The sequence below is a fragment of the Streptomyces sp. NPDC048277 genome (assembly GCF_040652235.1).
Taxonomy (GTDB): Bacteria; Actinomycetota; Actinomycetes; order Streptomycetales; family Streptomycetaceae; genus Streptomyces.
The window spans coordinates 472,171-584,432 of record NZ_JBEZLQ010000001.1 but is presented as its reverse complement, the minus strand read 5'-3'; the positions used below and the strand labels follow the sequence as shown (position 1 = coordinate 584,432).

Sequence of the window (112,262 nt, the reverse complement as noted above, 5' to 3'; positions counted from 1 at the left end):
CGGCCGTCCTGGACGACCTCCTCCTGGTCGCCGACGACGCCGTTCTGGTCCAGGAGGCATCGATCATCGCCGGTATGCGACTGCTCCTCGACCACGCGGGCCTCGTCGTCGAACCGTCGGCCGCGCTCGGCATCGCGGCGATCCTGGAAGACCGCGACCGTTTCGCCGGCCGCCACGTAGTCACCATCGTGTGCGGCAGCAACGTCGACATGGACGCTTATCGCCGCTGGGTCGGTGCAGCTCCATAGCGGGAGCCGACACCAGCAGTACCTCTCGGGCAGCAAAAAACTCGGGCGGGTACTGCGGTCTGGGCGGCACCGGAGGCAGGGGCGAAATAGCCGCCAGTACGATCCCCGGTACTCGACGGCGAGGGCGAGCCGTGGTGCGGCGATGCGTTCGTTGTTACGGCTCGACTCCCCCGTGCAGTCCCCACTCGTCGAGGTCGGAGTAGATGAGCGCCGTCCGGCCGCGGGGGAAGGACAGGCACTCGGCCTCCCCGGAGTAGACCGCCACCAATGAGTCGCTTCCCCGCCACCAGGTGTCCGCCAGCCCTCTCACCTCACGCACCGGCTCATAGGTGTCCAGAGCGATACGGTCGACGTCGTCCCCGGTGACCCTGGTGATCTGTCTGGCCCACGCGGATGCGTGGCGGGCCAGTGCGAGTGACTCGACCCATCCCTCGACGGTCGCGTGCAGGGGTGTCCACCGCTCGGCATGGATGCCGAACTCACCGCCCGGCCCGATCATGAACGAGTAGGGGACGGCGGTCCGTTGGAGACCTGCTTCGAACCACCATCCTCCAACCGGCGACCCTTCGGGCGAGTCGGGATCGAAGTACCTGGGGCCTCCGTCGTACTCCGGAGCGAGTGGCAGGCACAGTCCGCCCCAGCGCTCTTGAAAGGCCGCCATCCGGTCGATCACCGCTGACGGAACCTCTCGGCCGAGCCACCACTGTCTGTGCTCCGCAACCGGTCGGACGTCGCCCTTGACGCCGTGCGAACTGACGAAGGACCGGGCTCTTCGGGTCAGCCCGGCGGGCACGTCGTTGATCAGGTGAGGACTCACCAGGGGGACGCTACTGGCAGGGCGACACCGCTGCCGACTGTGCTACGTGGAAGCGGGACCGGATGAGATGGGCCGCCGGTGCCGTTCTCCCGCTAGCCCTCGGTGAAGTAGGCGTACGGGGCCACCGAGACTGTTTCCGAGACCGCGCGTTCGTCGTCCTCGGCGGCTTCAGGGTCGAGGTCACCTGCCCACAGTGAGTGCATGGACCACACGGAGAAACCGGCGTGGAAGTCGTGGCCGATGTCCGAGGGTGTGCTCGTGTACCCCAGGGCGTGGAGATCCGCGACAACATCGTCCAGGAAGCGATGGGTCAATTGAACGCCGTCGAAGTGCACTTCGGTATCGGCGCCTTCACCGCTGTAGCGGATCTCCACGAGTTCGACCGTCTCGTCCGCCGCGTAGGTGATCACCAGCATGGGTGAGGTGGTGTAGACGGCCCGCCGGCCGCCGGGACCGTGATGCGGCGGGCCGATGCGCTCTTCGACCTGCGAGCGTCGATCGCCGATCTTGGCGAGGTCGGTGCCGAGTCCCGGGGTGATCTCCATGGCGGTCATCCTGTCAGGGAGGGCCGGCCGCCGGTGATCCGTTGGTCGGGGCAGGTGGATCAGCCCATCGGCTGCCTGCCCTCACCGCTCTCCCGAAGGTTCGGCTCGTTGGGCTCGCCAGAGGGAACGCAGTGTGGCGACCGCTCGCTGCGATGCCTCGTGGGGGTCGGGACGCGGTGCGTGGGTCCTTGGGCCGGCCAGGTCCCGACCGCCGAGTGACCGGGCGGGGACGGCGGTCCAGTCGGCTCGGTCCACCACCGCGACGTGTCCGCTCGCGTGCGCCGCTTCGTCCTGCCAGTCGTCCGGTGGTGCCATGAGGACACGCAGGGAGCGTTCGTCGAGCCACTCCAGCCCGAGAACCTGACGGCCGAAGTCGTTCTCGATGGGAGAGGCGACCACACCCGTTTTCATGTGCAGAAGCAGTAGCTCTCCCTCGAAGAAGTAGCCGCCGTCGTACTTGCCGGTACCTATCGCGAGCAGCGGACGCCGAGGATGGAAGGCCAACGCGTGGACGGGGAAGCGTGAGCGGATGAACGCGCGGTGGGCGGTGGTGGCACATCTTTCACTGCACCCGCTCGGAACTTCGAGCCTTCGGCTTCTCTCCCTCCGGCGAGACCGTCGCCGTCGCGACGAGCAGTGACGTATCTCTGTGGACCCGCCGCCCTGAGCAGAGCAACGGCAGCAGCGCCGCTCAGCACTGACCAACCTTCGACGTTCCTGCGGTCCCTCGGGCGAGTGCACCATTTAAAGGGGTTCCGTGACTGCGGGCTGGACCTAGGCTGAATCGGCTACCTGGGTACCGATCCTCTGGAGAGTGAGACTGCGCCTATGGGCATATCCCTGCGCGAGATCGAGGACAGCGACCTGCCGATCTTCTGGCAGCAGCTGACCGATTCCGAGTTGCAGCAGATGGCTGCTGTGACCAGGAAGTACCACTACGACCGTGGCCACTTCGACCAGCACTGGACAAAGGTGCGCTCGGACCCGTCCGTGATCGTGCGGACCGTTCTCGCCGACGGCGCTGTAGCAGGGCACGCCGCTGTCTTCGGCCCGCCGACTGAGCGTGAGGTGACGTACGTCATCGGGCGGGCGTACTGGGGTCGAGGCATCGCCACCGCGGCCCTTGCCGAACTGATCGGGCTGGAGCCCGCCCGGCCGCTGCACGCCGACGCCGCCGCCGACAATGCCGGTTCCATCCGCGTGCTGGAGAAGTGCGGCTTCATCGTCACGGGGAAGAGCCGGTGCTTCGCCCGGGCTCGTGACGAGGAGATCGACCTGGTGCACCTGATACTGAGTTGAGCACGCCGCCGTCGTCGCCCGAACCGCTCAAACGGCCGGACTCCGTGAACGCCCGGTAGTCGTTGCGGCTGCCGGGCATCGGCGGGCCGAAGGTGAAGTCGGTGGAGTCCGCCCCGGTTCGCCCGCGCGCGATCACCGGCGCCCGCCTCGTCGCAGCGGTCCGCGCGGGCGCAGGGTTCGAGAGTGGTGTCCTGGTCGAACGCAAGGTGGCGGCAGGACGCGATGCCCGGACTGGGTGGTCGCCGTCGGTAGCCCGCGCGGGTGGCCGCGACGGCGCCGGCACACACCCTGGTCGATGTGCTCGCTTGGCCGGTCGTGTCGCCGTGACGGGGTCAAGAACGGTTGGTCACCGGGAGCGGTAGGCGCGCCTGGAGCGGCGGCTCATCTCGGTGTTCTGGAACGCCACGCATTCCCAACGTCCGTCGTGGCGGCGCAGCGTGAAGGTCTGGAACTTGTCCACAGCGACCCGGCTGCCCTTGCCGATGCCACCGACCGTGGTCACCACGGCCGTGGACTCGTCCGGCATGCGCACATCGATCGGCTTGACCGTCATGCGCGTGCCCTTCTGCCACCGGGTGAACACCTCGTGGTGGGTCTGCGCGATGGCGGCGCGCCCGAACATGGCGTCTCCCATGAAGATCACGTATGAGGCGTCCTCGGCGAACTGTGCGGCATAGCGGGTCGCGTCACCCGCGTCCCAGGCCTGCCGGACACGGTCAAGGAACTCCTCGACCGTGTCGTCGTTCCTGACGGTCATCATCGTCTCCCCTGCTCGGGTGCCCTGCGGGCACGCCAACCGTTTCCACTGAAATTATTTCAACCGGAATGATATTGCAAGACGCATCCCGATACCGGGTCGGACAATCAGGTCGGCCGGAGGGGCCGATCACCACACCCGAGCGGGCCGCGCCCCCGACTCTGCAGCGACGTTGGCATGGACGATTCCGAGCAGCCGACGCAGTTCTGCCTTGTCCTCCGCGGCCAGACCTGCGGTCAGCCGCCGCTCCGAGGCGCCCGCGAGCCCGATCAGCTTCTCCAGCTCCGCCCGGCCCTCTTCCCGCAGACGCACCAGCTTCACCCGGGCGTCGGTCGGCGACTCGCGCCGCTCCACCAGACCCCTCTCGATGAGCAGCGACAGCAGCCCGACCAAGCGGCTGGCCGGGATTCCGAGTGCGGAGGCAAGCTGCTGCTGCGCATGTTCCTCGCCGTCACGCAACCCGCGCAGCACGGCGAAATGCCGCGGATGCAGGTCCTCCTCGGCCAGCGCCGACTCGAACGCGAGAGCCGCCGCGTTGCCCACCGAAGCGATCACGAAGCCAAGCGGCTCGTCCGCCCCGGCTTCCCACGTAGCAGGTCCCTTCCTCATCCGAGCAACGTAACAGCAGCTGACCGTTTCGACGGGAGCGGGCCGAGCGGAGGAGCCGTACTACACACCTCGATGCGTTCTACACACCCCGATGCGCTGATGCGCTGATGCGCTGATGCACGGAGTCCGCGGCAGCCGCAGGCCGAGCTACCTCTGTGAGCCGGCGTTTCTTTCACTCGGCGGGAGACCGGGGACGGCGGAGCCGGGGGCGAAGCCTGCGAAGGCCAGACCGATGACGAATCCCGCCGCCTCCTCCAACTGACGGGCACGGCTCAACGGGCCCAGAGTCGCCGGGACTCCACCGACGTCACGAATCAGCTCGCCGACGACCTTCAGCGCCGTCGCGTCGTCGCCGCACATCGCCACCGTCACAGGAAGCCGGCCGTCACCGCGCGTGCTGCTGGTCCACTGTTCCGCGGGAAAGAGATGGAACGCCTTCACGACCCGGGCGCCCGGAGCGAGACCGGCGATCCGCCCCGCCATCGACTCGCCGTGTCCGGTGAGCAGAGTGCCGACGCCATGGGTGACGGCGTTCGTGGGATCGATCAACGGCATCCCCTGCAGCACGCCGTCGGACGCGCCCGCTGATCCCAGCATGTCCTCGACACCGTCCCAGGGGACGGCGAGGAGCACCGCGTCGCGCCCGGCGGCTGCCGCACGGGGCGTGGCGGTGACCACTCCGTGGCCCAGTCGTCCGGCGAGCTTCTCCGCCCTGGCCTGCGACCGTCCGCCGACCGCCACCTCATGTCCAGCACGTGCCCAACCCTCTCCCAGGGCCGCGGCCAGTCTCCCCGTTCCCAGGATCCCGATGCGCATCGTCTCTTCCTCTCCAACGGCGGCCGGTCGGGTGGATACGGTAAGGAAGGCGTTGCGCACCGATCGGTGTGAGACCGACACACCATGATGGGGCGGGAGATGACTGACGACGACGCCCACCGCCACGAGTTGGTCGCCGACTGCCGTTTGCGCGCGGCCACCGATCTCTTCACCCACACCTGGGACCCCGTTGTGCTCGCGGCACTGCGCACGGGACCGCGCCGGCGCCGTGAGCTGCGCGCCGCGATCGGTGGCATCAGCGACAAGGTTCTGACCGACTCCCTGCACCGTCTGCTCGCGACGGGACTGATCGAGCGCCACGCACACGCCGAGGCGCCACCGCGCGTCGACTACGCCCTGACGGGCCTGGGAAAGAGCCTGGTCGAGGGGCCGATGGCGGCGCTCGGACGCTGGGCGGTCGAGTACGGTGACGAACTCCTCGAAGCCCAGGAGAGCGGTACCGCGAGCGGGACCTGCGCCTCCGGCCCCTCGACAGCAGAGGGGACAGCAGAGGGGACCCGGACTCCGCTGCCCGACTGGTGCCCCCAGGAACGCCCCTAACCCGGTCTCACAGGGCCCCGGTCAGGCCTGCCACCCCTCCGATGAGCGCGCTGAGCAACATCACCACGCCCAGAGCGGCCAACAGCATCAGCAAACGGCGCGATGCGCCGCGCCCGCCACGGATCACCAGTACGCCCAGAAGCAGCACCATCAGCCCCAGCAGGGAGACGGCCAGCCAGCCGCACGTCGGGGCGAGGCCGGTCTCCTCGTACGCGCCGGAAGCCGTCTGCCGGACGGTCACCGTGCTTCCGACCGAGAGGTGGGCGTCGATGAAGGCGTCAGGGTTCACCACAGCCCCGTCGGAGGAGCGGAAGACGCCGCCGCAGTGCGGATACCGGTGGCCTCCGACGCGCTCCGACACGCACGTCTCGATCCGGAGCCGGCCCGTGGTGCCGGCAAACCCCGCGGCGTAGGCGAAGTGTTGTCCCGCGAAGACGGTGAGCGCGGCGCCTGCGACGACGAGGAACACGGCCGTGCCAACGAGGCGTGCTGACCGGGCTCTTGGACCAGCCGCGTCCCTGCGGCTCATACGATTCCCCCAACACGTCCGCCCGACCGGGACGGTAGCTTGCGGCCCGGCATGACGTCGCTTCTTTCCGCGGCCCAGCTGACCGTGCGCCGGGCGCTTGCCGAGCACTTCGGGCCTCATCGCCCTGGAACGCGGTCGCTTCCCTGAAATCCCCCCGGGGTCGGATTCGCCCTCCGGCTGGGCGTCATGTATCCGTGCTGTCCATCTCGTAGATCCGCTCCTGAAGCCGTTCACCGGCCCAGTCCAGTCCGACGCCCAGGTCGAACCAGTGCCGGTCCTTGCGGACTTCGGGCGACGAGAGGTTCACCGCCGCCCAGGAGAACACCCCCAGGAGGATGGAACGCCCGTGCTGCGTCGTGTTCACGGACAACGCAAACCGCGCGGCGAGTGCCGCGCGGGTGACCAACATGACCTGTTCGTCCTCGGAATGCCGACGCGCGCCCGTGAGAAACCGGGGCGTTTCAAGGATCTTGACCCACTCGACCACCGCGTCCGCCACCTGGGCGCGCAAGGACTCCTCGATGCCCTGCCGCACGGCGGTCGCGGGGTCATCGCCGAGCCAGCCGAGCCAGTGATCGGGATCGGTGAGCTTGCCGAAGTCGTCCTGCGGCACCCCGTGACGGGGATTCTCCTGGTACTCACCTGTCAGTTTCCCGCTGCTGTCCACCAACCACGCGCCGCGGATCGCCTCGGGAGGTACGTAGCCGTTCGGGTCGTCGATGTACGTCGGGTCGATCTCGGCGACGCTGCCACCGGGATTCTCGGCGGCCTCGGCCAGTAGCGCCGGCTCGTTCGGTATGTCCTTGCGCCGGCCTCGCGAGCCAAAAAGCCCCACGGTTCCCACCCCCGCCGTTGCCCGTCCAGTTGACCGCGATTGTGCCGCACCGGCTTCAGGAGACGCGGGTGTCGTAGGTCTCGCGGTTGGCGAACACGTCGTCCATGTGTGTCTCGGCCCAGGTCTTGAGGCCTCGCATCATCTGGTGCAAGGAGAGACCGAGTTCGGTCAGCTCGTAGGAGACCGTGACGGGCACCGTCGGCACCACGGTGCGGGTGACGAGACCGTCACGTTCCAGCGAGCGCAGCGTCTGGGTGAGCATCTTCTGGCTGACGCCGGCCAGCAGACGGAACAGCTCCGAGTAGCGCAGCGACCGGGGCCCGCCGGCGCAGTCGGCGCCGAACCGGTGCGAGCCGTCGCTGCCCAGCGCGGCCAGGATCAGCGTGACCCATTTGTCGGAGATCCGGTCGAGCAGCCTGTGGCTGGGACACGCCGCCAGGAAAGCGTCGTACTCCGCCTTGGCCTCCGCCCTCTTCTCAGCCGGCGTCATCGGTGCCATCGACCGCTCCTTCAACCTTGAGTGGGTGCGTTACGCACTCCCAAGTGCCTACTTCCCACTGGAGAGTTACCTCCCCATAGTGATGCAGGGAGCCGTCAGGCACCACCACCCGGCTCAACACGAAAGACAGAGGTACGAGGATGCTCTCAGCTTCGCTTCCCGGCGGCACCTGGACCCTGGGGGACCTGACCGTCACCCGGTTCGGCTACGGCGCCATGCAGCTCGCCGGCACCGGGGTCATGGGGCCGCCCGCCGACCGCGACGGCGCGCTCGCCGTCCTCCGCGAGGTCGTCGAGCGCGGGATCACCCACATCGACACCAGCGGCGCCTACGGACCGCACATCACCAACCGGCTGATCCGTGAAGCGCTGCAGCCGTACCCCGAATCGCTGCACATCGTCACCAAGGTCGGCGCGACCCGTGACCAGAACGGCGGCTGGCCCCCGGCCCGGGAGCCGGAGGCCCTGCGCCGCTCCGTCCACGAGAACCTCCAGACCCTCGGCCTCGATGCGCTCGACCTGGTGAACCTGCGGCTCGGCGACGCCCAGGGCCCCCAACCCGGTTCGCTCGCCGAGCCGTTCGAGACGCTCGTCGAACTCCAGCGGCAGGGCCTGATCCGCCACCTCGGCGTGAGCAACGCGACGGCCGAACAGGTCACCGAGGCACGGGCCATCGCGCCGATCGTGTGCGTGCAGAACATGTACAACCTCGCGTACCGCCAGGACGACGGGCTGATCGACGCTCTCGCCGCCGACGGCATCGCCTACGTGCCCTTCTTCCCGCTCGGCGGCTTCAGCCCACTGCAGTCCTCGGCGCTGTCGGCCACCGCCGCCCGGCTGGACGCGACACCGATGTCCGTCGCGCTGGCCTGGCTGCTGCAGCGGTCGCCGAACATCCTGCTCATTCCTGGCACCTCGTCGGCGGAGCACCTGCGGGAGAACGTCGCCGGCGCGGGGCTCCCGCTCTCCGGCGACGATCTCGCCGAGCTGGACAAGATCGGCCGGTAGCCGCGTCGGTCGCATCCCAGCCGTCACATCCCGCGGCGCTGCTCCTGGACGGCGTTCATGAGGTCCGCCATGGCGGTCTGGGCCTCGTCGTCACGCCGGTCGTCGATCGCCGCGAGCGCGGCGGCCGCGGCCTCACGGATCTGATGGGGAAGACCGTCGGCGGCGGTGAGGCGGTAGGCGGCCTTACGACGGGCCACGCGCTCGGCGGCGTCCACCGCGTCGGGGCCGGACAGGGGGAAGACCGCGGCCCTGTACGCCGATATCCCGAGCATCATCATGTCCGCGACTCCGTCGGCGTATCCGAGCGCGGCGGCCTTGCCCTGGCCCTCCCGAATGGTCGCGACCATGTGGCGGCGGGACAGGAGCGTGCCCAGTACTCCGCCGCCCGCCAGGGAAAGAGCGCAGGTCACGGCGAGGAACGGCCCGTCCCACACATAGCCGGTGATTCCTCCGAGGATGGCGAGCGCAACGGTCCACGCGGCCGCTGTCCGGGCGCTTATCTGCTCGGGTGTGGTGTCCATGACGGAAGTGTCCCAGCCGGTACGGACGGCACCGGCGCGGGGTGGACCGGCGGGGTCGGAGCTCGGACGCCGAGCACGGCGACCCGCACGCCGACCTTGCCGCCCGGGCCGGACCGGGGGCGAGCCCGACTTCCGTGGGCTCGCCCCCGGCCGGGGACCACCGTCGGCTCCGTCGCCACGTCCCGAACTCCCCCGGGGCCGGCGGAGCCGCCGCCGGCCGGCCGGTCGCCATCCGTCCGCTGCCGGTCGGCGTCCGTCCGCTGCGGGTCCGCCGCTCGGTCTCCGCCGGTCCGCCACTCCGTCTCCGCCGGTCGGCGGTCCGCCGCCCTGCGGTCAGCCCTCCGCGTGGTCAGGCCTCCGTGCGGTCAGCCCTCCGTGCGGGTGGGCAGTCGCCAGCCGGGGCGCGGGAAGTGGCAGGTGTACCCGTCCGGGTAGCGCTGCAGGTAGTCCTGGTGCTCGGGCTCGGCCTCCCAGAAGGGGCCGACCGGCTCCACCTCGGTGACGACCTTGCCCGGCCAGAGCCCGGAGGCGTCCACGTCCGCGATCGTGTCCTCGGCGATCCGCTTCTGCTCGTCGTCGACGTAGTAGATCGCCGAGCGGTAGCTGAGGCCGATGTCGTTGCCCTGGCGGTTCCTGGTGCTCGGGTCGTGGATCTGGAAGAAGAACTCCAGGATCGCGCGGTAGTCGGTCTTCTCAGGGTCGAAGAGGATCTCGATGGCCTCCGCGTGCGTGCCGTGGTTACGGTACGTCGCGTTCGGCACATCACCGCCGGTGTATCCGACCCGGGTCGCCGTCACGCCCGGAAGGCGGCGGATCAGCTCCTCCATCCCCCAGAAGCATCCGCCCGCCAGCACGGCCCTCTGCATCTGCGCAGCCATTACGACCCCTCCAATATCTGTCAGCTCGGTCGCTCGGGCTGCCCGGCTCGAACACCGCCTGCACCCCATGCCCACTCCCCTCAACGCGCGAGGGTTCCGGGCGATTCCATGCCCGCCCGACTGCTGCGCGAGGACCGGAGGGCCGACGTGCGGGCCGGACATGCCAGGCGCGTCCACCCCATCCAGCCATGGCACCGCCCTCTCCCCGAGACCCGCCGTAGTCGCGGTCGCGGACCTCGGGGAGGAACATCGGAGGCACGGAGGCAAGGTGGTGGCTATGGGGACGCCGTCGATGCATTTCAGCGAGAGTCCCGAGGATCCGTTCGCCCTGGGGCACGGCGCCTCGGCCGTGCTCGACGAGCAGGGCACCGTGGTCGGCTGGAGCGCACGTGCGCAGGAGCTGCTCGGTTATCCGGCCAAGGAAGTGATCGGGCGGGCGTGGCAGGACCTGCTGGTCGACGCCCGTGACCTGTCGGTCGCGCGGTCCGTCGTCGTGGACGCCGTGAAGGCGGGGGGATGGTTCGGTGTCCTGCCCGTCCGGCAGCGCGACGGACAGCGTCTGGAGATGGGGTTCCGGGCCCGCGCGGTCACTCGGGAGGGCGGCGGTCAGGAGTGGGTCCTGGTGGGTGCCCCGGCCGCGGAGGTCATCGCCTGGCAGCGGGACCGTGCGCTGCTGGACGGCCTGTACCACCGGTCCCCGATCGGCCTGGTCGTCCACGGTCCGGACCGGAGGGTGATCCGGATCAACCGTGCGGTCGCCAAGGCGAGCGGCGTCCCGGCCGACGCGCCCGTGGGCCGTAGCCCCCGCGAGTTCATGGTCGACGAGGACGCCGGTCCGGCAGAGGAACGGGTACGGCACGTCCTGGAGACCGGCGAGCCGTTGATCTTCACGGAGCAGTCCGCCCGGACCCGCCACGATCCGGGCCAGGAACGGATCGTGTCCGTCTCGGCGTTCCGGATGGAGGATCCCGCGGGCCGGATTCTGGGCGTGGCCGAGACGATCCAGGACGTGACCGACCGCCACCGGGCACGGCGCAGGCTCGCCCTGCTGAACGAGGCGAGCGCCCGGATCGGCACCTCGCTGGACGTGACGCAGACCGCCCGGGAACTGGCCCAGGTGGCCGTCGACGGCCTGGCCGACTACTGCTCGGTGGACCTGCTCAAGCCCGTGCTGCTCGGTGACGAGCCGACGTCCACCACGGCGGGTCCGCTGATCCGGGCCGCCTTCTCACCACCGGACCAGCGCGTCCCGTTCCGGGACGGTGATGTGGTCCCGCTGCTTCCGGAGTCCGCGCAGGCACGGTGCCTGGCCGAGCGCCGTCCGATTCTCGACGGGCTGCTGTCCCTGCGCCCCGAGTGGTACGCCATGGACCGGCGGCGGATCGAGATCGCCCTGGGGCTCGGCGTCCACTCGCTGATCGCGGTGCCCCTGGTCGCGCGCGGCCTGGTGCTGGGTGTGGTGAGCCTGTGGCGCTCGCGCAATTCGGAGCACTTCGAGGACGACGACGCCGCGGTGGCCCAGGAGTTCTCCTCGCGGGCGGCCGTCTGCATCGACAACGCGCGCCGCTTCACCCAGCAGCAGAGCGCCGCTCTGACGCTGCAGCGCAGTCTGCTGCCGAGCGTGGCGTCCGACCAGCCCGCCGTGGAGGTGGCCTGCCGGTACCTCCCGGCCAGCGGTGAACCGGGCATCGGCGGTGACTGGTTCGACGTGATCCCGTTGTCGGGGGCCCGGGTCGCCCTCGTCGTCGGGGACGTGGTCGGGCACGGGATCCACGCCGCGGCCTCGATGGGCCGGCTGCGTGCCGCCGCGCGCACCCTGGCCAGTCTCGACCTGGAACCGGACGAGGTGGTGGCGCGGCTGGACGATCTGGTCAGTCTGCTGGCCACCGAGCTGGAGGCGAACGGCGCCGACAACGGCACGGCCATCGAACAGGAGCTCGGGGCCACCTGTCTCTACGCGGTCTACGATCCGGTCTCCCGGCACTGCTCGCTGGCACGCGCCGGCCACCCGGCGCCGCTGGTGTCCACCCCGGACGGCGAGGTGACCGTGCTCGACCTGCCCGCGGGTCCACCGCTCGGCCTGGGCGGACTGCCCTTCGAGACCTACGATCTGGACCTCCCCGAGGGCAGTCTGCTCACGCTCTACACCGACGGCCTCCTGGAAGCCCGCAGCAGCGACATCGACGCCGCGCTGGAGAGCCTGCGCACCTGTCTCGCCCACTCCTCGGACCCCCTGGAGCTCACCTGCCACACCGTGGTCGAGGCGCTGCTGCCCAAGGACCACCTGCCCACCGACGACGTCGCGCTGCTCATCGCCCGTACCCGGGTGCTGCAGCCACGGAACGTCGCCTCGTGGCAGCTGCCCCCGGAAGCGACCGCCGCCGCCCGGGCCAGGGAGCTGGCCACGGCGAAACTGACCGAATGGGGGCTGTCCGAACTGACCTTCACCACCGAACTGGTCGCCAGCGAACTCGTCACCAACGCCTACCGGTACGCGTCCGGCCCCGTCACCCTGCGCCTCATCCGCACACACAGCCTGATCTGCGAGGTGTCCGACGCCAGCCACACCTCCCCCCACCTCCGCCGGGCCCTGAGCACGGACGAGGGCGGACGCGGGCTCTTCCTGGTCGCGCAGCTCACCGAGCGGTGGGGCACTCGCTACAGCCACGACGGCAAGACCGTCTGGACGGAGCAGCCGCTGCCGCCGCCCTGACCCGTGCCCTCCGCGGCCGCGGGAAATTCGGTTGCCTCCGGCCCGGCCGGAGCGGCTCAATGCCGTGTATGGCCGACATCCATGGCGCTTACGACGAACTGTTCACCGCCGTGCCCACCGCACTGGCCGGTCTGCTCGACGAGGGGGACACGGGAGGTGCCGTCGCCGTCTTCGTGGACGGGGAGGCCGTGGTGGACGTGTGGGGCGGGTTCGCCGATCCCGGACGGACGGTTCCGTGGCAGCGGGACACGATCGTCAACGTGTTCTCCGTGACCAAGACCATGACCGCGCTGTGCGCACTCGTCCTGATGGACCGGGGTGAGCTGGATCCGGACGCCCAGGTCGCCCGGTACTGGCCCGAGTTCGCCGCCGCCGGCAAGGAGAAGGTGCTCGTACGGCATCTGCTGTCGCACACCGCCGGGCTGCCCGACTGGGAGGGGCCGGTCGAGGAGGTGTACGACTGGACGACCGCCACGGCCCGGCTCGCCGGCCAGGCTCCGCAGTGGGAGCCGGGGACCGCCGCCGGCTACCACTCGCTCACCCAGGGGTTCCTCGTGGGCGAGGTGGTGCGGCGGATCACCGGGCGGAGCGTGGGCGAGTTCTTCGCCGCGGAGGTGGCCGGGCCGCTCGGCGCGGACTTCCACATCGGGCTGGGCGCCGAGCACGACCGGCGGGTGGCGCGCACCGTGCCGCCGCCCGGCAAGGACGAGGACTACGCGGCCGGCGCGCCGGGGCGCGACGCGATCCCCACCAGCGCCACCGCCCTCCGCGTCCGGGACGGCAACAGCCTCGCCTGGCGCCGTGCGCAGATCCCCGCGGCGAGCGGCTTCGGCAACGCCCGCTCGGTCGCCCTCGTGCAGTCGCTGCTCGCCTGCGGCGGAACCGTCGGCGGGGTGCGGGTCCTGTCGCCCGCGGGGTGCGAGCGGGCGCGGGAGGTGCAGTTCGAGGGCGAGGACCGCATCCTGGGCATGCCCGCCCGGTACGGCCTGGGCTACGGCCTCTTCGGCAACGCCCTCGGCTGGGGCGGCTGGGGCGGCGCGCTCGTCTGGATCGACCCCGAGGAGCGGACGGCGATCGCGTACGTGACGAACCAGATGCGCGAACCCGCCGCCGACAACCGGGGCATCGAGCTGATCATGGCCGCGCAGGACGGGCTCAAGGGGGTACGCGGCGGCTGAACGGCACCCGAAGCGGCTTCGGCGCTCAGCGCGGCTTCGCCTCCAGGTGGTACGTCGTGTCGACCCAGAAGTCGCTCATCGCCTGCGCCTTGATCTCCAGGACGTACTGACCCGGTGTCAGCGGTGCGATGCCGCCCCAGATCCCCCAGGCGAAGCGACGGGTCAGGCCGGTGCGGAACGGGCCCGTGAACTCCTGCAGCCGCAACTCGACACCGTTGAGGAACGCCGTGGCCTGCTTGACGCCCAGTGCCTTGGGGACCTTCGAGTGCTTCCTGGTGTGCTGCATGTTGAGCACCGGGAAGAACAGCGGGCGGTCCGAGGGCACGGCACAGGTGCGGACCACCCGGCCACCGTACGTACCGGCGAGGAACCAGAGGTCGTCCGGCTGTTTCCAGTCCGCGTGCTCGCCGGTCGTGTCCCGTACGGGGCAGACCGCGTCCGGGGCGGACAGCGCCCACTTCCACCACCGGCCCGCGAGCGCCCCGCCCCGCTCGTCGCTCAGCCGCCACGTGCCGCTGTGCACCGACTCCGTACTCCCCACGACACCCTCCCCTGCGCGCCCCCGGAACCGGGGCCCGTCTCGAACAGAAGGTCATTATCCGGGGTCCGGCCCGGGGCTAGGCTCGCCGCATGGACGTCCAAGTGGAGATCGCCGGGGACGTGGGTCCCGAACTCGTCGACGCCTTCGGGCGGCTGCTGCCGCAGCTGTCGTCGACGGCCGCGCCGCTCGACCACGCGGCGGTGGAGCGGATGGTCGGCTGCGAGGCGAACACGGTGCTCGTCGCCCGGGTGGCGGGCACGATCGTCGGCACGCTCACCCTCGTGCTGCTGCCCCTGCCGGCCGGGGTGCGCGGCCGGATCGAGGACGTGGTCGTGGACCGGGACGCGCGGGGCAGGGGGATCGCGGGCCGGCTCGTCCAGGAGGCGCTGCGGATCGCCGCGGAGGCCGGTGCCCGCACCGTCGACCTCACCTCACGCCCGGACCGTGAGGCGGCGAACCGGCTCTACGAGCGCATCGGTTTCCAGGCACGGCGGTCGAGGGTGTACCGGTTCCCGGTCGAGCGCCCCTGACCGGTCCGGGCGTGCAGATGGGCAGATGAACAGATGAACAGGGGGAGGAACGGCATGAGCGGTGGGGTCTTTCTCATCGGCGGGGGCTGGGCGGCGCCCGAGGTCTACGGGCCGCTGCTGCGGGCCGCGGACGGCGGTCGTATCGGGTGTGTGCTGGTCGACGAGGGGGACGGGGAGGAGCAGTTCGCGCGGTTCGCGGGGGCGTTGCGAGCCGCCGGGGAGTGCGTGCCGGTGCCCTTGCCGGTACCGCTCGGCGGGCGGTTCGAGCCGGGCCCGCTGAAGGACGGCCTGGACGGGGTGCTGGTGTGCGGCGGGCTCACCCCCGCGTACCAGGCGGCGTTCGCGGACTGTCTGGAGCTGCTGCCCGGCCTGCTCGCCGAGCGCGGCATCCCCTACGCCGGGTTCTCCGCGGGCGCCGTCCTCGCCGCCCGGCGGGCCGTGGTCGGGGGCTGGCTGGTGGACGGCGTCGCGGTCTGCCCGCCGGACACGGCCGAGGACCTCGAGGAGGTCGAGGTACGGCCGGGTCTCGGGCTCGTGCCGTTCGCGGTGGACGTACACGCGGCGCAGTGGGGCACGCTGGGCCGGCTGGTCGCGGCCGTGGCGCGCGGGTCCGTGCCGTACGGCGTCGCGATCGACGAGGACACCGTGCTGGAGGCGGCGGGCGGGGAGGGCCGGGTCGGCGGGCGCGGGCGCGTGCATGTCGTACGGCCGTCGGGGGACGGAGCGGGTGCGGTCGTACGGTCCTACGCGACCGGTGAGGCCGTGCCGCTGGGTCAGCCGCCGCTGCCGTAGGGCCGGGTGAGGATCTCCAGGCGGTGGCCGTCGGGGTCGTCGAAGTAGGCGCCGCGGCCGCCGTCGTTGGTGTTGATCTCGCCGGGACGGCTGTGGGACGGGTCGGCCCAGTAGGAGAGGCCGGCCCGCCGGACGCGGGTGAAGATCTCGTCGAAGTCGTCCTCGGAGACCAGGAAGGCGTAGTGCTGCGACGGGATGTCCCCGGGGGTGTCCATGTAGTCGAGGGTGACGCCGTTCGGTAGCGCGACCGGGGCGAACGGCCCGTAGTCCGGGCTGACTTGGAGACCGAGGATGTCGGCGAGGAACCTTGCCGAGGCGTGCTTGTCGTGTGCGGCGACGATGGTGTGGTTCAGGTTCACGGTCATCGTGGGACCTCCTCCTGTCCAACGTACTCCCGACGCCGGTTAAGGTAAGCCTTACCTTAGTCATCGATCGGGAGAGTCAGTCGTGCGTGCGTCGAGGTCGAGGGCCTTCATGGCCATGTCCGCCGTGTCCGTGATGGGCGCTGTACTGGCCGGTTGCGGGTCCTCCGCCACCGGCGACGACGACGGTGCCGGGCACACCGACGGCACCGTCAACCAGGTCGCCGGCGCCTCCGCGGGCCCCTCCGCCGCGCCGAGCACGCTCGCCGACGGCATGGGCTCCGACAACCACACCGACGGCCTCTTCCCGCGCACGGTCACCCACTTCGAGGGCACGACCACCATCGAGGCCGAGCCGAAGCGGATCGCCGTGCTCAGCACCGGGCAGCTCGACGACCTGCTCACCCTCGGCATCGTCCCCACCGCCTCCACCCGCGCCGAGAACGCCGGACTGGTCCCCGGCTACCTCGCCGACGCCTTCCCGCAGGACAAGAAGAAGCTCGCCGCGATGACCGACGCGGGCACCCGCACCGCGCCCAACCTGGAGTCCCTGGCCGCCGCCGAGCCCGACCTGATCCTGGTCAACGACTCGCTCGGCGACCTCTACCCGCAGCTGTCGAAGATCGCGCCCACCGTGGTCACCGCCGGCCAGGGCATCAACTGGAAGCGCGACCTGCTGCTGGTCGGGGACGCCGTCGGCAAGGGCCAGGAGGCACGGGACCTGCTCGACGACATCGCCGGCAACGCGAAGAAGAGCGGATCGGCCCTCGACGGCTCGGCCACCGTGTCCATGGTCCGCTTCACCCCCGACCGCACCCGGATGTTCGGCGTGTCCTCCTTCACCGGCTCGATAGCCGTCGACATGGGCCTCTCCCGCCCCGAGTCCCAGCGGTTCAACGCCATCTCGCAGGACATCAGCACCGAGAAGGTCGATGTCGCCGACGCCGACTGGATCTTCTACTCGGTGCAGGGCGACGCGGCACGGACGGACGCGGGGACCACGCTCGCCGGGCCGCTGTGGAAGTCGATGAAGGCGGTGCGGGCCGGGCACGCCGTCCAGGTCGACGACGACCCCTGGTACCTCAACGCCGGTCCCACGGCCGCGCGTCTCGTCGTACGACAGCTCGCCGAGCACCTCCGGTAAGTGCGCCGCGTCATCGTCTGGCCGGCGGCCGCCCTCGCGGTGGCGGTCGTCGCCCTGCTCAGCCTCGCCGTCGGCACCCGTGCGGTGCCGCCCGCGACCGTGTTCGACGCCCTGCTGCACGGCGGTTCCACGCCCGACGCCCTGGTCGTACGGTCGCTCCGCCTGCCCCGCACCGAGATCGGCCTCACCGCGGGCGCCGCGCTCGGCCTCGCGGGCGCCACGCTCCAGGCGGTCACCCGCAACCCGCTCGCCGACCCGGGGATCCTCGGGCTCAGCCAGGGCGCGGCGGCGGGGGTGGTCCTGGCCGTCGTCCTCGGCGGCTCCGCCTACGGTTTCGGGGCGTACGTCTGGTACGCCTTCACCGGCGCCGTGCTCGCCGCATGCCTGGTCTACGGCATCGCGGCCCGCGGGAGGGGCGGGGCGTCCCCGGTGAAACTGGCGCTGGCCGGTACGGCCCTGTCCGCGATGACCGCGGGGGCGACGACGGTCGTCCTCACCTCCAGCTCGGCCACCCTCGACCAGTTCCGGTTCTGGCAGGTGGGGGCGCTCAGCGGGCGGGACGCGGAGACGGTCGTACGGATGCTGCCGTTCCTGGCGGTGGGCGCCGTGCTGGTCCTGTCCTGTGCGCGGGGGCTGGACGCGCTGGCCCTGGGGGACGAGACGGCTCGCGCGCTCGGCCATCGGGTCCATGCCGTACGAGGGTGTGCGGCGCTCGGCGCGACCCTGCTGACCGCGTCCGCGGTGGCGGCGGCCGGCCCGATCGCGTTCGTGGGGTTGGTGGTGCCGCACCTGGCACGGCGGTCGGTCAGGGGCGGGGGGTACGGGCGGGTGCTGCCGCTGTCGGCGCTGCTGGGAGCGGGACTGCTGCTCGCGGCGGACGTACTGGGACGGGTGGTGCGGGCTCCTGCGGAGGTACCGGCGGGGGTGATGACGGCGCTGGTGGGGGTGCCGGTGCTGGTGGGGTTGGTACGGAGAAAAGGAGCCGTGACGTGAGGCGTACGCGGGGTGGGGAGCGCCCCGTAAGGGGCGCGGGGCCGTATTCGATATGCGGCTACCGCCGCGTGGGCGCGCTCAGCCCCCACCGGCCGGCAGGGACGTTCGTCCTCCGGCCCCACCCCCGTTTCTCGTTCCTCCTCCACCGGCGCTCCGCCCTCGTCGCCCTCGCCCTCCTCGCCCTCCTCGCCACCGCCATGCTCGCCTCCGCCTGCCTCGGGCAGAGCTACATCTCCCCCGTCGGCGTCTGGCGCACCCTCCGCGGCGACCCCACCCCCTACGGCCTGGTCGTCAACACGCTGCGCGTCCCCCGGATCGTCCTCGGCGCCCTCGTCGGCACGGCTCTCGGCGTCGGCGGAGCCCTCGTGCAGACCGTCACCCGGAATCCGCTCGCCAGCCCCGATGTCATCGGGGTGGGGCACGGCGCCGCCGCCGCGACCGTGCTCGCGCTGGCCACGGGGGCCGTCGCGGCGCCCGGGGCGATGCCTGCCGTGACCGTCGCCGGCGGACTCGCGGCCGCCGCCCTCGTCTACGCCCTCGCCTGGCGACACGGCATGCAGCCCGCCCGCTTCGTGCTCACCGGCGTCGGAATCGGCGTCGCGCTGTCCGCGGTCGTCCAGCTGTATCTCACCGACAGTGAGCTGGACGCGGCCGAGCAGGTCAAGCTGTGGTTGACCGGGAGTCTGAACGGGCGGGGCTGGGAGCAGGCCGGGCCGCTCGCCGTCGTCCTCGTCCTCACCCTGCCGGGGCTGGTGTGGGCGGGCCGGGCGGCCCGGCCGCTCGGGCTCGACCCCGACACCGCGGCCGGCCTGGGTGTGAACGTCGGCCGCACCCGCCTCGGCCTCACCGTCCTCGGTGTCGTGCTCGCCGCCACCGCCACCGGCGCCGCCGGGCCCATCGGGTTCGTCGCGCTGACCGCGCCGCAGCTGGCCCGGCGGCTCACCCGCACCCCTCAACTGCCGCTGGTCTGCTCGGCGTTGACGGGCGCGCTCGTGCTGGTGGCCGCCGACCTGGTGGCCCGCACCCTGGTGCCTCCGCTGGAGATCCCGGTGGGTGCGCTGACCTCCCTGGTCGGCGGCCCCTATCTGCTCCGGCTGCTCGGCAGACGGGACAGACCGAACTGACTCAGATCGTCGAGGTGTCGATGACGAACCGGTAGCGGACGTCGCTGTTCACGACCCGGTCGTACGCCTCGTTGATCCGGTCGGCGTCGATGAGTTCGATCTCGGCGCCCAGGTTGTGCTCGGCGCAGAAGTCGAGCATCTCCTGGGTCTCCGGGATGCCGCCGATGCCGGAGCTGCTGAGGCTGCGGCGGTTGCCGAAGACGGAGGAGAGCAGGATGTGGACCGGCTCCTCGGGGATGCCGACGTTCACCATCGCGCCGTCGGTCCGCAGCAGCGACAGGTACGCGTCGAAGTCGAGCGGCGCCGACACCGTGTTGAGGATGATGTCGAACGTGCCCTTGAGGTCCTCGAAGGTCTTCGGGTCGCCGGTCGCGTAGTAGTGCGTGGCGCCCAGCTTCAGCCCGTCGTCCTTCTTGCGGAGGGACTGGGACAGCACGGTGACCTCGGCGCCGAGCGCCGCCGCGATCTTCACGCCCATGTGGCCCAGGCCGCCGAGCCCGACCACGGCCACCTTCTTGCCGGGGCCGGCGTTCCAGTGCTTCAGCGGGGAGTACGTGGTGATGCCGGCGCACAGAAGCGGGGCGGCCACGTCGAGGGAGAGGCCGTCCGGGATGCGGACGACGTAGTTCTCGTCGACGACGATCTTGTGCGCGTAGCCGCCGTAGGTCGGCTGCCCGTCCTTGCCGACGGCGTTGTACGTCCAGGTCGGGCCGCCGCCGGTGCAGTACTGCTGCAGACCGGCCTTGCAGTTGTCGCACTCGCGGCAGGAGTCGACCATGCAGCCGACGCCCACCCGGTCCCCCACCGCGTACTTGGTGACACCCGGGCCGACCTCGGAGACGACGCCCGCGATCTCGTGACCGGGCACCATCGGGAAGATCGCCGTACCCCAGCCCTCGCGGGCCTGGTGGATGTCGGAGTGGCAGATACCGGCAAACTGGATGTCGATGAGGACGTCGAACTCGCCGACCGCGCGCCGCTCGATCGTGGTCCGCTCCAGCGGGGCCTTCGCGGCGGGCGCGGCGTAAGCAGCAACAGTGGTCATGAGGGGGGTTCTCCTAGGGGTGTCTTCGTGCCCGGTCACGGTCGTCTTCTTCCTCCCCGGGCACGCCTCCAGCGTCCTCCACGCTACGTCCGCCACCCAGCCCCCGCCTCTGCGTACGTCCGCTGTGCCTACCACTGACGGGGTCAGGTTCCTGTGCGTACGACCATGAATACTGGATGTATGGAAGACCAGCCCCTGCCCTCCTCCGAACCGGCGTCCCTGGACCGGCGTGCCGAGCTCAGCGAGTTCCTGCGCACCCGCCGGGCCCGGCTGCTCCCCTCCGACGTGGGGCTGCCCGACTTCGGGCGGCACCGCAGGGTGCCGGGGCTCAGGCGCGAGGAGCTGGCGCAGCTGGCCGGGGTGTCGGTGGCGTACTACACGCGCCTGGAGCAGGGCAACGGGCGGAACGTGTCGGCGGAGGTGCTGGACTCGATCGCCCGGGCGCTCCGGCTCACCGACGCCGAGCACGCGCACCTCATCCACCTCGCCAAGGGCAAGCAGCACAAGAAGAAGGCGTCGGCGCGGCCGCAGCAGGTGCGGCCCTCGCTGGCGCAGCTCCTGGACACGCTGGAGAGCGTGCCGGCGTACATCGTCGGGCGCCGCTCGGAGATCCTGGCGTGGAACAGGATGGCGGCGGCCGTCTTCGGCGACTGGGCGGAGCTGCCGGTCACGGAGCGCAACTGGGCGCGGCTGACGTTCCTGCGCCCCGACTACCGCGAGCTGTTCGTGGAGTGGGAGCAGAAGGCGATCGACATCGTGTGCCAGCTGCGGATGGACGCGGGCTGCTATCCCGACGATCCCCGGCTGTCCGCGCTGGTCGGCGAGCTCTCCGTGAAGAGCGAGGAGTTCCGGCGGCTGTGGGCGACGCACGACGTCAAGGAGAAGGCCCACGGGGTGAAGCGGATGCAGCACCCGCTGGTGGGCGAGCTGACGCTGAGCTACGAGTCGTTCCGGCTGCCGGACGACGCGGACCAGGCCCTGGTCACGTACCACGCGGAGCCGGGCTCGGCGTCGGCGGAGGCGTTGCGCCTGCTGGCCAGCTGGGGCACGGACGCGACCCGGGTCGCCCCCACGCGCTGAACCGGCCGGGCATGGGGAACGGCCCGCCGGAAGCCGCGCTTCCGACGGGCCGCTCGCTGTGGGTCCACTCAGCGGCTACGACTCAGCCATGTCTCACTTGGCGTAGTACGCGTTGTAGATCGAGACCGTCGACTTGTTGCCCTTCTTGTCGGCGATCTTGGCGTGGAACGAGATGGCCTTGCCCTTGGCCGGGTTCTTGACGGTGATCTTGCCGTGGCTGACCGTCAGCTTCTTCCAGGTCTGGCCGTAGTCGTACGACACGTAGACCGAGAGGGACTTCAGGTTGCTGCCGGCGGCGGCACCCTCGACGGTGACCGGGAAGGTGACCGTCTTGCCCGCCTCGACGCGGCTGTCCAGGCCGGTGGTGGCGCCGAAGTGGACGGTGGAGGCGGGGAGCTTGGCCGGGAGGCCGTTGGCCGACTTCTTCGAGTGGAAGGTCCAGCTCGCGTCGATCCGGGTGGAGGCGGCGGCGACCTTGACCGAGCGGATGACCGAGGTGGTCAGCTTGTACTCGGCGTCGGCGGACGGCACGTTGAACACGCCCTCGCCGAACAGCGGGTCCTTGTTGGAGCCCACCTTGGTGCCGTTGCGGTACAGGGTGGTGTTCACCGACAGGAAGTCGGAGGACCCGGCGTGCTTGGCGCTGTCGGAGAACAGCGGGATCAGGCCGTAGATCTGGTTGCCGTCGCGGAACAGACCGTACTCGCTGGTCAGATGCGGGCCGAAGACCGCCGTGTTGAAGGTGTTCTTGTAGGTCAGGCCCGCCTTGTAGGTCTTCGGGTCGCCCAGCGTGTAGAAGGCGTCGGCGATCGGCAGCCCCTGGGCGTCGTGGCCCGAGTACTGAATCGCGTCGAAGGCCCAACTGGCGTGGTCGACGGTGGAGACGTGGAAGGTGCGGGTGCCGGGCAGCTTCTGCTCCACGGCGTCGCCCATGGCCATGTCGTCGCCCACGATGCCCCAGGGGCTGACCGCGCCGGTCTTGCCCGGCGCGGAGGCCCCGACGGTGTTCTTCACCGTGGCGAGCTCACCGGCCTTGAAGTGCCGGACCTTGTCGCCCTGGAGCTTCTTGACCTGGGCGCTGGTGGCGACGTCGTACTCCTCGTTGCCGCCCTTGGTGAACTGGCCGCTCCAGGTCTGGGTCAGACCGTCCGTGACCTCGCCGCCCAGCGGCGCGATACGGATCTTGGCGAAGCTGTCGAAGCCGATCCCGATCCCGATGCCCGCCGTGTCGTACATGTAGTCGACCATCGCGAAGTGCGGGGTGGCCTGGGCGTCCGGCACGGTGATGTCGGCCGCCTTGGTGGTGCGGGCGTCGACGGTGATCGTGAGGTCCTTGGTGACGCTCAGCTTCGGCTGGACGAGCCAGTCGACACCGTCGTCGAAGTTGGTGAAGTCCTTCGCGATCATGGCGTCGAGCAGGTACGTGCCCTTCGGCACCCGGATGGTGGTGGTCCCGGAGTCGGAGGTCGGGACGAAGATGTCGCGTCCGTTGCCGAGGCCCGAGTAGCCCATCAGGTCGGTGCTGTAGACACCGGTCGGGTTGCCGTCGCGCCCGATGTGCTTGACGGTCACGCTGTACGACTGCACCTCACGCTGGACCCCGGCCGCCGTGCGGACGCTCTGGCCGCCGCCGGTCGCCGTGACGTACGCCGAGTAGGCGCCGTCGAGGGTGCCGCCCAGCTTGGTGTCGACGGTGAGGTCGACGGAGGCCTTGCCGCCCGCCGGGACGGTCACCGTGGTCGCGCCCAGCTTGAAGAAGCCGGCCGGGGCCGCCGCGCCCTTGGGGTCGGTGGCGGACGACTTCAGCGTGAGCGTCACATCGGACGTGCCGAGGTTGCGGTAGGTGAGCTGCTTGGTGACCGGGGTGTCGTCGGTGTGCGGCCACTGCTGCACCCCGAAGTTCACCGACACCGGGTCGGCGATCACGGTCTGCTTGATGGCCTTGTCGACCGCGATCCGGCCCGCGCCCTGCTGGAACGCCGAGTAGTTGCCGCCCTTGGCGGAGCCGGTCAGGGCACCCTTCAGCTCCTCGTAACCCCAGTCGGGGTGCTCCTGCTTGAGGATCGCGGCGGCGCCCGCGACATGCGGGGTCGCCATCGAGGTACCGGAGATGGTCAGGTAGCCGGGCGGGTTCTCGCCGACCTCCTGGTCGATGACACTGCCCTTGGCGGCGGCCGCGGTGATGTCGACGCCGGGCGCGGTGACGTCCGGCTTGATGGAGCCGTCGGCGGCGGGACCGGTGGAGGAGAAGTCGGCCAGCTTGTCGTTGCCGTCGACGGCGCCGACGGTGAGCGCGGCCTCCGCGCTGCCCGGCGAACCGATCGACTCGGGGCCCTCGTTGCCCGCGGCGATCGCGAACAGGATGCCCTTGTCGTGGGAGAGCTTGTTGACCTCGGCCTCGAGCGGGTCGATCTCCGGGGAGTCGTACCCGCCGAGGCTGAGGTTGACGACGGAGGCGCCCTCGGCGGCCGCCCACTCCATGCCGGCGAGGATCCCGGAGTCGTCACCGGAGCCGGTGTCGTCCAGGACCTTGCCGTTGAGGATCTTCGCGCCGGGCGCGACACCGGTGTACTTGCCGTGGGACTTGGCGCCGGTGCCGGCCGCGATGGACGCGACGTGCGTGCCGTGGCCGAAGTGGTCCATGGCGTCGGCGGCGGAGGTGAAGTTCTTGGAGGCGATCACCTGGTCCTTGAGGTCCGGGTGGGTGGTGTCCACACCGGTGTCCAGGACGGCGATCTTCACGCCCTTGCCGTTGTAGCCGGCCGCCCACGCCTTGGGGGCGCCGATCTGCGGCACGGACTTGTCGAGGCTGGCCTTGCGGACGCCGTCGAGCCAGACGTGCGCGATGCCGGCGGCGGCCTTGTCGCCGTCGGTGACCGCGTCCCACAGCTCCGGGGCGTCCTTGGCCGGGGTCTGCACGGCGTCGGCGTTCAGCGTCTTGAGGCTGTGGCGCAGGGTGCCCGCGTCGCGGACCTCGGCCCTGGTCGCGGTGGCGGCACCGCTGTAGCCGACGATGACCTTCAGGCCGTTGCGCTGCGCCTTGCGGGTCGCGGCCGTGTTCAACTCGGTGACGTCGAACAGCCGTTGGTCCAGCTTCCCGGAGGCCACCAGCTGCACGGCGTCGCCGGGGACGACGAGGGTGTGCCCGTCGACCTTGCTGATCCGGACGGGTATGTGCTCGCGCCCCTTGGCCCGCTCCAGGCCGACGACGCGGCCCTTGGCGTCGAGGGCGACCCGGTCACCGGTGATCAGGGTGACATGGTGCTTGGCGGTGATCGAGGCGCGGGCCGCCGCCGCGGCCGAGACGGTGCCTGCCTCCGGCTTCGCCGACGCGGGGCTGGTCATACCCGCGGCGAGGGCGACGGCCGCTGCCGTGGCCACCGTGGCCGCGGCAGCTCTCTTCACTTGTCTGCGCAAGACTCCCCCTGGAGACGGTGAGCCGGGCGAATCCCCGTTCACCCGGCCGGGGGAAGTCCCGTACGCACATACGTCAACCCCCCGGAATACGGAGTATGCCGGGGGGTGATCAGCGGGCTCAAGAGATGAGAGACCGGTAAGAGAAGTGCAGGAGAAATGTTACGCGCCGGGGCAGACACCGTTACACAACCGCGCGGTCGCGCGAGGTGGTTCGGTGTTATGCGTCATGCGCCCGCGTTCTCCTTGACGGTGATCTTGCCCTTGCGGATGGTCGCGAGGCGCGGGGCCTTCTTCGCGATCGCGGAGTCGTGGGTGACCATGATGAAGGTCAGCCCGTGCTCCTTCCACATGCGCTCCAGTACCTCCATGATCTCGTCCCGCATGCCCTCGTCGAGGTTGCCGGTGGGCTCGTCGGCGAGCAGCACCTTGGGCTGCTTGACCAGGGCCCGGGCGATGGCGACGCGCTGCTGCTGGCCGCCGGACATCTCGCCGGGCAGGTGGCCGAGGCGCTCGCCGAGACCGACCGACGTCAGCGCCTCGGCGGCGCGTTCACGGCGTTCCTTCGTCTTGACGCCGAGGGGGACGAGGGCGGTCTCGACGTTCTCCTGGGCGGTGAGCGTCGGGATCAGGTTGAAGGACTGGAAGACGAAGCCGATGCTCTCGCTGCGGACCGTGGTGAGCTTCCCCTCGGAGAGCTTGGCCAGGTCGGTCCCGTCGAGGACGACTTCGCCGGAGGACGGGCGGTCCAGTCCTCCCAGCATCTGCAGGAGGGTGGACTTGCCGCCGCCGGTGGGGCCCTGGATGACCAGACGGTCGCCGTCGGCGATGGTGAGATCGATGCCGTCGAGGGCGCGGATCGTGTCCTTGCCCCGGGTGTAGACCTTGGTGACGTTTCTGAGTTCGTACATGGTGGCTCCTGGAGGGTTATGGGGTGGTGCGGTGCGTTGTCGGCCGCCGGCCGGTGGGGGGCTGGTCGCGCAGTTCCCCGCGCCCCCAGGGGGTTGCCCTCACCGGCGCGGCAGAACGAACCGCTACTCGCTACTCCACTCGCCGCAACGCATCCGCCGGCCGCAGTCGCGACGCGCGCCAGCCGCCGAACGCGCCCGCGATCAGGCCGCCGGCCACCGCCAGGCCCACGGCGAGGACGATCGTCGTCACGCTGACCGGGGCGGTCAGGGCGACCTCCAGGGTCTTCGCGGTCTGCCGGCCGGGGCCGAAGCCACCGCCGCCGCCACCGCCGAAGCCGCCACCGCCGCCGGGACCACCCGTGTTGCCGCCGCCGCTGCTGCTGCTGCCCAGGGACGCCTGGAGGGTGGGGCTGATCTCGGTGACGACGTACGCGCCCGCCAGACCGAGCGCGATACCGAGCGCGCCGCCGACCAGGCCGTTGACCATGGCCTCGCCGATGACCTGCCGGGTGACCCGGCCGGACTTCCAGCCCAGCGCCTTCAGCGTGCCGAACTCGCGGACGCGGCGGGAGACCGCCGAGGAGGTGAGCAGACCGGCGACCAGGAACGCGGCCACGAGCACCGCGATGGACAGCCACTTGCCGACGTTGGTGGCGAGGGAGGACGCCGTGGAGAGGGAGCCGGAGACGGTCTTGGCGAGGTCGGCGGAGGTCGTGACCGTCGTACCCGAGACGTTCTTCTGGATCGTGCTCTTGACGGAGTCGATCTGCTTCGAGTCGGTGGCCTTGACGTAGATCGTGGTGACCTTGTTCTTCTCGCTGGCCAGCGTCTGCGCCTGCTTCAGCGGGATGTACAGATTGGCCGCCGAGTCACCGGAGTTGGCGGTGGCGATGCCGATCACCGTGAACTTGACGCTCTTGATGGTGACCGTGGAGCCGACCTTGTACTTCTTCGTCTTGGCGTAGGCCGAGTCGGCGACGACGACCTTGGCGTCGGTCTCGCTCGTCCTGAAGGTACGGCCGCTGGTGATCTTCGAGGAGGTCAGCGGGCCGAGGTCGGCGTTGCTGACGTCGGTGCCGAATACCGTGTACGAGTTGACGTCGAAGTTGGCGCCACCGCCCTGGACCTGGCCCTGCGGCTGGCCGGTTCCGCCGCCGTTGCCGCTCCGGCCGCCCTCGGCGTTGCCGCCGGAGTTCTGGTTCTGCTGGAACTGACCCCGGGTGAACTGGCCGCTGATCTTCACGACGTTGAGGCTCAGACCGCCGATCGCGGTCGAGACGCCCTTCTGGTCGGAGACCTTGGTGACGGTCGAGGAGGCGAGGGTGGTGAAACCCTGCACCATGACGCGGTCGCTGCTCTGCGTCTTCGACGAGCCGTTGTTCTGCGCGTCGAAGTTGAAGCGCGGCCGCTGGGCGTTGCTCGTGGTCGCCGACGCGGCCTTGGTGACCGTCATGTCCGTACCCAGGCCGTACAGCGACTGGAGGACCTTGTCCTGTGCCTTCCCCATGCCGGAGGACACGGAGTTGACCACGATGACCAGCGCGATGCCCAGCGCGAGGCCGGAGGCGACGACGAGTGCCGCCTTTCTGCGGCGGCGCAGTTCGCGCCTCAGGTAGGTGAAGAACATGACCGCAAGGTAGGGACGCACCGTGATGGCTCGATAAGGCCTAAATAAGAGATGCATGAGAAGGCTGTGGCGGACCCCAGAAATGCCGGTGCCGCCCCTGGGGGCGGCACCGTCGAGCTGTGGAGTGGCTGTGCGTCAGACGGCCGAACCGGCCTTCCAGGCGGTCCAGTTCATGTTCCAGCCGTTGAGGCCGTTGTCGGGGGACACGGTCTTGTCGCCGGTGTTGGAGACGACCACGACGTCACCGACGATCGAGTGCGTGTACATCCAGTAGGCGGGCGTGGTGGTGTCGTTGGCGCCCTTGGTGTCGGACAGGCCCACGCAGCCGTGGCTGGTGTTCACGGAGCCGAAGACGGACTTGGCGCCCCAGTAGTTGCCGTGCAGGAAGGTGCCGGAGTTGGTGAGGCGGATGGCGTGCGGCACGTCCTTGATGTCGTACTCGGCCTTGCCGTCGTTGTCGGTGAAGCCGACGGTCGTGCCGTTCATGCGCGTCTGCTTGTACTTCTCGGACATCACCATGATGCCTTCGTACGTCGTGTGCTCCGGCGAACCGGCCGAGATCGGTATGGTCTTGATGGTCTTGCCGTCCTCGGTGACCTTCATCTCCTTGGTCTTGGCGTCGACGTAGGAGATCTGGTTGCGCCCGATGTGGAAGGTGACCGTCTTCTGCTGGACGCCGTAGACCCCGGAGGCGCCCTCGACACCGTCGAGCGCGAGCTTCAGCGTGACGGTGGAGTTCTCCTTCCAGTAGGTCTCGGGACGGCAGTCCATGCGCTGGGTGGAGAACCAGTGGCAGACGACCTCCTGGCCGCTGCTGGTGGTGACCGTGACGCCCTTCTGGACGGCGGCCTTGTTGGTGATCTGCTTGTCGAAGTTGATCGACACGGGCATGCCGACGCCGACGGTCGAGCCGTCCTCGGGGGTGAAGGTGCCTATGAAGCTGTTGGCCGGGGAGACCGTGGTGAAGGTGGCGTTCTCGTGCGCGGCCAGGCCGGCGGAGTCCTTGGCCTCGGCGGCGACCTTGTAGGTGGTGGACCGCTCCAGCTGGGCGTTGGGCTTCCAGCTCGTCTTGTCGGCGGACAGGGTGCCGGCGACCGCGGTACCCGCCGCGGTGGTCATGGTCACGCCGGTGAGGGTGCCCTTGCTGACGGTGACGGCGGCCGAGTTGTTGATCGACGCGCCGTCGGAGCCGTCCTTGGGCGTGATGGTGATGTCGGCCTGGGACGACTTCTTGGCCGCGGCGGCGTCCGCCTGGGACTGCGAGCTGTCACCGCTGCCGGAGGACGACTTGTCGTCGCCGCCGGAACACGCCGTGAGCACCAGTACACCGCCGAGCAGTGCGGACGCGGCCATCAGGCCCTTGCGCCGCTTACTGTCCGTCATCACACGTTTCTCCATCGCTGCCGAGTCCGCGAACACACCGAGAGTCCCCGTCAAGAACCTTCAACGCTACGGCCGCTTCGTCCCGTTCCACATTCCCCGTAGGTGTGGGGCACACCACGTCCGCCGGGGCGGCTGGTGCGGGAGGGGTCGGTCCGTGCGCCCCCTGAGACGACGAAACCCCGGACGGCGGTTGCCGTCCGGGGTCACAGGTTCCCCGGGAAGCTCAGCCGATGCCGCCCTCTTCGTCGTCGTCCTCGCCATCATCCTCGTCGAGATCCCAGTCCGGCGAATCCGGATCGTAGGAGATCCGCTCGCTGGACCAGGAGGCCTGCTGGAGTTCGATCCCGGGCACCTCACTGACCAGGTCGAACGGGTCGACGAGATAGGCGAGGGCCTCGGCGGTGTCTTCCGTCACAGCCGCCTCGGCGTGCGCCCGCTCCTCGCCGGGCAGCTCGGGGTCGTCGGCGATCCGGCGCAGCGCGGCCTTGGTGACCGCGTCGCCGTCCTCGATTTCGACGACCAGCTCCACCCGAAGCCGTACAAAACGTGATGTCTCTGGAGTGCTCATGCCCGGAGCGTACGGCCGAAACCTCCCGTAACTTTCCCGTGACCCGCGATTTTCACTAACATCGGCCCACACGGCCAATTCGCCAGCGTCACAAGGGGGATCGATATTCCGTGTCATCCGCTCGCCGCCCGTTGCTGACCGCCACCGCCGCAGGCACGCTCCTGTGCGCACTGTGGTTCGTTCCGTCCGCCCACGCGTCACAGGACGCCACGGCGAGAACCGGCACGTCGGAGAGTACGGCGACACGGGTCACCCAGCAGGCCAGGGCACTGTCCGAGGCCACGTCCGAGGCGACCGGGGACGCCACCAGGCTCGCCGACACCGGCAGCCCGGACACCACGCCGTACGTCGTCGGCGGCACCCTCTTCCTCGCCGTCGGCGCGGGCTTCGTGGTCTATTCGGTACGCCGCGAACGCCTTGAGTTCTAAACGACTTGACCATTCTTTGACCGGGGACTCACAGTCCTCTCATGAAGAGATCACAGGGCGCGCGCACGGTCGCCCTCGCGGCAGGCGGCGCGCTGTCCCTCGCCCTCATGACGGGCTGCTCCGGCGGGACTTCGAAGGACACGGCCTCCTCGCCCCCGGTGCGGGCGCTGAGCACCGCGGAGTTGAGGACGCGGATCCTCGCGCAGGGCGAGGTGGACGGCTACAAGGTCAACGCGATCGGTACGGCCGCGCCGACCCGGAGCAAGATCAGGTCCAGTGACGAGAAGTGCCGTCCGCTGGCCTACGTCCTCACCGGTCTCGCACCGGCCGACGCGGCGACGGAGATCGGCCGCACGGTCACGGAGGACAAGAAGGACCCGACCGACGGCGCGACCTCCCTCGACGACCTGGCCGACGGCAAGTTCGAGAGCGCGCTCAAGGAGTCGATGGACCTGGACGTCACGTCCCTGGACCTGTCCTCGTACGACGGCGAGGGTGCGGAACGGGCGCTGAAGGCCGTCTCGACGGCGATCAGGTCCTGCACGACCGGTTTCACGGGCGGCGCGTCCGGCGACCAGCAGAAGGTCACGAAGGTGACGGCGGTGAAGCCGTCGGTCACGGGCGACGAGTCGGTCGCCTTCACGGCGATCACGGACATGGACGGCGACAAGGCCCCGCTGCACGCGGAGGTGGTCCGGCACGGCAACACGGTCGCGACGTACTTCACGATGAACATCGGGGCGATGATGGCGGGGAAGACGTACACGGTGCCGGTGCCGGTGATCAAGGCCCAGTCGGCGAAGCTGGGCTGAGCGCCCCGTCAGGGGCGCGGGGAACTGCGCGACCAGCCCCCGCACACCCGCACCCGACGAACTACCGCAACGGCCCGGTCACCGTCTCCACCGCAGCGACGAGGCCCCCGCCCCTCACAAACTCCTCCGCCGCAGCAAGGTCCGGCGCCAGGTACCGGTCCGGCCCAGCCCCCCGCACCCCCGCGGAGCGCGCCGCCTCGATCACGGCCCGGGACGCCGGCGCCGGCGTCAGCCCCTCCCTCAGCTCGATCGCCCGCGTGGCCGCGTACAGCTCGACGGCGATGATCCGCGCCAGATTGCCCACGGCCGTCCGCAACTTGCGCGCGGCCGACCATCCCATGGACACGTGGTCCTCCTGCATCGCCGAGGAGGGAATCGAGTCGGCCGACGCCGGAACGGCAAGCCGCTTCAGCTCGCTCACCAGCGCCGCCTGCGTGTACTGGGCGATCATCAGCCCGGAGTCGACGCCCGCGTCGTCCGCGAGGAACGGCGGCAGCCCGTGGCTGCGGTTCTTGTCCAGCAGCCGGTCGGTCCGCCGCTCGGCGATGGACCCGAGGTCGGCGGCGGCGATGGCGAGGAAGTCGAGGACATAGGCGACCGGCGCCCCGTGGAAGTTGCCGTTGGACTCGACCCGACCGTCGGGCAGGACAACGGGGTTGTCGACCGCGGAGGCCAGCTCCCGCTCGGCGACCAGGCGGGCGTGCGCGAGGGTGTCCCGGCCCGCCCCGGCGACCTGCGGAGCACACCGCACGGAGTACGCGTCCTGGACGCGCGGCGCGTCGTCCTGGTGGTGCCCGGTGAGCTGGGACCCCTTGAGCACGGCGAGCATGTTGGCGGCGCTGTCGCCCTGCCCGGGGTGCGGCCGGATCGCGTGCAGCTCGGGCGCGAGCACCTTGTCGGTGCCGAGCAGCCCTTCGAGGCTCAACGCGGCGGTGACGTCGGCGGACTTGTAGAGCATGTCGAGGTCGGCGAGGGCCATGACCAGCATGCCGAGCATGCCGTCGGTGCCGTTGAGGAGCGCGAGCCCCTCCTTCTCGCGCAGTTCGACGGGCGCGATCCCGTGCTCGGCGAGCAGCTCACCGGCGGGCCGGACGCTGCCGTCGGGGCCCTCCGCCTCTCCTTCGCCCATCAGGGTGAGGGCGCAGTGGGAGAGCGGGGCCAGGTCGCCGGAGCAGCCGAGGGAGCCGTACTCGTGCACGACCGGGGTGATGCCGGCGTTCAGCACGTCGGCCATGGTCCGGGCGACCTCGGGACGCACACCGGTGTGTCCGGAGCAGACGGTCTTCAGCCGCAGGAACATCAGGGCCCGTACGACCTCGCGCTCGACCCGCGGTCCCATGCCGGCCGCGTGGGAGCGGACGATGTTGCGCTGCAGCTGGGCCCGCAGCTCCTGGCTGATGTGCCGGGTCGCCAGGGCGCCGAAGCCGGTGCTGACGCCGTAGACCGGGTCCGGCTTGGCCGCGAGCGCGTCCACGATCTCCCGGGCCGCCGCGAGCGCCGCGACCGCCTCCGCCGACAGCTCGATCCGGGCGCCGCCGCGCGCCACGGCGAGAACGTCGGACGCGGTGACACCGGACGTCCCCACCACCACAGTGTGCATATCCATATTCAGGAGCGTACGCATTGAATGCGGGTGCTGTCACTAGCGGGGCACGGGGTTGACCCTTACTTGTACGTCACAGTCCGCGGCGTCCGCGGAAGCTGCGCCGTTCGGCCCGTTCCGGCGGGGGCGCGTCGGCCAGCCGTACGACGGGATCGTCCGGGCCCTCACGCCCGGCCACCACCGGCCGGGCCGAGCGAAGCGCCTTGGCCCGGTACTGGGCCGCGTCGGCGAGCCGGAACAGCCGGCGGGCCGAGCGCACCGGCCCGATCGGGTCCGCGGTCGAGGCGACCCCGCAGGCGACCCCCTCCCCGAGCTCCAACTCCCCGGCCCGGCGGCAGAGTTCGTCGGCCGCCTTGACCACGTCGTCGGCGGGCGGGCCGACCGCCAGCAGACAGAACTCGTCCCCGCCGAGCCGCGCGGCGAGGGCCCCCGGGAGCATCGCCCCGCACAGGGAGAGCACCGAGCCGAAGCGTTCGAGGAGACGGTCGCCGACGGCGTGTCCCCGGGTGTCGTTCACCTTCTTCAGCCCGTTGAGGTCGCAGACGACGAGACTGACCACCGCCCGCTCCGTGCGGTGCCGGTCGATCGCCTCGTCCAGACGCGCGTCGACGGCGCGGCGGTTGGCGAGCCCGGTCAGCGCGTCGGTGTACGCGAGCCGGCGGGCCTCCTCCAGACGCTCGGTCTGTGCGAGCCCGGCGGCGACGACGGAGGCCAGGACGGTCGCGAAGTCGGCGTCGGCGCGGCCGAAGACGGGGGCGCGGCCGGCGCGGGCCACGTACAACTCGCCCCAGGCCCTGCCGTGCAGCACGATCGGGGCGACCACGCAGCAGCCGCGGCCCCTGCGGCGCAGGGCGGCGACGCGCTGATGGGAGTAACCGGGGCGGCCGGCGGCGGGACCCTCGGCCGTCTCGACCCAGGCGTTGGGGCCGCCGCCGCCCGCCCACCTCTCGTGCAGGAACTCGGTGATCTCCGGGAACTGGTGCACCGGGTAGGCCTCGGCGTCCGGGAACTCCTCCTCGTCCGGGGCGCGCTCCCCGACGTTCACGAGGACCCGCAGCCGGCCGAGCTCGCGCTCCCACACGGAGAGCGCGGCGAAGCTGCCGTCCAGCGCGCGGCAGGCGCCGGCCGCGGCGGCGTGCCAGCACTCACGTGGGGTGTGGGCCGCCGCCATCCCCTGCGCCAGCGCCACGACGGCGGCGAGCCGCTTGTCCTCACCCATTACTCCAGGTTAGGGATGATTTGTTGCATTCGGGACATTGGTGCGGCGAACAGGTGCTGCGGCAGCGAGTCGACCGCGGGCCCGGTGGGGGCTGATCGCGCCCTCGCGGCGGAGCCGCTAATCGATACAGCCCCGCGCCCCTGAAGGGGCGCTTCACTCCCCCGGCCACTCCGGCTTCCGTTTCTCGTTGAACGCTGCCACTCCTTCCGTCCGGTCCCCCGAGAACGCCACCGTTCGCCATGCCGCGTCCTCGATCTCCAGGCCCGCCCGGAGGTCCAGGCCGTGCCCCAGCCGGAGGGCCCGCTTCGCCGCGCGCAGTCCCACCGGCGAGTTCGCCGCCATCCGGGCCGCCAGCGCCAGCGCCGCCTCGCGGTCCTGGCCCGTCGCCACCAGCTCGTCGACCAGGCCCAGCTCGTGCGCCTCCGCCGCCTCCACCCGCCGCGCCGAGAAGATCAGCTCGGCCGCCCGGGCCGCCCCGACCCGGCGGGGCAGCAGCTGGGTACCCCCGCCGCCCGGGATCACGCCCACCGACACCTCCGGCAGCCCCACCACCGCCGTGCCGTCGGCCACGATCACATCGCAGGACAGCGCCAGTTCGAAGCCCCCGCCGAGCGCGTAGCCGTGCACCGCGGCGATGGTCGGCATCGGCAGCTCCAGTACGCCGGTGTACGCCCCGCGGGACAGCGGCCGAGCCCGGTGCAGCTCCGCGTCGGTCAGCGAGTTGCGCTCCTTCAGGTCGGCGCCGACACAGAACGCCCGCTCGTGCGACGAGGTCAGCACCACCACCCGCGCGTCCCGGTCGGCGTCCAGCGCGGCACACGCGGCCACGATCGAGCGCGCCATGTCCGCCGACACCGCGTTCATGGCCTTGGGCCGGTCCAGTACGAGCTCCACGACGTGACCGTGCCGCCGTACCAGCACGAACTCCCCGTACCGCTCCTCGCTCATGACACCCTCCGCTCGACTCGCCCAAGAGTTAACGCCTGTTAACCGCACGATCATCGCAGCCGGACAGGCCGGGGAAAAGGGCGGCGGCCGAGCCCGGACACCCCCGTTCGGGTGACATCCCGGGAGACTCCCGGCGCACACCCCACGGGAGCGCATAACGTGCGCTCGCCACGGCGCATCGGGGGCGCGCAGCGGGAGGGAGCGTCATGACAGGAACGCCGTCAGCAGAAACGTCGTCAGCGGGGACGACATCGGCAGGAAAGCCGTCGGCCGGTCGCCGGGGACGGCACCGCAAGCCCCGGCCCCGCAAGGTGCTGTTCGCCGCCGGAGGGCTCGCGCTGGCCGCCGGCGTGCTGAGCCTCGTACGGATGGTCCCGGAGGGCGGTGTCGGCGCGCCCGGCACGGCAGAGGCCGAGCCCCGGCTGGACCCGACCGCCGACGCGACGCCGGACCGGTCCGCGAACACGGCCGCCACCGTCGGCACGGTCCTCAGGGCGACCCCCTCCGCGGCCGTCATGGGCGGCGCGAGCCCGACACCGACGGCCACGGCAGCCGCCGCGGCTCCCGCGTCGCCGTCGGCCTCACCCACCGCGCTGCCCAGCAGGGCCACGGTCCCGACGACCATCCCGACAGGCCCGGCACGGCCGACGAGCACTCCGACGACTCCGGCCACCAGCACCCCGGCGACCACTCCCGCCCCCGCCCCGACCACCGGCACACCTCAGCCCGGCGACGGCGTCTGCCTGCCGATCGTCGGACTCTGCGTCGACCCACGGCTGCAGACCGACTAGGGCCTGTCGTTTGGATCAGGTCGGCTGACAGATACTGCGGATTTCAGCCGACCCGAGCGGGGTGTGGTGCGTGCAGCTGCAAGGCGGAGGAGGCGTAGACATAAGCCGCTGCCGCGGCGGGCGACGCGGTGGGGGCACCTCCCGGCCGAAGGCTGGGGGACGTCGGCGAGTGACGACAACGCCGCTGGGGGTACCCCCTCTGGGGGAGTGCGTGCCACACCCCGCGACGCCGACATGATCCAAACGACCGGCCCCAGGACTCCCCGCGAGCCGGGGTTCCGGGCGACGCGGGCTCAGGGGGCCGACGGACCGTCCCGGCGGGTCAGGAGCCACGGCTCCACCACGCCCAGGCCCCGGACCGGGCGCTGCCACATCGGCTGGAGGGCGAAGCGGTACGTCGGGGGCTCCTCGCCCTCCTTCTCGGCGGTCGCCGCCTCCTCCGCGGCGGCCGCCTCCGAGGCCGGGGCCTCGCCCACCCGGATCAGTTCCTCCGCGAACGCGCTGTCGACGAGCACGGCGTCGCGGGGGGCTATGGAGGTCAGGCGGGAGGCGAGGTTCACAGTCGTACCGAAGACATCGCCCATTCGGGTGGTCACGGTCCCGAAGGCCATGCCCACGCGCAGCTCCGGCATCGTCTCGTCGTGCGCCATGGTCTCCACGAGGCGCAGCGCGATGTCGGCGGCGACACCGGCGTCGTCGGCGGCGTACAGGACCTCGTCACCGAGGGTCTTGACGAGCCGCCCGCCGCGGGCCGCCACCAGGTCGGCGGCGGTGGTCTCGAAGGCCTCGACCAGCTCGCCGAGCTCCTCCTCCTCCATCCGGCGGGTCAGCCGGGTGAACCCGACGAGGTCGGCGAAGCCGACGGCGAGGCGCCGGTCGACCATCTCCGCGTCGTCGGCGGCCTGCACGACCCGGCCGGCGGAGGCGGCGAGCTGGCGGCGCCAGACGTAGACGAGGAACTCCTCCAGCTCGGGCAGCAGCAGCTCGACGATCGGATACGTGACCTCGGTACGCGTCATGCCCGGCTCGGGGGGCTCGGTCAGCCCCTCCAGGAAGGAATCGATCTGCCACTCGGCCAGACGGGCGGTGGTCTGCCCGGTCGACCGCGCCACCTGCACCGCCATGGCCTCGCTGAGCAGCCCCGCCTCGACGAGACCGGCGAGCCGGCGCAGGGCCAGCACGTCGGCCTCGGTGAGCGCCTTGGCCTGCCCGATGTCGGCGAAGCCCATCGCCCGCCAGAACCTCGACGCCAGCTCCATCGAGACGCCGGCGCTGCGGGCCGCCTGGAACGGGGTGTAGCGGCGCTCGGCCCCGATGATCAGGGCTTCGAGGCGCAGCGCGAGGGGGTCCTCGCCGGAGTCGGCGGCGTCCGCGCCCTCGCCGGAGCCCGTGTCGTCGACGGTCACGCCTGCTGCCCTTCCGATCTGCCGCGGTCGCATACCGACCGGCCTCAACTCTACGGCAGCTGTGCGGTAGCTCACTTCGTGAGGTAAGCCGACATCAGGGGTTGCGGTGGGCGTTCACCGAGGGAGGGGTGGGTTGCCCTGGCTCCCGGCCGCGGGCCGGTGGGGGCTGGTCGCGCCCACGCGGCGGAGCCGCAAATCGACAGGGCCCCGCGCCCCTTACGGGGCGCTCCCCAGCCCTCACACCCCCCGCAGATGCACGATGTCCCCCGCTCCCACCGGCTCCTGCACCCCGTGCTCCGTGGCCAGCACGAGCCTGCCGTCGCCGTCGATCGCCACCGCCTCGCCCACCAGTGCCCGGTCCCCCGGCAGCTCGGCCCGCACCGTGCGGCCCAGCGTCGCGCACCCCGCCGCGTAGGTCTCCTGGAGGCCGCTCGTCACCGGATCGCCGCCCGCCGCGCGCCAGCGCCCGTACCAGTCCTCCAGTGACCGCAGCACCGCCCGCAGCAGCGGGTCCCGGTCCGTGTTCACCGCCCCCGCCAGCGCCAGCGAACCCGCCTGCGGCACCGGCAGTTCCGCGGCCCGGAGGCTGACATTGATGCCGACGCCGACCACCACCGCGTCCTCGCCGGCCCGCTCCGCCAGGATGCCCCCGGCCTTGCGCTCCTCCTCACCGACGGTGACGAGGAGGTCGTTGGGCCACTTGAGTGCCGTATCGATGCCCGCCACCCGCGCCAGGCCCGTCGCCATCGCCACCCCGGTCAGCAGCGGCAGCCACCCCCAGCGGGCCACCGGCACCTCGGCCGGCTTCAGCAGCACCGAGAAGAACAGGCCCGAGCGCGCCGGTGCCGTCCACTGCCGGTCCAGGCGGCCCCGCCCGGACGTCTGCTCCTCGGCGACCAGCACCAGCCCCTCCGCGGCCTTCCCCGCCGCCGTCCGCGCCACGAGCTCGCTGTTCGTGGAGCCGATGCTCTGGACGACCTCCACGTCGGTCCACAGCCCGCCCTCCCGCACCACGGCCCTGCGCAGTGCCGTGGCGCTGAGCGGTGGACGGTCCAGGTCGGACCAACGACTGTTGTTCGCGTCTGCTGCATCTTGCGGCGTCATGCAAGCCACCCTAGGTGTGGTGTACGCCGCACCGCCGTTTGGTAGGCACCCCACTACTCTACGAATGAGTAACCGTCCCCCCTTTTGAGCAGGCAGGGAGCCGCATCCCGATGTCCGAGCCGGAAGAGATCGACATTCACACGACCGCGGGGAAGCTCGCGGATCTCCAGCGCCGTGTCCATGAGGCGACACACGCCGGTTCGGAGCGCGCGGTCGAAAAGCAGCACTCCAAGGGCAAACTGACGGCCCGTGAGCGGATCGAGCTGCTCCTCGACGAGGGCTCCTTCGTGGAGCTGGACGAGTTCGCCCAGCACCGTTCGACCAACTTCGGCCTGGAGAAGAACCGCCCCTACGGCGACGGCGTCGTCACCGGCTACGGCACCGTCGACGGCCGGCCGGTCGCCGTGTTCTCCCAGGACTTCACCGTCTTCGGCGGGGCGCTGGGCGAGGTCTACGGCCAGAAGATCGTCAAGGTGATGGACTTCGCCCTGAAGACCGGCTGCCCGGTCATCGGCATCAACGACTCCGGCGGCGCCCGCATCCAGGAAGGCGTGGCCTCGCTGGGCGCGTACGGTGAGATCTTCCGCCGCAACACCCACGCGTCCGGGGTGATCCCGCAGATCAGCCTGGTCGTCGGTCCGTGCGCGGGCGGTGCGGTCTACTCCCCGGCCATCACCGACTTCACGGTCATGGTCGACCGGACGTCCCACATGTTCATCACCGGCCCGGACGTCATCAAGACGGTCACCGGCGAGGACGTCGGCTTCGAGGAGCTCGGCGGCGCCCGCACCCACAACGCGGTCTCCGGCGTCGCCCACCACATGGCCGGCGACGAGAAGGACGCGATCGAGTACATCAAGCAGCTGCTGTCCTACCTGCCCTCCAACAACCTCTCCGAGCCCCCGGTCTTCCCCGAGGAGGCCGACCTCGCCCTCACCGGCGAGGACCTGGAGCTGGACACCCTGGTCCCGGACAGCGCCAACCAGCCCTACGACATCCACACGGTCATCGAACACGTCCTGGACGACGCCGAGTTCTTCGAGACGCAGTCCCTGTTCGCCCCGAACATCGTCACCGGCTTCGGCCGCGTCGAGGGCCGCCCGGTCGGCATCGTCGCCAACCAGCCGATGCAGTTCGCCGGCTGCCTGGACATCAAGGCGTCCGAGAAGGCGGCCCGCTTCGTCCGCACCTGCGACGCCTTCAACGTCCCCGTGATCACCTTCGTCGACGTCCCCGGCTTCCTGCCCGGCGTCGGCCAGGAACACGACGGCATCATCCGCCGCGGCGCCAAACTCATCTACGCCTACGCCGAGGCCACCGTCCCCCTGATCACCGTCATCACCCGCAAGGCCTTCGGCGGCGCCTACGACGTCATGGGCTCCAAGCACCTGGGCGCCGACCTCAACCTCGCCTGGCCCACCGCCCAGATCGCCGTCATGGGCGCCCAGGGCGCCGTCAACATCCTGCACCGCCGCACCCTCGCCGACGCCGAAGCAGGCGGCGAGGACGTCGAGGCCGTCCGCGCCCGCCTGATCCGGGAGTACGAGGACACCCTCCTCAACCCCTACACGGCGGCCGAACGCGGCTACGTCGACGCCGTGATCATGCCCTCCGACACCCGCCGCCACGTCGTCAAGGGCCTGCGCCAGCTCCGCACCAAACGCGAGTCCCTGCCCCCCAAGAAGCACGGCAACATCCCCCTCTGAGGAGCGCCACGGTGACGATCAAAGTCGTACGGGGCAACCCCACCCCGGAGGAGCTGGCCGCCGCACTCGCGGTGGTAAGAGCACGGGCAGCCGCCATGGCGGCCACCCCGTCCGACACCCCCACACCAAAGGACGCCTGGTCCGACCCGTCCCGCATCGCCCAACGCCGGGTCCCCCAGCCGAGCCAGAACGCATGGACCCGCACCTACTGGCCCAGCTAGCGGCCACCCCCCAGGGGCGCGGGGAACCGCGCACAGAAGTAAAACCCCGGGCTCCGATTTGAGTACCCCTACTCAGGCGCCGCCCCCGGCCAAGCCACACGCTGGTGACATGCTGTGGTCGGACCCTGATGACGAGCCGCCGAAGGAACTGCAGGACATGCAGAACACCCTCCGGCGGCTCGGCATCTTCCTGGCCCTGGTCATGCTGCTGCTGATGATCGTGCTGGGTGTCCGGTGAACCGCAGCCACTACGCTGGCGCCATGCGCAGACTCGTCCTCGCCTCCCAGTCCCCCGCCCGGCTGAACCTCCTGCGCCAGGCAGGCCTCGCCCCCGAGGTGATCGTCAGCGGCGTCGACGAGGACGCCGTCACCGCCCCCACACCGGCCGATCTGGCCCTCGCCCTCGCCGAGGCCAAGGCCTCCGTCGTCGCCGCCCGCCCGGACGTACGGGGCGCGATCGTGATCGGCTGCGACTCGGTGCTGGACCTCGACGGCCAGGCCCTCGGCAAGCCCGCGGACGCGGAGGAGGCGACCGCCCGCTGGAAGTCGATGCGCGGCCGGGCCGGCACCCTGCAGACCGGGCACTGTGTCTGGGACACGGCGACCAACCGGCACGCCTCGGCGACCGCTTCCACCGTCGTACGGTTCGGCGAGCCCACCGACGAGGAGATCGCCGCGTACGTCGCCTCGGGCGAACCCCTCTACGTCGCGGGGGCGTTCACCCTGGACGGCCGGAGCGCGCCGTTCATCGACGGCATCGACGGCGACCACGGCAACGTGATCGGCATCAGCCTGCCCCTGGTCCGCCGGCTGCTCGCGGAGCTCGGCATCGGCATCACGGAGTTGTGGGCGCCGGCGGAGTGACCGGCCCGGCGGGCGGCGTGTCCTTCGCCATCGGTTCCGGTTCCGGGCGGTCCTCCGAGCCGGAGCCGGAGCCGTCCTCCGGGCCGGAACCGTCCTCGCCCCCGCCCCCGTCGGCGTCCGCCCCGGCGCCGACCGCGTCCCCACGGTCGTACGTCATCAGCAGCAGTACGACGAGCGCGAGGACGACCATCATGTACAGGAAGGCCTTCCAGCCGACCAGGCCCCATGCCACGGCGCCCAGCAGGGCGTGGACGACCGCGATGCTGATCAGCAGGATCCGGCCGAGGCCGGCGGGCGCGCGGTTGCGTATGGCGACCAGCAGGGCCACCAGGGCGCACAGCGCGAAGTAGAGGCCGAAGACCACGCCGCCGGCCTTCGCGGACATCGACATCTTGTCCGGGTCGAGGCCGGCCATCGACATGTTCTGCCGGTCGACGACCACTCCCGTGAACCAGTTGAGCGCCGCGATGCCGAGCGCCTCGGCGAGGAGTACGACCGCCACGACCCACGCCACCGGTCTACGCACCACCGGTCCCCACCCACTTTCGACGCGGCCCGACGACCGCTGTTACTTGAAGTTCGTTCAAGACATCGCGAACGCTACTAACGGGTAAACCAGGGGACAAGGGGCAGGGCGGCAGCAAAGATTCGTTGGGCCATTCGTAGGGACTCAACAAAGAAACGTTGTGGGGCGCGGCACGCTCTCACAGAGACCTTGAGCACATCACAGGGCTAGGGTTTTCCGAAGGAGTCCTGCGTACCGCGGTGCGACAAGGGCTTTCGCGGGTAGGGCGAGCCTCGCATCACGCTCCGTGTGGGCAAGCTCACCATTGGGGACGGGTCGAAGTGCCGTGTCGGCCTTCCCTAAACTCGGCTTGTTTCAAGGAGGGAGCCTCAATCGTGCGCAAGGTGCTCATCGCCAACCGTGGCGAAATCGCTGTCCGCGTGGCCCGGGCCTGCCGGGACGCCGGGATCGGGAGCGTGGCCGTCTACGCGGACCCGGACCGGGATGCTCTGCATGTCCGCGCCGCGGATGAGGCGTTCGCTTTGGGCGGTGACACCCCGGCCACCAGCTACCTGGACTTCGAGAAGGTCCTGAACGCGGCGCGCGAGTCGGGGGCGGACGCCGTCCACCCGGGCTACGGCTTCCTCTCGGAGAACGCGGAGTTCGCGCAGGCGGTCCTGGACGCGGGCCTGATCTGGATCGGCCCGCCCCCGCAGGCGATCCGCGACCTGGGCGACAAGGTCGCCGCCCGCCACATCGCCCAGCGCGCCGGCGCCCCGCTCGTCGCGGGCACCCCCGACCCGGTCTCCGGCGCGGACGAGGTCGTCGCGTTCGCCACCGAGCACGGCCTGCCGATCGCGATCAAGGCGGCGTTCGGCGGCGGCGGCCGCGGCCTGAAGGTCGCCCGCACCCTCGAAGAAGTCCCCGAGCTGTACGAGTCGGCGGTGCGTGAGGCGGTGGCGGCGTTCGGGCGCGGGGAGTGCTTCGTGGAGCGCTACCTGGACCGCCCCCGGCACGTGGAGACCCAGTGCCTGGCCGACCGGCACGGCAACGTCGTCGTCGTCTCCACCCGGGACTGCTCGCTGCAGCGCCGCCACCAGAAGCTCGTCGAGGAGGCCCCCGCACCCTTCCTGACGGACGGGCAGGTCGCGGAGCTGTACCGGGCCTCGAAGGCGATCCTGAGCGAGGCCGGGTATGTCGGCGCGGGCACGTGTGAGTTCCTGGTCGGCCAGGACGGCACGATCTCCTTCCTGGAGGTCAACACCCGCCTCCAGGTCGAGCACCCGGTGACCGAGGAGGTCGCCGGAATCGACCTGGTCCGCGAGATGTTCCGCATCGCCGACGGCGAAGAACTCGGCTACGGCGACCCGGAACTGCGCGGGCATTCGTTCGAGTTCCGGATCAACGGTGAGGACCCGGGCCGTAACTTCCTGCCCGCCCCCGGCACCGTCACCCGCTTCGACGCTCCCGCCGGCCCCGGCGTCCGCCTGGACGCGGGCGTCGAAGCCGGCAGCGTCATCGGCCCGGCCTGGGACTCCCTGCTGGCCAAGCTGATCGTCACCGGCCGCACCCGCGCAGAAGCCCTCCAGCGCGCCGCCCGCGCACTGGACGAATTCACCGTCGAGGGCATGGCCACCGCGATCCCCTTCCACCGGGCCGTCGTCCGCGACCCCGCCTTCGCCCCCGAACTCACCGGATCCGCCGACCCCTTCACGGTCCACACCCGCTGGATCGAGACCGAGTTCGTCAACGAGATCAAGCCCTTCGCCGCCCCGGCCGACGCCGAGACCGACGAGGACAACGGCCGCGAGACCGTCGTCGTCGAGGTCGGCGGCAAGCGCCTGGAGGTCTCCCTCCCGGCCTCCCTGGGCATGACCCTGGCCCGCACCGGCCTGGCCGCCGGCGCCAAGCCCAAGCGCCGCGCCGCCAAGAAGTCCGGCCCGGTCGCCTCCGGCGACAGCCTCGCCTCGCCCATGCAGGGCACGATCGTCAAGGTCGCCGTCGAGGAGGGCCAGGAGGTCAAGGAAGGCGACCTGATCGTCGTACTCGAAGCCATGAAGATGGAACAGCCCCTCAACGCGCACAAGACCGGCACCATCAAGGGCCTGTCCGCCGAGGTCGGCGCGTCACTCACCTCCGGCGCCGTGATCTGCGAGATCAAGGACTGACCACACCCCGGACCGCACCGCCCGGCGAACGTCACCCGACCGTTCGCCGGGCACCCGACCCCCTGGAACGTCTGGAACGGCCCATACGCGCCGACGCCCGCCGCAACCACGACCGGCTGCTGGCCGAGGCCCGCACCGTCTTCGCCGAACACGGCACCGACGCCTCACTGGAAGACGTGGCGCGTCGGGCGGGTGTGGGCATCGGCACCCTCTACCGCCACTTCCCGAACCGGCACGCCCTGATGAGCGCGGTCTTCGAGGACGCGGTGAACGAACTCCTGGACCGGGCGCAGGAGTTGCTCAACACTCCCGAGCCCTGCGCGGCCCTGCTGACCTGGCTCCGCGAGGTGGTCACCCACGCGGCCGAGTACCGGGGCCTGTCGAGGGCCCTGATGTCGGTATCGTCCGCCGACCCGGCGTCGGCTCTGGCCCGCTGCGGCACCCCCATGAGAGAGGCGGGCACCGCACTGCTGACCCGCGCTCAGGAGACGGGGGCGGTACGAGAAGACGTACAGATCGGCGATCTGCTTCAACTCACACATGCCATCGCCCTGGCAAGTGAGGAGTCACCCGGAGACCCGGATCTGGCAGACAGACTGCTGGAACTGACGTTGCGCGGACTTACCTAGCGGACTCGCCTGACTGGCGGACTCACCTGAGGGGCGCGGCCCCTCACCGCCGCCGGAGATCGGCGACGCGCCCCCGCTCGGCCCCCGTCGGCGGCTCTCCCAGCACCGACGACGCCGACCGCAGCCCGTTCCCCGGCACCTGGCCCCTCCGGGGCCCCGGCAGGGACACGTCCCGACGCTGTTGATGCTGCTGCTGACGCGTCGGGACCTGATCACCCCCCGGGCTTCCCGACGCCCCGGCCACGGCGATCTGCACCCCCTGATCGGCGAGGGCCTGGAGTTCCGTGGCCGCACGGTCGTCATGGGCCGGCGGCTCGTCCGTGACCAGCCGGGTGATGAGATCCGTCGGCACGGTCTGGAACATCGTGTCGGTACCGAGCTTGGTGTGGTCGGCGAGGACCACGACCTCCGACGCGGCCTGCACCAGCGCCCGGTCGACGGAGGCCGACAGCATGTTGGACGTGGACAGCCCCCGCTCGGCGGTCAGGCCACTGCCCGACAGGAAGGCCTTCGACACGCGCAGCCCCTGCAGGGACTGCTCCGCGCCGGAGCCCACGAGGGCGTAGTTGGACCCGCGGAGCGTCCCGCCGGTCATCACGACCTCGACCCGGTTGGCATGGGCCAAGGCCTGCGCCACCAGCAGCGAGTTGGTGACGACGGTGAGTCCGGGCACCCGCGCCAGGCGGCGCGCGAGCTCCTGTGTGGTGGTACCCGCCCCGACCACGATGGCCTCGCCCTCTTCGACGAGACCCGCGGCGAGATCGGCGATGGCCGTCTTCTCGGCGGTCGCGAGATGAGACTTCTGCGGAAAGCCGGACTCCCGCGTAAACCCGCCCGGCAGTACCGCACCGCCGTGCCGGCGGTCGAGGAGTCCTTCTGCCTCCAGTGCGCGCACGTCCCGCCGTACGGTCACTTCTGAGGTCTGGACGACGCGGGCGAGCTCACGGAGCGACACGGCCCCGTTCGCTCGCACCATTTCGAGGATCAATTGGCGACGTTCTGCAGCGAACACGAAACTGACAGTAACCCCAACGACCGTCTGCTTTCAGCAGTTTGCGCCGAATAGCAGAAGTTGTTCGCACAGCAGGGTCGGAAGTGGTATAGGACTTAACCTGGCCGCCCATGCCGTACGCATGCTCGACAACTCCCCGTGACCAGCGGGGAGTCGGTTCCGGCCGTCAGAGCTCGCTGCCGGCCTTCCGGGTGTGCAGCTGCCGCGCGACCTCCGCGATCGACCCCGAAAGGGACGGGTACACGGTGAACGCGTTCGCGATCTGTTCGACCGTCAGATTGTTGTCGACGGCGATCGAGATCGGATGGATGAGCTCCGAGGCCCGCGGCGAGACCACCACGCCACCCACCACGATGCCCGTGCCCGGTCGGCAGAACAGCTTGACGAAACCGTCCCGGATGCCCTGCATCTTGGCGCGCGGGTTGCGCAGCAGCGGCAGCTTCACGACCCGGGCGTCGATCTTCCCGGCATCCACGTCCGCCTGCGAGTAGCCGACGGTCGCGATCTCGGGGTCGGTGAAGACGTTCGACGAGACCGTCTTCAGGTTCAGCGGGGCCACGGCGTCACCCAGGAAGTGGTACATGGCGATACGCCCCTGCATGGCGGCCACCGACGCGAGGGCGAACACACCGGTCACGTCCCCGGCGGCGTACACACCCGGCGCGGTCGTCCGGGACACCTTGTCGGTCCAGATGTGCCCGGAGTCGCGCAGCTTGACGCCGGCCTCCTCCAGCCCCAGCCCCGCGCTGTTCGGAATGGCACCGACGGCCATCAGACAGTGCGTACCGCTGATCACCCGGCCGTCCGCGAGCGTGACCTCGACCCGGTCCCCCACCCGCTTGGCGGCGGCCGCCCGCGACCGGGCCATGACGTTCATGCCGCGACGCCGGAAGACGTCCTCCAGGACGGCGGCGGCGTCCGGGTCCTCACCCGGCAGCACGCGGTCCCGCGACGACACCAGCGTGACCTTGGACCCCAGAGCCTGGTACGCGCCCGCGAACTCGGCACCGGTCACACCCGACCCGACCACGATCAGCTCTTCGGGCAGCTCGGTCAGGTCGTAGACCTGGGTCCAGTTCAGGATGCGCTCGCCGTCGGGCAGCGCGTCCGGGACCTCCCGCGGGTGCCCGCCGGTGGCGATCAGCACCGCGTCGGCGACGAGGGTCTCCTCGCTCCCGTCCGCGGCGGTCACGACGACCTTGCGCGACCCGTCCAGGGCCTGCATGCCCTCCAGCCGCCCGCGCCCCCGCATGACCCGCGCACCCGCGCGCGTCACAGACGCGGTGATGTCATGCGACTGCGCCAGCGCCAGCCGCTTCACCCGCCGGTTGACCTTCCCCAGATCGACCCCCACCACCCGGGCCGCCTGCTCCAGCGGCGGGGTGTCGTCGGCGACGATGATCCCCAGTTCCTCGTACGACGAGTCGAAGGTCGTCATGACCTCGGCCGTAGCGATAAGGGTCTTCGACGGCACGCAGTCGGTCAGTACCGACGCTCCGCCCAGACCGTCGCAGTCGACGACGGTCACCTCCGCGCCGAGCTGCGCGCCCACCAGCGCCGCTTCATAGCCGCCGGGTCCGCCACCGATGATCACGATCCGAGTCACGTACTCCATTGTCCCGCACGCCTCAAGGTGCTGGTGCCCGGGGCCGCCGCCCGGCGCATGCCGGGGCGGGAGTGGCGCATGGGACGGCTGCCGTACCCTCTCTCCATGTCGTCGCTCTACGCCGCGTACGCCGGCAATCTCGACGCGCGGCTGATGTCCCGCCGCGCCCCGCACTCGCCCCTGCGTGCCACCGGGTGGCTGAACGGATGGCGGCTCACCTTCGGCGGTGAGCAGATGGGCTGGGAGGGCGCGCTGGCGACGATCGTCGAGGACCCCCTCGCCCAGGTCTTCGTCGGCCTCTACGACATCGCCCCGATGGACGAGGATTCCATGGACCGCTGGGAGGGCGTCGGCATGGGCATCTACCGCCGGGCCCGCGTGCGCGTGCACACCCTGGAGGGCGAGGAGACGGCCTGGCTCTACGTCCTCGACAGCTACGAGGGCGGCCTCCCCTCGGCCCGCTACCTGGGCGAGATCGCCGACGCGGCGGAATCGGCGGGAGCGCCACACGATTACGTGATGGAGCTGCGCAAGCGGCCCTGCTGAGACACCGCGTCCCTACACTGGTGGGACCGACGCACCAACGGGAGAGCGCATGGCCCCCACCACGTACGACGTCTACTACACCGTGCAGGCGGCAGCGGCCCGTGACCGGCTGGACGATCGTCAGCGCAGCGCGTTCGACAAGGGCATCGCGCTGCTGGCCCGCGACCCCTTCCTCTCCGTCTCGCGGCCCATAAGCTCCACGGGAGACGACCGGACGATCCGCCTCACGCAGAACGTCCTGGTGGAGTACACCGTCAGCCGAGGCCGGCTCCTGATCTTCATCGTCGAGGTCTTCAACGACAAGGACGTCCTCATCACCGACGAGTGACCGGACGGGTGACCACCCTCGCCCGCCCCCTCGTTGGAAACGACAAGACAACGATCGCAATCCCGTGAGCTCCGTCATCTACGCGCGTAGGCCTGGACCGGCTACTCTCATCGGCGTGAACGCATCTCTTCTTCCGGACGACATCCAGGGCGACCCCCACGCCGCCGCCGACGCGGCAGCCACGCGCCTGCGCGAGCTCACGGGCGCCGAGACCCACGACGTCGCCCTCGTGATGGGCTCCGGCTGGGCTCCGGCCGTCGACGCCCTGGGCGCTCCCGACGCCGAGTTCGAGGTCACAGAGCTGCCCGGCTTCCCGCCTCCCGCAGTCGAGGGCCACGGCGGCAAGATCCGCTCGTACACCATCGGTGACAAGCGCGCACTGGTCTTCCTGGGCCGCACGCACTACTACGAGGGCCGAGGCGTCGCCTCCGTCGCGCACGGCGTCCGCACCGCCGTGGCCGCCGGCTGCAAGACGATCATCCTCACCAACGGCTGCGGCGGCCTGCGCGAGGGCATGCGCCCCGGCCAGCCGGTCCTCATCAGCGACCACATCAACCTCACGGCGACGTCCCCCATCGTCGGCGCGAACTTCGTGGACCTCACGGACCTCTACTCCCCTCGCCTCCGCGCCCTGTGCAAGGAGGTCGACCCCTCCCTCGAAGAGGGCGTCTACGCCCAGTTCCCCGGCCCGCACTACGAGACCCCGGCCGAGATCCGCATGGCCCGCGTGATCGGCGCGGACCTGGTGGGCATGTCGACGGTCCTGGAAGCGATCGCTGCGCGCGAGGCGGGCGCCGAGGTCCTGGGCATCTCCCTCGTCACCAACCTCGCGGCGGGCATGACGGGCGAGCCGCTGAACCACGAGGAGGTCCTCCAGGCGGGCCGGGACAGCGCCGCGCGGATGGGTTCACTGCTGGCGCAGGTACTGGGCAGGCTCTGAAGAACGCAGCAGGGGGTGCCGGGCCGGGTCGTAGAGCGACTGCGGGACCGTCGTGGCCGGTCGCGCAGTTCCCCGCGCCCCTAGGTCGGTGCACGCGCGCCACTTGGCGGGTGCACGCGCGCAAACATGGTCGGTGCACGCGCGCCACGCACGTCGGCGCACGCACAACACTTGGTCGGTGCACGCATGTCGATGCACGCACGCCGCATGGGTGCTGCACGCGCCCACGGCGGGAAGGGGACGGGGAGGGGAGTTTCCGCCCGCAGCGGCCGGCGTCCGACGCCCCGCACGATCCGAGATGCACCACCGCCGGTCCGAGGACGGAGACTCCCCTCCCCGGCCCCGACCCACGACGAACCGCAGGCGCTGCGCGCACCCCCACCGGAGCCGCGGATGCGCCGCAGGCACACCACGAGAGGTTGGACCACGACCGTGCACGACGATCTCATCGCCCGGGCCAGGACCTGGCTCGCCGAGGACCCGGACCCGGACACCCGCGACGAGCTGGCCAAGCTCATCGAGGCCGGTGACATCACCGAACTGGAGGCCCGCTTCAGCGGCACCCTCCAGTTCGGCACCGCCGGCCTGCGCGGTGAACTCGGCGCCGGCCCGATGCGCATGAACCGCTCCGTGGTGATCCGCGCCGCGGCCGGTCTCGCCGCGTACCTGAAGAAGCAGGGCCAGGGCACCGGCACCGTGGTGATCGGCTACGACGCCCGCCACAAGTCCACCGACTTCGCCCGCGACACGGCGGCCGTCATGACCGGCGCCGGCCTCCGCGCCGTCGTACTCCCCCGCCCCCTCCCCACCCCCGTCCTGGCGTTCGCCATACGGCACCTGAACGCGGTGGCCGGCGTGGAGGTCACCGCCAGCCACAACCCGCCCCGCGACAACGGCTACAAGGTCTACCTGGGCGACGGCTCCCAGATCGTGCCCCCCGCGGACACCGGGATCGCCGCCGAAATCCAGGCGATCACCACCCTCCACGACGTCCCCCGCCCCGACACCGGCTGGGAAACCCTCGACGACACGGTCCTGGAGGCCTACCTGGCCCGCACGGACGCCGTCCTGTCCCCCACCTCCCCCCGCACCGCCCGCACCGTCTACACGGCCATGCACGGCGTCGGCAGGGACACCCTCCTCGCCGCCTTCGCCCGGGCCGGCTTCCCCGCCCCCGTGCTCGTCACCGAACAGGCCGACCCGGACCCGGACTTCCCGACCGTCGCCTTCCCCAACCCGGAAGAGCCCGGCGCGATGGACCTCTCCTTCGCGAAGGCCCGCGAGACGGACCCCGACCTGATCATCGCCAACGACCCGGACGCCGACCGCTGTGCCGCGGCCGTCAAGGACGACGGCGCATGGCGCATGCTCCGCGGCGACGAGGTCGGCTCCCTCCTCGCCGCCCATCTGGTCCGCCGCGGCGCGACCGGCGTGTTCGCGGAGTCGATCGTCTCCTCCTCCCTCCTCGGCCGCATCGCCGAGAAGGCGGGCCTCCCCTACGAGGAGACCCTCACCGGCTTCAAGTGGATCGCCCGCGTCGACGGCCTGCGCTACGGCTACGAGGAGGCCCTCGGCTACTGCGTCGACCCCGACGGCGTACGCGACAAGGACGGCATCACCGCGGCCCTCCTGATCACCGAACTGGCCTCGGTCCTCAAGGAGGAGGGCCGCACCCTCCTCGACCTCCTCGACGACCTGGCCGTGGAACACGGCCTGCACGCCACCGACCAGCTCTCGGTCCGCGTCCAGGACCTCTCGGTCATCGCGGCCGCGATGCGCCGCCTCCGCGAGCAGCCCCCCACCGAACTCGCGGGCCTCCCCGTCACCAGGGCCGAGGACCTCACGCAGGGCACCGACACACTGCCCCCCACCGACGGCCTCCGCTACACCCTCACCGGCGCCCGGGTCATCGTCCGCCCCAGCGGCACCGAGCCCAAGCTGAAGTGCTACCTGGAGGTGGTGGTCCCGGTGGCCACGCACGCCGACCTCCCGGCGGCCCGGGCCAGGGCGGCCGAGACCCTGGCCGCGATCAAGCGCGACCTGTCGGCGGCGGCCGGCATCTGACCCGCAGGGGTGCCCCTCCGTCCAGGGACACCCCTACGGCACCCCCCACGACACCCCTACGGGTGATTTCGCGGCGGCGACCGCCCCACCCACCGCACCCCGCCCCGGCTCCCGGGGAACGGTGAACCGGTACCGCCCGCCGCAGCCGTCGTACTGGAGCCGCCGCCGTGTCCTCGACCGCCCCCGACACCGCCCCCCGCGGGCACATCCCGGGCACCCGACGACCCCACCACCCCACGGCGACCGTTTCCCGGCACGCCCTGCGCCGCGCGGCCCCGGCACTCGCCGCGTATCTCGCCGTACGGCTCGCGGGGCTGGCGTTCTTCGCCGTGTGGGCGCACCGCCGCCATCACGGGGTGTGGCCGATGCTGGCGACGCAGTGGGACTCCCGCTGGTATCTCGGGATCGCCGACCACGGGTACGCGCACGAGCTGGGCATCGCGTACGACCACAACAACCTGGCGTTCTTCCCGCTGTACCCGCTGCTGGTCAAGGCGGTCGCCGTCGTGACCCCGGGCACCCGGGCCAGCACCGGCCTGGGCATCGCGCTGTTCGCGTCGCTCCTCGCGGCCTGGGGCGTGTTCGCCGTCGGCGACCGGATCGGCGGCCGGCGGGTCGGGGTGCTGCTCACCGTGCTGTGGGCGGCGTTTCCGGTGGGCCTGGTCGAGTGGATGGGCTACACCGAGTCACTGTTCACGGCGCTCGCCGCGTGGACGCTGTACGCGGTGCTCGACGAACGCTGGCTGTGGGCGGCCACGGGCTCGGTCCTCGCGGGGCTGACCCGGCCGACGGGCATCGCGCTGGCCGCGGCCGTCACGGTGACCGCGCTGCTCTCGCTGCGCTCCCGCTTCTCGGCGCGCGCCCTGTCGGCGGCCGTCCTGGCCCCCCTCGGCTGGTGCGCGTACGTCGGCTGGGTGGGGCTCAGACTCGGCCGCTGGGACGGCTATTTCGCCGTCCAGCGGATGTGGCACAACGAGGTGGACGGCGGGGCGGAGACCGTGCGCTGGCTGCGGCACCTGTTCGGGCAGGTCTCGCGGCCGGAGCTGTTCCTGGTCGTGGTGAGTCTGACGATGCTGGTGTCGGTGGTGCTGTTCGGCTGCGCGCTGTGGGACCGGCAGCCGCTGCCGCTGCTGGTGTTCACCGGGGTCCTCCTGCTGATCGTCCTGGCCAGCGGAGGCGTCTACTTCCCGCGCGCCCGCTTCCTCCTCCCCGGCTTCCCGCTGCTGCTGCCGGTCGCCCACCACCTCGCCCGCGCCTCGGGACGACTGCGGGTGCTCGTGCTGACGACGGCGGTGGCCGGGTCGGCGTACTTCGGGGCGTACATGCTGCTGGTGTGGCCGAGCGCACCGTGATCCGCGCTAGTCGCGGACCAGGTAGCTGAACCCGGTGTCCGGTCCCACGCAGGACTGGAGGGTGAGGTCGCCCCAGTAGAGCCCGGCGGCGGGGGCGCCGCGTCCGGGAGTGACGTAGTTGGCGTACACCGTGTAGGTCCAGGTGCCGCGCGGTGTGCTGATCGTGACCCTGGTGCCGACGCGGAGCGTGGCGAACAGGTCGAAGCCGCAGTAGTCGTGACCGACGATCACGACGGTCCGCATCTCGTACCCGTCCTCGGTGCCGATCATGGGTCCCGCCCACTGCACGGCGTCCTTGCAGGCGTCGACCTCGTCCTGCCCGCCGCGGATCACGCCCGCGGACCAGGTGCCGATCCGGATGACGGTGCCCGTGGGCCGCCGGGTCGCGGACGGGGCGGCCGTCGGCGCCACGGCGGTGGCGGTCGGCGCACGGGACGAGACGAGCGGCACCCGACGGGTCAGGTCCGGCCCGCGCACCGGACCGCTCGCGCTCGCGGAGGGCCGGGCCGTACGCCGCACCGGCGGCGCGAGGGAGGCCGGTGCGGACGCCGAAGGAACCGGCTGCGCCACCGACACCGAAGCGGCCGAAGCCGTCGGAACCTCCGAAGCGGTAGGCATCCGGTCGGCGGCGTCCATGCCCCGCGTCCCCGTCCCCACCCCCGTCCCGGCCCCCGCCCCGCACCCGGCGAGCAGCACCACCGCCACGACCGCCCCGGCGGCCCGGCCGAACCTGGGCCTGGACCTGGCCGCCCCCCTCCCCGTCACCCGAAACGCCCGTTCACGTAGTCCGAGGTCCTCTCGTCCTGGGGCGAGTTGAACATCGCGTGCGTGTCCCCGTGCTCGACGATCACGCCGGGCGTGCCGTGCGAGGCGAGGAAGAAGGCGCAGTTGTCGGAGACGCGGGCGGCCTGCTGCATGTTGTGGGTGACGATGACGATCGTGACCTCGTCCTTGAGGTCGTGGATGGTCTCCTCGATACGGCGGGTCGACGTCGGGTCGAGCGCCGAGCACGGCTCGTCCATCAGCAGCACCCGCGGCCGTACCGCGAGCGAGCGGGCGATGCACAGCCGCTGCTGCTGACCGCCCGACAGCGCCCCGCCGGGCTGGCGGAGCCGGTCCCGGACCTCCTTCCACAGGCCTGCCTTGGTGAGGCACTCCTCGACGAGGTCGTCCTTGCCGTCGCGGCCGACCTTGATGGCGTTGAGCTTGAGGCCGGCGACGACGTTGTCGTAGATCGACATGGCCGGGAAGGGGTTGGGCTTCTGGAAGACCATGCCGATCTCACGGCGGGCGTGGGTGATGCGCCGGCCGCGGTCGTAGATGTCGACCTCGTCGAGCAGCACCCGGCCGGCCAGCGAGGCCGAGCCGATCAGCTCGTGCATCCGGTTGAGGATGCGCAGGAAGGTCGACTTGCCGCAGCCGGAGGGGCCGATGAGCGCGGAGACCTGGCGCGCGGGCATGGTGAGCGAGACCCGGTCGAGGACCTTGTGGTCGCCGAACCAGGCGGAGACGGAGTCGGCGCGCAGGGTGGCGGGGCCGTCCCCGAACCGGGGGGCGGCGCTGCTGACGGCTGGGGCGGTGGCGAGGCCGCCGCCCCGGCCGTCCTCGACGGGCGGCTGGAGGACGGTGTCGACGAGGTCGGGGTTCTCGGACATTCGGTTGGTCAACTTCCGTGCGGAGGCCGGTGGTTCAGAGCAGGTTCGGCAGCAGTGCCGTGAGGGACTGGGAGTCGGCGAGGCCGAGCGCGAGCAGCAGCGGGCCCGCGCAGATCCAGGTCTGCCAGCGGCCCCAGACGCGGAAGGAGGCCACCGCGAGCAGCGAGGCGAGCAGCAGTCCCTGGGTCCACAGGAAGACGCCGAGCCAGGCACCGGGGTCGGTGCCGAGGGCCTGTTCGGAGCCGGCGATCCAGCCGGCCCGCAGATCGCGGGGCGGGTTGGGCTGCACGGCCGTGACCAGCTTGGCGTCGACCCGGAGCACTCCGCTCGGGGTGTACGGGGCTCCGGTCGCGGTGATGAGGGTGAGCCGTCCCTGTCCCTCGGCGACCGGCGCGGGCAGTTCGTCGCCGGCCCGGCGGATGCCGGTGACCTCGTAGACCGCCTTGCCCTGGCCGGTGGTGATCTCGATGCGGCTGCCGACGGGGAGCAGGTGCAGGTCGTGGAAGGGGCTGCCGTATCCCCACTGGCGGCCCATGACGACGGCGGTCCCGGCCTGGCCGGGCAGCGGGGTGTCCCGGCGGTGTCCCGGCCCCGCCATCAGCACCTCGGAGGTGGTGCCCTCGGCGACGACCTCCTTGAAGCCGAGGGCGGGGATGCGCAGCAGGGCGACGGGCGCGCCCGTCTTCAGCAGGTTGCCCTCGTAGTCCCGCTGGCCCACGGGGGCGGTGCCCAGGGCGAGTTCCTTGCGGAGCTCGGCGTAGGCGGTCCGCTGGTCGCGGGCGTGCTGGAGGTGGCCGACGACGGTGAGGTTCGCGGCGAAGCCGAGGAGCACGGCGGCGAGAACGCACAGGGCCGCCCCGGCGAGTGCGAGCCCGGGGCGGGCGGGAGGCCGCGGGGTCTCCCGGCGCGGCTCGGTGGTCGGCGGGGGCGGTGGCGGAACGGGCGGGCCGTCGGCGGGCGCCGACGCACCGGCCGGCGGCGGGGCGAGCGTGGTCACGGGGTGCGCTCCTCGGAACGGAGGGTTCTCTACGGCTGCGTACGACTACGACGACCCAGGGCTTCCTACGGTGGACGGGCCGGGCCCGGGGACACGTAGGCGTGCGCCCCCAGGCCGACCCGTAGCCCCGTCGGCCCGTCGGTCAGCGGTGCTGCGGTGTGTCGCCCCCGAAGGTCAGCAGGCCCTTGCGGCGCATGTGGAGTACGAGCGCGCCGCCTGCGGAGAGGAACGCGAGGGAGGCCAGGCCGATCGCGCCGATCTGGGCGCCGGTGGAGGCCATGGAGCCGCCGGTGCCGGAGCCGGAGCCGCCGCTGCTGCCGCCGCCGGAGGAACCGCCGGTGTCCGAACCGCCGCTGCCGGTACCGCCCGTGCCCGTGCCGCCGGTGTCCGAGGCGGACGTGCTGGGCGAGGGGGACCCGCTGGAGTCGCCGGAGCCGGTCGTGAACGCGAAGTCCACGCTGTGCCCGTCGGTCTTGTCCTCGGCGAGGGTCAGCGTGTGGTCGCCGTCCGCGATGCCCTTCGGGACCGTGAACGCGTAGTTCTCCACGGTGCCGGAGGAGTTCGCCTTGGCGTCGTCGAACTTCGTGTCGCTGTCGGCGAGGGTGACCTTGACCGCGGCGCTCGCGGTGTAGCCGCGGGCGGTGATCTTCACCTTCTGGCCGGGTTCGAGGCTGGGGTCGGTGTCGAGGGTGTTGCCGTCCGCGTCGGTGACGGTGAGGTCGGGGTCCTCGGTGGGGCTGGGGCTGGAGGAGACCTCGTCGGTGCTGACGAAGGGGAACTCCGCGCGCGAGCCGGAGACCGTGAAGAACAGGCTGTGCGTGTCGTTGCTGAGGGCGTTGGGCACGGTGAACGAGTAGTCGGCGACGGTGCCGTCGGCGTTCGCGGTCACATCGGCGAAGGTCGCGCTGGAGCCGGACACGCTGACCTGTGCCGTGGCCCCTGCGGCGAAGCCCTTGGCCGTCACCTTCACAACCTGGCCCAGGTGCAGGGTGGGCTTGTCGGCGAGTGCGTTTCCGTCGGAGTCCTTGGCGGAGACGACGTAGTCGATGGTCGCGCTCCCGCTGGCCTCGGCGCCGGAGTAGGCGTCGGTGTCGGTGGGGGTGAACACGGCGCTGAAGGCCATGGGGCCGGCGACCGCGGGCGCCTTGACCGTGAGTTCGGCCGTGCCGTTCGTGACCTGTGCCGTGCCGAGCGAGGTGTCGCCGTTCTTGAACTCCACCGAACCGGCCGCCGCCGTGGGCGACACCGAGGCGGTGAGCTTGAGGTCGCCGCCCACGGCGACGTCGGAGGCCGCGCTCGCCGTGAGCGTCGTGGCCTGCTGTTCGAGCAGCGTCCAGGTGTCGCCGGTGACCCGGACCTTGGCGAGGAAACGGTCGGCGGTGGTGCTGGTGCCGCACGTCAGAAGCACGGTGTACGTGCCGTCGTAGGGAGCGGTGACCCCTGACGCCGTCAGTGCCGACTGGAGGCTGGGCTTGGCCGCTGTCGCCTGGAGGGCCACGGTGAACGGGTCCGCGCCGACACCGGTCTTCGTCGAAGACTGGGCGAGGGGCTGGGTCAGTGTCGGGGTGATCGGGTTCACCAGCCGGAGCACGAGTGTCTGCGCGGTGGTCGCGTTGCAGCCGGTGCTCGTGGTGACGGACGTGGTCATGGGGACGTCCGCGATGTTTCCCGTGGCCGGGCTGACCGTGAACTTGCCCAGATCGGTCGTCGCGCTGGCCCGTCCCGCGAAGGCGAGGACCCCGGCCAGGGCGGCGCACAGCAGAGCGAACGAGGTCAACAGCGCGACGGGCGACCTGAGTTCAGCGGGTCGCAGGTTCATTTCGTGGTCCCCCCAAGGGGTTTCGGTCGATAACGGAAACGCCGCTGGGCCGGGCACCCTTGAGGTGCCCGGCCGTTGAGCGGTTACGAGGTGGCGATCACTTCTCGCCGGTGAGGGTCGTGCTGCCGCAGGCGCTGCCGAGGGAGCCGAAGCCGTAGGAGGTGATGACGGCGGTGTTCGAGCAGACCTTCGAGCCGGTGCCCACGAAGGTGTCCGCGATCAGCGAGTTGGACAGCTTGGCGGTCGGGACGACGTTGTAGACGTTGCGCAGGTAGGGGAAGGACGCGTTCAGCGAGAGGTCGCTGTTGCGCGCGCCCTGGCCGTCCACGGAGCCGAGCACGGCGTCGCCGCGGCGGTCGTCGACGACGAGGGTCTCCTGGGCGGTGTACTGGGCCACGGAGTACGGGAAGATGTCACCGGCGCTGTCGATGACCGAGCCGTCGTTCTCCTGGATGGTGGAGTCCGAGGTGACGCAGGAACCGGGGGTCGTCACGCCGATGGAGCTGAGGAAGAAGGCGCGGGTGCCCGAGGCCGACTGCGGCAGGATCGGGGTGAGCGTGACACCGTTGAGCGAGGTCAGGGTGCACTCGTAGATCGCCTTGAGCTGGGCGGTCGTCAGGTTGTCGGGAAGGGCGCTGCCGTCCTGCTTCACCCAGGCCACCGCGTCCTTGGCGTACGGGATGAAGGTCAGGTCCGAGGTGGAGGTGTCGTTCGGACCACGCGAGGAGCGGGCGAAGTCCACACAGCCGGTGTTGCCGTCCAGGGCGGTGTTCAGCGCGGTGATGCCGGCGCCGGAGCCGTCGGGGCGGGTGATCGAGCAGCTGCCGGTGGCCTTGGTCGTGATCGGGGAGGAGCCGGTGGCGTTCCACGAGGCGATGACCTTGCCGCTGCTGTTCGTGATCGTTTCGCCCAGGGCGTTCATGACGTCCTGGGTCGTGTCCGAGCCGACACCGGCGAGCTGACGGTAGTCGGTGGCCGAGGTGGGGTCCGCGTAAGCGGGGGCGGCCAGGACACCGAGGCCCAGGGCAACCGCACCGATACCGGCACCGATACGCACGCGGGACTTGACGTTCACTTGATTTCCCCTCCGTGAAACGGATCGAGCAATGGACGTGCAAGAAAATCCGGATTCTTTTTTCACCACCGACCCGTCGGCCGGCCACGCAGAACAATTCCGCAGACTCGCACCGGCGACCACTAATTGCAGCCGGTCTTCAGGTTACGAGTCCGTTTCCTAGGTGAATCCAAGGGAGTTCACCAGGTGGTGCGCGGATTCCCCGGGGCCGGAATGCACCCCGGTAATCGGAATCCGTTGATTATGGGGTGGCGATCACTTCTCGCCCTTGAGATCGGTCCTGCCGCAGTCGGTGCCGATGGTGAGGAAGGAGTACTCGCTGATCAGCTCGGTGTTCGCGCAGACCGCCGAGGCGGGACCCACGAAGGTGGCCGCGAACACGGGATCCGACAGTTCGGCGGTCGGGACGACGTTGTAGACGTCGTACAGGAAGGGGAAGTACCAGTTCGTGGTGAACTCGCCGTCCGACGGCGCGAAGCCGTTGACCTTGCCGAGCACGGAGTCGCCGCGGCGGTCGTCGACGACGAGGGTCTCCTGGGCGACGTACTGGGCCGTGGAGTACGGCATGATGTCGCCCGCGCCGACCAGGGCCGTGCCGTCGTTCTCCTGGAGGTAGGGGCCCGTCGTGACACAGGGACCCGGTGTCGCCACGGCGATGAAGGCGAGGAACCTGGCCTCCTCGGCGGCGCCCAGCGGCAGGTGCGGGGTGAGCGGAACACCGTTCAGCGAGGTCAGAGTGCAGGCGTAGATGTCATGGAGCTGCGCGGTCGTCAGGTCGTCGGGCAGCGGACTGTCCCAGCGTTTCGCCCAGGACAACGCGTCCTTGGCGTACGGGATGAACGTGAGGTCCGTGGTGGAGAAGTCGACCGGACCGCGCGTGGAGCGGGCGAAGTCCACACAGCCGGTGTTGCCGTCCAGGGCGGTGTTCAACGCGGTGATGCCGGCGTTGGAGCCGTCGGGGCGGGTGAACGTGCAGCTGCCGGTCGGCTTGGTCGTGATCCAGCTGGGGCCGGTGGCGTTCCACGAGGCGATGACCTCGCCGGTGCTGTTCCTGATCTCGTTGCCCAGGGCGTTCATGACGTCCTGGGTCGTGTCGGCGCCGACACCGGCGCCCCCGCGCAGGCGGGACCTGACGTTCATTCGGTTCCTCCTCCGTGGGCCACCTTGCGCACCGACAGCCGCAGCATGACCGGCCCCGCGAGGGCGGCCACTCCGCCGGCTATGAGAACTCCGAGCAGCACCCAGCGGATCAGCCCGAGCACCTCCGACGGGGTGTAGCCGCCGGACTGGGCCACGTTCTGCTTGGCCGGGTCGGTCTCGGTCGGGACGGTGGAGGGCCGGGGGGTGTCCGACGCACCGGTGCCACCGGCGGCCGCACCCGAGGCTCCGGCGGAGTCGCCGCCGGTGCCGCCGCTCGCTCCGCCGCCCGACGCGCCGCCGCTGCCGGTGCCGCTCAGGTCGTCGCCGCCGCCGGACGTACCGCCGGACGACTGGTCGGCGTCCGGTGCGCCCTTCTCCAGCTTGTCGGCCGCCTGCTCCGCCTGCTTCCGCAGAGCCGTGGGCAGCGGCGCGTAGCCGTACGGCAGTTGCCCCTTCGCCGTGCCCTGGGTCTGCCCGGCGCCCGCCGCGTAGCGCATCACCCTGGCGAAGTCCTGCCGGGCGTCCTTGGCCTGGTCCAGTGAGGACGCCGCGTAGACCACGGCGGTCAGCGGATAGGCGCCGTCCTTCATCTTCCCGGGGTCGGGCGCCTTGACGCCGGCCACGTCCGAGTCGGGCATCTCGGAGACCGCCTTGAGCAGGGACGCGTTGGTCGGCTGGACGTAGTCCCCGTCGGCGTTCGGCAGGGCGGCGGCGCCCAGCAGGTAACGCATCGCGGAGGCGTTGTCGACGATGCCGAACTGGCGCTGCTTCGTCAGGATCGGACGGCCCAGCGACTTCACCTTCGGGACACCGTCCACGACGTCGCACCCGTACGCGTTGCCGATGTCACCACGGCGTATCTTCAGCGCTCCGTCGTGCATGTCGTTGACGTAGGGAACGACGTCCTGCCCGGTGTAGGACACCGTGAGGGTGGTGCCCCCGCCGCAGTCGGTGGTCACCGGCGTCAGATCCGCCTTGGGGAAGAAGTCCAGGGAATCCGATATCACCCCGTCCTTGTACGCCGGGTTGACCTTCATTCCCCACGGGTCCGCTTTTCCTTCGATGAATTCCTTTGCGTCGTTGTTCGCCAGGATGTACTTCCACACCAGGCGAGCCGAATCGGAGTTGGCCAGGGCGAGGGCCAGCCCCAGTGGGGCGTTACCTGCTGCCTGATCCTTGAGTTCGGGATTCAGCTTGAGGAATTCGGGGTCCTTGACGAGGGAAAGCGGATTGCCCGACAGGTAGGTGGGAACGCCGTCCAGCGGCTGGACCAGACTGTAGGGGTAGGACTGGGTGAGCACCTTGGCCAGCAGCCGCTGGTTGAGCTTGAGTTCCGTCACCGGCAGGCTGCTGTTGTCCGCGGTGTCGTACATCCAGACGAAGCCGATCGTCAGGCCCGTGATCGCGACCGGGGCATGGACCACTTGAGCCGCCCCGTCGACCGGCTCGACGGGGTCCACCGTCATGGCGAGCCCCGCCACCGAGTCGCCCGAGGTCACGGCGGACCGGGCCTGGTCCTCGCCGGACTGGGTGAAGCTGAACCGATAGCTGCCGGTCTCGCACAGCGCGCTCTGCCACGACGTGATCGCGTCGGTGGCCAGTTCGGACCCCATGATTCCGCGCTCGGGCTTGTCCGGGTCGCAGTTGTCCGTGACGGACTGGAAGCCGAGTTTGAAGACGATGCGCTGGTCCCAGTTCGTCTGGCTGATCGAGGAGGAGACCTGGTTGCCCCCGACGTGCGTGGTCCCGTCGGGGTCGTGGATGCCGCGGGGAACCACCACCAGCCAGCACGGCTGGATCTCGCCGGACGACGTCTTGCGGGCACCGCAGCCCATGGCGGGCTGCTCGATGGACGACTTCAGTTCGAAGCTGACGTCGCCGCCGCCCGAAGCGTCGTTCGGCAGGTAGGGAAGGGCGTTCGTGTCCCCGCCCGTGAAGTACGTGGTGTCAGTGCCGCTCGTGGTGGCGTCCCCCTGTCCCGCCACCGGCCGGAACGGCACGAAGTGCTGGCCGTTCTTGTCGACCGGGGTCCCGGACTCGGTCTCCAGGGGGTCGCCCACGGAACCGTTTCCGGCCAGGAACACGGACCGGCTGCTGCCCGACTGCGCGGCCGACGACGCGCCGAACTCGCACTGCGTACGCTCCGGCCCGGACGCCGCGTCCCCCCAGCACTGCATGATGGCCAGGAAGTTCGAGTCGGTGCGCGCGCCGGCGGGCGTACCGCCCGTCCATGTCACCCGCACGGCCTGCCCGGACAGGTTCTTCGTCTGGTGCACGGTGACCTTGAGGGCGGAGAAGTCGTCGCCGTCCGCCGCCTTCGCCCCGCTCTCGGTCACCGCCGAACTCTCGGCGGTGGCCGCCTGCGCCTGATCCGCCCCCCTGGGCAGCGGCAGCACCGCCAGCACCACCGCGGACAGCAGGCACCCCACCCCCGCGGTCACCCGGCGCCGGCCGGGGGACATCCGTAGCGTCAACCGTCTCATCACAGCTCTCCCTTACGGCGCGAACGTGCCGCGAGCAGCCGCGCGGTGAGCGGTGGCCCGACGACCACCGCGACGAGCAGTACGGCGGACAGGGCCATCAGGGCGCCGCGCATCCCTAGGGCGTTGTCGGTGGCGAGGCTCACGGGGTTGGCGACGACGTTCGTGTCGCCGGTGCTCGCGCCGTCGCCGCTGACCACCTCGCCGGTGTCGGGATCGACGGTGCCTCCCGAGGTGCCGGAGGAGGTGCCGGCGGTGGTGGCGGAGGTCCCGCCGCCGTTGGTGCCGGTACCGGTACCGCTGCCGCCCGTGGCGGAGGAGCCGCCGGAGGACGAGCCCCCGGTCGACGAGCCGGAGCCGCCCGAGGTGCTGCCGCCCGACGCGCTCTGCTTCACCGGCGTGTCCGTGCCGGCGGCACCGGCCGTGCCGGTGGTGCACTGCGTCGGCCCCTTCTTGTCACAGGACTTGGGGTACGGCGCGTTCTTGATCAGGGTGTTGGTCCCGCCGGAGAAGGTGGGGTTGCGGCAGGTGTTGATGTTGATGGTGCTCGTGGGCGCGCCCGGGACCTTGAGGAGCTGGTCGAAGCCCGCCTGGACCAGGTTCTTCGGCAGCGGCGAGTAGCCCAGGTCGTCCGCCTGCTGCTGGCCGTCGCAGAGGAAGTAACGGCCGAACGTGCCCAGCGAGTTGCCCTTGGCCGCGGTGAAGCCGGCCTCCACCTTCGTCGGCAGGATCATGTAGCTGTAGCTGGACAGCGGGTAGGTGCGGGCGTCGGCGTTGTCGTAGACGCCGTCGAGGATCTGGGTGAGGTAGTCGACGGACGACTTGTTCTCGTTGATCTCGGCCTTGGTCAGGGCCACCGCGACGCTCGCCGCGGTCGGCTCGACGTAGTAGCCGTCCTTGTTGAGGATCTTGGCCACCGGGAAGCCGGTGTTCTTGGCGTAGGAGTACTCGACGTAGGTGATGGCGCCTTCGCCGGAGGGCTGGCGGACATGGCCGGAGACGCCGAGCGAGCCGGACTTGGCGACCATCGTGGAGCCGCTGAGCAGCGGGTAGTTGGAGGTCATGCCGCAGTTGCCGCTGCCGCGGCCGGTGCGCGAGCAGTAGTCGGCCCACAGGGAGCCGTACTGCTTCGACATCCACATGGTGAACTGGGCGCTGGTGCCGGAGCCGTCGGAGCGGACGACCGGGACGATCGCACGGGCCGGCATGGTCAGGCCCGGGTTGTCGGCGGCGATCGCGGGGTCGTTCCAGCGGGTGATCCTCCCGGTGAAGATCTTGGTGACGACCTCGCCGGACAGCCGGAGGTTGGTCACCATCTTGCCGTTGATCTTGAGGTTGTACATGAACGACGTACCGCCGGCCACGATCGGCATATAGGCGTAGCCGCGGCTCGGCGGGGTGTCCGTGACGCCCTGTTCCTTGAGGCCGTAGGGGATCTCGGAGACCGCGAAGTCGACGGTGCCGTTCTTGAACTGCTCACGGCCCTGGGAGGAGCCGTTGGCCGTGAAGTTGACCGTCATGCCGTAGTTGGCCTTGACGTTGCGGACCCACTGCTGGACGGCGTTGGAGCTCCAGGTCGAACCGGAGCCGGTGATCTTGGCGTAGGAGGCCGCTGCGGCGGAGGGCGTCTGGACGGCGAGAAAGGCGCACAGCAATGACAGCACGGTGGCCGCCAGACGGAAGCGAGTGGCGGGTTTCACGACGAACTCCCGGTTTCGGTGGGGATGTTGACGGGGTCGGCGGCCGGGCGTTCGGCGAATCGACGCGCGTCGCGTCGCGACGCGAGGACGCGCCGATGCTCCTGACGGCGCGTCAAATGACCGGGCCCGCGGCCGCCGGCGATGCGGGCGGCGACGAACAGCAGCAGCACCAGCGCCATGAGCAGGGCGGCCGTACCGAAGCCGCGCGAGATCATGTTCGGCTCGGGCGACTTGACGAACTCGAAGGTGACCAGCGGCAGCGAGACCATCGGGTCGTGGAAGGGGTTGAGGTTGAGCTCGTTGGTGAAGCCCGCGGTCAGCAGGACCGGGGAGGTCTCGCCGATGCCGCGCGCGGTGCCGAGGATCACGGCGGTCGTCAGCCCCGAACGGCAGGTCGGCAGGACCACGTGCCAGACCGTGCGCCAGCGGCTCGTGCCCATCGCGTAGCTGGCCTCGCGCAGGGTGCCGGGGACCAGCCGGATGACGACGTCGGCGGCCCTGATGATGATCGGCAGCATCATCACCGAGAGGGCGAGACCGGCGGCGAGCCCGGACTGGTCCAGGCCCAGCCCCAGGATCACGGTCGCGTAGACGAACAGACCGGCGACGACCGACGGCAACGCCGTCATCGCCTCGACGATGGTCCGCACGAACCGGGCGTAGGCGCCGGGCACTTCGTTGAGGAACACCGCGCAGACCAGCCCGGCCGGGACGGTGATCAGCAGCGCGATCGTGATCATGATCAGGGTGCCGGCCGCCGCGTGCAGGGCGCCGCCGACGCTGAGCGGCTCCAGCGGGCCGGCCAGTTCCATGCTCTGGGTGAAGAAGTTCAGGTGCACCAGCGCCTTGCGGCCCTGGATGAGCGCGTAGAACACGACGAACGCGAGGATCACCACGAGCAGCAGGCCCATCGACCGCACGATCGCCGCCGCGATCCGGTCGACGATCGCCGGCCCGTCCTCGTCGAGGGAGACCAGCAGCGCGTAGATCAGCAGGAAGAGGCCGTACGCGATGACGACGAAGCCGACGGCGCCGTTGAACGGCAGCAGCCAGTGGAACAGCAGCCAGGTCAGCGACAGCGCGGAGCCGGCGGCACCGACCATGGCGTACACGTCGGTGGCGTGCAGCTGCGTCAGGGCGCGGCGGCGCTCACCGGCCGGGTCGGCGCCGCGGGCCGGGCCCGGCAGCGTGGTGCCCGGGCGTCCGGTCGCCTGACGCGCGCCGGGCGCTTCAGGGGCAACGGTCATGGTCGCTCATTCCTGTGTGGCGTACGGGACTGCGGGCGCCGTGGGGGGGGTTGGCGATACCGGGGAAGAGGGGCGCCGGCCCATCAGGCGTCGCTCGCCGCGCCCGAGCGGGAGCGGGCGACGATGGAGGAGGCCGCGAAGTTGACGATCAGCGTCATGACGAACAGCGAGAAACCGGCCGCCATCAGCGCGGACATGCTGAACTCGCTCGCCTCGCCGTACCGCAGGGCGATCAGCGAGGAGACCGAGCTGGTGCCGGACTGCAGGACGTGCCACTGGACCTGGAAGGTCACCGAGATGATCATGAAGATGGCGATCGTCTCGCCCAGGGCGCGGCCGAGTCCGAGCATCGTGCCGCCGATCATCCCGCCGCGCCCGAAGGGCAGCACCACGCTGCGGATCATGCCCCAGCGGGTGGCGCCGAGCGCGTAGGCGCCCTCGCGCTCACCCGCGGGGGCCTGCGAGAAGACCTCGCGCATGATCGAGCAGATGATGGGCGCGATCATCATGCCGACGACGAGCCCCGCGATGAACGTCGAGGACGTGTAGATGCTCTCGGGCGCGAGCGGGTCGTTCGGGTCGGCGCCCTGCACGTCGAAGACGGGGATCCAGCCGAAGTACGTGGCGATGAAGCGGGCGATGGGCAGGACCTTGTCCTGGAGGAAGAACACGCCCCACAGGCCGTAGACCACGGAGGGCACCGCGGCCATCAGGTCGACGACGCTGATCAGCGTCCGGCGCAGCCGCGGCGAGGCGTACTCGGAGATGTACAGCGCGGCGCCGGTGGCGAGCGGCACCGCCACCAGCACCGCGACGACCGCGATCAGGACGGTCCCGACGAGGACGGCCGCGATGCCGAACTTCCCGCTGCCCGGCTCCCATTCGGCGGTGGTCAGGAACGACCAGCCGGCCCGGTCCAGCGCCAGCCACGCCCGGTAGAGGAGGAAACCGCCGACGAGCAGCATCACGGCCAGCACGAGGCCGCCGCCGGAGCGCAGCACCGTGCGGAACACCCGGTCGGGCAGGCCGGGATCGGCGTACAGGCGTCTTCGGACGTCGATGCCGCCGGGATCGCCGGCGTCGGTGGCGCCGACGCCCGCGATCACGGGCTGCGGCTGTCTGGTTCTTCTCAGCGAGGGCACGATCCAGACACTCCGTGCCATCGGTTGACATGCCCATCCCGAAAGGTGAACAAGGGGTTCCCGGGGGGCAACTTCGGTTACCCCGGGCCGCTCAGGTCTCACCCCATAACTCGGGCCCTGCGTAAGCGAGTTCGCCGAGCATCCCGCGGAACCGGTCGTAGGAGGCACGGCAGGTGGCATGCCTCTCGTACGTCCGTGCCGAGCCGGCCAGATGGCGTCCGGAGTCGTCCCAGACCAGCCACACCCAGCCACCGCCGTCGGAACTGTGCTGCACCCCGCCCCCGGTACGGGCGTGCAGCGTGCACATGCGATGGAAGGCCGCGCGGCATCGGGCGTGCGTGTCGTGCGAGGTGAGCGACACCGCCACCGACCGCCCGTTGGGCGCCACTAAACGCCAGCCGAACCTTCCCTGACCGTCGATGTCCACCTGACATCTCATGCCCGTCGCCCCAGCGGCAGGTCTTGCCGCCCTCTCGGACCGCTCCATGTCCCCACCCCCGCCGCCCAAATCGAAAGTAAAATCCGCAGGTACGGCGCTCTGGGGCGGCAGGAGCAATCTACTGAGACGCGGGTGACGGCGCCCGGACAAAACTGACTGCCGAGGGCACGCTTCATGTAGAGGTATCCCCTAGGTAACCCGTAGGCAAGACACAGGGAAAGCGCTCCCACACGGACCAGGACAACGTTGCCAATTGGGGCACGGCCCCCGGTGGGAGGCGAACCCGTCGTCATCGCCCCGCCGGTCGCTCCAGTCCCGCCAGCCAGGGATGTCCGGGATGCACGCGCGCCAGCCACCCGCCGAGAGCCTCGCGCCGGGTCCGGCTCAGCAGCGGCAGGACCCCGTCGAAGTCGGCGTGGTCCTTGGGCCGCGCCTCCTTCGCCTTGAACAGCAGCACCAGCTCCGGCACCAGGTAGGGGATGCCGTCCGCCGTCCGTTCGATGATCGCGTCGTACGGCAGCCGCAGGCTCCCGTCCCGTCGGCAGATCCAGGTCCCGCCCTCGTGCGGCTCGCGGAAGACGTCGAAGAGGAACCGCCCGCTCGCCGGATCCCGCAGCCAGGTCTGGTGGGTGGCCGCGAGCTCCCCGGCTCCCGCCCCCGCCCAGATCCGTCCCGACCCCACCGCGTCGAACACGTACTCCGGGAAGCGTTCCCTCACCTCCGCGAACCCCGCCGCGGGCACCGCGATCTCCAGATCGCCGTGGGGCCGCGACTGCCCTCCGCGGAACAGGTCCAGCGCCCACCCCGCCACCACGCACCAGGGCACGCCGACCCCCTCCAGGCGCTCCGCGACCTGTTCCGGCCGCCAGGCGTCCGTCCAGCGGGCGGCCAGTTCGCCGGCATCGAGCACGACGCCGCCGGGCAGCGGGGACTCGGTCATCGGGACAACGTACTGCCGGGAACCACGAGCGGGCCTCGTTCTCCTGGACTCGCCGGTCACGTCTGCCGGTGCGCGGGCACAATCTGGCGCAGCAGGCGCCACATGCCGGTCGACGGATTCCTCTTGTGCTCCTCGCCCGGCTTCGCCAACGCCTGTGCTCTGTTCACCGCCCCTGGCCACGTCTCCCGGTAAGGGGTGAAGTCGAGCCCGCCCGTTGCCTTCCGGTAGGCCGGTTGGTGCGGCAGGAGAAGCCGTTTCGCCTGCTGAAATCCGTCTACCGGGGCCCTGCGGTCGCCGAAGTGGAGCAGCAGCCACAACTCGAAGCACGGGTTGGACAGGGCGATCTCGATGTCCTCGTCACGCGCCAGCCGCAGCGCCTCGTCGAGGTGCGCGAAATCGTCCACGTCGAGGACGCACCAGGCGCGGGCGTAGTGATCACCTGCCCGGTCGCGTTCACCGGCAGCATGCCGGACCACGGACACCGGATCCTGTGGGCAGACCTTGACCGTCACATCGACCGCGCGGTTGTCGACCGCTCTCAACAGGCCTTTCATGTACTCCGGTTCACTGTTCCGGGCCCCGCACACCACAAGAACGGACGGTAACGCCTCCCTGTACGGCCCTCTGCGGCGCAGTGTGGACTCACGCCTCGGAGCTCTCCGGCCGTCCCTCTTCGGATCCCTCGCCACCCGTTTCCCCCCGCCCGGCGATCGCCAGCGTGAACGTGTCGTCGATCATGGGCACCGCGCCGTAACTCCCGCTCAGATAGCGTCGCTCCCTGTTCTCCTCCTGGCGCGGATGGAAGTCGGACAGCGGATAGAGCGAACTCTCCCCGAACTCGTTCTTCGTCACGAACCAGATGTGGTCCCGCTTCAGGATGTCCTGGCCGGCTCTGCGCCCCAGCAGGCTCACGTCGTGGCTGGTGAACAGCAGTTGGGCACCCTTCGGGTTGCGTGCGGGGTCCTGGAAGAGGCCGACGAGAAACGCGCTGAGCCTCGGGTGCAGGCTGCTGCCCAGTTCGTCCACCACCAGGGTGCCGCCGCGACGGGCCACCCCTTCCAGCGTGAACGCGTAATCCACCAGTGCCTGGGTACCGGCGGACTCCGCACTCAGCGGAACTTCGAAGACGCCGTTCCTGCCGGTGTGCTTGAACAGCAGCTCATGGCGCGTGCGGGAACGGGTTCTCAGCGTGTCGGCAAGCGTCTCCTTGTCGGTGACCGCGACTGCGGCCCTGGCCCCGGAAACCTCCTCCTCGGCGCTCACAACCCGGTAGTCCTCGATGCCCAGGTCCGCCACGCGCAGCAGCTCGCGCAGATGAGGTGGTTCACCCCGGGCGTTCAGCCGGTGTGCGAGTTCTCTCAGCCACAGGGAGCGGGGGCGGAAGCCCGGCACCGTGGCCCCGCCGAACGCCAGGTCGAAGCGGAACCAGCCGTAGACCGGACTGACCACATCGATGACCGCTCTGGAACGCCCCGCCATGGAGAGGAACAACGCGTTGGGGGCCGTAACGTCCGCGACCGTGCGCAGTTCCTTTTGCTTGTCCTGTGAACTACCGACGCGGAAGCCGTCCCCCTCCCGCTCGAAGACCACCCGCTTGCGCCCCTCCGGGTACGCGTACAGCCACTCGCCGACGACGCACTCGTCGTCCACCTCGAAGCCGTAGACGTACCGCACACCGCTCAGCAGAAGATCGGCGACGTACCAGGACGAGTCCGTGTCCACGACATCCGCCAGGAAAGGCTGCCTGCTCACGCCCTCGCCGTCTTCGGCCAGGAGGTGCGAACGGTTCACCATCTCCGCCGTGTAGCGCAGCGCGTCCACCACGTTCGACTTGCCTGCCGCGTTCGAGCCGAAGATGCCCGCGACCGGTACCGCCTCCCACCCCGCGCCCGGTGGACGCTCGTCCGCGTACACCGGTTGAAGCTGCCACTCCAGTTCGTCGCGGATCGACCGGTGGTTGGCCACCCTGAAGTTCAAGAGCATGAGCACCTCCTCCCAGACGCTATTTTCACCGGGTTTTGTGCAAGTGAATCGCCGGTAAGGGGAGCTGGCAAGCAAAACTTGGCAATCAGGCAGTAGAACAAGCCTCACGAGCGAACATCGCCGTCGTCACTGCGGTAGGGGTGTGATGGCGCCTCGTGTCCTTGACGGCATCACCGGAGAGCAAGTGCGTCGGCCGCTTCGCTGTCACGCACCCGAGCGTGACCTCATCAGGGGTCAGGGCGCGAAGAGCGTGCTGGCCAGGGCCACGCTCACGACGGTGCCGCCGATGATGCTCAGCAGGGCGTTGCGGCGCCACAGATGCAGGCCGACGGTGACCGCCAGGGCGGCCAGCGGCGCGGTGACACGGGGCTCGGTCAGCGGCAGGTCGCGCAGGCAGTAGACGAAGAGGATCACCATGACGCCGGCGGGCATGCGGGCGCCGAGATAGCGCACGGTCCTGCTGGCCCGCAGCGAGGCCAGGACGGTGAAGGGCAGGGCGCGCAGCGCCCAGGTGACCGCGGCCGAGACGGCGACGGCCAGGAGCAGGTAGCGGGTGTCAGGCACGGGACTCCTCCTTGCGGCTCCGGACCAGCAGCGCGGCGGTGAACAGGGTGAACGCGACGAGCAGCATCTGGCCGGGCAGGACGAGCCTGGCCACCAGGGCGCTGAGCAGCGCGAGGACCGGGGTGGGCAGGTCGTCGCGCCGCTCCCGGACGGCGTCCAGGGCCAGGACGGCGAACAGCGCGGTCATCGCGAAGTCCAGGCCGGTGACGCTGTCGGGCACCACCGACCCGAGCAGGGCCCCGGCGGTGGCGCCGGCGACCCAGTACAGCTGCATGAACAGCTGCAGCCACACGATCCGGGCGCCGGTCCAGGACCGGGCCTGGTCACCGGTGGTCAGGGCGTACGCCTCGTCGGTCAGCGCGAAGGTGCTGTAGGTCCTGGCGAGTCGCCCCCGTACCCGGTGCAGGGGGAAGGACAGCGCGTAGAACACATGCCGGACGTTGACCAGGAAGGCCGTCAGCGCGACCGTCGCCAGCGGGGTGACCGCGACGGCCAGGTTCACGAGCAGGAACTCGAACGAGCCGGCGTAGATGACGGCGGTGAACAGGGTCGCGCACCACCAGGGCAGACCGGCGTGGCTGATGACCACCCCGAAGGCGAGCCCGAGCGGAAGCAGGCCGAGCCCTACGGAGGCGGAGTCCTTGAGCGCCGCGAGGGCCTCCGGCCGGGGCGAGGTCGAAGGCGAGGGGGCGGGGGCGGGGGCGGGACGCGGGGGATCGCCCGCGGCGACCGAAACCGTACGCATGCTGAAATTTTAGGAGGATTGTCGCCACATATGGTTTCCAATAATTCCCGTAGCCTGACCATATGAGCAATGAAGTGCACCTGGATGCGATCGACAGGGAAATCTTGTTTCATCTGCGCCAGGACGGCCGCCTGACCAACGTCGAGCTGGCCAAGCGGGTCGGGCTGACCCCGCCGCCGTGTCTGCGCCGGCTGAAGCGGCTGGAGGACTCCGGTGTCATCACGGGCTACCACGCCGTCATCAACCCGGAGGCCGTCGGCCGGGGCCTGGAAGTCATGATCGACATCGAGGTCTACGCCACCGACCTGAAGACCATCGAGACCCTGGAGGAGACGCTGGCCTCCTACGACGAGGTCATCGAGTTCCGCCGGATGTTCGGCCGCCCCGACTACTTCCTGCGCGTCGCCGTCGCCGACCACGCGGCGTACAACGCCTTCCTCACCGGCAAGCTCACCGGCCTCCCCGGCATCCTGCGCGTCGAGTCCCACCTGACGATGAAGAAGATCAAGCCGGACGACTGAACGACCGACGCGAAGGGCGAGCCCGCGTGGGCGCGACCAGCCACGACCCACCCGCACCCGGCGACGACCCGCACCCCCAACGGCGCTCCCACCCCCGCTACCCCACCGCCAGCAGAATCGCCAGCAGCACCGCCCCCGCCACCGCCGGCGCAGCCACCTCGTACGCCCATCGCACGGTCACCTCGCCCTGCGCGGCCTCCGCCCCGCCCCTGTTCTCCAGCATCTCCCGCAGGTCGTCCATGACCTTGTCGGTCTCCGCGCGCACCGGCCCGGTCGCGTCGTCGATGTCCCGCGGCCCCCCGAATCCGCCCCCGAACCCACCGCCGATCCCGCCGAACCCACCGCCGATCCCGCCGATCCCGCCACCGAACCCGCCGAGCCCGCGCCCGGCCGACCCGGCCGACCCGGCCGACCCGCGCCGCGCGTCCGCCTCCGCCTTCGCCTTCCTGCGCGCCGCCTTCTTGCGGCCCCGCAGGGACACGGGGATGGCCCACAGCTGGTACTTCGCGCCGGACTTGGTGATCACCTCGTTGGAGTAGCCGGAGCGCAGGGAGGCGACCTCCCCCCACGGCACCGTGATCACCCGGAACGGATTGCGCACCCGCAGCCGGTCCTCGCCCGCGAACACCGCCGGGCGCAGGGTGAAGCCGACGATCAGCGGCACGACGAGGATCAGCGCGGCGAGAGCGAGCCAGGGCGTGTGGCCGTGCCCCTTGATCAGCGCGTCGATGCCCAGCCAGCCGACGATGGCGAGCAGCAGGACGCCGCCGATCAGCGCCTGGGGCGAGCGGTAGATGCGGTCCTTGACGAGGGGCGAGGTCATAGGGCCGATTCTGCCTCAGCCGTGCGCCCGGGCGCCGTGGGGTGTGCGCCCGGTGCGCGGGTGCGGCTCCGAGGAAGAACCGTTCCCTCGGGGTGTACAGCCGCTACGCGCGTAGATATGCTCGGCTGGTGACCATGCCCACCACCGCACCCCACGCACTTGCTGACGTCACCGCGTCCGACAGCACGCTGCGCCGCTTCCTCCACGGGCTGCCCGGCGTCGACGCGGTCGGCCTGGAGGCGCGTGCCGCCTCGCTCGGCACCCGTTCCATCAAGACCACCGCGAAGGCGTACGCCATCGACCTCGCCATCTCGATGGTCGACCTGACGACGCTGGAAGGCGCGGACACCCCGGGCAAGGTCCGGGCGCTCGGCGCCAAGGCGGTCCACCCGGACCCGACGGACCGTACGACCCCCGCCACGGCCGCCGTCTGCGTCTACCCCGACATGGTGGCCGTCGCCAAGGAGGCCGTCGCCGGCTCGTCCGTCAAGGTCGCCTCCGTCGCCACCGCCTTCCCGGCCGGCCGCGCCGCGCTGGACGTGAAGCTGGCCGACGTGCGCGACGCCGTCGGCGCGGGCGCCGACGAGATCGACATGGTCATCGACCGCGGCGCGTTCCTCGCGGGCAAGTACCTGAAGGTGTACGACGAGATCACCGCCGTACGCGAAGCCTGCGGGACCGCGGCCCGGCTCAAGGTCATCTTCGAGACCGGCGAGCTGTCGACGTACGACAACATCCGCCGCGCCTCCTGGCTCGGCATGCTCGCGGGCGCCGACTTCATCAAGACGTCCACCGGCAAGGTCGCCGTCAACGCCACCCCCGCGAACACCCTCCTGATGCTGGAGGCGGTGCGCGACTTCCGCGCCCAGACCGGCGTCCAGGTCGGCGTGAAGCCCGCCGGCGGCATCCGGACCAGCAAGGACGCGATCAAGTTCCTGGTCCTCGTGAACGAGACCGCGGGTGCGGACTGGCTGGACAACCACTGGTTCCGCTTCGGCGCCTCCTCGCTCCTGAACGACCTGCTGATGCAGCGTCAGAAGCTGGCCACCGGCCGCTACTCCGGCCCCGACTACGTGACGGTGGACTGATCACCATGGCCAAGGAAAAGATGACCACCGCATTCGAGTACGCACCGGCGCCCGAGTCCCGCTCCGTCGTCGACATCGCGCCCTCCTACGGCCTCTTCATCGACGGCGAGTTCACGGACGCGGCCGACGGCAAGGTCTTCAAGACGGTCAGCCCCTCCACCGAAGAGGTTCTCTCCGAGGTGGCCCGGGCCGGTGCCGAGGACGTCGAGCGTGCCGTGAAGGCCGCCCGCAAGGCCTTCGAGAAGTGGTCGGCGCTGCCGGGCGCCGAGCGGGCCAAGTACCTGTTCCGTATCGCCCGGATCATCCAGGAGCGCAGCCGCGAGCTGGCCGTCCTCGAAACCCTCGACAACGGCAAGCCGATCAGGGAGACCCGCGACGCGGACCTCCCCCTGGTCGCCGCGCACTTCTTCTACTACGCGGGCTGGGCCGACAAGCTCGACCACGCCGGCTACGGCGCGGACCCGCGCCCCCTCGGGGTCGCCGGCCAGGTCATCCCCTGGAACTTCCCCCTCCTGATGCTGGCCTGGAAGATCGCCCCGGCGCTGGCGACGGGCAACACCGTCGTACTCAAGCCGGCGGAGACCACCCCGCTGTCGGCGTTGTTCTTCGCGGACATCTGCCGCCAGGCGGGTCTCCCGAAGGGCGTCGTCAACATCCTTCCCGGCTACGGCGACGCGGGCGCCGCGCTGGTCGCCCACCCCGACGTGAACAAGGTCGCCTTCACCGGCTCCACCGCCGTCGGCAAGGAGATCGCGCGGACCGTCGCGGGCACCCGCAAGAAGCTCACCCTCGAACTGGGCGGCAAGGGCGCCAACATCGTCTTCGACGACGCCCCCATCGACCAGGCGGTGGAGGGGATCGTCACCGGGATCTTCTTCAACCAGGGCCAGGTCTGCTGCGCGGGCTCCCGCCTCCTCGTCCAGGAGTCGATCCACGACGAGCTGCTGGAGTCGTTGAAGCGCCGTCTGTCGACGCTCCGCCTCGGCGACCCGCTGGACAAGAACACGGACCTCGGCGCGATCAACTCCGCCGAGCAGCTGGCCCGGATCACCGCGCTCGCCGACCAGGGCGCGGCGGAGGGCGCCGAGCGCTGGTCCCCGGCCTGCGAACTCCCGTCCGCCGGCTACTGGTTCGCCCCGACGCTCTTCACGAACGTCACCCAGGCGCACACGATCGCGCGGGACGAGATCTTCGGTCCGGTCCTGTCCGTCCTGACCTTCCGTACGCCCGACGAGGCCGTCGCCAAGGCCAACAACACCCAGTACGGCCTCTCGGCGGGCATCTGGACCGAGAAGGGATCGAGGATCCTCGCCGTGGCCAACAAGCTGCGCGCGGGTGTCGTCTGGTCCAACACGTTCAACAAGTTCGACCCGACGTCGCCGTTCGGCGGTTACAAGGAGTCGGGCTTCGGCCGCGAGGGCGGTCGCCACGGCCTGGAGGCGTACCTCGATGTCTGACCGACTCAGTGTGTTGAAGACCTACAAGCTGTACGTCGGCGGGAAGTTCCCGCGTTCCGAGAGCGGCCGGGTGTACGAGGTGACGGACTCGAAGGGCAACTGGCTGGCCAACGCACCGCAGTCCAGCCGCAAGGACGCCCGGGACGCGGTCGTCGCCGCGCGCAAGGCGTTCGGCGGCTGGTCCGGCGCCACGGCCTACAACCGGGGCCAGGTCCTCTACCGCGTCGCGGAGATGCTGGAGGGCCGCCGGGACCAGTTCGTGCGCGAGGTCGCCGACGCGGAGGGCCTCGGCAAGTCCAAGGCGGCCGCTGTCGTCGACGCGACGATCGACCGCTGGGTCTGGTACGCGGGCTGGACCGACAAGATCGCCCAGGTGGTCGGCGGCGGCAACCCGGTCGCGGGCCCGTTCTTCAACCTCTCCTCCCCCGAGCCGACGGGCGTGGTGGCCGTCCTGGCCCCGCAGGAGTCGTCGTTCCTGGGCCTGGTGTCGGTGCTCGCGCCCGTGATCGCGACCGGCAACACGGCGGTCGTCGTCGCGAGCGAGAAGTCCCCGCTCCCGGCGCTCTCCCTCGCCGAGGTCCTCGCCACCTCCGACGTGCCCGGCGGAGTCGTCAACGTCCTCTCCGGCCGTACGGCGGAGATCGCGGCGCCCCTCGCCGCCCACCAGGACGTCAACGCGATCGACCTGGCGGGGGCGGACGAGGTGCTGGCGAAGGAGCTGGAGGTCGCGGCGGCCGACAACCTGAAGCGCGTGCTGCGTCCACAGGCTGTGGATTACTCCGGGACTCCGGGGACCGAGCGGCTGACGGCGTTCCTGGAGACGAAGACGGTGTGGCACCCGACGGGGGCGCTGGGAGCGTCCGGTTCGTCGTACTGACCTGGTTGGCCCCTGCGAGTGGGGAACTGCGGGCCGTTCGTGGCTGGTCGCGCAGTTCCTCCCCCAGCGCCCCTTGCGGGGCGCTCAGCTCCCGGCGCCTCCGAGGATCTGTCCCACCACCGGAAGCGACCCGATCGACGGCGCCTGTGCCAGCGGTCCCGTCAGCATCTTCGACGTCAGCGGCTTGAAGTCGGCCAGCTGGGTTCCGACGCCGTTGTCCAGCGGGTCCACGCCCGTCCCCGCAAGGGGGTTGGGCTTGAGGCCCGCCACCGGCCCCGTGACATACGGCAGTACACCGCCCAGCGCCTGCATGCCCGCCTGCGGGTCGATCCGGCCGAGCGAGGTGGGCCGGGTGCGCACCACGTCCAGCACGGGCTGGGTGTCCGCCGCGGCTGTCGCGGCGCCCGCTCCCAGCGCCACTCCGGCGGTCGCGAGGGCGAACAGCGCGCGTTGGGCCGTCGGATTCGGGGAGGACGCGTGTCGGGACATCGCTGGTGCCACCTTCTGGTGCGCAGGGTAATGAGAACGGCACACAGGGTAGTTGAGGTGTGACTCACGCTCCAAAGCCGACCCGCGGGGTCGGCAGGAGGCCCACCATGCGTCAAACTGGTGTTCCGTGAGCATTCATCCTCCGTCCTCCGCCCGTGTCGTGCTGCTGTGCGGCCCCTCGGGCTCGGGCAAGTCACTCGTCGCAGCCCGTTCCGGGCTTCCCGTCCTGCGCCTCGACGACTTCTACAAGGAGGGCGTCGACCCGACCCTGCCGCTGGTGGCGGGGAGTTCGGACATCGACTGGGACCACCCGGAGTCCTGGGACGCGGAGGTCGCGGTCGCGGCCATCGGCCGGCTGTGCGCCACGGGCTCGGCGCCCGTACCGGTGTACGACATATCGCTGAGCGCCCGTACCGGCGAGGAGACGCTGCACATCGGCCGCGCCCCGCTGTTCATCGCGGAGGGCATCTTCGCCGCCGAGATCGTGGAGCGCTGCCGCGAGCTGGGGCTCCTGGCCGACGCGCTCTGTCTGAGCCGGGGCCCGGTGAAGACCTTCCGGCGCCGTTTCCTGCGCGACCTCAAGGAGGGCCGCAAGTCGGTGCCGTTCCTGCTGCGCCGCGGCTGGCGGCTGATGCGGGCCGAGCGCACGATCGTGAGCCGCCAGGTGTCCCTGGGCGCGCATCCGTGCGACCGGGACGAGGCGCTGGGCCGGATGGCGGCGGCCGCGGTGGGCCGGCAGACCCGGGACCGGACACAGGCACCGGCGTAACAGCCGTAGCAAGGAAGCAGAAAGAAGCAGAAGAAAGCGGAAGAAAGCCGGAAGGCGCAGAAATAAAGCGGGACTGGATGGACCCCCCGGCCCTCCAGTCCCGCTCCCCCGTTGCTCCGCCGAACACCCCCGTGTCCCCCGTGGCGGAGCTCCCCCGTGCTTTCCCCCAGGTCCCCCCGGACCCGTTTTCCCCCGTGAGTCCCCCCGGACCCTCCCCCAGGTCCCCCGTTTCCCCCGGTTTCCCCCGTCAGGATCCCCCCGGATCCCCTTACCTTCAGGCGACGAGCTCCCCGAAGGCGTTCTCCTCGTCACGGCCGAAGCTGAGGACCTCGTCCTCGCGCAGCCGGCGGAGCGACCGCCAGATGCTGGACTTCACCGTGCCGACACTGATGTCGAGGATCTCCGCGATCTCCGGGTCCGTGCGGCCCTCGTAGTAGCGCAGGACCAGCATGGTGCGCTGGAGTTCGGGGAGCCGGGCGAGCGCCTGCCACAGGACCGCGCGCAGCTCCGTGCCGCTCATCGCGTCCGTGTCGCCGGGCGTCTCCGGCAGTTCCTCGGTCGGGTACTCGTTGAGCTTGCGGCGCCGCCAGGCGCTGATGTGCAGGTTGGTCATGGTCCGGCGCAGGTAGCCGCCGACGGCCGCCTTGTCGCTGATCCGGTCCCACGCCTTGTACGTCGAGAACAGCGCGCTCTGCAGCAGGTCCTCGGCCTCGTAGCGGTCGCCGGTCAGGTGGTAGGCGGTCGCGTACAGGGAGGCGCGGCGCTCCTGGACGTAGGCGGTGAACTCCGCCTCGGTCAGCGAGCGGCGCTCCCCCGTGTCCTCCCCGTATGCGGATCCCCCGGTTCCCCCGTGCGCTTCCCCCGTGAAGCCGTCAACCACCGTCATGTAACCGGTGTGCTGACGTCCGGTGCCGCGAGCGCACCCCCGCCCGTTCACGGCACCGGACTTCTCGGAACCCCGGTGCACGTCGTGCAGACGCGTGATCACTGCGCTGGTGCTGTGGCTGATCAGCGTGTTCATCTCGCGCCCCCCGTCGTGGACTTCCGGTAGTTCGGCTTGCCCAGGCTCCGTGTCGCTCGCTCTGTTCCGCTCGCTCGCTTGCCTGTGACGAGAACTCTGCCGGGCCACCTTCACGGCCGTATCCGCCGACTGTCACAGACCTGTCACAGGGGTCCGGTACAGAGAGTCGACAGCGGATGCACAGGTCGTGGCGCTATGGAGGTTTACGGACAGCTCCGAGCCGCACAGGTCGTACGACAGCCCCCGCATGGGCCAGAATGAGCCCGTGCCTTCCCTGTTGCTGATCGAGGACGACGACGCCATCCGCACGGCCCTGGAGCTCTCTCTGACCCGCCAGGGACACCGGGTGGCCACCGCTGCGACCGGTGAGGACGGTCTGAAGCTGTTGCGCGAGCAGCGGCCCGATCTGATCGTCCTCGACGTCATGCTGCCCGGCATCGACGGGTTCGAGGTGTGCCGGCGCATCCGGCGCACGGACCAGTTGCCGATCATTCTGCTGACCGCGCGCAGTGATGACATCGACGTGGTGGTGGGCCTGGAGTCCGGGGCCGACGACTATGTCGTCAAGCCGGTCCAGGGCCGGGTGCTCGACGCCCGGATCCGGGCCGTGCTGCGGCGCGGGGAGCGGGAGTCCACCGACTCGGCGACGTTCGGCAACGTCGTCATCGACCGTTCCGCGATGACCGTGACGAAGAACGGCGAGGATCTGCAGCTCACGCCGACGGAGCTGCGGCTGCTGCTCGAACTGAGCCGGCGGCCGGGGCAGGCGCTGTCCCGCCAGCAGCTGCTGCGGCTGGTCTGGGAGCACGACTACCTCGGTGACTCCCGGCTGGTGGACGCGTGTGTGCAGCGGCTGCGCGCCAAGGTGGAGGACGTGCCCTCGTCCCCGACCCTGATCCGTACCGTGCGTGGTGTCGGCTACCGCCTGGACGCCCCTCAGTGACGGACCGGCAAGAGGGTTTCCGGGGCTGGGCCTCGGATCGCATGGGAGCCGTGTCCCGGCTGCGCTTCACCAGTCTGCGGCTGCGTCTTGTCGTCGTCTTCGGCCTGGTGGCGCTCACCGCCGCCGTGTCCGCGTCCGGCATCGCGTACTGGCTCAACCGCGAGGCCGTGCTCACCCGTACCCAGGACGCGGTGCTGCGCGACTTCCAGCAGGAGATGCAGAACCGGGCCGGCGCGCTGCCCGTCCATCCCACCCAGGACGAACTCCAGCGCACGGCCTGGCAGATGGCCGGCAGCAGTCAGCGCTTCAGTGTGCTGCTGGTCGGCGAGGACACCAACGGCAAGACGGTGTACGGCAATTCGGGCGGGCTCAGCGGGTTCGCGCTCGACGACGTGCCGACCTCCCTGCGCAAGGCCGTCGACAGACAGCAGAAGGTGACCGAGAGCAACACCTCGGCGTACCACCTGTACTGGCAGCGGGTCGTCGACCACGGGACGCCGTATCTGGTCGCCGGGACGCGGCTGATCGGCGGCGGGCCGACCGGCTACATGATGAAGTCCCTGGAGCCGGAGGCGAAGGACCTCAACTCGCTGGCCTGGTCGCTGGGGATCGCGACCGGACTGGCGCTGATCGGCTCCGCGCTGCTGGCGCAGGCCGCCGCCACGACCGTGCTGAAGCCCGTGCACCGCCTCGGAGTCGCCGCCCGGCGGCTCGGCGAGGGCAAGCTGGACACCCGGCTGAGGGTCTCCGGGACCGACGAACTCGCCGATCTCTCACGGACGTTCAACGACGCGGCCGAGGCGCTGGAGAAACGGGTCGACGACATGGCCGCGCGGGACGAGGCGTCCCGGCGGTTCGTCGCCGACATGAGCCATGAGCTGCGGACCCCGCTCACCGCGATCACCGCCGTGACGGAGATCCTGGAGGAGGAGCTGGAGGCGGAGTCGGGGTCGATGGACCCGATGATCGAGCCCGCGGTCCGGCTGGTCGTCAGCGAGACGCGCCGCCTCAACGACCTCGTCGAGAACCTCATGGAGGTCACCCGCTTCGACGCCGGTACGGCACGGCTGGTCCTCGACGACGTCGACCTCGCCGACCAGATCACCGCCTGCATCGACGCCCGCGCCTGGCTGGACGCGGTGGACCTGGACGCCGAGCGCGGCATCCACGCCCGCCTCGACCCGCGCCGCCTCGACGTGATCCTCGCCAACCTCATCGGCAACGCGCTCAAGCACGGCGGTTCGCCGGTGCGCGTCTCCGTGCGCATCGACGGCGACGACCTGGTCATCGCCGTGCGCGACCACGGTCCTGGCATCCCCGAGGACGTCCTGCCGCACGTGTTCGACCGGTTCTACAAGGCCAGCGCCTCCCGGCCGCGCTCCGAGGGCAGTGGCCTGGGCCTGTCCATCGCGACGGAGAACGCCCGTATCCACGGCGGCTCGATCACCGCCGCCAACTCCCCCGAGGGCGGTGCGGTGTTCACGCTCCGGCTGCCCCGGGACGCCTCGGAACTGGCCGAGGAGACCAAGGACGGCGGGGCGAAGGACGCGTGATGCAGGTACGGAGACTTCCGGCCCTACGACCGGCCGTACGGCGGCGGGGCGGCCGGCTGCTGGCGGTAGCCGGGCTCGGGCTCGCGCTCGCCGGGTGCGGGATCCGGGCGACCGAGGTGCCGACCGACTTCGGCGGGGCGCCCTCGCGGGTGCCGTGCTCGATGACCCAGCCGGATCTGTCGGCGCAGGACGCGCGGGGGGTGCCGGTGCAGGTGTTCCTGCTGTGCGGCTCCTCGCTGGTGACCGTCGACCGGGAGGTGCGGGTGCCGGACGGTACGGCGGACGCGCAACGCCGGGTGATCGTCGCGCAGGGGCTGCTGGACCAGCTCGCCGAGTCGCCGTCGGCCGCCGAGAAGGAGGCCGGTTACACGACGTACGTGCGGGGCGGGATGAGCGTCGTCGGGCCGCGGGCCGGGGACCCCGACGACACGCTGCGGCTGAGCACGTCGCCGCCGCAGCTGACGTCGTACGCGCTGGCCCAGATCGTCTGCACGCTGTCCGACTCGGCGGCGGCGGAGGGGGACGGGTCGGTGATCCTGGGCGGGCCGGGGACGGAGTCGTTGCGGCGGTACGAGTGCACGGATTCCGTGCGGAACTCTCCGAGTGGGAACCGGCCGCCGTCCACCGAGGTTGCTTCCGGGTGAGGGGTGTTTGGGCGCCTCATGGGGTGCCACCTTGGGTTGTGCGGCGAGTGCGAGCCGGTGGGGGCTGGTCGCGCAGTTCCCCGCGCCCCTGACGGGGCGCCTTGCGTGGCGTGTGTTTGAGGCCTCACTCCTCTATCCGGAACCGATCGTGTGCGCGGGCGCGTCTACGGGGGCGTGCAGCGTCAAGGCTCCATCGGCGGCAGCGCCGCGATCCGCGTCCGTGTGACAGGGGGTGTCCTCCTTGTCGCACATCTCGCGTTCGTCGCCTGGCTGATGCTGCGGCCGCTGGACGTGCCCTGGGTGATGCCCGCCAACCTGCACCCGTTCGCCGGGATCCGCGCCGACCTGGCGCTGGGCTGGCGCGAGGCGGCGCACCGGATCGGGGAGGGGCTCGCGCTGCTCGCCCCGCTGGGCGTGCTGCTGCCGATGGTCCACGGCAGACTCGACGCCTCCCCGCTCGGCTCCCTGATCCGTACGGCCACCGCGGGCGCCCTGATCTCGCTGGGCATCGCCCTGCTGCAGACGGGGGTGCCCGGCCGGGTGGTGGACGTCGACTCGATCCTGCTGAACACGACCGGTGTGGTGCTGGCCCATCTCGCCGTGGTGCCGGCGGGCCGGTCCTGGCTGCGCCGCAGGGGGGAGCGGGTGGGGCGTACGGCCGTACCGCAGGAGGAGGCGGCTCAGGGTCGTACCCCGACGATTCCCAGGGTCGGGATCGCCCCGTAGAGCGACGCTTCGCCCCGGTTCGTCACCGTAGCGTGGAGGGCAGATGAGGGGCCGCATGGGCCGCCTCGCACCGGACGCTCATGAAGGAGCCGCAGATGTCCAGCCTCGCCCGCCCCACCCATGGCCGCATGATCGGCGGAGTGTGCGCCGCGCTGGCCCGGCGCTTCGGTACGTCCGCGACGACGATGCGGGTGATCTTCCTGCTGTCCTGTCTGCTGCCGGGCCCGCAGTTCCTGCTCTACATAGCGCTGTGGATCCTCCTCCCCTCGGAGGAGAAGGCCTCGGCCTGGTAGTTCCCCGGTACGACAACGCCGTTGGGGCGCCCCGGTCGGATCCGGGGCGCCCCAACGGCGTTGCTCGGGCGGGGGGTCAGCCGAGCGGGATCCCGTTGACCGGCAGGCCGTGCGTGGGCAGGCCCTGGATCGGCAGGCCGCCGAGCAGGCCGGCGACGGGCTTGGTCGGGCCGGCGGCGAGGAGCTGCCCGACGGCGGGCTGGGCGGCGGCAAGACCGGCACCGACGGCGGACTGCCCCTGCTGGACGGCCTCACCGGCACCCGGCAGGGCCTTGGAGACGTTCTCGGCCGGCAGCGTCTTGGTGACGGTGCCCAGGGCCTGCGTGGCGTCCGGGACGGCCGGGGCCGCGTTGGCCGCGCCCGCGCCGGCGGCGGCGAAGGCGGCACCGAGGGCGGCGACACCGAGGGTCTTGGCAGCAGACTGCTTCATCGTTGATGCGTCCTTGGAATGCGGTGACGGGGATCGATAACACGCTGAGCGGTCCACGACCGTAAACACGGCGGACCGCCCGCCGCAAACACCGAAATGCGGACGAATTGTGAACGCCCGTCCGCATTCCGCGCCCCGTCCGGACGCCGAATCAGCCCTCCTGATCGACAGAACCGCTGGTGGAGGCGGTCTGCCGGAACAGCCATTCGGATTTCAGCTCCGCATAACCCGGCTTGACGACGTCATTGATCATGGCCAGCCGTTCATCGAAAGGAATGAACGCTGATTTCATCGCATTGACGGAGAACCACTGCAGGTCGTCGAGCGTGTAACCGAACGCCTCGACGAGATGCTCGAATTCCCGGCTCATGCTGGTCCCGGACATCAGCCGGTTGTCCGTGTTCACCGTGGCCCGGAAGTGCAGCCGGCGCAGCAGCCCGATGGGGTGCCCGGTGTACGAGTCGGCGGCCCCCGTCTGGAGGTTGGAGCTGGGGCACAGCTCCAGCGGGATCCGCTTGTCGCGGACGTACGACGCCAGCCGGCCGAGCTTGACCGTGCCGTCCTCGTGGATCTGGATGTCGTCGATGATCCGCACCCCGTGCCCGAGCCGGTCGGCGCCGCACCACTGGAGGGCCTGCCAGATGGACGGCAGCCCGAAGGCCTCGCCTGCGTGGATGGTGAAGTGGTTGTTCTCGCGCTTGAGGTACTCGAAGGCGTCGAGGTGCCGGGTGGGCGGGTAGCCGGCCTCGGCGCCGGCGATGTCGAAGCCGACGACACCCAGGTCCCGGTAGCGGTTGGCGAGTTCGGCGATCTCCAGGGAGCGGGCCGCGTGCCGCATGGCGGTGAGCAGGGCGCCCACCCGGATCCGGTGGCCGCTCTCCCGGGCGAGGGCCTCGCCCTGCCGGAAGCCCTCGTTGACGGCCTCGACGACCTCTTCGAGGGACAGGCCCTGTTCGAGGTGCTGCTCGGGCGCGTAGCGCACCTCGGCGTAGACGACGCCGTCCTCGGCGAGGTCCTCGGCGCACTCGCGGGCCACCCGGATCAGCGCGTCCCGGGTCTGCATCACGCCGACGGTGTGCGAGAACGTCTCCAGATACCGCTCCAGCGAGCCGGAGTCGGCGGCCTCGCGGAACCAGATGCCGAGTTTGTCCGGGTCGGTCTCGGGGAGCTGGGCGTACCCGCTCTCCCGGGCCAGGTCGGCGACGGTGCCGGGACGCAGGCCGCCGTCCAGGTGGTCGTGCAGCAGAACCTTCGGTGCCCGGCGGATCTGGTCCGGCGTCGGGATGTTCTCGGTGCTCTGGCTCGTCATTTTCGCACTCTAACTCCTACGCGCGTAGATCGCTCGGAGTCACGCTGTTTGCCCAGGCGCCGATACGTAACGGTGACCGCACGGACCGGTGGCGTATACCGCTTCTTCTGACACTGTTCTGTCATGGCACAGCAAGCGACGCCGGTCCGAACGGCCAGACTGGGCAGGGCAGTCGGCCAGGAGCCGACGACGGCGACCGGGGCGGTCCTGCTGCTCCCGGGCGGCGAGGAGGTCTCCGAGCGCAGACCGTCCCCCGTATGGGCGACGGGTCTCGTCCGCGCGCTCGGCCGCCGGCTCGCCCGGGACGGCCGCGGCGAGGGACTGGCCGCGCACCTCGTCCACTACCGCTATCGCGGCTGGAACGGCAGCGAGGCGCACCCCGCCGGGGACGCGAGCTGGGCGGCCGACGAGGTGGTACGCCGGTACGGGGATGTGCCGGTGTGTCTGCTGGGCGTCGGCATGGGCGGCCGGGCCGCGCTGCACGCGGCGGGCCACGAGGCCGTCAACTGCGTCGTCTCCGTCGCCCCTTGGCTGCCGGAGGCGGATGTGGCGGTGCCCGAGGAACCGGTTCGGCAGCTGGCGGGGCGGCGGGTGCTGGTCGTGCACGGCACGAACGACGAACGGACCGATCCGGAGCTGTCGTTCCGGCTGGCGGCGCGGGCGAAGAAGGCGAACCGGGAGGTGTGCCGGTTCGAGGTGCACTCCGACGGACACGGGTTGCATCAGCACCGGGACGAAGTGCTCGCGCTGGCCTCGGACTTCGTGATGGGGGCGTTGTACGGGCATGCGGTGTCGCGGCCGGTGGAGGATGCGTTGGCTGCGCCGCCGCCGATCGGGTTGCGGATGCCACTTGCCGCAGGCTTCGGCCGGTCGCTCCGTAGGGGCTGATGATCGGTTTCGGGGTGCGGGTGCGTTGTGGCTGGTCGCGCAGTTCCTCCCCCAGCCTTCGGCCGGGGGTACCCCCAGCGCCCCTGAAGGGGCGCTGTCCCTAGGTGGGGAGCAGGTTGCCCTTTCTCGACAGCAAGAACTTCTTGAAGGCTGCCACTGGTGGGGTGTCCGGGTGGCCGTCCAGCCATGCGACCCCGATCTCTCTTGCCGCCCGTGGCGCTGTGACCGTCAACTCCGCAACCCCCGGGCGAGGAAAGGCCGGTGGGGGTAGCAGGGCAACCCCCAGCCCCGCCGCCACCAGGCCCCGCAAGGTCTCCGCCTCCTCCCCCTCGAAGGCGATGCGCGGCCTGAAGCCCGCCTCCTTGCACAGGTCGTCGGTGATGCGGCGGAGGCCGTAGCCGGGTTCCAGGGTCACGAAGGTCTCGTCGGCGGCCTCGGCCAGGCGGATGCGTTTGCGGGCGGCCAGCGGGTGGTCGACGGGGACCACCAGCCGGAGCTTCTGTTCGTCCAGTCGGCGGGCCACCAGGTCGGGCGCGTCCGGCACCGGGGACGTCAGGCACAGGTCCAGTTCCCCCGCCCGGAGTTTCTCGATCATCGCCTCGCCGTAGTTCTGGACGAGGCTGAAGCGGATGCGGGGGTGGTCGGCGCGGAAGGCCTGGAGGAGGCCGGGGACGGTCTCCACGCCCATCGTGTGCAGGAAGCCGAAGGCGACCTTGCCGGTGGTGGGGTCGGCGTCGGCGCGTACCTCGTCGGCGGCGCGCCGGACCTCGGCGAGGGCGCGCTCGACCGAGGTGAGGAAGGTGCGGCCCGCGGGGGTCAGGGAGACGGTGCGGCCGTGGCGGGTGAAGAGGTCGACGCCGAGGTCCTGCTCCAGGCGGGCCATCGCGCGCGAGAGGGTGGACTGGGGGACGTTGAGCTCCAGCGCGGCCCTGGTCACATGCTCCGTGCGGGCCACCCCGGCGAAGTACGCGAGGCGTGGAGCCAGCAACATCGTCATGTCTTCTGTGTCACTGGACGGTGACAGGCGCTCGGCTGACCTCTGTTGATGCATCACGGGAACGATTATGACGATTCCATGCATTGGACGGATGAAGGCGGGGTCCGTACGTTCGAAGCATGTCTCCCGCCAGTACCGGGGCGTCCACCACCCTGGACGCCGTCACGACCGTCCCCGCCTCCGACTCCCGGCTGACCCCGGGCGGCCCCGGCTACCGCCGGATGAGCTTCGCCCTCTTCCTCGCCGGTGTCGCGACCTTCGCCCTCCTCTACTCCACGCAGGCCCTGCTGCCGCTGATCTCGGACGGCTTCGGGGTGAGCGCGAGCGACGCGAGCTGGACGGTGGCGGCGGCGACCGGCGGCCTGGCGCTGTTCGTGCTCCCCATGAGCGCGCTCTCCGAGCGCTTCGGACGCCGTACGGTCATGACCGCCTCGCTGGCGGTGGCGGTGACCGTCGGACTGCTGGTCCCGTTCGCGCCCTCCCTGGGCGTGCTGGTGGTGCTGCGCGGCGTCCAGGGTGCGGCGCTGGCCGGTCTGCCTGCGTCGGCGACCGCGTATCTGGCGGAGGAGGTCCGTCCGAAGGCGCTGGTCACGGCGATCGGTCTGTTCGTCGCGGGCAACAGTGTCGGCGGGATGAGCGGCCGGGTCATCACCGGCTGGGTCGCGCAGGAGTGGGGCTGGCGGGTGGCCGTGGCGGCCATCGGGGTGATCGCCGTCGGCTGCGCGGTGGCCTTCCGGCTGCTGCTCCCCGCCCCGCGGCACTTCAAGGCGGGCTCGCTGCACCCGCGCCGGCTGCTCGGCACGGTCCGCGACCACCTGGCCGACCCGCTGCTGCGCCGCCTGTACGCGATCGGCGCGCTGTTCATGACCGTCTTCGGCGGTGTCTACACGGTGATCGGCTACCGCCTGACCGAGGAGCCCTTCTCGCTCCCCCAGGGCATCATCGGCTCGATCTTCCTGGTGTACCTGGTCGGCACGGTGTCGGCGTCGACGGCGGGCCGGCTCGTGGGCCGGCTGGGCCGCCGTGGGGCCCTGTACCTGGGCGGCGGCACGACGGCCGCCGGTCTCCTCCTCTCCCTGGCCGACTCGCTCCCCCTGGTCCTGCTGGGCCTCGTCCTGATCACCGCGGGCTTCTTCGCGGGCCACGCGGTGGCCTCCTCGGCGGTCAGCAAGACGGCGACCCACGGCCGGGCCCAGGCCTCGGCCCTCTACCAGTCCGCGTACTACATCGGCTCCAGCGCGGGCAGCACGGTCGGTGCGATGGCCTTCCACGCGAGCGGCTGGTCCGGCACGGTCGGGGTGGGACTGCTCGCGATCCTGGGCGTGGTGACGATCACGGTCCTGGGCTCGATGGCAGCCCGCAGGCAGACCCTGGCCAACGCCCACTGAAGCGCCCCGCCAGGGGCGCGGGGAACTGCGCGACAAGCCACGACGGCGCCGCACCCGCCCACGGACCGCACCACCCGAGTTCGTGGGCGCATCCCCGTCCCACCTGGACGTTTCCGAACTCCGGGCGCCTTTGTCAGTCCCCTGCGCTAGCTTTCAAGTGCTGGAGCGCAAAGGTGCGCGAACAGGAACGGCCACAGGGGTGGGTGGACGGAAGATGACCGACGGCACGGCGACGGCGGAGCTGGACGTCGCACTGGAGAAGCACCGGACCGAGCTGACCGGCTACTGCTACCGCATGCTCGGTTCCTCGTTCGAGGCCGAGGACGCCGTGCAGGACACGCTGGTGCGGGCCTGGCGGAGCTACGCCACCTTCGAGGGCCGCTCCAGCCTGCGGTCGTGGCTGTACCGGATCGCGACGAACGTGTGCCTGGACATGCTGAACGCGGGCAGCAAGCGCGCCCGCCCGATGGACCTCAGCGAGTCGACGCCGCTGGCCCAGGCGGCGCTGTCGCCCCGGCCCGACAACACCTGGCTGGAGCCGGTGCCGGACGCGCGCGTGCTGCCGACCGTGGACGACCCGGCGGAGGCGGCCGTGGCCAAGGAATCCATCCGGCTCGCCTTCATGGCCGCCCTGCAGCAGCTGCCGCCCAAGCAGCGGGTGGTGCTGATCCTGCGCGAGGTGCTGGCCTGGAAGGCGACCGAGGTCGCCGAGCTGCTCGGCACCTCGGTCGCGTCGGTCAACAGCGCGTTGCAGCGGGCCCGCGCCACGCTCGCCGAGCAGCGGCAGTCGGGGGCCGGCGCCGAGGTCTCCGACCCGCTCGACGAGGAGCAGCGGAAGCTCCTGGAGCGCTATGTCGCGGCCTTCGAGGGCTACGACATGGCCGCGCTCACGGCGCTCCTCCACGAGGACGCCATCATGACGATGCCGCCGTTCGACCTGTGGCTCACCGGCCACGACGACATCACCGGCTTCATGACCACCATCGGCTCGGCCTGCGAGGGCTCGCGGCTGTTCCCGGTCCAGGTCAACGGCCTGCCCGGGTTCGCCCAGTACAAGCCCGACCCGGACACCGGCGGCTGGAGCCCCTGGTCGATCCAGGTCCTGGAGATCTCAGACGGACGGCTGACCGGGTTCCACTTCTTCCTCGACACCAAGCGCTGGTTCCCGCTCTTCGGCCTCCCCCTCCACCTGGAGGCGAAGGCCGACGAAACGGAGGAGGGAGCGTAGGGCCGGGTCGGGGTCCCGCAGCCGGATCCCACCGCCGGCCCGGCGGGCCGCCAGCTCCAGCCGGGCCAGCAGGTCGACGGTGCCGAGCCCCGGCGGCCCGAGACCGCCCACGTCGCAGACGACGACCCGGGCCACGCCCGCCCCGAGCAGCTCACGCACGTCGTCGCAGAGCCCCGGCACCTCGTCCCTGGCGACGGGGCCGGACAGCATGAGTACGGCGGGGGGCACGGCATCCACGAACCGGTAGACCGCCGATGGTCCGGCAACTCATCGGTAAGGGCGACGCGTCCGCGTACGGTCGCGAAGATCACAAGGGTCACAACGTTGACCTGCGACTGACCGGACCCGAGGGTTAGGTGCATGCCCCACGGATCGCCTCACGGATCAGCACCGCCCCGGACAACCCGCGGTCTCCTCCCCCGTAAGGGGGTCCCGTGCAGGGGGTGTTGAGCGGCTTCGCGGTCATCGCGATCGTCATCGCCGTCGGCTACGCCCTCGGCCGCGGCGGCCACCTGGGCATGAACGGCCGCGAGGTGCTCACCAAGCTCGCCTTCCACGTCGCCTCCCCGGCGCTGCTCTTCACCACCCTCGCCAGGGCCGACCTCGCGGTGATCTTCTCCAGCCGCCTCCTGGTGACGGCCCTGAGCACGGCAGCGGCGGCGGGCGCGTTCGTGGCGGTGGGTGTCGGGCGCCACTGGGGCGTGGGCCGTACGACGATCGGTGCCCTGTGCTCCAGTTACGTCAACTCCGGCAACCTCGGCATCCCGATCGCGGTGTACGTCCTGGGCGACGCGTCCCTGGTGGCACCGGTGCTGCTCTTCCAGGTCGTCGTCCTCACCCCGGTCGCCCTGACGATCCTCGACCTGTCGGGCGGGGGCAGGAAGGGCCCGTGGTGGCACCGCCTGCTCACCCCGCTCCGCAACCCGATCGCCGTGGGCTCACTGTCCGGCGTCGCGGTCTCGGGGCTCGGGATCCATGTGCCCGGCCCGGTGATGGATCCCCTCACCCTGATCGGCAACATGTCCGTGCCGGCCGTCCTGCTCGCCTTCGGGATCTCCCTGCGGGGCAGCACGCTCCCCGGCCGGGGCCGCGAACGCGGACCGGTGTTCCTGTCCGTCGCGCTGAAGTCGGTGGGCCAGCCGCTGGTCGCCTGGGCCCTGGCATCGGCCGTCTTCGACCTGCACGGGGCGCCCCTGCTCGACGTGACGGTGACGTCGGCGCTCCCGGCCGCGCAGAACCTGTACACGTACGCCAGCACCTACCGGGTCGGCGAGGAACTGGCCCGGGACTCGATCCTGCTGTCGACGGTGCTGTCGGTGCCGGTGCTGGTGGTCGTGGCGGCGCTGCTGGGGTGACACCCCAGCAGCGCCGCACCGGACCCTCGTCAGGCGATGCGCTCCAGCACGACCGGCGACGCGGTGAAGGCCGTGCCCGCCGCCGCGATGTCGTACGACCCCTCGACCGACTGGAGCGCGTACTCGAAGCGCTCCGGGGTGTCCGTGTGGAGGGTGAGGAGGGGCTGGCCCGCGGTGACCGTGTCGCCGGGCTTGGCGTGCAGTTCGACGCCCGCCCCCGCCTGCACCGGGTCCTCCTTGCGGGCGCGGCCGGCGCCGAGCCGCCAGGCGGCGACGCCGATGTCGTACGCGTCCAGGCGGGTCAGGACACCGGACGAGGGAGCCGTGATCACGTGCTGCTCGCGCGCCACCGGCAGCTCCGCGTCCGGGTCGCCGCCCTGGGCCGCGATCATCCGGCGCCAGACGTCCATCGCCGAGCCGTCGGCCAGGGCCTTCGCCGGGTCCGCGTCCTTCACGCCGGCCGCGTCGAGCATCTCGCGGGCCAGGGCGATGGTCAGCTCGACGACGTCCGCCGGACCGCCGCCCGCCAGGACCTCCACCGACTCGCGGACCTCCAGGGCGTTGCCCGCCGTGAGGCCGAGGGGGGTGGACATGTCGGTGAGGAGCGCGACCGTCTTCACGCCGTGGTCGGTGCCGAGGCCCACCATGGTCGACGCCAGCTCGCGCGCGTCCTCGATGGTCTTCATGAAGGCGCCGGTGCCGACCTTCACGTCCAGGACCAGGGAGCCGGTGCCCTCGGCGATCTTCTTCGACATGATCGAGGAGGCGATCAGCGGGATCGCCTCGACCGTGCCGGTGACGTCGCGGAGCGCGTAGAGCTTCTTGTCGGCCGGGGCCAGGCCGTCGCCCGCCGCGCAGATCACCGCGCCGGTGGTGTCGAGGACGTGCAGCATCTCCTCGTTGGAGAGCAGGGCGCGCCAGCCGGGGATCGACTCCAGCTTGTCGAGGGTGCCGCCGGTGTGGCCGAGGCCGCGTCCGGAGAGCTGGGGGACGGCCGCGCCGCAGGCCGCCACGAGGGGCGCCAGCGGGAGGGTGATCTTGTCGCCGACGCCGCCGGTGGAGTGCTTGTCGGCGGTCGGGCGGGACAGCGTGGAGAAGTCCATGCGCTCGCCGGAGGCGATCATCGCGGCGGTCCAGCGGGCGATCTCGCGGCGGTTCATGCCGTTCAGGAGGATGGCCATCGCGAGCGACGACATCTGCTCGTCGGCGACCTCGCCGCGCGTGTACGCGTCGATGACCCAGTCGATCTGCTCGTCGGCGAGCTCACCGCGGTCCCGCTTGGTGCGGATGACGGAGATGGCGTCCATGGCCATGACGTTCCCTTCAAAGTGGTGCGAAGCGTACGGCCCCTCCGGGCGGCTGCCGACGGGCGACGGGCGGGGAGGGGCCGTACGGGATTACTTGGTGAGATGGGCCGGGCCGAAGGCCTGGGGGAGCATCTCGGAGAGCGGCAGGACGCCTTCCGGTGTGTCCAGGAGGAGGTCCGGGCCGCCGAACTCGTAGAGGAGCTGGCGGCAGCGGCCGCACGGGACGAGGAGCCCGCCCGTGCCGTCCACGCAGGTGAAGTGCGTGAGGCGGCCGCCGCCGGTGCGCTGGAGTTCGGAGACCAGTCCGCACTCGGCGCACAGGCCCAGGCCGTACGACGCGTTCTCCACGTTGCAGCCGGAGACCGTGCGGCCGTCGTCGACCAGGGCCGCGACCCCGACCGGGAAGCCGGAGTAGGGCGCGTAGGCGTGGGACATCGCCTCGCGGGCCTGTGCGCGCAGGGTCTCCCAGTCGAAGTCGGCGGCCGCGGTGGTCACTTGCCCTGTCCCTTCCGGTACGGCAGACCGTCGGCCTTCGGCATCCGCAGGGACTGCGCGGACAGCGAGAGCACGAGCAGGGTCACGATGTACGGGGTCGCGGTCACGAGCTGGCGCGGGACCTCGTTGGTGGTGGCGTACCAGATGAACATCAGGACCGAGATGACGATGGTGATGGCGGCCGGGACGTACTTCTTGCGCCAGGCCAGGTAGGCGGCGCCGAACACCAGCAGGATCGCGATCAGCAGGATCAGCGCGTGGACGTTCACCGTACCGCCGCGCAGGTTGAGGCTGTCGGTGTAGCCGAACAGGCCGGCGCCGAGGGCGAGGCCGCCCGGCATCCAGTTGCCGAAGATCATCGCGGCGAGACCGATGTAACCGCGGCCGGCGGTCTGGCCGTCCAGGTACACGTTGGAGGCGACGATGGAGAGGAAGGCGCCGCCGAGGCCGGCGAAGCCGCCGCTGATGATCACCGCGATGTACTTGTACTTGTAGACGTTGACGCCGAGGGACTCGGCGGCGACCGGGTTCTCGCCGCAGGAGCGCAGGCGCAGGCCGAAGGCGGTGCGCCACAGGACCCACCACGTGATCGGGACGAGCGCGACGGCGACGACCGTCAGCGGGGAGAGGTCGGTCAGCAGACCGCCGACCAGGCCCGCGATGTCCGAGATCAGGAACCAGTGCTTCTCGTTCAGCGTGTTCAGCCAGTCGGACAGGCCCGGGACGCTGAAGGTGCCCAGTGAGTCGATCGGCGGGGACTGCTTGGAGGAGCCGCCCTCCGCGGTCTCGAAGGTGAACTTCGAGAGGTAGCGGGTGGCGCCCAGGGCGAGGATGTTCAGGGCCACACCGGAGACGATGTGGTTGACGTTGAAGGTGACGGTGGCGACGGCGTGCAGCAGGGCGCCGAGCGCACCGCCGAGGATGCCGAAGACGACGCCGACCCAGGGGCCCCACTGGTAGCCGGCCCAGGCGCCGAACCAGGTGCCGAGGATCATCATGCCTTCGAGGCCGATGTTGACGACGCCCGCGCGCTCGGCCCACAGACCGCCGAGACCGGCGAGGCCGATCGGCACGGCGAGGCGCAGCGCGGTGGACATCTGGCCGGTCGAGGTGATGCCGTCGGCGCCGGTGATCAGGCGCACGGCGGAGGTGAGGATCAGTACGCCGGCGATGACCAGCAGGAGTACCGGGAGCGACATTCGGCGGCCGCCCTTGCCGGGCTGCTTCGCCTGCGGCTTGGCGATGGTCGCGGTGGACATCAGGCCGCCACCTCCTTCTTGGTGTTCTGGGCGGCGGCCGCGGCGAGCTCCGCGCCGACCTGGCGCTGCTGGCGGCGCAGGCCCCACTGGCGTACGGCTTCGTAGGAGATGACGACGGAGAAGACGATCAGGCCCTGCATGATCGTGGCGATCTCCTTCTCGTACGCGACCGGGGTCGCGTAGTCGAGGGCAGGGGAGGCCTTGTCGAGGAAGGCCCACAGGAGGGCGGCGAAGGCGATGCCGCCGGGGTTGTTGCGGCCGAGCAGGGCGATGCCGATGGCGGTGAAGCCGAGGCCGGCCGGGAAGTCGAGGCTGTAGGTGTGCGAGTCGCCGAGCAGCAGCGGGAGGCCCGCGAGGCCGGAGACGGCGCCGGAGATCAGCATGGAGACGAGGACCATGCGCTTGGCGTCGACGCCGGAGGCGGCCGCGGCGGACTCGGAGGCGCCGGTGGCGCGCAGGTCGAAGCCGAAGCGGGTGCGGTTGAGGACGATCCAGTAGCCGATGCCGAGGGCGATGGCGACGAAGACCATGCCGTAGATGTCGCCGACGTCGGAGCCCAGGTTGATGCCGGGGAACCAGCCGGACTTCTTCATCACGCCGGTCGTCATGTTGTTGCCGACCTGGACGCCCCACACGTTGGAGAGGGTGATGTAGCCGATGAGGCTGGTGGCGATGGCGTTCAGCATGATCGTGGCGACGACCTCGCTGACCCCCCGGGTGACCTTGAGGACGCCCGCGATGCCGGCCCAGAAGGCGCCGGTGAACATGGCGACCAGGAGCAGCATCGGGATCTGCAGGAAGGCGGGCAGGCCGATGTTGGCGCCGACCACGGCCGTCATCACGGCGGCGAGGCGGTACTGGCCGTCGACGCCGATGTTGAACAGGTTCATCCGGAAGCCGAGGGCGACCGCGATGGCCGCGATGTAGTACATCGCCGCCTGGTTGATGATCAGGACCTGGATGTCCGAGTACGGCAGCTGCTGGAGCATCAGCACGTAGGGCTCGAACGGGTTGCGGTTCGAGGCCAGCAGCACGATCGAGGTGAGCGCGACCGCCAGGACGAGCGCGATGACCGGGCCGGCCACCGCGAGGAGCACGCGCTCCTTGTCGAACTTCTTCATCGGTCCTGGTCCTCCCCGGACACACCGTCGGAATCGTGATGCTCCAGGTGGCCGGTGGCGGCACCTGTCATGGCCGAGCCCAGTTCCTCGGGCGTGATGGTGGCCGGGTCGGCGTCCGCGACCAGCTTTCCGTCGAAGATCACCCGCAGGGTGTCCGACAGGCCGATCAGCTCGTCGAGGTCGGCGGAGATCAGCAGCACGGCCAGGCCCTCGCGGCGGGCCTCGCGGATGCGGTCCCAGATCTGCGCCTGGGCGCCGACGTCCACCCCGCGGGTGGGGTGGGCGGCGATCAGGAACTTGGGGCTGTGGCTCATCTCGCGGCCGACGATCAGCTTCTGCTGGTTGCCGCCGGAGAGGGAGGCGGCGGTGACGTCGATGCCGGGGGTGCGGACGTCGTACTCCTCGACGATCCGGCGGGTGTCGGCCTGGGCGCCCTTGATGTCCAGCCAGAAGCCCTTGGCGTTGGGCTTCTCGGTGACATGGCCGAGGATGCGGTTCTCCCAGAGCGGGGACTCCAGGAGCAGGCCCTGGCGGTGGCGGTCCTCGGGGATGTAGCCGACGCCGGACTCGCGGCGCTTGCGGGTCCCCCAGCCGGTGACGTCCTCGCCGAGGAACTCGATCGTGCCGGAGTCGGCGTGCTTGGTGCCGATCAGCGCGTCGATCAGCTCGGTCTGGCCGTTGCCCTCGACACCGGCGATGCCCATGACCTCGCCGGCGTGGATGGTGAAGGTGACGTCGTCGAGGACGCGCTTGGCGGCGCCGGGGGTGGTGGCCTCGGTGAGCACGTCGGCGCCCGCCGAGGCGCCGGCCGAACCGGCGGTCGCGGTCTCGGGCTGCGCGCCGACCTCGCCGAGGGAGGCGATGCCGCCGCCGGCGTAGACGGTGAGGTTCTTCACCGTGACGACGGCCCTGTCGGTGACCGTGGACTCGGCGGTCTCCGGGGTGGGCAGCTCGCTGCCGACCATCAGCTCGGCGAGCTGGCGCGGGGTGGTCTCGGACGGGATCGCCGTGCCCACCGTCGTACCGCGGCGGATGACGGTGATGTCGTCGGCGACGGACAGCACCTCGCCGAGCTTGTGGGAGATGAAGATGACCGACAGGCCCTCGGACTTCAGCTCGCGCAGGTTGTCGAAGAGTGCGTCGACCTCCTGCGGGACGAGGACGGCGGTGGGCTCGTCGAGGATCAGGGTCTTGGCGCCGCGGTAGAGGACCTTGAGGATCTCCACGCGCTGCCGGTCGGCGACGCCGAGGTCCTCGACGAGCGCGTCCGGGTGGATGCCGAGCCCGTAGCGGTCGGAGATCTCGCGGATCTTCTTCTTCGCGTTGCCGCCGATGCCGTACAGCTTCTCGCTGCCGAGCACGACGTTCTCGAGGACGGTCAGGTTGTCGGCCAGCATGAAGTGCTGGTGGACCATGCCGATGCCGCGCGCGATGGCGTCGGCCGGGGACGAGAAGGAGACCTGCTCGCCGTCGATCGCGATGGTGCCCTCGTCCGGCTTCTGCATGCCGTAGAGGATCTTCATCAGGGTCGACTTGCCGGCGCCGTTCTCCCCGACGAGGGCGTGGACGGTGCCCTTGCGGACGGACAGGTGGATGTCGTGGTTGGCCACGACACCGGGGAATCGCTTGGTGATCCCCGCCAGCTCGACCGCGGCTGTCGTCTCTGCGGTGAGCGGAGGGCTGCTGGACGCGTCGATGGCGCACTCTCCTCGGGAGGGAAAGGGGCCATCTACGCGCGTAGCGCCCCTGCTTTAAATAGTGCCCGGACCTGACCGAGCTTTTTCGGCTCTCGATCCGTTCCGAGCATTCTGCCGCGCGAACGGGGTGTGTCCCCCCGCCGTAGATCGTCCTGTGATGCCGGATCTACGGCAGGGGGCGCGGGGAAGGTCATCCTCCCCGCACCCCGTTCCGTGGCCGTAACGCTGTCATTACGGCGTTCTTTTGGCCATGGGCCGAGCGACCCGAGGGCTCCGGATCAAGAAGTCTTGACCGTGATGGAGCCGTCCTTGATGCCGGCCTCGGCCTTCTTGAGCGCGGCCTGCAGGGTGGCGTTGTTCTTGAAGACCGGGTTGGAGTCGGCCAGGCCGACGCCGCCGTTGGTCAGGGAGCCGCGGATCTCGCCGGACAGCGGCTTCTTGTCCTTGATGACGGACTTGGCCAGGTCGTAGACCGCGCCCTCGACGTTCTTGAGGGCCGAGGTCAGGATGTAGTTCTTGTACTTCGACAGCGCGGCCTGGCTGTACTGGTCGGAGTCGACGCCGATCGCCCACACCTTGTGCGCGGCGGCGGCCTTGATGACGCCCTGGCCGGAGAGGCCGGCGGCGGCGTAGACGACGTCGGCGCCGGCGCCGATCTGGCCCTCGGCGGCGGCCTCGCCCTTGTCGGGGCTGGAGAAGCCGCCCTCCTGGGCGGTCTGGGTCAGGTACTGGGCCTTGACCGTGACGTTCTTCTTGGTGTCCTTGACGCCCTGCTCGAAGCCCGCCTCGAACTTGTGGATCAGCGGGACGTCCACGCCGCCGATGAAGCCCACGGTGTTCGACTTGGTGGTCAGCGCGGCGGTGACGCCGGCCAGGTACGAGGACTGCTCCTCGTGGAAGACCATGTCCGCGACGTTGCTCGCCTGGTCCTGGTTGTCGTCGATGATGCCGAAGGTGACCTTCGGGAACTTCGCGGCGGCCTCCTTGACGGCGGGCGCGTAGGCGAAGCCGACGCCTATGACCGGGTTGTACCCGGACTTGGCCAGGGTCTCCAGGCGCTGCACCTTGTCCGCGTCCGACTCGCCGTCCTGCGGCTCGATGTCCCGACCGGCGACGCCGAACTCCTTGTCGGCCTTCTGGAAGCCGGCGTAGGCGGCGTCGTTGAAGGACTGGTCGCCCTTGCCGCCGACGTCGTACGCGAGACCGACGCCCTTGGACGCGCCCCCCTTGCCGGTGGACGAACTGGACGAGCTGCCGCACGCTGAAACGGTGACGGCAAGGGCTGCGGTTGCAACGCCCGCAACGGCGATTCGGGACACCCGGCGCATGGAACGAGACTCCTTCGTGCAAGCACCCATACCAGGTGCTGGTTCCGCGGCAGCGTAACGCGCGTAGACCAGACGGAAAACCCCCAATGTCCGGTCCGTTATCCAGCTGTGGCCACAGTCACGGCCCCGGTCGCCCCGGCCCTTGCGGAAGGCCCCGGCGTTCACGCCGGGGATGAGTGCACCTCAAGAGGCCGACCGCGGGTGCCCGTGCGGGGTGGCGCGGATCATCCGGCCGGTGAACTCTCCCGGCCCCCTCCGGGTCGCGGGGCCGGCGGAGGGCACCGGCAGAGTGCCCCGCCCCGCCGTCCACCGTTCCCCGACCACCGTCTTGTCAGGTTCCCTTCGGCCATGGTTCGTCGCGCCGGGTGACCTGGAGTGCGAGGATCATGAGGTGCGCCCGGTTGCTGACCCCCGCCTTTCCCCGGATCCTGCGCAGATACGTGTCGACGGTGTGCGGGCTGAGATGCATGCGCCGGGCGATGGAGGAGTAGGTGTGTCCTTCGGCGAGGTGACCCAGCACCTCGATTTCGCGCGTACTCAGCAGATCGAGTACCTCGGTGGAGCTCAAGCTCACGAGCGTGCCTTTCATGCGGATTGAACACCTCGTGGGAAGGGCCCGGCACTCCGCCTCGGCGGAGCCGTTCCCGTCGGTCGTGACGGACCCGGCCTCGGGCCGGCCGCCGGACGTCGTCGCCGTCCTCCTCGCGCCGCCGCCATGAACATGGCGGAGCGGGTTAGGGTGCGGCACATGTTCGACATACGACACGGGGGAAGCACATGCCGAACAGTGATCGCCCGGCCGGGCGACGAGGGCGGTGTGCGGAGCCTGATCAGATGTCGGCGCTGTCGATGGCAATGACCCGTCCACCCCAGCCGGTGTCGCCGTTCGTCGTGCTTCCGGCGATGACCCGTCCGCCCCAGCCGGTGTCGTCGGTGGTCACCCCGCTCCCGGAGACCGTCGCCATGATCGCAGAACCCATGGGGGCGTACGGGGCGACGGAGCCGAGGGCCACGGCGGCGAGAGCGGCGACGGCGGCCAGGTTGAGGGACTTCATGGAGACACTCCTCATTCTTTCGGTGCTTCCGGGAAGGGAGCCGGCATGCGCGGTTTGCGCGCCTTCCGGTGCTTCCAGACTCGCCTGCAAGTGACGTGCGGGCCATGGAGCCGGCCATTCACCAAGCTGCCCCGCAGCAAGACGAACAGGGGACGAAATGTTCAAAGCGGATGAAAGCAGCATGGTTGGACCGTCCGCGGGGCCCGGGCACCGGGAGGTCGCCCTCTACCGATGGATCGTCAGGAACGAGCGCCTCGACCCGGACCGCGCGGCGCGGGAGCTGGATCTGGGCCGGGACGACGTCGACGCGGCCGTCGCGGCTCTGACCGAACTGGGCCTGTTAAAGGCGGACGTGGACGATCCGGCCAGGCTGCGTCCGGTCGATCCGGACCTCGTGGCCGCGGTCATGACGAACTCGCTGGAGACGTCGATCCGCGTCCAGCAGGCCGAACTGCACCGCATACGTGACGAGTTCGCCGGTCTGCGCGCCCACTACCTCGACAGTCTGCGCCGGGTGTCCGTGGACCTGGAGGTGATCCCCGGTCTGAAGGAGGTACGCGCCGCCCTCAACCGGGCCTCCGCGGAGTGCACCGAGGAGATACTGACCAGCCAGCCCGGCGGCAACCGGGTGCCGGCCGCCCTCGAGGAGGCACTGGCCCGGGACATGGAGGTGCTCTCCCGGGGGGTGCGGATGCGCACCCTGTACCACCACACCGCCCGTTTCAACGGGCCCAGTCAGGCCTACGTCGCCATGGTGTCCGGCCTCGGCGCCGAGTACCGGACCGCGCACGAGCTGTTCGGCCGTCTGATCGTCTTCGACCGCCGGGTGGCCTTCATCCCGGATCAGGGCGGCGGATGGGGTGCGGTCGTCATCCGCGAACCTTCGGTCGCGCATTTCCTGTGCGAGGTGTTCGAGCAGTACTGGGTCCACGCGGAGCCGTTCTCGGACGCGGCGGCGGACGGTCTGGAGGCCGTCTCCAAGGACATCGACCAGACCATCGTGCGGCTGCTGGCGGCCGGGATGAAGGACGAGACCATCGCGCGCCGCCTCGGCATGTCCCTGAGGACGGCCCGGAAGCACATCGCCGACATCATGGAGACGCTGGGGGCCGAGAGCCGTTTCCAGGCCGGTGTCCTGGCGGCCCGCCACGGGCTGCTCGGCGACGACGCGGCGGACAGCGGCCGCATCGGCTGAATCGGCCCGGTATCCCTGTCCCGGGTTCACGTGACTGCCCTTTCGGACATCCGCCGCTACCCGGGCGGTACCGTGAACCCGGGACTTCCCGAGCACCGTCCCGTGCACGAGAGTTACTGCGACTCCGCAGGCAGGGTGCCCGTTCGACGGCGACACCGGTCCTTGCGGTCATGTGACGGAAGAACAGCGGGGCACCTCGTGTTCCGGATGTTCCGTGCGCGAGGGACGGGTCGTCCACGCGTGGGTGCGTCGCACGCCGGTACCTGCTCCCCCCGGACGCAGATCCGCCGCGCATGCGGGCCGGACGCGTGGCCGGCGGCCGGCCCCGGACCACGGCACGCCGGGAGAGGAGGGCCGGTGTGACGGGGAGCGTGAGCGGGACGTGGACTTTGAACCGGCCTCGGCAGGGGCGGAAGCCGACCTGGGTCACTTCGTGAGGGATCTGGCGCTGTGTCTGTCGGTCCACCGCGACAGGAGTCCGGCCCTGGTGTGGCCGGACGGCATCGACGCGGTGGTGGCGGGAGCGGGCCGGGAGCTGCCCGAGCTGACCTCCGCCCTGGGTGCCCTGCTGGGCTCCGAGGTCACCAGTTCCTTTGTGGAGCTGCCGGTGGGCGGGAGCAGTGACGGCAACACGGCCGAGACCGACCTGATGCTGCTGCCGGTGAAGGGCAGCTGCGGCGGCCGGGTCGAGCCGTCGGTCCCGGGTCTGGGCTCGGCCGTCCTGGAGCACGCGCTGGAGCTGAGACTGCGGGTCGGAGAGGTGCTCTACGTGCCGCGCGGCTTCGTGTACACCCTCGACGCCGTGCACACACCGTGCACGCTCCAGGTGCTGGCCCTGCACCCCCTGGTCTGGTGACACCCCCTCGACAACGGCGCACGACCGGGCCGCCGCGACGGAGCCGTCCCTGGTGGACACCGGTCACACCCGCGCCCCGGCTTCCCGTGCTCGGGCGGGCAGCCGGGGCGGGTCCAGTTCCCGCCACACCGTGAACGCCAGCGGTGCCAGGGCGATCGACAGATAGACCCCGCCGAACAGCTGCAGCGCAGTCGTCAGATCCAGCCGGTCGAGGAGCAGTCCGGCGCCGAGAGCGCCCAGCGGGGTGGCGGCCAGCGCGCAGGCGACCACCAGCCCGAGCACCCGGCCGCGCACCCGCTCCGGCACCCTCTCGTAGGCGACCGACATCATGAGCGGACCGACGACGCCCGATCCGATGCCCGAGAGCACCAGGCCCGTCAGCAGGACCGCGGTGGACGGCTGCTGGGCGAGCAGGGCGCAGCGGAGTGCGCCGAGCAGCACGAAGCAGCCGCTGAAGACGGCTCGGCGGGGCAGGCGGTGCCCGAACCAGCCGTGCAGAGCGGTCCCCAGGAGTGCGCCGAGTCCGATCGCGGTCATCATCGCGCCGAGCAGTGAGCTGCTGTGCAGCACCCGGGTGCCGTAGGCGGGGTACAGGACCGCGTTGAGGCCGCTGTCCAGGGTGTTGGTGACCATCAGTACAGCCACCATGGCCCGCATCAGCCGGTCGGCGCGCAGGGCGGTGAAGCCGTCCCGGAGCCGGTCCGCGTAGGAGCCGTCGTCGGTGGCGGGCGCGGGGGGTTCGCCCGGTACGAGGGCGCGGACGAGGACCGCGGCGAGCAGCAGGGCGGCCGCGTCGGCCAGCAGCGTGGGCACCGGGCCGACCGACGCGACCAGCAGGCCCGCCAGCGGGGCACCGGCCATGGTGCCGATGCGCCGGGCGCCCTCCATGGCGCTGGTGCCGCGCTCGACGGGTGTCTCCGCTCGTCGCATCGCGGCGATCAGCAGCACCTGCTTGGCCGTGTCGGCGGGACCGCGGGCGGCGCCGGCGAGCAGGGCCAGGGCGGCCAGCGCCGGCAGGGGCAGGCCGACGGTCGTGTGGAGAAGGGGGACGAGACCTATGGCCATGGCGGTCATCAGGTCCGCGGCGACGCTCGCGGTGCGGGCGGGCAGCCGGTCCACGGCAGGACCGGCGAGGACGGCGGAGCACAGCAGGCCGATGGTCTCGGCTGCCGCGACTCCCCCGGTGCTGGTGCCGCTTCCGGTGCTCTGCAGGACGAACCACGGGATGGCGAGCAGGCTCGCGGCGGTTCCCACCGACGAGACGGCGGACACCACGACAAGCGTCAACAGTGGCACACGTCTGTTCATGGACGTCGAACTCCTGGGAAAGGGCTCCGTGCCCGGCACAGGGCGCCGGGCACGGAGCCGGTGGTGGGGTGCGGAGGGGTCAGCGGGTGGCGTCCATCGCCAGCCGCAGGCTGAGGGGGCGCATGTCGGTCCACACCTGGTCGATGTGGGACAGGCACTCCTCCTTGGTGCCGCGCACCCCGCTCTCGTGCCAGCCGGCCGGGATGTCCCGGTCGCCCGCCCAGAGGGAGTACTGCTCCTCGTCGTTGACGACCACGGTCCATTCCTGCGTCGCGATGCCGTTCATGACGTGCTCCTTCGGTGCTGGGTTTCCATCGGGTGGGTGGTGTTGCGGGGTGTCCGGCCCAGCCGGGCCGGACACCGTGTTCAGGGGGAGACGGCCTGCTCCAGGGCGGCGGAGAGCCGCTCCGCGAGGACGGCCCCGTGCGGGTCGTCGAGCAGGTTGTGGTGGTTGCCCGGCACGGGGACCGCGTGGACGCGCCCCCGGGTGTGCGGGATCCAGGCCGCGGGATCGACCAGTGGGGTGTCCAGCTCCGCGTGCCGCTCGGCGACCGTGAACAGCCGGACATCGGCCCGCAGGACGGCGCCGGGGCGGTAGGCCGCCGACGCCTCGCCGTTGGCATCGGCCACCTGCAGCATCCGCCGCAGGGCGTCGGTCCGGGCCCGGCGGGGCAGGCTGCCCTGCTCGTGCCCCCGGTGGACCAGTGCCGCGACGAGGGACTCCTCGTCCAGCCCGCGGATCTCCGTGGCGTCCAGACCGGCCGCGATGCCGTAACGGACGATGTCCGGCTCGTCGTCCGCGCCGGTCCGGCGACGCTCCTCGCCGGGGGCGGCGGTGTCGATGGCGCCGAAGAAGGCGACCGTCTCGCCCGCCGCCTCCAGCCGGGTGGCGATCTCGTATCCCACCGCCCCGCCGAAGGACCAGCCGGCGATCAGGTACGGGCCGTGCGGTGCGATCCGGCGCATCTCCGCCAGGTACCGCTCCGCCATGTCCTCCACCCGCCGCAGCGGTGTCTCGGCGGTGTTGTAGCCGACCGCCTCCACGCCGTAGACCCGCCGTGTGCCGCCCAGGGCCCGGGCGAGCGGCAGATAGCAGCAGGCGTCGCCGCCGCGCGGGTGGAGCAGGAAGAGCGGTGGCCGCTGCGGGTCGCCGTCGGCGAGGGGCACCACCAGCCGGTCGGCGGTCGCACCGGCGTCCGGCAGCGCCTCGCAGAGCAGTTCCACGGTGGGCTTGCGGAAGAGCAGGTTGAGCGGCAGTTCGACGCCCAGGTCCTGGCGGACGGCGGCGATCAGTTCGAACGCCTTCAGGGAGTGCCCGCCGAGCGCGAAGAAGTCGTCCCGCACGCCCAGCGGCCGTACGTCGAGGACCTGTTCCCAGATGCGGGCCATCCGCACTTCCAGCGCGTCGCGGGGCAGCAGCAGATCCTGCCGCGCGCGGGCCGGGTCCACCGCCGGCAGTGCCTTGCGGTCGAGCTTGCCGTTGGGGGTGAGCGGCAGCGTGTCCAGCTCCGCCAGCACCGAGGGCACCATGAAGTCCGGCAGGGACTCCCGCAGTGTCTCGCGCAGCGCCACCGCGTCGCCGGTGGGGCCGTCCCACACCACGTAGCCGACCAGGATCGCGTCCACTCCGGTGCCGCGGACCGCGACGGCGGCCTCGGCGACGTCGGGGTGGCGGGCCAGCGCGGTCTCGATCTCACCGAGTTCGATGCGATGGCCGCGCACCTTGACCTGTCCGTCGCCCCGGCCGAGGTACTCCAGGGTGCCGTCGGGCAGGCGCCGGACCAGGTCCCCGGTGCGGTACATCCGGCTGCCGGGTGCCGCGAACGGATCGGGCAGGAAGCGCTCGGCGGTGAGCCCGGGCCGGTCGGCGTAGCCCCGCACGACGCCGTCGCCGGCGATGTACAGCTCGCCGTAGACGCCGGCCGGCAGCGCCCGCAGCCGTTCGTCCAGGACGTGCACCCGGGTGTTGGCGAGGGGCCGGCCGATCGGCACGGGGCGGCCCGGGGCCGTGTCGCCCAGCCGGTGGGTGGTGGACCAGATGGTGGTCTCGGTGGGTCCGTAGACGTTCCACACGCTGCCGACGGCGGCGATCAGGCGTTCGGCGAGGACGGGGGGCAGCGCCTCGCCGCCGCACAGCGCCCGGACGAGCGGGTTGCGCCAGCCGGCCTGCATGAGGAGGTGCCAGGTGGCCGGGGTGGCCTGGACGAGGGTGGCCCCGGCCCGGTCCAGCTGCTTGGCGAGTCTGCTGCCGTCCCGGGCGGTTTCCCTGGTGACGATGTGGACGGTGGCTCCTCTCACGAGCGGCACCAGCAGTTCCATGACGGCGATGTCGAAGGAGGCGGTGGTCACCGCGGCGACGACGTCCTCCTCGGTGATCTCCAGCCGGCGGATCATGTCGAGGGCGAAGTTGACGACGCCTCGGTGCGGCACCATGACGCCCTTGGGGCGGCCGGTCGAGCCGGAGGTGTAGATGACGTAGGCGAGCGCCTCGGCGGATCCCGCGGGCGCGGGACCGGACGGCTGCCTTGGCTCCGTCAGCGCGTGGTCGACCCGCAGGGTCTGCACGCCGGCCGGCAGCCGCGCTCCGATCTGGTCGTCGCCGCTGGTGAGCAGCACGCGCGCACCGCTGTCGGCGACCATCAGCTCGACCCGCTCGCGCGGGTAGGCGGTGTCGACGGGCACGTACGCCGCGCCGGCCTTCAGGACGCCCAGCAAGGACACCGGCAGGTCAACCGAGCGCTCCACGGACACGGCGACGCGCGTCTCCGGGCCGACGCCCCGCGAGCGCAGTGCGGCCGCCAGGCGTTCCGCCCGCTCGTCCAGTTCGGCGTAGGTCAGGCTGCGTCGTTCGTCGCGGACGGCCACCGCGTCCGGGGTAAGGGCCGTCCGGCGGGCGATCAGCCCGTGGACGGTCTCGTCCGGCAGCGGTACGGCCGTGTCGTTCAGGGTGTGCACGAGGTGGTCGTGTTCCGCCGTGTCCAGCAGTTCCAGTTCGCCGAACGGACGGTCCGGTGCGGCCACGGCGGCTTCGAGCAGCCGCTCGAAGGACCGCATCATCCGTACGACGGTCCGCCGGTCGAAGAGGTCCGTGGCGAACACGGCGTGGCCGTGCAGCCCCTCGGCGTCCTCCGTCAGATACAGCGACAGGTCGAACTTGGAGCCGCCGTTGCTGAGCGCCACGGGCTCGGCTGCCAGGCCGGGGAACCCGGGCGGCGGCGCGGTCTCGTCATTGAGCACCAGCATCACCTGGAACAGCGGGTGGCGGCTGAGGTCCCGCTCCGGCTGCACCTGCTCCACGAGCCGTTCGAACGGGACGTCCTGGTGGGCGTAGGCCCCCAGTGCGGTCTCCCTGGCCCGTGCCACGAGTTCCTCGAAGGCGGGGTCGCCGGAGAGGTCGGTGCGCAGCACCAGCGTGTTGACGAAGAAGCCGATCAGGGGCTCCAGTTCCGCGCGGTCGCGGCCGGCGATGGGCGCGCCGACGGCGATGTCCGTGCTGCCCGACCAGCGGGCCAGCAGTGCCTGGAAGCCCGCCAGCAGCACCATGAACAGCGTGGCGTTCCCCCGCTGCCCTACGGCACGCAGGTCCGCGAGGAGCGCCGCGGGGAGGGCGAAGTCGACGTGGTCGCCGCGTCCCGACGGGGTCGCCGGCCGGGGGTGGTCGGTGGGCAGCTCCAGCGAGGCCGTCCCGGTGAGCCGCTCGCGCCAGTACGCCAGCTGACCGTCCAGCAGCGCGCCGGTGAGCCGCTCGCGCTGCCAGGCCGCGAAGTCCCGGTAGCCGATGGGCGGCGGGGTGGGGGCGGGGCCCTGGGCCAGTGCCGCCCGGTAGCCGGCGTGGAACTCCGACCAGAAGACCCCGGCCGACCAGCCGTCGAAGACGAGATGGTGCACGACCACGACGAGCAGATGCTCCTCGGCCGCGAGCCGGATCAGACGGGCGCGCAGCAGGGGTGCTCGGGCCAGGTCGAACGGGAGGGCGGCGTCGGCCTCGGCCAGTTCCCGGGCGCGGGCCTCGGCCTGGTCGCGGCCCAGGTCCGACAGGTCGACCAGTTCCGGTGCGAACACGCCGGCCGGCTCGGTCCGCTGGCGGGGGCCGTCGTCGCCGAGCGCGATCCGGGACCGCAGCACCGTGTGCCGCTCGACCACGCCGCGCAGGGCGGCCAGTGCGGCGTCCTGGTCCAGTGGGCCGGTGAACCGCACGGCGGTCGGCATGTTGTAGTCGGGGCGCCCCGGCTGGATCTGGTCGAGCAGCCACAGCCGCTGCTGTCCGAAGGAGAGGGGTGCCGGTCCTTCGGGCAGCGGCTCGATCCCGGAGGCGGCCCGGTCGGCACCCTCCAGGGCGCGGGCGAAGTCCGCCATCACCGGGCGCTGGAACAGCAGTTGCAGCGAGATCTCGCGTCCCAGGACCTCCCGCAGGCGGGAGACCATCCGGGCTGCCTTCAGAGAGTGGCCGCCGAGTTCGAAGAAGTGGTCGTGCGCGCCGACCCGGCCGCAGTCGAGCACCTCGGCCCACACGTCGGCCACGGCGCGCTCCAGTCCGGTACGCGGCGCGGTGTACGCGCGGTGCAGCCGTTCGCCCTCCGGGGCGGGCAGAGCAGCCCGGTTGACCTTGCCGTTGGACAGCAGGGGCAGGGCGTCCAGTTCGACGAGGACGGAGGGCACGACGGCCTCGGGCAGGGCGGTGCGCAGGAAGTCGAGCAGGGCGGTGCGCTCGCCGGTGTCGGTCCACACGACGTAGCCGACGAGTTCCCGGTCGGCGCCCTGTCCGTGGGCCGCCGCGACGGCCCGGGCCACGCCGGGGTGGCGGAGCATGGCCGCCTCCACCTCGCCCAGTTCGACGCGGTGGCCGCGGACCTTCACCTGGTTGTCGCGCCGGCCGTGGAACTCCAGGATGCCGTCGGCGCGGCGGCGCACCAGGTCGCCGGTGCGGTACATCCGGCTGCCGGCGGGGCCGTAGGGGTCGGGGAGGTAGGCCGCGGCGGTGCGGGCCGGGTCGCCGAGGTAGCCGCGGGCCACGCCCGGTCCGGCGATGAACAGTTCGCCGACCGCGCCGGTCGGCACCGGTTCGAGGTGTTCGCCGAGGACCAGGCAGCGGGCGCCGGGGATCGGACGGCCGATGGGGATGCGGCCGCTGTCGATGTCCTCGTCGGTCACCACATGGTAGGTCGACGTGTTGGTGCACTCGGTGGGCCCGTACTGGTTGACCAGCCGGATCCCTTCGCCCAGGCGGCGGACGTCGCGGGCGCGGTCCGCGGTGAGGGCCTCGCCGGTGGTCATCACCAGGCGCAGCGGGGCGCGGAGCGGGCCGGTCGCGGCGGCGGCGAGTTCGCCGAGCATCGAGGGCACGACGGACAGGACCGCGGTGACGCGCTGTTCCTCCATCAGGGTGAGCAGCGCCGCGGGGTCCCTGGCGTCGTCGTCGGAGGCCACGACCACGCGGGCACCGGTGCTCAGGGGCGCGAACAGGTCACGGACCGAGGGATCGAAGGTGAGGGCGGTGCGGGCGAGGACCACGTCCCGCTCGTCCAGGGCGAAGGTGCCGGTGAGATACGCGAGGTAGCCGGTGATGCCGCCGTGCCGGACCGCCACGCCCTTGGGCCTGCCGGTGGAGCCGGAGGTGTAGATGACGTACGCGAGATCGTCCGGGCCGGTCGGCAGCCGCAGGTCGCCGTCCGCGTGGGTCTCGGTGCGGCCCCGTTCCCGGTCGAGGTCGAGCACGGGCGTCCGCTCGGGTACGGCGGCCCGGTCGCCCTGGACGAGGACGAGTGCGGCCCCGCTGTCTTCGAGGACGGTCCGGATCCGGTCGGCCGGGTGCGTCGGGTCCACCGGCACATAGGCGGCGCCCGCCTTGAGGACCGCGAGCACGGCGACGACCGTCTCCGCGGAGCGCGGGAGCATCACCGCCACGGTGTCGCCCCGGCCGGCTCCGCGTTCCCCGATGTGCCGGGCCAGGCGGTTGGCGCGCCGGTTGAGCTCGGCGTAGGAGAGGTGTTCGGAGCCGTACGTCACCGCGACCGCGTCGGGGTTGCGGCGGGCCTGCTCCTCGACCAGTCCGTGCAGTCGGCCGGCGGACGCCTGCGGGGGCGCGGGCGGGGCGTACAGGGCCAGCCGCTCCTCGGGGGTGAGCAGGTTCAGGCGGGACAGCCGGCGGCCGGGGTCGGCCAGGGCGTCGCGCAGCAGTCGTACGTAGTGCTCGGCGAAGCGCTCGACGGTGGCCCGGTCGAAGAGGTCGGTGGCGTACTGCAGGGTGCCGAGCAGACCGTCCGGCAGGTCGGTGAGGGCGAGGCTGAGGTCGAACTTGGCGGTGCCGTTGTCCACGTCCACGGTCCGCACCGACACGCCGTCCAGCGGGAGGGAGTCGAGCTGCTCGGGGTGGAGCTGGAAGAGCACGTCGAACAACGGGTTGCGGCTGAGGTCGCGGTCCGGTCGCAGTTCCTCGACCAGCCGGTCGAAGGGGAGGTCCTGGTGGTCGTAGGCGGCCAGGGCGGTGTCCCTGACCCGGGCCACCAGGTCCTGGAAGGACGGGTCGCCGGACAGGTCGGAGCGCAGGACGAGGGTGTTGACGAAGAAGCCGATCAGCGGCTCCAGTTCGATCCGGGCGCGGCCGGCGATGGGGGTGCCGACCGCCACGTCGGTCTGGCCGCTCCAGCGGGCCAGCAGGGCCTTGAAACCGGCCAGCAGCACCATGAAGAGGGTGCCGCCGTGCTCCTGGCCGAGTGCGGTCAGGCGGTCGCGCAGGTCGGCGGGCAGGTGGAAGGTGAGGCTGTCACCGGCACCTGAGCGCACGCGGGGGCGCGGCCGGTCGGCCGGCAGCTGCAGCGGGGTCGTACCGGCGAGCCGCGCCCGCCAGTGGTCCAGCTCCGCGGCGAAGCCGTCCGTGTCCATCCGCTGCTGCTGCCAGTGGGCGAAGTCCGCGTACTGGATGGGGAGTTCGGGGAGGTCGAGGGTGGTGCCGCGGACGAGTGCGGCGTATCCGGCGGACAGTTCCCGCCACAGGACGGGCATGGACCATCCGTCGCCGACCGTGTGGTGGAGGACCAGGACCAGCAGATGGGCGTCCTCGGCGGTGCGGACGATCCGGGCCCGCAGCAGCGTCGCGCCGGTCAGGTCGAAGGGGGTGGCGGCGTCGGCGCGGGCGAGGTCCAGCGCCTCCGCCTCGGCCCGGTCCGCCGGCAGTGCGGAGAGGTCGGTGAGTTCGGTGGTGAGGACCTCGGCGGGCTCGACGAGCTGGACCGGGTGTCCGTCTTCCACGGTGATCCGGGACCGCAGCACCTCGTGCCGGCGGACCACCAGGCCCAGGGCGTCCGCCAGGGCCGCCGCGTCGAGGGGGCCGTCGAGCCGGGCCACGACGGGGATGTTGTAGTCGGGCCGTCCGGGCTGGAGCTGGTCCAGGAACCACAGCCGCCGCTGGGCGTAGGACAGCGGCGCCGCCGGGCCCTCGGGGCGGCGGGCGATGACGTCCGCGGCCGCCGGGGCGGTGCGGGTGTCGACGGCGGCGGCGAACCGGTGCAGGACGGGGTGTTCGAACAGCGTCCTCAGCGGGATCTCGGTGCCGAGGCGTCCGCTCAGCCGGGACACCGCGCGGGTGGCGCGCAGGGAGTGGCCGCCGAGGGCGAAGAAGTCGTCGTCGCGGCCGACCCGTTCGGCACCCAGCACCTCCGTCCACACGGCGGCGACGGTCTCCTCGGTCGGGGTGGCCGGGGCGGTGTAGTCGCGCGGGGCGCCGTCCGCCGGCGCCGGGAGCGCGCGCTGGTCGAGCTTGCCGTTGGGGGTGAGCGGCAGGTCGTCGACCACGACCACGGCCGGGACCATGTACTCGGGCAGCGTGACCGCCAGCGCCTCGCGTACGACGTCCGGCACGCACTCCACACCGGGCTCCGGAACGGCGTAACCGACCAGCCTGCGCTCCCCCGGACCCTCCTCCCGCACCACCACCGCACTGCGGGCGACACCCGGCACCCGGGCCAGCACCGCGTCGATCTCACCCAGCTCGATCCGGAAACCGTGGATCTTCACCTGGTCATCGGCCCGGCCGAGATACTCCACCACACCGTCGGGACGCCAACGGGCGAGGTCCCCGGTGCGGTACATCCGGGCACCGGGAGCGCCGAAGGGGTCCGGGAGGAAACGTTCGGCGGTCAGCGCGGGCCGGTCCAGGTAGCCACGGGCCAGGCCGCTGCCGCCGATGAACAGCTCTCCCTGCACTCCCACCGGGACCTGGCGCAGCGTGTCGTCCAGGATGTACAGCCGCGTGTTGTCCATCGGGCCGCCGATCGGCAGCGGGCCGTCGACGCGTGCCGGTGGGGTCAGCCGGTGGCGGGTGGCGAAGGTGGTGGTCTCGGTGGGCCCGTAGACGTTGGTGAGAACCGTGCCGGGGGCCGCGTCCTGGGCGCGCCGGAAGGCGGTGACCGACGCGGCCTCGCCTCCGGTCCACACCTCCCGCACCCCGGACAGGGCCTCCGGGCACTCCTCGACCACCAGGTTGAACAGCGAGGTGGTGATGAACAGGGAGGTCACCCCGTGCTCGGTGACGAGGCGTGCGAGGGTGGCGGTGTCCAGCTGTCCGGGCGGGGCCACGACGACCTGGCCGCCGGAGAGCAGCGGCACCCACAGTTCGTAGGTGGAGGCGTCGAAGGAGTGCGGCGAGTGGGCCAGCACCCGCCGGTGGCCGTCACCGAAGGACTGGTCCAGGGCGAGGGCGGCCACATTGCCGTGGGTGACGACGACGCCCTTCGGCTCGCCCGTGGAGCCGGAGGTGAACATCACATAGGCGGCCTGGTCGGGGCTGCGCGGGGCCCGGGGCGCGGCCGACGGGGCGTCGCGGTGGTCGCCGGTGACGTCCAGGACCGGCACCGGGGAGCCGGTGACGGCGGGGTCGGTCAGCGTGGCCGGGTCGGCGAGCAGCACGACGGCCCCGGTCCGCTCCAGGATCCAGTGTGAACGCTGCACGGGGTAGCGGGTGTTCAGCGGCACATAGCAGCCGCCGGCCTTCAGGACCGCCAGAATGGCCGTCACCAGGTCGGCGGACCGCTCCATCAGCAGGCCCACCGCGCTCTCCGGGCCCACTCCGGCCGCCGCCAGCCGGCGGGCCAGAGCGTCGGCGCGCCGGTCGAGTTCGGCGTAGCTGAGGGTGGTGTCCCCGCAGATCACGGCGGCGGTGTCCGGGGTTCGCGCGGCCTGCTGGGCGAACAGCTCGGGGAGGGTCGCCGTGGACAGCTCCCGCTCCGGGCCCTGCCAGCGCTCCAGTTGCAGCCGTTCGGCGAGGCCGAGCAGGTCCAGCTCGCCCAGCGGCCGGCCGGGCTCGGCGGCGGCGCTCTCCAGCAGGCGGACGTAGTGGGCGACCAGGCGTTCGGCGGTGGCGCGGTCGAACAGGTCGGTGTCGAAGACCAGTGAGCCGGTGCAGCGGTCCGGGCGCTCGGTGACGAAGACGCTCAGGTCGAACTGGGCCCCGCCGAAGTCGGCGTGGACCCGCTCCACCGAGACACCGGGCAGCCCGAAGCCCCCGGTCTCGTCCTCAGCGGCGGCGATCATGACCTGCACCAGCGGGTTGCGGGCCGGCGTCCGCTCCGGACGCAGGCGCTGCACCAGGCGGTCGAACGGCACCTCCTGGTGGTCGTAGGCGTCGACCGTGACCCGGCGCACCCGCTCCAGCAGGTCGCGGAAGGTGAGGGCGGAGGTGATCTCGGTGCGCAGCACCACGGTGTTGACGAAGAAGCCGATCAGCGGCTCCAGTTCGACCCGGTCGCGGCCCGCCACCGGGGTGCCGACGGCAACGTCGGCCTGGCCGCTCCAGCGGGCCAGCAGCGCTTGGAGGCCGGCCGTCAGTGCCATGAAGACGGTGGCGTCCGCGGCACGCGCCAAGTGCCGTAGCCGGGTGGTCAGTTCGGGAGTGAGGGTGAATTCCACGGTCTGCCCGCGGCCGCTGCGGGCGGCGGGGCGCGGGCGGTCGGTGGGCAGTTCCAGCGGGGCCAGGCCGCTCAGCCGCTCCTCCCAGTGCCGCAGGGAGCCGTCCAGTTCGCCGCGCTCGAAGCGCTGCCGCTGCCAGTGGGCCCAGTCCCGGTAGGCGACCGGCAGCGCGGGCAGCAGCTCGGCTCCGGGGGCCGGGGCGCGGTAGGCGGCCGCGAGCTCCTTCCACAGCAGGGTCATCGACCAGCCGTCGGTGGCGATGTGATGGACCGTCAGCAGGAACAGGTGGTCGTCGTCGGCGAGCCGGACGAGCAGGGCCCGCACCAGCGGCCCCGCGGCCAGGTCGAAGGGCTTGCGGGCGTCCTCGACGGCCAGTTCCACGGCGCGGCGTTCGCGGTCGGCGTCGTCCGCGCCGCGCAGGTCCCGGACCGGCAGCGGCACGTCGCCGGGTGGCAGGAGCACGGGGCGGGCGGTGCCGTCGTACTCCTCGAAGACGGTGCGCAGCGGTTCGTGGCGCCGTACGACGGCGGTCAGGGCGTGCCGCAGCCGGTCGGTGTCCAGCGGGCCGCGCAGCCGCAGCAGTTCGGGCACCGCATAGCCGGCGGTGTCGCCGAGGATGCGGTCGGTGAGCCAGAGCCGTTCCTGGGCGAAGGACGCGACGGATTCGGCCGGGCTCGCGGGGATGACGGAGGCGGGGCGGTCGGTCCGCTGGTCGCGGGCGGCCCGGACGCGGCGCCGGAGCAGGTCCCGGGCGGCCGCCAGCCGGTCCGCCGCGGACGCCTCGATCGGTCGGCTGTCCTCGATGGTCACGCGATCTCTCCCTGGTGGATGTGGGGCCGCTCGCTGCCGGTGCGGAAGAGGTCCTCCAGCAGTGCGGCTTCTACGGCGCCGGCCAGCCCGGCGACGGTGGGGTGGTCGAACAGGGTGTGCAGGGGCAGTTCCAGTCCCAGGGAGTGGCGGAGCCGGGCCATCACCCGGGTGGCGCTGAGCGAGTGGCCGCCCAGGCGGAAGAAGCTGTCGTGGCGTCCGATCGCGGGGACGTCGAGGATCTCGGCCCACAGGTCGGCGACGAGTTCCTCGGTCTCGGTGGCGGGCGGGGCGCAGACGGCGGCGGAGACCGAGGGGGCGGGCAGGGCCCTGCGGTCGAGCTTGCCGTTGGGGGTGAGCGGCAGGTCGTCGACCACGACCACGGCCGGGACCATGTACTCGGGCAGCGTGACGGCCAGCGCCTCGCGCACGACGTCCGGCACGCACTCCACACCGGGCTCCGGAACGACGTAACCGACCAGCCTGCGCTCCCCCGGACCCTCCTCCCGCACCACCACCGCACTGCGGGCGACACCCGGCACCCGGGCCAGAACCGCGTCGATCTCACCCAGCTCGATCCGGAAACCGTGGATCTTCACCTGATCGTCGGCCCGTCCGAGGTACTCCACCACACCGTCGGGACGCCAACGGGCGAGGTCCCCGGTGCGGTACATCCGGGCACCGGCCGGTCCGAACGGATCCGTGAGGAAGCGCTCCGCGGTCAGCGCGGGGCGGTTGAGGTAGCCGCGGGCCAGGCCCGTCCCGGCGAGGTACAGCTCGCCGGCGACGCCCACCGGCACCGGGCGCAGCGCCGCGTCGAGGATGTACAGGCGGGTGTTCCAGATGGGCCGGCCGATGGGGACCGGGCCGGGGCCGGGGCGGCACTCCCAGAAGGTCACGTCGACGGCGGCCTCGGTGGGGCCGTACAGGTTGTGCAGCGGTACGTCGAGCACCTCGTGGAAGCGGTTCTGCACCTGCTCGGACAGCGCCTCGCCGCTGCACACCACCCGGCGCAGCGAACGGCAGCCGGCCGCAGAGGGCTCCTCCAGGAAGGAGGCGAGCATCGAGGGCACGAAGTGGACGGTGGTGATCCGCTGTTCCTGGATGGTGCGGGCCAGATAGGCGGGGTCCTTGTGCCCCTCCGGCCTCGCCACGACCAGGGCGGCGCCCTCCAGCAGCGGCCAGAAGAACTCCCAGACGGAGACGTCGAAGCCGAACGGCGTCTTCTGCAGCACCCGGTCGGTGTGGTCCAGCCGGTAGGCGGCCTGCATCCAGGCCAGGCGGTTGACGATGGCGTCGTGCGTGACGACGACGCCCTTGGGGCGGCCGGTGGAGCCGGAGGTGTAGATGACGTAGGCGGGGTGAGAGCCGGCCGGACGGGCCGGTCCGGCCGATGTGCGGTCCGCGCGATCCGCGTCGTTCGCGTGGTCCGGGTGGTCCGCGCGGTCCGGGTGGTCTGCGTCGTCCGCATGGTCCGCGTGATCCGCGCGGTCCGGGTGGTCTGCGTCGTCCGCGTGATCCGCGTGATCCGCATGGTCCGCATGGTCCGCGTGATCCGCGTGATCCGCATGGTCCGCATGGCCCGCATGGCCCGCATGGCCCGCGTGATCTGCATGGCCCGCGTGATC

General features: G+C 71.1%; 106 protein-coding genes and 1 pseudogene (1 of these 107 running past the window's edge). 44 read left to right on the top strand and 63 right to left on the bottom strand.

The features are described from left to right. Positions 1-248 carry the end of a pyridoxal-phosphate dependent enzyme gene (locus AB0D85_RS02775; protein WP_362312684.1) on the top strand. It extends 721 nt beyond the left edge of the window, so 248 of the gene's 969 nt are visible here — the last part of the coding sequence; its start codon lies off the left edge, out of view; its stop codon occupies positions 246-248. A 154-nt stretch (positions 249-402) separates the two neighbouring features. On the opposite strand, the gene AB0D85_RS02770 is transcribed toward AB0D85_RS02775, so the two are convergent. From AB0D85_RS02770 to AB0D85_RS02760, 3 genes are all read right to left on the bottom strand, one after another. After that, positions 403-1,065: a hypothetical protein gene (locus tag AB0D85_RS02770; protein WP_362312682.1), complete on the bottom strand. Its 663-nt coding sequence runs from the start codon at positions 1,063-1,065 to the stop codon at positions 403-405. 92 nt (positions 1,066-1,157) lie between these two features. Then, on the bottom strand, positions 1,158-1,610 hold the full coding sequence (locus tag AB0D85_RS02765; protein ID WP_362312680.1) for a hypothetical protein: 453 nt from the start codon (positions 1,608-1,610) through the stop codon (positions 1,158-1,160). Between the two features lie 81 nt (positions 1,611-1,691). After that, positions 1,692-2,114 (bottom strand): hypothetical protein, encoded by a 423-nt coding sequence (locus tag AB0D85_RS02760; RefSeq protein ID WP_362312679.1) that lies wholly within the window; start codon positions 2,112-2,114, stop codon positions 1,692-1,694. Between the two features lie 324 nt (positions 2,115-2,438). Here AB0D85_RS02760 and AB0D85_RS02755 point away from each other — a divergent pair, with 324 nt between their 5' ends. Continuing rightward, on the top strand, positions 2,439-2,909 hold the full coding sequence (locus AB0D85_RS02755) for a GNAT family N-acetyltransferase (protein WP_362312677.1): 471 nt from the start codon (positions 2,439-2,441) through the stop codon (positions 2,907-2,909). A 346-nt stretch (positions 2,910-3,255) separates the two neighbouring features. Here AB0D85_RS02755 and AB0D85_RS02750 read toward each other — a convergent pair whose 3' ends face one another. The 3 genes from AB0D85_RS02750 to AB0D85_RS02740 form a co-directional block, all read right to left on the bottom strand. Then, positions 3,256-3,666: an SgcJ/EcaC family oxidoreductase gene (locus tag AB0D85_RS02750; RefSeq protein WP_362312675.1), complete on the bottom strand. Its 411-nt coding sequence runs from the start codon at positions 3,664-3,666 to the stop codon at positions 3,256-3,258. Positions 3,667-3,795: 129 nt separating this feature from the next. Beyond that, positions 3,796-4,275, bottom strand: coding sequence for a MarR family transcriptional regulator (locus AB0D85_RS02745; RefSeq protein ID WP_362312673.1), 480 nt, complete (start codon positions 4,273-4,275; stop codon positions 3,796-3,798). Positions 4,276-4,422: 147 nt separating this feature from the next. Then, positions 4,423-5,091, bottom strand: a complete 669-nt coding sequence (locus AB0D85_RS02740) for an NAD(P)-binding domain-containing protein (protein WP_362312671.1) — start codon at positions 5,089-5,091, stop codon at positions 4,423-4,425. Positions 5,092-5,190: 99 nt separating this feature from the next. Between AB0D85_RS02740 and AB0D85_RS02735 the strand changes: the two genes are divergently transcribed. After that, positions 5,191-5,652, top strand: a complete 462-nt coding sequence (locus AB0D85_RS02735; protein ID WP_362312669.1) for a helix-turn-helix domain-containing protein — start codon at positions 5,191-5,193, stop codon at positions 5,650-5,652. Positions 5,653-5,659: 7 nt separating this feature from the next. Here the strand turns inward: AB0D85_RS02735 and AB0D85_RS02730 are convergent, their stop codons facing one another. The 3 genes from AB0D85_RS02730 to AB0D85_RS02720 all read right to left on the bottom strand — a co-directional run bounded on the left by AB0D85_RS02730 (position 5,660) and on the right by AB0D85_RS02720 (position 7,515). Continuing rightward, a complete protein-coding gene (locus AB0D85_RS02730) occupies positions 5,660-6,121 on the bottom strand; it encodes a hypothetical protein (protein ID WP_362312667.1) in 462 nt (153 codons plus the stop codon). Positions 6,122-6,365: 244 nt separating this feature from the next. Beyond that, on the bottom strand, positions 6,366-7,016 hold the full coding sequence (locus tag AB0D85_RS02725) for a hypothetical protein (protein WP_362312665.1): 651 nt from the start codon (positions 7,014-7,016) through the stop codon (positions 6,366-6,368). A 55-nt stretch (positions 7,017-7,071) separates the two neighbouring features. Further along, positions 7,072-7,515, bottom strand: a complete 444-nt coding sequence (locus tag AB0D85_RS02720; RefSeq protein ID WP_362312663.1) for a helix-turn-helix domain-containing protein — start codon at positions 7,513-7,515, stop codon at positions 7,072-7,074. Positions 7,516-7,655: 140 nt separating this feature from the next. On the opposite strand from AB0D85_RS02720, the gene AB0D85_RS02715 reads away from it, so the two are divergent. Next, positions 7,656-8,522, top strand: coding sequence for an aldo/keto reductase family oxidoreductase (locus tag AB0D85_RS02715; RefSeq protein WP_362312661.1), 867 nt, complete (start codon positions 7,656-7,658; stop codon positions 8,520-8,522). Positions 8,523-8,545: 23 nt separating this feature from the next. On the opposite strand, the gene AB0D85_RS02710 is transcribed toward AB0D85_RS02715, so the two are convergent. Together AB0D85_RS02710 and msrA are read right to left on the bottom strand one after the other, a co-directional pair. Then, complete coding sequence (locus tag AB0D85_RS02710; RefSeq protein ID WP_362312659.1) at positions 8,546-9,043, bottom strand: hypothetical protein; 498 nt, start codon at positions 9,041-9,043, stop codon at positions 8,546-8,548. A gap of 365 nt (positions 9,044-9,408) precedes the next feature. Next, a complete protein-coding gene (gene msrA, locus AB0D85_RS02705) occupies positions 9,409-9,921 on the bottom strand; it encodes a peptide-methionine (S)-S-oxide reductase MsrA (protein WP_362312657.1) in 513 nt (170 codons plus the stop codon). A gap of 277 nt (positions 9,922-10,198) precedes the next feature. On the opposite strand from msrA, the gene AB0D85_RS02700 reads away from it, so the two are divergent. Both AB0D85_RS02700 and AB0D85_RS02695 read left to right on the top strand, forming a co-directional pair. Beyond that, on the top strand, positions 10,199-12,634 hold the full coding sequence (locus AB0D85_RS02700) for a SpoIIE family protein phosphatase (RefSeq protein WP_362312655.1): 2,436 nt from the start codon (positions 10,199-10,201) through the stop codon (positions 12,632-12,634). Between the two features lie 68 nt (positions 12,635-12,702). Beyond that, entirely contained in the window at positions 12,703-13,812 is a 1,110-nt protein-coding gene (locus AB0D85_RS02695) for a serine hydrolase domain-containing protein (RefSeq protein WP_362312653.1), read from the top strand. 25 nt (positions 13,813-13,837) lie between these two features. Here the strand turns inward: AB0D85_RS02695 and AB0D85_RS02690 are convergent, their stop codons facing one another. After that, entirely contained in the window at positions 13,838-14,353 is a 516-nt protein-coding gene (locus tag AB0D85_RS02690) for a hypothetical protein (RefSeq protein WP_362312651.1), read from the bottom strand. Between the two features lie 89 nt (positions 14,354-14,442). On the opposite strand from AB0D85_RS02690, the gene AB0D85_RS02685 reads away from it, so the two are divergent. Together AB0D85_RS02685 and AB0D85_RS02680 are read left to right on the top strand one after the other, a co-directional pair. After that, complete coding sequence (locus AB0D85_RS02685) at positions 14,443-14,883, top strand: GNAT family N-acetyltransferase (protein WP_362312649.1); 441 nt, start codon at positions 14,443-14,445, stop codon at positions 14,881-14,883. A 54-nt stretch (positions 14,884-14,937) separates the two neighbouring features. Next, positions 14,938-15,675, top strand: coding sequence for a hypothetical protein (locus tag AB0D85_RS02680; protein ID WP_362312647.1), 738 nt, complete (start codon positions 14,938-14,940; stop codon positions 15,673-15,675). On the opposite strand, the gene AB0D85_RS02675 is transcribed toward AB0D85_RS02680, so the two are convergent. Then, positions 15,657-16,040, bottom strand: a complete 384-nt coding sequence (locus tag AB0D85_RS02675; RefSeq protein WP_362312645.1) for a VOC family protein — start codon at positions 16,038-16,040, stop codon at positions 15,657-15,659. The two genes, AB0D85_RS02680 and AB0D85_RS02675, sit on opposite strands and share 19 nt — an antisense overlap. A gap of 115 nt (positions 16,041-16,155) precedes the next feature. Here AB0D85_RS02675 and AB0D85_RS02670 point away from each other — a divergent pair, with 115 nt between their 5' ends. The 3 genes from AB0D85_RS02670 (at position 16,156) to AB0D85_RS02660 (ending at position 19,298) form a co-directional block, all read left to right on the top strand. Further along, the gene (locus AB0D85_RS02670) at positions 16,156-17,181 is read left to right on the top strand and encodes an iron-siderophore ABC transporter substrate-binding protein (RefSeq protein WP_362313471.1); all 1,026 of its coding nucleotides are present in this window, start codon (positions 16,156-16,158) and stop codon (positions 17,179-17,181) included. After that, on the top strand, positions 17,182-18,174 hold the full coding sequence (locus AB0D85_RS02665; protein WP_362312643.1) for an iron ABC transporter permease: 993 nt from the start codon (positions 17,182-17,184) through the stop codon (positions 18,172-18,174). It begins immediately after the preceding gene. Positions 18,175-18,242: 68 nt separating this feature from the next. Further along, the gene (locus AB0D85_RS02660) at positions 18,243-19,298 is read left to right on the top strand and encodes an iron ABC transporter permease (RefSeq protein WP_362313468.1); all 1,056 of its coding nucleotides are present in this window, start codon (positions 18,243-18,245) and stop codon (positions 19,296-19,298) included. Between the two features lies 1 nt (position 19,299). On the opposite strand, the gene AB0D85_RS02655 is transcribed toward AB0D85_RS02660, so the two are convergent. Further along, entirely contained in the window at positions 19,300-20,343 is a 1,044-nt protein-coding gene (locus AB0D85_RS02655) for an NAD(P)-dependent alcohol dehydrogenase (protein ID WP_362312641.1), read from the bottom strand. Positions 20,344-20,523: 180 nt separating this feature from the next. Here AB0D85_RS02655 and AB0D85_RS02650 point away from each other — a divergent pair, with 180 nt between their 5' ends. Next, complete coding sequence (locus tag AB0D85_RS02650) at positions 20,524-21,423, top strand: helix-turn-helix transcriptional regulator (RefSeq protein WP_362312639.1); 900 nt, start codon at positions 20,524-20,526, stop codon at positions 21,421-21,423. A gap of 93 nt (positions 21,424-21,516) precedes the next feature. On the opposite strand, the gene AB0D85_RS02645 is transcribed toward AB0D85_RS02650, so the two are convergent. From AB0D85_RS02645 to AB0D85_RS02625, 5 genes are all read right to left on the bottom strand, one after another. Next, positions 21,517-24,828 (bottom strand): S8 family peptidase, encoded by a 3,312-nt coding sequence (locus tag AB0D85_RS02645; protein ID WP_362312637.1) that lies wholly within the window; start codon positions 24,826-24,828, stop codon positions 21,517-21,519. Between the two features lie 236 nt (positions 24,829-25,064). After that, a complete protein-coding gene (locus AB0D85_RS02640; protein WP_362312635.1) occupies positions 25,065-25,748 on the bottom strand; it encodes an ABC transporter ATP-binding protein in 684 nt (227 codons plus the stop codon). Between the two features lie 130 nt (positions 25,749-25,878). Then, positions 25,879-27,375 (bottom strand): ABC transporter permease, encoded by a 1,497-nt coding sequence (locus AB0D85_RS02635; RefSeq protein ID WP_362312633.1) that lies wholly within the window; start codon positions 27,373-27,375, stop codon positions 25,879-25,881. A 135-nt stretch (positions 27,376-27,510) separates the two neighbouring features. Further along, positions 27,511-28,773: an Ig-like domain-containing protein gene (locus AB0D85_RS02630; protein WP_362312631.1), complete on the bottom strand. Its 1,263-nt coding sequence runs from the start codon at positions 28,771-28,773 to the stop codon at positions 27,511-27,513. Positions 28,774-28,981: 208 nt separating this feature from the next. Beyond that, positions 28,982-29,326, bottom strand: a complete 345-nt coding sequence (locus AB0D85_RS02625; protein ID WP_362312629.1) for a hypothetical protein — start codon at positions 29,324-29,326, stop codon at positions 28,982-28,984. A gap of 110 nt (positions 29,327-29,436) precedes the next feature. On the opposite strand from AB0D85_RS02625, the gene AB0D85_RS02620 reads away from it, so the two are divergent. Then, positions 29,437-29,754, top strand: coding sequence for an LAETG motif-containing sortase-dependent surface protein (locus AB0D85_RS02620; RefSeq protein WP_362312628.1), 318 nt, complete (start codon positions 29,437-29,439; stop codon positions 29,752-29,754). A 41-nt stretch (positions 29,755-29,795) separates the two neighbouring features. Beyond that, a complete protein-coding gene (locus tag AB0D85_RS02615) occupies positions 29,796-30,566 on the top strand; it encodes a hypothetical protein (RefSeq protein WP_362312626.1) in 771 nt (256 codons plus the stop codon). A 61-nt stretch (positions 30,567-30,627) separates the two neighbouring features. On the opposite strand, the gene hutH is transcribed toward AB0D85_RS02615, so the two are convergent. The 3 genes from hutH to AB0D85_RS02600 all read right to left on the bottom strand — a co-directional run bounded on the left by hutH (position 30,628) and on the right by AB0D85_RS02600 (position 34,336). Further along, complete coding sequence (gene hutH / locus AB0D85_RS02610; RefSeq protein WP_362313465.1) at positions 30,628-32,166, bottom strand: histidine ammonia-lyase; 1,539 nt, start codon at positions 32,164-32,166, stop codon at positions 30,628-30,630. Positions 32,167-32,242: 76 nt separating this feature from the next. After that, complete coding sequence (locus AB0D85_RS02605; RefSeq protein WP_362312624.1) at positions 32,243-33,388, bottom strand: sensor domain-containing diguanylate cyclase; 1,146 nt, start codon at positions 33,386-33,388, stop codon at positions 32,243-32,245. Between the two features lie 153 nt (positions 33,389-33,541). Then, a complete protein-coding gene (locus tag AB0D85_RS02600; RefSeq protein WP_362312622.1) occupies positions 33,542-34,336 on the bottom strand; it encodes an enoyl-CoA hydratase-related protein in 795 nt (264 codons plus the stop codon). Positions 34,337-34,542: 206 nt separating this feature from the next. Between AB0D85_RS02600 and AB0D85_RS02595 the strand changes: the two genes are divergently transcribed. Beyond that, the gene (locus tag AB0D85_RS02595; protein WP_362312620.1) at positions 34,543-35,127 is read left to right on the top strand and encodes a hypothetical protein; all 585 of its coding nucleotides are present in this window, start codon (positions 34,543-34,545) and stop codon (positions 35,125-35,127) included. A gap of 293 nt (positions 35,128-35,420) precedes the next feature. Here AB0D85_RS02595 and AB0D85_RS02590 read toward each other — a convergent pair whose 3' ends face one another. Next, positions 35,421-36,533, bottom strand: a complete 1,113-nt coding sequence (locus AB0D85_RS02590; RefSeq protein ID WP_362312618.1) for an adenylate/guanylate cyclase domain-containing protein — start codon at positions 36,531-36,533, stop codon at positions 35,421-35,423. A 237-nt stretch (positions 36,534-36,770) separates the two neighbouring features. After that, a complete protein-coding gene (locus tag AB0D85_RS02585) occupies positions 36,771-37,637 on the bottom strand; it encodes a biotin--[acetyl-CoA-carboxylase] ligase (protein WP_362312617.1) in 867 nt (288 codons plus the stop codon). Between the two features lie 110 nt (positions 37,638-37,747). Between AB0D85_RS02585 and AB0D85_RS02580 the strand changes: the two genes are divergently transcribed. The 4 genes from AB0D85_RS02580 (at position 37,748) to AB0D85_RS02565 (ending at position 40,428) form a co-directional block, all read left to right on the top strand. Then, complete coding sequence (locus AB0D85_RS02580) at positions 37,748-39,343, top strand: acyl-CoA carboxylase subunit beta (RefSeq protein ID WP_362312615.1); 1,596 nt, start codon at positions 37,748-37,750, stop codon at positions 39,341-39,343. An 11-nt stretch (positions 39,344-39,354) separates the two neighbouring features. Further along, complete coding sequence (locus AB0D85_RS02575) at positions 39,355-39,564, top strand: acyl-CoA carboxylase epsilon subunit (protein ID WP_362312613.1); 210 nt, start codon at positions 39,355-39,357, stop codon at positions 39,562-39,564. Positions 39,565-39,673: 109 nt separating this feature from the next. After that, positions 39,674-39,802 (top strand): hypothetical protein, encoded by a 129-nt coding sequence (locus tag AB0D85_RS02570; protein ID WP_362312611.1) that lies wholly within the window; start codon positions 39,674-39,676, stop codon positions 39,800-39,802. 23 nt (positions 39,803-39,825) lie between these two features. After that, complete coding sequence (locus AB0D85_RS02565) at positions 39,826-40,428, top strand: nucleoside triphosphate pyrophosphatase (RefSeq protein ID WP_362312609.1); 603 nt, start codon at positions 39,826-39,828, stop codon at positions 40,426-40,428. Here the strand turns inward: AB0D85_RS02565 and AB0D85_RS02560 are convergent. Next, complete coding sequence (locus tag AB0D85_RS02560) at positions 40,400-40,957, bottom strand: hypothetical protein (protein WP_362312607.1); 558 nt, start codon at positions 40,955-40,957, stop codon at positions 40,400-40,402. The two genes, AB0D85_RS02565 and AB0D85_RS02560, sit on opposite strands and share 29 nt — an antisense overlap. 371 nt (positions 40,958-41,328) lie before the next feature. On the opposite strand from AB0D85_RS02560, the gene AB0D85_RS02555 reads away from it, so the two are divergent. Then, on the top strand, positions 41,329-43,101 hold the full coding sequence (locus AB0D85_RS02555) for a biotin carboxylase N-terminal domain-containing protein (protein ID WP_362312605.1): 1,773 nt from the start codon (positions 41,329-41,331) through the stop codon (positions 43,099-43,101). A gap of 83 nt (positions 43,102-43,184) precedes the next feature. Further along, positions 43,185-43,730 carry a TetR/AcrR family transcriptional regulator gene (locus AB0D85_RS02550; protein ID WP_362313462.1) on the top strand — a complete coding sequence of 182 codons (546 nt, stop codon included), beginning with the start codon at positions 43,185-43,187 and terminating at the stop codon, positions 43,728-43,730. Between the two features lie 43 nt (positions 43,731-43,773). Here AB0D85_RS02550 and AB0D85_RS02545 read toward each other — a convergent pair whose 3' ends face one another. Then, positions 43,774-44,742, bottom strand: a complete 969-nt coding sequence (locus tag AB0D85_RS02545) for a DeoR/GlpR family DNA-binding transcription regulator (RefSeq protein WP_362312603.1) — start codon at positions 44,740-44,742, stop codon at positions 43,774-43,776. Positions 44,743-44,908: 166 nt separating this feature from the next. Next, positions 44,909-46,357, bottom strand: a complete 1,449-nt coding sequence (locus AB0D85_RS02540) for an NAD(P)H-quinone dehydrogenase (protein ID WP_362312601.1) — start codon at positions 46,355-46,357, stop codon at positions 44,909-44,911. Between the two features lie 96 nt (positions 46,358-46,453). Here AB0D85_RS02540 and AB0D85_RS02535 point away from each other — a divergent pair, with 96 nt between their 5' ends. From AB0D85_RS02535 to AB0D85_RS02515, 5 genes are all read left to right on the top strand, one after another. Next, positions 46,454-46,894, top strand: coding sequence for a gamma-glutamylcyclotransferase (locus tag AB0D85_RS02535; RefSeq protein WP_362312599.1), 441 nt, complete (start codon positions 46,454-46,456; stop codon positions 46,892-46,894). 49 nt (positions 46,895-46,943) lie between these two features. After that, a complete protein-coding gene (locus tag AB0D85_RS02530; RefSeq protein ID WP_362312598.1) occupies positions 46,944-47,222 on the top strand; it encodes a hypothetical protein in 279 nt (92 codons plus the stop codon). 115 nt (positions 47,223-47,337) lie between these two features. Then, complete coding sequence (locus AB0D85_RS02525; protein WP_362312596.1) at positions 47,338-48,162, top strand: purine-nucleoside phosphorylase; 825 nt, start codon at positions 47,338-47,340, stop codon at positions 48,160-48,162. Between the two features lie 432 nt (positions 48,163-48,594). Continuing rightward, on the top strand, positions 48,595-50,226 hold the full coding sequence (locus AB0D85_RS02520) for a phospho-sugar mutase (protein WP_362312595.1): 1,632 nt from the start codon (positions 48,595-48,597) through the stop codon (positions 50,224-50,226). A 167-nt stretch (positions 50,227-50,393) separates the two neighbouring features. Beyond that, positions 50,394-51,578, top strand: coding sequence for a hypothetical protein (locus AB0D85_RS02515; protein ID WP_362312593.1), 1,185 nt, complete (start codon positions 50,394-50,396; stop codon positions 51,576-51,578). A gap of 6 nt (positions 51,579-51,584) precedes the next feature. On the opposite strand, the gene AB0D85_RS02510 is transcribed toward AB0D85_RS02515, so the two are convergent. The 16 genes from AB0D85_RS02510 to AB0D85_RS02435 all read right to left on the bottom strand — a co-directional run bounded on the left by AB0D85_RS02510 (position 51,585) and on the right by AB0D85_RS02435 (position 69,504). Beyond that, positions 51,585-52,214 carry a hypothetical protein gene (locus AB0D85_RS02510; RefSeq protein WP_362312592.1) on the bottom strand — a complete coding sequence of 210 codons (630 nt, stop codon included), beginning with the start codon at positions 52,212-52,214 and terminating at the stop codon, positions 51,585-51,587. A gap of 125 nt (positions 52,215-52,339) precedes the next feature. Further along, positions 52,340-53,233, bottom strand: a complete 894-nt coding sequence (locus AB0D85_RS02505; protein WP_362312590.1) for a phosphate ABC transporter ATP-binding protein — start codon at positions 53,231-53,233, stop codon at positions 52,340-52,342. A 34-nt stretch (positions 53,234-53,267) separates the two neighbouring features. After that, entirely contained in the window at positions 53,268-54,230 is a 963-nt protein-coding gene (locus AB0D85_RS02500; RefSeq protein ID WP_362312589.1) for a class E sortase, read from the bottom strand. 142 nt (positions 54,231-54,372) lie between these two features. Further along, positions 54,373-56,049, bottom strand: coding sequence for a hypothetical protein (locus AB0D85_RS02495; protein ID WP_362312587.1), 1,677 nt, complete (start codon positions 56,047-56,049; stop codon positions 54,373-54,375). 97 nt (positions 56,050-56,146) lie between these two features. Next, positions 56,147-57,124, bottom strand: a complete 978-nt coding sequence (locus tag AB0D85_RS02490) for a substrate-binding domain-containing protein (RefSeq protein WP_362312585.1) — start codon at positions 57,122-57,124, stop codon at positions 56,147-56,149. Between the two features lie 255 nt (positions 57,125-57,379). After that, complete coding sequence (locus AB0D85_RS02485; RefSeq protein ID WP_362312584.1) at positions 57,380-58,264, bottom strand: hypothetical protein; 885 nt, start codon at positions 58,262-58,264, stop codon at positions 57,380-57,382. Then, positions 58,261-60,747, bottom strand: coding sequence for a hypothetical protein (locus tag AB0D85_RS02480; RefSeq protein ID WP_362312583.1), 2,487 nt, complete (start codon positions 60,745-60,747; stop codon positions 58,261-58,263). The genes AB0D85_RS02485 and AB0D85_RS02480 overlap by 4 nt, the downstream gene beginning before the upstream one ends. Continuing rightward, positions 60,747-62,444: a phosphate ABC transporter substrate-binding protein PstS gene (gene pstS, locus AB0D85_RS02475; RefSeq protein ID WP_362312581.1), complete on the bottom strand. Its 1,698-nt coding sequence runs from the start codon at positions 62,442-62,444 to the stop codon at positions 60,747-60,749. The genes AB0D85_RS02480 and pstS overlap by 1 nt, the downstream gene beginning before the upstream one ends. Beyond that, positions 62,441-63,691 (bottom strand): phosphate ABC transporter permease PstA, encoded by a 1,251-nt coding sequence (gene pstA, locus AB0D85_RS02470; RefSeq protein WP_362312579.1) that lies wholly within the window; start codon positions 63,689-63,691, stop codon positions 62,441-62,443. The genes pstS and pstA overlap by 4 nt, the downstream gene beginning before the upstream one ends. 83 nt (positions 63,692-63,774) lie before the next feature. Beyond that, positions 63,775-64,833, bottom strand: coding sequence for a phosphate ABC transporter permease subunit PstC (gene pstC, locus AB0D85_RS02465; RefSeq protein WP_362312577.1), 1,059 nt, complete (start codon positions 64,831-64,833; stop codon positions 63,775-63,777). A gap of 91 nt (positions 64,834-64,924) precedes the next feature. After that, positions 64,925-65,260 carry a hypothetical protein gene (locus AB0D85_RS02460; protein WP_362312576.1) on the bottom strand — a complete coding sequence of 112 codons (336 nt, stop codon included), beginning with the start codon at positions 65,258-65,260 and terminating at the stop codon, positions 64,925-64,927. A 301-nt stretch (positions 65,261-65,561) separates the two neighbouring features. After that, positions 65,562-66,212, bottom strand: coding sequence for a hypothetical protein (locus AB0D85_RS02455; RefSeq protein WP_362312574.1), 651 nt, complete (start codon positions 66,210-66,212; stop codon positions 65,562-65,564). A gap of 56 nt (positions 66,213-66,268) precedes the next feature. Further along, complete coding sequence (locus AB0D85_RS02450) at positions 66,269-66,799, bottom strand: RloB family protein (RefSeq protein WP_362313459.1); 531 nt, start codon at positions 66,797-66,799, stop codon at positions 66,269-66,271. A 55-nt stretch (positions 66,800-66,854) separates the two neighbouring features. Then, positions 66,855-68,195: an ATP-binding protein gene (locus tag AB0D85_RS02445; protein ID WP_362312573.1), complete on the bottom strand. Its 1,341-nt coding sequence runs from the start codon at positions 68,193-68,195 to the stop codon at positions 66,855-66,857. A gap of 234 nt (positions 68,196-68,429) precedes the next feature. Further along, positions 68,430-68,759, bottom strand: a complete 330-nt coding sequence (locus tag AB0D85_RS02440) for an AzlD domain-containing protein (RefSeq protein ID WP_362312571.1) — start codon at positions 68,757-68,759, stop codon at positions 68,430-68,432. Next, a complete protein-coding gene (locus AB0D85_RS02435) occupies positions 68,752-69,504 on the bottom strand; it encodes an AzlC family ABC transporter permease (protein ID WP_362312569.1) in 753 nt (250 codons plus the stop codon). Before AB0D85_RS02435 ends, AB0D85_RS02440 begins: the two co-directional genes overlap by 8 nt. Positions 69,505-69,566: 62 nt before the next feature. Here AB0D85_RS02435 and AB0D85_RS02430 point away from each other — a divergent pair, with 62 nt between their 5' ends. Continuing rightward, the gene (locus AB0D85_RS02430) at positions 69,567-70,025 is read left to right on the top strand and encodes an Lrp/AsnC family transcriptional regulator (protein ID WP_362312567.1); all 459 of its coding nucleotides are present in this window, start codon (positions 69,567-69,569) and stop codon (positions 70,023-70,025) included. A gap of 97 nt (positions 70,026-70,122) precedes the next feature. Here AB0D85_RS02430 and AB0D85_RS02425 read toward each other — a convergent pair whose 3' ends face one another. Then, positions 70,123-70,848 carry a PH domain-containing protein gene (locus AB0D85_RS02425; protein WP_362312565.1) on the bottom strand — a complete coding sequence of 242 codons (726 nt, stop codon included), beginning with the start codon at positions 70,846-70,848 and terminating at the stop codon, positions 70,123-70,125. Positions 70,849-70,982: 134 nt separating this feature from the next. Here AB0D85_RS02425 and deoC point away from each other — a divergent pair, with 134 nt between their 5' ends. The 3 genes from deoC to AB0D85_RS02410 are packed head-to-tail and all read left to right on the top strand — an operon-like array spanning position 70,983 to position 74,270. Continuing rightward, positions 70,983-71,936: a deoxyribose-phosphate aldolase gene (deoC, locus tag AB0D85_RS02420; protein ID WP_362313456.1), complete on the top strand. Its 954-nt coding sequence runs from the start codon at positions 70,983-70,985 to the stop codon at positions 71,934-71,936. Between the two features lie 20 nt (positions 71,937-71,956). Further along, complete coding sequence (locus AB0D85_RS02415) at positions 71,957-73,393, top strand: aldehyde dehydrogenase family protein (protein ID WP_362312563.1); 1,437 nt, start codon at positions 71,957-71,959, stop codon at positions 73,391-73,393. Further along, positions 73,386-74,270 (top strand): aldehyde dehydrogenase family protein, encoded by an 885-nt coding sequence (locus AB0D85_RS02410; RefSeq protein WP_362312561.1) that lies wholly within the window; start codon positions 73,386-73,388, stop codon positions 74,268-74,270. Before AB0D85_RS02415 ends, AB0D85_RS02410 begins: the two co-directional genes overlap by 8 nt. An 84-nt stretch (positions 74,271-74,354) precedes the next feature. On the opposite strand, the gene AB0D85_RS02405 is transcribed toward AB0D85_RS02410, so the two are convergent. After that, on the bottom strand, positions 74,355-74,759 hold the full coding sequence (locus AB0D85_RS02405; protein WP_362312559.1) for a hypothetical protein: 405 nt from the start codon (positions 74,757-74,759) through the stop codon (positions 74,355-74,357). Between the two features lie 127 nt (positions 74,760-74,886). Between AB0D85_RS02405 and AB0D85_RS02400 the strand changes: the two genes are divergently transcribed. Then, a complete protein-coding gene (locus tag AB0D85_RS02400) occupies positions 74,887-75,528 on the top strand; it encodes a uridine kinase (RefSeq protein WP_362312557.1) in 642 nt (213 codons plus the stop codon). Positions 75,529-75,802: 274 nt separating this feature from the next. On the opposite strand, the gene AB0D85_RS02395 is transcribed toward AB0D85_RS02400, so the two are convergent. Further along, entirely contained in the window at positions 75,803-76,549 is a 747-nt protein-coding gene (locus AB0D85_RS02395; protein ID WP_362312555.1) for a SigE family RNA polymerase sigma factor, read from the bottom strand. Between the two features lie 265 nt (positions 76,550-76,814). Here AB0D85_RS02395 and afsQ1 point away from each other — a divergent pair, with 265 nt between their 5' ends. The 5 genes from afsQ1 to AB0D85_RS02370 all read left to right on the top strand — a co-directional run bounded on the left by afsQ1 (position 76,815) and on the right by AB0D85_RS02370 (position 80,708). Next, positions 76,815-77,492: a two-component system response regulator AfsQ1 gene (gene afsQ1 / locus AB0D85_RS02390; RefSeq protein WP_177232965.1), complete on the top strand. Its 678-nt coding sequence runs from the start codon at positions 76,815-76,817 to the stop codon at positions 77,490-77,492. Between the two features lie 41 nt (positions 77,493-77,533). Beyond that, a complete protein-coding gene (locus AB0D85_RS02385) occupies positions 77,534-79,045 on the top strand; it encodes a HAMP domain-containing sensor histidine kinase (RefSeq protein ID WP_362312553.1) in 1,512 nt (503 codons plus the stop codon). Then, complete coding sequence (locus AB0D85_RS02380; protein ID WP_362312552.1) at positions 79,045-79,689, top strand: hypothetical protein; 645 nt, start codon at positions 79,045-79,047, stop codon at positions 79,687-79,689. The genes AB0D85_RS02385 and AB0D85_RS02380 overlap by 1 nt, the downstream gene beginning before the upstream one ends. Positions 79,690-79,863: 174 nt before the next feature. Then, the gene (locus AB0D85_RS02375; RefSeq protein WP_362312550.1) at positions 79,864-80,415 is read left to right on the top strand and encodes a VanZ family protein; all 552 of its coding nucleotides are present in this window, start codon (positions 79,864-79,866) and stop codon (positions 80,413-80,415) included. Between the two features lie 95 nt (positions 80,416-80,510). Further along, entirely contained in the window at positions 80,511-80,708 is a 198-nt protein-coding gene (locus tag AB0D85_RS02370) for a PspC domain-containing protein (protein WP_362312549.1), read from the top strand. A 76-nt stretch (positions 80,709-80,784) separates the two neighbouring features. Here the strand turns inward: AB0D85_RS02370 and AB0D85_RS02365 are convergent, their stop codons facing one another. Together AB0D85_RS02365 and AB0D85_RS02360 are read right to left on the bottom strand one after the other, a co-directional pair. Next, positions 80,785-81,138 carry an ATP-binding protein gene (locus tag AB0D85_RS02365; protein WP_362312547.1) on the bottom strand — a complete coding sequence of 118 codons (354 nt, stop codon included), beginning with the start codon at positions 81,136-81,138 and terminating at the stop codon, positions 80,785-80,787. 151 nt (positions 81,139-81,289) lie between these two features. Beyond that, complete coding sequence (locus AB0D85_RS02360; RefSeq protein WP_362312546.1) at positions 81,290-82,447, bottom strand: adenosine deaminase; 1,158 nt, start codon at positions 82,445-82,447, stop codon at positions 81,290-81,292. Between the two features lie 123 nt (positions 82,448-82,570). Here AB0D85_RS02360 and AB0D85_RS02355 point away from each other — a divergent pair, with 123 nt between their 5' ends. After that, complete coding sequence (locus AB0D85_RS02355) at positions 82,571-83,335, top strand: alpha/beta hydrolase (protein WP_362312545.1); 765 nt, start codon at positions 82,571-82,573, stop codon at positions 83,333-83,335. A gap of 100 nt (positions 83,336-83,435) precedes the next feature. On the opposite strand, the gene AB0D85_RS02350 is transcribed toward AB0D85_RS02355, so the two are convergent. After that, positions 83,436-84,389: a LysR family transcriptional regulator gene (locus AB0D85_RS02350; RefSeq protein ID WP_362312543.1), complete on the bottom strand. Its 954-nt coding sequence runs from the start codon at positions 84,387-84,389 to the stop codon at positions 83,436-83,438. Between the two features lie 62 nt (positions 84,390-84,451). Between AB0D85_RS02350 and AB0D85_RS02345 the strand changes: the two genes are divergently transcribed. Together AB0D85_RS02345 and AB0D85_RS02340 are read left to right on the top strand one after the other, a co-directional pair. After that, the gene (locus AB0D85_RS02345; RefSeq protein ID WP_362312541.1) at positions 84,452-85,720 is read left to right on the top strand and encodes an MFS transporter; all 1,269 of its coding nucleotides are present in this window, start codon (positions 84,452-84,454) and stop codon (positions 85,718-85,720) included. A 214-nt stretch (positions 85,721-85,934) separates the two neighbouring features. Next, entirely contained in the window at positions 85,935-86,948 is a 1,014-nt protein-coding gene (locus AB0D85_RS02340; protein ID WP_362312540.1) for a sigma-70 family RNA polymerase sigma factor, read from the top strand. On the opposite strand, the gene AB0D85_RS02335 is transcribed toward AB0D85_RS02340, so the two are convergent. Then, positions 86,832-87,158, bottom strand: a complete 327-nt coding sequence (locus AB0D85_RS02335; RefSeq protein ID WP_362313452.1) for an STAS domain-containing protein — start codon at positions 87,156-87,158, stop codon at positions 86,832-86,834. The two genes, AB0D85_RS02340 and AB0D85_RS02335, sit on opposite strands and share 117 nt — an antisense overlap. Positions 87,159-87,382: 224 nt before the next feature. Between AB0D85_RS02335 and AB0D85_RS02330 the strand changes: the two genes are divergently transcribed. Continuing rightward, on the top strand, positions 87,383-88,303 hold the full coding sequence (locus tag AB0D85_RS02330; RefSeq protein WP_362312539.1) for an AEC family transporter: 921 nt from the start codon (positions 87,383-87,385) through the stop codon (positions 88,301-88,303). Between the two features lie 29 nt (positions 88,304-88,332). On the opposite strand, the gene AB0D85_RS02325 is transcribed toward AB0D85_RS02330, so the two are convergent. The 7 genes from AB0D85_RS02325 to AB0D85_RS02295 form a co-directional block, all read right to left on the bottom strand. Then, positions 88,333-89,616, bottom strand: a complete 1,284-nt coding sequence (locus AB0D85_RS02325; protein WP_362312538.1) for a thymidine phosphorylase — start codon at positions 89,614-89,616, stop codon at positions 88,333-88,335. 84 nt (positions 89,617-89,700) lie between these two features. Then, complete coding sequence (locus tag AB0D85_RS02320; RefSeq protein ID WP_362312536.1) at positions 89,701-90,105, bottom strand: cytidine deaminase; 405 nt, start codon at positions 90,103-90,105, stop codon at positions 89,701-89,703. Further along, positions 90,102-91,364 (bottom strand): ABC transporter permease, encoded by a 1,263-nt coding sequence (locus tag AB0D85_RS02315; protein WP_362312535.1) that lies wholly within the window; start codon positions 91,362-91,364, stop codon positions 90,102-90,104. The genes AB0D85_RS02320 and AB0D85_RS02315 overlap by 4 nt, the downstream gene beginning before the upstream one ends. Beyond that, the gene (locus AB0D85_RS02310; protein WP_362312533.1) at positions 91,364-92,485 is read right to left on the bottom strand and encodes an ABC transporter permease; all 1,122 of its coding nucleotides are present in this window, start codon (positions 92,483-92,485) and stop codon (positions 91,364-91,366) included. Before AB0D85_RS02310 ends, AB0D85_RS02315 begins: the two co-directional genes overlap by 1 nt. Continuing rightward, positions 92,482-94,182, bottom strand: coding sequence for an ABC transporter ATP-binding protein (locus AB0D85_RS02305; protein WP_362313449.1), 1,701 nt, complete (start codon positions 94,180-94,182; stop codon positions 92,482-92,484). Before AB0D85_RS02305 ends, AB0D85_RS02310 begins: the two co-directional genes overlap by 4 nt. Before the next feature lie 278 nt (positions 94,183-94,460). Continuing rightward, positions 94,461-95,510 (bottom strand): BMP family ABC transporter substrate-binding protein, encoded by a 1,050-nt coding sequence (locus AB0D85_RS02300; RefSeq protein ID WP_362312531.1) that lies wholly within the window; start codon positions 95,508-95,510, stop codon positions 94,461-94,463. Positions 95,511-95,841: 331 nt separating this feature from the next. Beyond that, the gene (locus AB0D85_RS02295) at positions 95,842-96,078 is read right to left on the bottom strand and encodes a helix-turn-helix transcriptional regulator (RefSeq protein ID WP_362312529.1); all 237 of its coding nucleotides are present in this window, start codon (positions 96,076-96,078) and stop codon (positions 95,842-95,844) included. Between the two features lie 19 nt (positions 96,079-96,097). Here AB0D85_RS02295 and AB0D85_RS02290 point away from each other — a divergent pair, with 19 nt between their 5' ends. Beyond that, the gene (locus AB0D85_RS02290) at positions 96,098-96,229 is read left to right on the top strand and encodes a hypothetical protein (protein WP_362312527.1); all 132 of its coding nucleotides are present in this window, start codon (positions 96,098-96,100) and stop codon (positions 96,227-96,229) included. A 111-nt stretch (positions 96,230-96,340) separates the two neighbouring features. On the opposite strand, the gene AB0D85_RS02285 is transcribed toward AB0D85_RS02290, so the two are convergent. Then, positions 96,341-96,565, bottom strand: coding sequence for a hypothetical protein (locus tag AB0D85_RS02285; protein WP_362312525.1), 225 nt, complete (start codon positions 96,563-96,565; stop codon positions 96,341-96,343). Positions 96,566-96,746: 181 nt separating this feature from the next. Here AB0D85_RS02285 and AB0D85_RS02280 point away from each other — a divergent pair, with 181 nt between their 5' ends. Together AB0D85_RS02280 and AB0D85_RS02275 are read left to right on the top strand one after the other, a co-directional pair. Continuing rightward, complete coding sequence (locus tag AB0D85_RS02280) at positions 96,747-97,760, top strand: helix-turn-helix transcriptional regulator (protein WP_362312523.1); 1,014 nt, start codon at positions 96,747-96,749, stop codon at positions 97,758-97,760. A gap of 382 nt (positions 97,761-98,142) precedes the next feature. Beyond that, positions 98,143-98,616: a hypothetical protein gene (locus AB0D85_RS02275; RefSeq protein ID WP_362312522.1), complete on the top strand. Its 474-nt coding sequence runs from the start codon at positions 98,143-98,145 to the stop codon at positions 98,614-98,616. Between the two features lie 63 nt (positions 98,617-98,679). Here AB0D85_RS02275 and AB0D85_RS02270 read toward each other — a convergent pair whose 3' ends face one another. The 5 genes and pseudogenes from AB0D85_RS02270 to AB0D85_RS02250 form a co-directional block, all read right to left on the bottom strand. Beyond that, positions 98,680-99,924: an MFS transporter gene (locus AB0D85_RS02270; RefSeq protein ID WP_362312520.1), complete on the bottom strand. Its 1,245-nt coding sequence runs from the start codon at positions 99,922-99,924 to the stop codon at positions 98,680-98,682. A gap of 79 nt (positions 99,925-100,003) precedes the next feature. Next, complete coding sequence (locus tag AB0D85_RS02265; protein WP_362312518.1) at positions 100,004-100,210, bottom strand: MbtH family NRPS accessory protein; 207 nt, start codon at positions 100,208-100,210, stop codon at positions 100,004-100,006. Between the two features lie 80 nt (positions 100,211-100,290). Beyond that, entirely contained in the window at positions 100,291-110,637 is a 10,347-nt protein-coding gene (locus AB0D85_RS02260; protein WP_362312516.1) for an amino acid adenylation domain-containing protein, read from the bottom strand. After that, complete coding sequence (locus AB0D85_RS02255) at positions 110,634-111,011, bottom strand: phosphopantetheine-binding protein (protein WP_362313446.1); 378 nt, start codon at positions 111,009-111,011, stop codon at positions 110,634-110,636. The genes AB0D85_RS02260 and AB0D85_RS02255 overlap by 4 nt, the downstream gene beginning before the upstream one ends. After that, positions 110,988-112,043 (bottom strand): annotated as a pseudogene (locus AB0D85_RS02250) (amino acid adenylation domain-containing protein); the annotation flags it as partial. The gene AB0D85_RS02255 and the pseudogene AB0D85_RS02250, both read right to left, overlap by 24 nt. 24 nt (positions 112,044-112,067) lie before the next feature. Here AB0D85_RS02250 and AB0D85_RS02245 point away from each other — a divergent pair. After that, on the top strand, positions 112,068-112,262 hold a 195-nt coding region (locus tag AB0D85_RS02245; RefSeq protein ID WP_362313527.1), incomplete at its 3' end, for a hypothetical protein.

Bases quoted from the DNA above. Each gene is read 5' to 3' on its own strand.
- AB0D85_RS02765 (WP_362312680.1), bottom strand. From the start codon at position 1,610: ATGGAGATCACCCCGGGACTCGGCACCGACCTCGCCAAGATCGGCGAT.
- AB0D85_RS02755 (WP_362312677.1), top strand. From the start codon at position 2,439: ATGGGCATATCCCTGCGCGAGATCGAGGACAGCGACCTGCCGATCTTC.
- AB0D85_RS02750 (WP_362312675.1), bottom strand. From the start codon at position 3,666: ATGACCGTCAGGAACGACGACACGGTCGAGGAGTTCCTTGACCGTGTC.
- AB0D85_RS02745 (WP_362312673.1), bottom strand. From the start codon at position 4,275: ATGAGGAAGGGACCTGCTACGTGGGAAGCCGGGGCGGACGAGCCGCTT.
- AB0D85_RS02740 (WP_362312671.1), bottom strand. From the start codon at position 5,091: ATGCGCATCGGGATCCTGGGAACGGGGAGACTGGCCGCGGCCCTGGGA.
- AB0D85_RS02735 (WP_362312669.1), top strand. From the start codon at position 5,191: ATGACTGACGACGACGCCCACCGCCACGAGTTGGTCGCCGACTGCCGT.
- AB0D85_RS02720 (WP_362312663.1), bottom strand. From the start codon at position 7,515: ATGGCACCGATGACGCCGGCTGAGAAGAGGGCGGAGGCCAAGGCGGAG.
- AB0D85_RS02715 (WP_362312661.1), top strand. From the start codon at position 7,656: ATGCTCTCAGCTTCGCTTCCCGGCGGCACCTGGACCCTGGGGGACCTG.
- AB0D85_RS02710 (WP_362312659.1), bottom strand. From the start codon at position 9,043: ATGGACACCACACCCGAGCAGATAAGCGCCCGGACAGCGGCCGCGTGG.
- msrA (WP_362312657.1), bottom strand. From the start codon at position 9,921: ATGGCTGCGCAGATGCAGAGGGCCGTGCTGGCGGGCGGATGCTTCTGG.
- AB0D85_RS02700 (WP_362312655.1), top strand. From the start codon at position 10,199: ATGGGGACGCCGTCGATGCATTTCAGCGAGAGTCCCGAGGATCCGTTC.
- AB0D85_RS02695 (WP_362312653.1), top strand. From the start codon at position 12,703: ATGGCCGACATCCATGGCGCTTACGACGAACTGTTCACCGCCGTGCCC.
- AB0D85_RS02685 (WP_362312649.1), top strand. From the start codon at position 14,443: ATGGACGTCCAAGTGGAGATCGCCGGGGACGTGGGTCCCGAACTCGTC.
- AB0D85_RS02680 (WP_362312647.1), top strand. From the start codon at position 14,938: ATGAGCGGTGGGGTCTTTCTCATCGGCGGGGGCTGGGCGGCGCCCGAG.
- AB0D85_RS02675 (WP_362312645.1), bottom strand. From the start codon at position 16,040: ATGACCGTGAACCTGAACCACACCATCGTCGCCGCACACGACAAGCAC.
- AB0D85_RS02670 (WP_362313471.1), top strand. From the start codon at position 16,156: ATGTCCGCCGTGTCCGTGATGGGCGCTGTACTGGCCGGTTGCGGGTCC.
- AB0D85_RS02655 (WP_362312641.1), bottom strand. From the start codon at position 20,343: ATGACCACTGTTGCTGCTTACGCCGCGCCCGCCGCGAAGGCCCCGCTG.
- AB0D85_RS02650 (WP_362312639.1), top strand. From the start codon at position 20,524: ATGGAAGACCAGCCCCTGCCCTCCTCCGAACCGGCGTCCCTGGACCGG.
- AB0D85_RS02640 (WP_362312635.1), bottom strand. From the start codon at position 25,748: ATGTACGAACTCAGAAACGTCACCAAGGTCTACACCCGGGGCAAGGAC.
- AB0D85_RS02635 (WP_362312633.1), bottom strand. From the start codon at position 27,375: ATGTTCTTCACCTACCTGAGGCGCGAACTGCGCCGCCGCAGAAAGGCG.
- AB0D85_RS02630 (WP_362312631.1), bottom strand. From the start codon at position 28,773: ATGGAGAAACGTGTGATGACGGACAGTAAGCGGCGCAAGGGCCTGATG.
- AB0D85_RS02625 (WP_362312629.1), bottom strand. From the start codon at position 29,326: ATGAGCACTCCAGAGACATCACGTTTTGTACGGCTTCGGGTGGAGCTG.
- AB0D85_RS02615 (WP_362312626.1), top strand. From the start codon at position 29,796: ATGAAGAGATCACAGGGCGCGCGCACGGTCGCCCTCGCGGCAGGCGGC.
- hutH (WP_362313465.1), bottom strand. From the start codon at position 32,166: ATGCACACTGTGGTGGTGGGGACGTCCGGTGTCACCGCGTCCGACGTT.
- AB0D85_RS02605 (WP_362312624.1), bottom strand. From the start codon at position 33,388: ATGGGTGAGGACAAGCGGCTCGCCGCCGTCGTGGCGCTGGCGCAGGGG.
- AB0D85_RS02600 (WP_362312622.1), bottom strand. From the start codon at position 34,336: ATGAGCGAGGAGCGGTACGGGGAGTTCGTGCTGGTACGGCGGCACGGT.
- AB0D85_RS02595 (WP_362312620.1), top strand. From the start codon at position 34,543: ATGACAGGAACGCCGTCAGCAGAAACGTCGTCAGCGGGGACGACATCG.
- AB0D85_RS02585 (WP_362312617.1), bottom strand. From the start codon at position 37,637: ATGACGCCGCAAGATGCAGCAGACGCGAACAACAGTCGTTGGTCCGAC.
- AB0D85_RS02580 (WP_362312615.1), top strand. From the start codon at position 37,748: ATGTCCGAGCCGGAAGAGATCGACATTCACACGACCGCGGGGAAGCTC.
- AB0D85_RS02570 (WP_362312611.1), top strand. From the start codon at position 39,674: ATGCTGTGGTCGGACCCTGATGACGAGCCGCCGAAGGAACTGCAGGAC.
- AB0D85_RS02565 (WP_362312609.1), top strand. From the start codon at position 39,826: ATGCGCAGACTCGTCCTCGCCTCCCAGTCCCCCGCCCGGCTGAACCTC.
- AB0D85_RS02540 (WP_362312601.1), bottom strand. From the start codon at position 46,357: ATGGAGTACGTGACTCGGATCGTGATCATCGGTGGCGGACCCGGCGGC.
- AB0D85_RS02535 (WP_362312599.1), top strand. From the start codon at position 46,454: ATGTCGTCGCTCTACGCCGCGTACGCCGGCAATCTCGACGCGCGGCTG.
- AB0D85_RS02530 (WP_362312598.1), top strand. From the start codon at position 46,944: ATGGCCCCCACCACGTACGACGTCTACTACACCGTGCAGGCGGCAGCG.
- AB0D85_RS02510 (WP_362312592.1), bottom strand. From the start codon at position 52,214: ATGGACGCCGCCGACCGGATGCCTACCGCTTCGGAGGTTCCGACGGCT.
- AB0D85_RS02505 (WP_362312590.1), bottom strand. From the start codon at position 53,233: ATGTCCGAGAACCCCGACCTCGTCGACACCGTCCTCCAGCCGCCCGTC.
- AB0D85_RS02495 (WP_362312587.1), bottom strand. From the start codon at position 56,049: ATGAACCTGCGACCCGCTGAACTCAGGTCGCCCGTCGCGCTGTTGACC.
- AB0D85_RS02485 (WP_362312584.1), bottom strand. From the start codon at position 58,264: ATGAACGTCAGGTCCCGCCTGCGCGGGGGCGCCGGTGTCGGCGCCGAC.
- AB0D85_RS02480 (WP_362312583.1), bottom strand. From the start codon at position 60,747: ATGAGACGGTTGACGCTACGGATGTCCCCCGGCCGGCGCCGGGTGACC.
- pstA (WP_362312579.1), bottom strand. From the start codon at position 63,691: ATGACCGTTGCCCCTGAAGCGCCCGGCGCGCGTCAGGCGACCGGACGC.
- AB0D85_RS02455 (WP_362312574.1), bottom strand. From the start codon at position 66,212: ATGACCGAGTCCCCGCTGCCCGGCGGCGTCGTGCTCGATGCCGGCGAA.
- AB0D85_RS02445 (WP_362312573.1), bottom strand. From the start codon at position 68,195: ATGCTCTTGAACTTCAGGGTGGCCAACCACCGGTCGATCCGCGACGAA.
- AB0D85_RS02435 (WP_362312569.1), bottom strand. From the start codon at position 69,504: ATGCGTACGGTTTCGGTCGCCGCGGGCGATCCCCCGCGTCCCGCCCCC.
- AB0D85_RS02430 (WP_362312567.1), top strand. From the start codon at position 69,567: ATGAGCAATGAAGTGCACCTGGATGCGATCGACAGGGAAATCTTGTTT.
- AB0D85_RS02425 (WP_362312565.1), bottom strand. From the start codon at position 70,848: ATGACCTCGCCCCTCGTCAAGGACCGCATCTACCGCTCGCCCCAGGCG.
- deoC (WP_362313456.1), top strand. From the start codon at position 70,983: ATGCCCACCACCGCACCCCACGCACTTGCTGACGTCACCGCGTCCGAC.
- AB0D85_RS02415 (WP_362312563.1), top strand. From the start codon at position 71,957: ATGACCACCGCATTCGAGTACGCACCGGCGCCCGAGTCCCGCTCCGTC.
- AB0D85_RS02410 (WP_362312561.1), top strand. From the start codon at position 73,386: ATGTCTGACCGACTCAGTGTGTTGAAGACCTACAAGCTGTACGTCGGC.
- AB0D85_RS02405 (WP_362312559.1), bottom strand. From the start codon at position 74,759: ATGTCCCGACACGCGTCCTCCCCGAATCCGACGGCCCAACGCGCGCTG.
- AB0D85_RS02395 (WP_362312555.1), bottom strand. From the start codon at position 76,549: ATGAACACGCTGATCAGCCACAGCACCAGCGCAGTGATCACGCGTCTG.
- AB0D85_RS02385 (WP_362312553.1), top strand. From the start codon at position 77,534: ATGGGAGCCGTGTCCCGGCTGCGCTTCACCAGTCTGCGGCTGCGTCTT.
- AB0D85_RS02380 (WP_362312552.1), top strand. From the start codon at position 79,045: ATGCAGGTACGGAGACTTCCGGCCCTACGACCGGCCGTACGGCGGCGG.
- AB0D85_RS02370 (WP_362312549.1), top strand. From the start codon at position 80,511: ATGTCCAGCCTCGCCCGCCCCACCCATGGCCGCATGATCGGCGGAGTG.
- AB0D85_RS02365 (WP_362312547.1), bottom strand. From the start codon at position 81,138: ATGAAGCAGTCTGCTGCCAAGACCCTCGGTGTCGCCGCCCTCGGTGCC.
- AB0D85_RS02360 (WP_362312546.1), bottom strand. From the start codon at position 82,447: ATGACGAGCCAGAGCACCGAGAACATCCCGACGCCGGACCAGATCCGC.
- AB0D85_RS02355 (WP_362312545.1), top strand. From the start codon at position 82,571: ATGGCACAGCAAGCGACGCCGGTCCGAACGGCCAGACTGGGCAGGGCA.
- AB0D85_RS02345 (WP_362312541.1), top strand. From the start codon at position 84,452: ATGTCTCCCGCCAGTACCGGGGCGTCCACCACCCTGGACGCCGTCACG.
- AB0D85_RS02340 (WP_362312540.1), top strand. From the start codon at position 85,935: ATGACCGACGGCACGGCGACGGCGGAGCTGGACGTCGCACTGGAGAAG.
- AB0D85_RS02335 (WP_362313452.1), bottom strand. From the start codon at position 87,158: ATGCTGTCCGGCCCCGTCGCCAGGGACGAGGTGCCGGGGCTCTGCGAC.
- AB0D85_RS02325 (WP_362312538.1), bottom strand. From the start codon at position 89,616: ATGGCCATGGACGCCATCTCCGTCATCCGCACCAAGCGGGACCGCGGT.
- AB0D85_RS02315 (WP_362312535.1), bottom strand. From the start codon at position 91,364: ATGTCCACCGCGACCATCGCCAAGCCGCAGGCGAAGCAGCCCGGCAAG.
- AB0D85_RS02310 (WP_362312533.1), bottom strand. From the start codon at position 92,485: ATGAAGAAGTTCGACAAGGAGCGCGTGCTCCTCGCGGTGGCCGGCCCG.
- AB0D85_RS02300 (WP_362312531.1), bottom strand. From the start codon at position 95,510: ATGCGCCGGGTGTCCCGAATCGCCGTTGCGGGCGTTGCAACCGCAGCC.
- AB0D85_RS02290 (WP_362312527.1), top strand. From the start codon at position 96,098: ATGCGGATTGAACACCTCGTGGGAAGGGCCCGGCACTCCGCCTCGGCG.
- AB0D85_RS02285 (WP_362312525.1), bottom strand. From the start codon at position 96,565: ATGAAGTCCCTCAACCTGGCCGCCGTCGCCGCTCTCGCCGCCGTGGCC.
- AB0D85_RS02280 (WP_362312523.1), top strand. From the start codon at position 96,747: ATGGTTGGACCGTCCGCGGGGCCCGGGCACCGGGAGGTCGCCCTCTAC.
- AB0D85_RS02270 (WP_362312520.1), bottom strand. From the start codon at position 99,924: ATGAACAGACGTGTGCCACTGTTGACGCTTGTCGTGGTGTCCGCCGTC.
- AB0D85_RS02265 (WP_362312518.1), bottom strand. From the start codon at position 100,210: ATGAACGGCATCGCGACGCAGGAATGGACCGTGGTCGTCAACGACGAG.